The organism is Bradyrhizobium sp. DOA9, from assembly GCF_000617845.2.
GTDB lineage: Bacteria > Pseudomonadota > Alphaproteobacteria > Rhizobiales > Xanthobacteraceae > Bradyrhizobium.
This window is the reverse complement of the sequence record NZ_DF820425.1, coordinates 516,455-625,811: the sequence shown is the minus strand read 5'-3', so window position 1 is coordinate 625,811 and position 109,357 is coordinate 516,455. Positions and strand designations below refer to the sequence as shown.

Annotated in this window: 116 protein-coding genes and 2 tRNA genes (1 of these 118 only partly in view); 76 read left to right on the top strand and 42 right to left on the bottom strand. The window is 64.9% G+C overall.

The window, feature by feature from the left end; translation table 11 throughout:
- From BDOA9_RS02895 to BDOA9_RS02855, 9 genes are all read right to left on the bottom strand, one after another.
- A protein-coding gene (locus BDOA9_RS02895) for a hypothetical protein (protein ID WP_025032451.1) crosses the window boundary here: on the bottom strand, window positions 1-137 show its 5' portion. 109 nt of this gene lie to the left of the window's left edge; only the first 137 of its 246 coding nucleotides appear in the window; its start codon is at window positions 135-137; its stop codon lies off the left edge, out of view.
- Window positions 138-219: 82 nt separating this feature from the next.
- Complete coding sequence (locus BDOA9_RS02890; protein WP_025032450.1) at window positions 220-618, bottom strand: VOC family protein; 399 nt, start codon at window positions 616-618, stop codon at window positions 220-222.
- A gap of 112 nt (window positions 619-730) precedes the next feature.
- Window positions 731-1,753 carry an LLM class flavin-dependent oxidoreductase gene (locus tag BDOA9_RS02885; RefSeq protein ID WP_025032449.1) on the bottom strand — a complete coding sequence of 341 codons (1,023 nt, stop codon included), beginning with the start codon at window positions 1,751-1,753 and terminating at the stop codon, window positions 731-733.
- 118 nt (window positions 1,754-1,871) lie between these two features.
- Window positions 1,872-2,252, bottom strand: coding sequence for a helix-turn-helix domain-containing protein (locus BDOA9_RS02880; protein ID WP_025032448.1), 381 nt, complete (start codon window positions 2,250-2,252; stop codon window positions 1,872-1,874).
- On the bottom strand, window positions 2,239-2,565 hold the full coding sequence (locus BDOA9_RS02875; protein ID WP_025032447.1) for a type II toxin-antitoxin system HigB family toxin: 327 nt from the start codon (window positions 2,563-2,565) through the stop codon (window positions 2,239-2,241). The genes BDOA9_RS02880 and BDOA9_RS02875 overlap by 14 nt, the downstream gene beginning before the upstream one ends.
- A gap of 72 nt (window positions 2,566-2,637) precedes the next feature.
- A complete protein-coding gene (locus tag BDOA9_RS02870) occupies window positions 2,638-3,501 on the bottom strand; it encodes a L,D-transpeptidase (protein WP_025032446.1) in 864 nt (287 codons plus the stop codon).
- Between the two features lie 298 nt (window positions 3,502-3,799).
- Entirely contained in the window at window positions 3,800-4,075 is a 276-nt protein-coding gene (locus BDOA9_RS02865) for a hypothetical protein (RefSeq protein ID WP_025032445.1), read from the bottom strand.
- 106 nt (window positions 4,076-4,181) lie between these two features.
- A complete protein-coding gene (locus BDOA9_RS02860; RefSeq protein ID WP_025032444.1) occupies window positions 4,182-4,364 on the bottom strand; it encodes a hypothetical protein in 183 nt (60 codons plus the stop codon).
- Between the two features lie 203 nt (window positions 4,365-4,567).
- Window positions 4,568-7,570: a LuxR C-terminal-related transcriptional regulator gene (locus BDOA9_RS02855; RefSeq protein WP_082847779.1), complete on the bottom strand. Its 3,003-nt coding sequence runs from the start codon at window positions 7,568-7,570 to the stop codon at window positions 4,568-4,570.
- A 462-nt stretch (window positions 7,571-8,032) separates the two neighbouring features.
- Here BDOA9_RS02855 and BDOA9_RS02850 point away from each other — a divergent pair, with 462 nt between their 5' ends.
- On the top strand, window positions 8,033-8,326 hold the full coding sequence (locus tag BDOA9_RS02850; RefSeq protein WP_025032442.1) for a hypothetical protein: 294 nt from the start codon (window positions 8,033-8,035) through the stop codon (window positions 8,324-8,326).
- Between the two features lie 55 nt (window positions 8,327-8,381).
- Here the strand turns inward: BDOA9_RS02850 and BDOA9_RS02845 are convergent, their stop codons facing one another.
- Window positions 8,382-9,428 carry a transglycosylase SLT domain-containing protein gene (locus BDOA9_RS02845; RefSeq protein WP_025032441.1) on the bottom strand — a complete coding sequence of 349 codons (1,047 nt, stop codon included), beginning with the start codon at window positions 9,426-9,428 and terminating at the stop codon, window positions 8,382-8,384.
- 372 nt (window positions 9,429-9,800) lie between these two features.
- On the opposite strand from BDOA9_RS02845, the gene BDOA9_RS02840 reads away from it, so the two are divergent.
- Window positions 9,801-10,241, top strand: a complete 441-nt coding sequence (locus BDOA9_RS02840) for an ester cyclase (protein ID WP_025032440.1) — start codon at window positions 9,801-9,803, stop codon at window positions 10,239-10,241.
- A gap of 256 nt (window positions 10,242-10,497) precedes the next feature.
- Window positions 10,498-10,743 carry a hypothetical protein gene (locus BDOA9_RS37640; RefSeq protein WP_042335445.1) on the top strand — a complete coding sequence of 82 codons (246 nt, stop codon included), beginning with the start codon at window positions 10,498-10,500 and terminating at the stop codon, window positions 10,741-10,743.
- Window positions 10,744-10,853: 110 nt separating this feature from the next.
- Here BDOA9_RS37640 and BDOA9_RS02830 read toward each other — a convergent pair whose 3' ends face one another.
- Window positions 10,854-11,768: an arylamine N-acetyltransferase family protein gene (locus tag BDOA9_RS02830; RefSeq protein ID WP_152033097.1), complete on the bottom strand. Its 915-nt coding sequence runs from the start codon at window positions 11,766-11,768 to the stop codon at window positions 10,854-10,856.
- Between the two features lie 193 nt (window positions 11,769-11,961).
- On the opposite strand from BDOA9_RS02830, the gene BDOA9_RS02825 reads away from it, so the two are divergent.
- Window positions 11,962-12,420: a MaoC/PaaZ C-terminal domain-containing protein gene (locus BDOA9_RS02825; protein ID WP_052363060.1), complete on the top strand. Its 459-nt coding sequence runs from the start codon at window positions 11,962-11,964 to the stop codon at window positions 12,418-12,420.
- 90 nt (window positions 12,421-12,510) lie between these two features.
- Window positions 12,511-13,032, top strand: a complete 522-nt coding sequence (locus BDOA9_RS02820) for a DUF4188 domain-containing protein (protein WP_025032436.1) — start codon at window positions 12,511-12,513, stop codon at window positions 13,030-13,032.
- A gap of 120 nt (window positions 13,033-13,152) precedes the next feature.
- On the opposite strand, the gene BDOA9_RS02815 is transcribed toward BDOA9_RS02820, so the two are convergent.
- Both BDOA9_RS02815 and BDOA9_RS02810 read right to left on the bottom strand, forming a co-directional pair.
- A complete protein-coding gene (locus tag BDOA9_RS02815) occupies window positions 13,153-14,082 on the bottom strand; it encodes an ABC transporter substrate-binding protein (RefSeq protein ID WP_210183832.1) in 930 nt (309 codons plus the stop codon).
- Window positions 14,083-14,409: 327 nt separating this feature from the next.
- Window positions 14,410-16,431, bottom strand: coding sequence for a YgiQ family radical SAM protein (locus BDOA9_RS02810; protein WP_025032434.1), 2,022 nt, complete (start codon window positions 16,429-16,431; stop codon window positions 14,410-14,412).
- Between the two features lie 197 nt (window positions 16,432-16,628).
- On the opposite strand from BDOA9_RS02810, the gene BDOA9_RS38725 reads away from it, so the two are divergent.
- Window positions 16,629-16,793 (top strand): hypothetical protein, encoded by a 165-nt coding sequence (locus tag BDOA9_RS38725; RefSeq protein WP_192859541.1) that lies wholly within the window; start codon window positions 16,629-16,631, stop codon window positions 16,791-16,793.
- 6 nt (window positions 16,794-16,799) lie between these two features.
- Here BDOA9_RS38725 and BDOA9_RS02800 read toward each other — a convergent pair whose 3' ends face one another.
- Together BDOA9_RS02800 and BDOA9_RS02795 are read right to left on the bottom strand one after the other, a co-directional pair.
- On the bottom strand, window positions 16,800-17,465 hold the full coding sequence (locus BDOA9_RS02800) for a GntR family transcriptional regulator (protein WP_025032433.1): 666 nt from the start codon (window positions 17,463-17,465) through the stop codon (window positions 16,800-16,802).
- 7 nt (window positions 17,466-17,472) lie between these two features.
- A complete protein-coding gene (locus BDOA9_RS02795) occupies window positions 17,473-18,885 on the bottom strand; it encodes an FAD-binding oxidoreductase (protein WP_025032432.1) in 1,413 nt (470 codons plus the stop codon).
- 175 nt (window positions 18,886-19,060) lie between these two features.
- Here BDOA9_RS02795 and BDOA9_RS02790 point away from each other — a divergent pair, with 175 nt between their 5' ends.
- From BDOA9_RS02790 to BDOA9_RS02730, 13 genes are all read left to right on the top strand, one after another.
- A complete protein-coding gene (locus BDOA9_RS02790) occupies window positions 19,061-19,945 on the top strand; it encodes a dihydrodipicolinate synthase family protein (RefSeq protein WP_025032431.1) in 885 nt (294 codons plus the stop codon).
- A 184-nt stretch (window positions 19,946-20,129) separates the two neighbouring features.
- Window positions 20,130-22,463: a TonB-dependent siderophore receptor gene (locus BDOA9_RS02785; protein WP_042335441.1), complete on the top strand. Its 2,334-nt coding sequence runs from the start codon at window positions 20,130-20,132 to the stop codon at window positions 22,461-22,463.
- Between the two features lie 2 nt (window positions 22,464-22,465).
- Window positions 22,466-23,674, top strand: coding sequence for a PepSY-associated TM helix domain-containing protein (locus BDOA9_RS02780; protein ID WP_025032429.1), 1,209 nt, complete (start codon window positions 22,466-22,468; stop codon window positions 23,672-23,674).
- A gap of 76 nt (window positions 23,675-23,750) precedes the next feature.
- On the top strand, window positions 23,751-24,983 hold the full coding sequence (locus BDOA9_RS02775) for a rhodanese-like domain-containing protein (RefSeq protein ID WP_025032428.1): 1,233 nt from the start codon (window positions 23,751-23,753) through the stop codon (window positions 24,981-24,983).
- A gap of 98 nt (window positions 24,984-25,081) precedes the next feature.
- On the top strand, window positions 25,082-25,294 hold the full coding sequence (locus tag BDOA9_RS02770; protein ID WP_025032427.1) for a DUF433 domain-containing protein: 213 nt from the start codon (window positions 25,082-25,084) through the stop codon (window positions 25,292-25,294).
- A complete protein-coding gene (locus tag BDOA9_RS02765) occupies window positions 25,291-25,614 on the top strand; it encodes a DUF5615 family PIN-like protein (protein WP_025032426.1) in 324 nt (107 codons plus the stop codon). Before BDOA9_RS02770 ends, BDOA9_RS02765 begins: the two co-directional genes overlap by 4 nt.
- 128 nt (window positions 25,615-25,742) lie before the next feature.
- Window positions 25,743-26,987 carry a phosphoglycerate dehydrogenase gene (gene serA, locus BDOA9_RS02760; RefSeq protein WP_025032425.1) on the top strand — a complete coding sequence of 415 codons (1,245 nt, stop codon included), beginning with the start codon at window positions 25,743-25,745 and terminating at the stop codon, window positions 26,985-26,987.
- A 133-nt stretch (window positions 26,988-27,120) separates the two neighbouring features.
- A complete protein-coding gene (locus tag BDOA9_RS02755; RefSeq protein ID WP_025032424.1) occupies window positions 27,121-27,567 on the top strand; it encodes a MarR family winged helix-turn-helix transcriptional regulator in 447 nt (148 codons plus the stop codon).
- 17 nt (window positions 27,568-27,584) lie between these two features.
- Window positions 27,585-28,355, top strand: a complete 771-nt coding sequence (locus BDOA9_RS02750; RefSeq protein WP_025032423.1) for an enoyl-CoA hydratase — start codon at window positions 27,585-27,587, stop codon at window positions 28,353-28,355.
- Window positions 28,356-28,466: 111 nt separating this feature from the next.
- A complete protein-coding gene (locus BDOA9_RS02745) occupies window positions 28,467-30,548 on the top strand; it encodes a methyl-accepting chemotaxis protein (protein ID WP_025032422.1) in 2,082 nt (693 codons plus the stop codon).
- A gap of 127 nt (window positions 30,549-30,675) precedes the next feature.
- Window positions 30,676-31,614 carry a dihydrodipicolinate synthase family protein gene (locus BDOA9_RS02740; RefSeq protein WP_025032421.1) on the top strand — a complete coding sequence of 313 codons (939 nt, stop codon included), beginning with the start codon at window positions 30,676-30,678 and terminating at the stop codon, window positions 31,612-31,614.
- A gap of 296 nt (window positions 31,615-31,910) precedes the next feature.
- The gene (locus tag BDOA9_RS02735; RefSeq protein WP_025032420.1) at window positions 31,911-33,311 is read left to right on the top strand and encodes a selenium-binding protein SBP56-related protein; all 1,401 of its coding nucleotides are present in this window, start codon (window positions 31,911-31,913) and stop codon (window positions 33,309-33,311) included.
- A gap of 83 nt (window positions 33,312-33,394) precedes the next feature.
- Complete coding sequence (locus BDOA9_RS02730; protein WP_025032419.1) at window positions 33,395-33,988, top strand: hypothetical protein; 594 nt, start codon at window positions 33,395-33,397, stop codon at window positions 33,986-33,988.
- 120 nt (window positions 33,989-34,108) lie between these two features.
- On the opposite strand, the gene BDOA9_RS02725 is transcribed toward BDOA9_RS02730, so the two are convergent.
- The 3 genes from BDOA9_RS02725 to BDOA9_RS02715 are packed head-to-tail and all read right to left on the bottom strand — an operon-like array spanning window position 34,109 to window position 36,687.
- Entirely contained in the window at window positions 34,109-34,807 is a 699-nt protein-coding gene (locus tag BDOA9_RS02725; RefSeq protein WP_025032418.1) for a DUF1045 domain-containing protein, read from the bottom strand.
- Window positions 34,808-34,825: 18 nt separating this feature from the next.
- Window positions 34,826-36,019 (bottom strand): alpha-D-ribose 1-methylphosphonate 5-triphosphate diphosphatase, encoded by a 1,194-nt coding sequence (locus tag BDOA9_RS02720; RefSeq protein ID WP_025032417.1) that lies wholly within the window; start codon window positions 36,017-36,019, stop codon window positions 34,826-34,828.
- A complete protein-coding gene (locus BDOA9_RS02715; protein WP_025032416.1) occupies window positions 36,016-36,687 on the bottom strand; it encodes a transferase hexapeptide repeat family protein in 672 nt (223 codons plus the stop codon). Before BDOA9_RS02715 ends, BDOA9_RS02720 begins: the two co-directional genes overlap by 4 nt.
- 174 nt (window positions 36,688-36,861) lie before the next feature.
- On the opposite strand from BDOA9_RS02715, the gene phnC reads away from it, so the two are divergent.
- The 4 genes from phnC (at window position 36,862) to phnE (BDOA9_RS02695) (ending at window position 40,481) form a co-directional block, all read left to right on the top strand.
- Window positions 36,862-37,671, top strand: a complete 810-nt coding sequence (phnC, locus tag BDOA9_RS02710) for a phosphonate ABC transporter ATP-binding protein (RefSeq protein ID WP_025032415.1) — start codon at window positions 36,862-36,864, stop codon at window positions 37,669-37,671.
- Window positions 37,672-37,745: 74 nt separating this feature from the next.
- On the top strand, window positions 37,746-38,681 hold the full coding sequence (gene phnD / locus BDOA9_RS02705; protein WP_025032414.1) for a phosphonate ABC transporter substrate-binding protein: 936 nt from the start codon (window positions 37,746-37,748) through the stop codon (window positions 38,679-38,681).
- Window positions 38,682-38,754: 73 nt separating this feature from the next.
- Window positions 38,755-39,639 carry a phosphonate ABC transporter, permease protein PhnE gene (gene phnE / locus BDOA9_RS02700; protein ID WP_025032413.1) on the top strand — a complete coding sequence of 295 codons (885 nt, stop codon included), beginning with the start codon at window positions 38,755-38,757 and terminating at the stop codon, window positions 39,637-39,639.
- Window positions 39,636-40,481, top strand: a complete 846-nt coding sequence (phnE, locus tag BDOA9_RS02695; protein ID WP_025032412.1) for a phosphonate ABC transporter, permease protein PhnE — start codon at window positions 39,636-39,638, stop codon at window positions 40,479-40,481. Before phnE (BDOA9_RS02700) ends, phnE (BDOA9_RS02695) begins: the two co-directional genes overlap by 4 nt.
- Window positions 40,482-40,505: 24 nt before the next feature.
- On the opposite strand, the gene phnF is transcribed toward phnE (BDOA9_RS02695), so the two are convergent.
- Window positions 40,506-41,234: a phosphonate metabolism transcriptional regulator PhnF gene (gene phnF, locus BDOA9_RS02690; RefSeq protein ID WP_025032411.1), complete on the bottom strand. Its 729-nt coding sequence runs from the start codon at window positions 41,232-41,234 to the stop codon at window positions 40,506-40,508.
- A 170-nt stretch (window positions 41,235-41,404) separates the two neighbouring features.
- Between phnF and phnG the strand changes: the two genes are divergently transcribed.
- Genes phnG through BDOA9_RS02645 form a run of 9 tightly spaced genes read left to right on the top strand, consistent with a single transcriptional unit; the run spans window position 41,405 to window position 48,337 of the window.
- Window positions 41,405-41,818, top strand: a complete 414-nt coding sequence (phnG, locus tag BDOA9_RS02685) for a phosphonate C-P lyase system protein PhnG (protein WP_042335661.1) — start codon at window positions 41,405-41,407, stop codon at window positions 41,816-41,818.
- Between the two features lie 4 nt (window positions 41,819-41,822).
- Window positions 41,823-42,431 carry a phosphonate C-P lyase system protein PhnH gene (phnH, locus tag BDOA9_RS02680; RefSeq protein WP_025032409.1) on the top strand — a complete coding sequence of 203 codons (609 nt, stop codon included), beginning with the start codon at window positions 41,823-41,825 and terminating at the stop codon, window positions 42,429-42,431.
- 4 nt (window positions 42,432-42,435) lie between these two features.
- Window positions 42,436-43,539, top strand: a complete 1,104-nt coding sequence (locus BDOA9_RS02675) for a carbon-phosphorus lyase complex subunit PhnI (protein WP_025032408.1) — start codon at window positions 42,436-42,438, stop codon at window positions 43,537-43,539.
- Window positions 43,536-44,432, top strand: coding sequence for an alpha-D-ribose 1-methylphosphonate 5-phosphate C-P-lyase PhnJ (locus tag BDOA9_RS02670; RefSeq protein ID WP_025032407.1), 897 nt, complete (start codon window positions 43,536-43,538; stop codon window positions 44,430-44,432). Before BDOA9_RS02675 ends, BDOA9_RS02670 begins: the two co-directional genes overlap by 4 nt.
- Window positions 44,425-45,222, top strand: a complete 798-nt coding sequence (gene phnK / locus BDOA9_RS02665; protein ID WP_025032406.1) for a phosphonate C-P lyase system protein PhnK — start codon at window positions 44,425-44,427, stop codon at window positions 45,220-45,222. Before BDOA9_RS02670 ends, phnK begins: the two co-directional genes overlap by 8 nt.
- Before the next feature lie 22 nt (window positions 45,223-45,244).
- Window positions 45,245-45,943, top strand: a complete 699-nt coding sequence (gene phnL, locus BDOA9_RS02660; RefSeq protein WP_025032405.1) for a phosphonate C-P lyase system protein PhnL — start codon at window positions 45,245-45,247, stop codon at window positions 45,941-45,943.
- Window positions 45,944-45,955: 12 nt separating this feature from the next.
- Entirely contained in the window at window positions 45,956-47,104 is a 1,149-nt protein-coding gene (locus BDOA9_RS02655) for an alpha-D-ribose 1-methylphosphonate 5-triphosphate diphosphatase (protein ID WP_025032404.1), read from the top strand.
- On the top strand, window positions 47,101-47,697 hold the full coding sequence (gene phnN, locus BDOA9_RS02650) for a phosphonate metabolism protein/1,5-bisphosphokinase (PRPP-forming) PhnN (RefSeq protein ID WP_025032403.1): 597 nt from the start codon (window positions 47,101-47,103) through the stop codon (window positions 47,695-47,697). Before BDOA9_RS02655 ends, phnN begins: the two co-directional genes overlap by 4 nt.
- Window positions 47,698-47,725: 28 nt before the next feature.
- On the top strand, window positions 47,726-48,337 hold the full coding sequence (locus BDOA9_RS02645; RefSeq protein WP_025032402.1) for a pyridoxamine 5'-phosphate oxidase family protein: 612 nt from the start codon (window positions 47,726-47,728) through the stop codon (window positions 48,335-48,337).
- Window positions 48,338-48,525: 188 nt separating this feature from the next.
- Here the strand turns inward: BDOA9_RS02645 and BDOA9_RS02640 are convergent, their stop codons facing one another.
- Window positions 48,526-49,257, bottom strand: a complete 732-nt coding sequence (locus BDOA9_RS02640; RefSeq protein WP_025032401.1) for an SDR family NAD(P)-dependent oxidoreductase — start codon at window positions 49,255-49,257, stop codon at window positions 48,526-48,528.
- A gap of 388 nt (window positions 49,258-49,645) precedes the next feature.
- On the opposite strand from BDOA9_RS02640, the gene BDOA9_RS02635 reads away from it, so the two are divergent.
- Complete coding sequence (locus BDOA9_RS02635) at window positions 49,646-49,840, top strand: hypothetical protein (RefSeq protein ID WP_025032400.1); 195 nt, start codon at window positions 49,646-49,648, stop codon at window positions 49,838-49,840.
- Between the two features lie 28 nt (window positions 49,841-49,868).
- A complete protein-coding gene (locus BDOA9_RS02630; protein WP_025032399.1) occupies window positions 49,869-50,822 on the top strand; it encodes an aliphatic sulfonate ABC transporter substrate-binding protein in 954 nt (317 codons plus the stop codon).
- Between the two features lie 14 nt (window positions 50,823-50,836).
- Here BDOA9_RS02630 and BDOA9_RS02625 read toward each other — a convergent pair whose 3' ends face one another.
- The 4 genes from BDOA9_RS02625 to BDOA9_RS02610 form a co-directional block, all read right to left on the bottom strand.
- The gene (locus BDOA9_RS02625) at window positions 50,837-51,340 is read right to left on the bottom strand and encodes a DUF6496 domain-containing protein (RefSeq protein WP_025032398.1); all 504 of its coding nucleotides are present in this window, start codon (window positions 51,338-51,340) and stop codon (window positions 50,837-50,839) included.
- 65 nt (window positions 51,341-51,405) lie between these two features.
- On the bottom strand, window positions 51,406-52,188 hold the full coding sequence (locus BDOA9_RS02620) for an alpha/beta fold hydrolase (RefSeq protein ID WP_025032397.1): 783 nt from the start codon (window positions 52,186-52,188) through the stop codon (window positions 51,406-51,408).
- Between the two features lie 4 nt (window positions 52,189-52,192).
- Entirely contained in the window at window positions 52,193-53,488 is a 1,296-nt protein-coding gene (locus tag BDOA9_RS02615) for an O-acetylhomoserine aminocarboxypropyltransferase (RefSeq protein ID WP_025032396.1), read from the bottom strand.
- Window positions 53,489-53,755: 267 nt separating this feature from the next.
- The gene (locus BDOA9_RS02610; RefSeq protein ID WP_025032395.1) at window positions 53,756-54,556 is read right to left on the bottom strand and encodes an IclR family transcriptional regulator; all 801 of its coding nucleotides are present in this window, start codon (window positions 54,554-54,556) and stop codon (window positions 53,756-53,758) included.
- A 132-nt stretch (window positions 54,557-54,688) separates the two neighbouring features.
- On the opposite strand from BDOA9_RS02610, the gene BDOA9_RS02605 reads away from it, so the two are divergent.
- The 6 genes from BDOA9_RS02605 to BDOA9_RS02580 are packed head-to-tail and all read left to right on the top strand — an operon-like array spanning window position 54,689 to window position 59,304.
- Window positions 54,689-55,654, top strand: a complete 966-nt coding sequence (locus BDOA9_RS02605; RefSeq protein ID WP_025032394.1) for a Bug family tripartite tricarboxylate transporter substrate binding protein — start codon at window positions 54,689-54,691, stop codon at window positions 55,652-55,654.
- Between the two features lie 3 nt (window positions 55,655-55,657).
- Window positions 55,658-56,275 carry a flavin reductase family protein gene (locus BDOA9_RS02600; protein ID WP_025032393.1) on the top strand — a complete coding sequence of 206 codons (618 nt, stop codon included), beginning with the start codon at window positions 55,658-55,660 and terminating at the stop codon, window positions 56,273-56,275.
- A gap of 52 nt (window positions 56,276-56,327) precedes the next feature.
- Window positions 56,328-57,188: a fumarylacetoacetate hydrolase family protein gene (locus BDOA9_RS02595; protein ID WP_025032392.1), complete on the top strand. Its 861-nt coding sequence runs from the start codon at window positions 56,328-56,330 to the stop codon at window positions 57,186-57,188.
- Between the two features lie 3 nt (window positions 57,189-57,191).
- Complete coding sequence (hpaH, locus tag BDOA9_RS02590; protein WP_025032391.1) at window positions 57,192-57,995, top strand: 2-oxo-hept-4-ene-1,7-dioate hydratase; 804 nt, start codon at window positions 57,192-57,194, stop codon at window positions 57,993-57,995.
- A gap of 24 nt (window positions 57,996-58,019) precedes the next feature.
- Entirely contained in the window at window positions 58,020-58,415 is a 396-nt protein-coding gene (locus tag BDOA9_RS02585; protein ID WP_025032390.1) for a RidA family protein, read from the top strand.
- A gap of 13 nt (window positions 58,416-58,428) precedes the next feature.
- The gene (locus BDOA9_RS02580; RefSeq protein ID WP_025032389.1) at window positions 58,429-59,304 is read left to right on the top strand and encodes an amidohydrolase family protein; all 876 of its coding nucleotides are present in this window, start codon (window positions 58,429-58,431) and stop codon (window positions 59,302-59,304) included.
- A gap of 155 nt (window positions 59,305-59,459) precedes the next feature.
- Here BDOA9_RS02580 and BDOA9_RS02575 read toward each other — a convergent pair whose 3' ends face one another.
- Window positions 59,460-60,467 (bottom strand): LLM class flavin-dependent oxidoreductase, encoded by a 1,008-nt coding sequence (locus BDOA9_RS02575; protein ID WP_025032388.1) that lies wholly within the window; start codon window positions 60,465-60,467, stop codon window positions 59,460-59,462.
- Window positions 60,468-60,724: 257 nt separating this feature from the next.
- Here BDOA9_RS02575 and BDOA9_RS38720 point away from each other — a divergent pair, with 257 nt between their 5' ends.
- From BDOA9_RS38720 to BDOA9_RS02560, 4 genes are all read left to right on the top strand, one after another.
- Window positions 60,725-60,901 (top strand): hypothetical protein, encoded by a 177-nt coding sequence (locus BDOA9_RS38720; RefSeq protein ID WP_192859540.1) that lies wholly within the window; start codon window positions 60,725-60,727, stop codon window positions 60,899-60,901.
- Between the two features lie 141 nt (window positions 60,902-61,042).
- Window positions 61,043-61,546 (top strand): twin-arginine translocation pathway signal, encoded by a 504-nt coding sequence (locus tag BDOA9_RS02570; protein ID WP_025032387.1) that lies wholly within the window; start codon window positions 61,043-61,045, stop codon window positions 61,544-61,546.
- A gap of 24 nt (window positions 61,547-61,570) precedes the next feature.
- A complete protein-coding gene (locus BDOA9_RS02565; protein WP_025032386.1) occupies window positions 61,571-62,209 on the top strand; it encodes a ferric reductase-like transmembrane domain-containing protein in 639 nt (212 codons plus the stop codon).
- Window positions 62,210-62,256: 47 nt separating this feature from the next.
- Window positions 62,257-62,733 carry a Crp/Fnr family transcriptional regulator gene (locus BDOA9_RS02560; RefSeq protein ID WP_025032385.1) on the top strand — a complete coding sequence of 159 codons (477 nt, stop codon included), beginning with the start codon at window positions 62,257-62,259 and terminating at the stop codon, window positions 62,731-62,733.
- Between the two features lie 1,128 nt (window positions 62,734-63,861).
- Here BDOA9_RS02560 and BDOA9_RS02550 read toward each other — a convergent pair.
- Both BDOA9_RS02550 and BDOA9_RS02545 read right to left on the bottom strand, forming a co-directional pair.
- Entirely contained in the window at window positions 63,862-64,212 is a 351-nt protein-coding gene (locus BDOA9_RS02550) for a RidA family protein (protein ID WP_025032383.1), read from the bottom strand.
- Window positions 64,213-64,275: 63 nt separating this feature from the next.
- Window positions 64,276-64,350 (bottom strand) — tRNA-Thr (locus BDOA9_RS02545).
- A 316-nt stretch (window positions 64,351-64,666) separates the two neighbouring features.
- Here BDOA9_RS02545 and BDOA9_RS02540 point away from each other — a divergent pair.
- From BDOA9_RS02540 to BDOA9_RS02470, 15 genes are all read left to right on the top strand, one after another.
- The gene (locus BDOA9_RS02540; protein WP_025032382.1) at window positions 64,667-64,855 is read left to right on the top strand and encodes a hypothetical protein; all 189 of its coding nucleotides are present in this window, start codon (window positions 64,667-64,669) and stop codon (window positions 64,853-64,855) included.
- A gap of 39 nt (window positions 64,856-64,894) precedes the next feature.
- A complete protein-coding gene (locus BDOA9_RS02535) occupies window positions 64,895-66,601 on the top strand; it encodes an FAD-dependent oxidoreductase (protein WP_042335435.1) in 1,707 nt (568 codons plus the stop codon).
- A gap of 125 nt (window positions 66,602-66,726) precedes the next feature.
- Window positions 66,727-67,035 carry an EthD family reductase gene (locus BDOA9_RS02530; RefSeq protein WP_025032380.1) on the top strand — a complete coding sequence of 103 codons (309 nt, stop codon included), beginning with the start codon at window positions 66,727-66,729 and terminating at the stop codon, window positions 67,033-67,035.
- Between the two features lie 204 nt (window positions 67,036-67,239).
- The gene (locus tag BDOA9_RS02525) at window positions 67,240-67,749 is read left to right on the top strand and encodes a hypothetical protein (RefSeq protein ID WP_025032379.1); all 510 of its coding nucleotides are present in this window, start codon (window positions 67,240-67,242) and stop codon (window positions 67,747-67,749) included.
- Window positions 67,750-67,896: 147 nt separating this feature from the next.
- The gene (locus BDOA9_RS02520; protein WP_025032378.1) at window positions 67,897-68,721 is read left to right on the top strand and encodes an alpha/beta fold hydrolase; all 825 of its coding nucleotides are present in this window, start codon (window positions 67,897-67,899) and stop codon (window positions 68,719-68,721) included.
- Between the two features lie 123 nt (window positions 68,722-68,844).
- Window positions 68,845-69,288: a DUF2948 family protein gene (locus tag BDOA9_RS02515; RefSeq protein WP_025032377.1), complete on the top strand. Its 444-nt coding sequence runs from the start codon at window positions 68,845-68,847 to the stop codon at window positions 69,286-69,288.
- A 147-nt stretch (window positions 69,289-69,435) separates the two neighbouring features.
- Window positions 69,436-70,731: a histidinol dehydrogenase gene (gene hisD / locus BDOA9_RS02510; protein WP_025032376.1), complete on the top strand. Its 1,296-nt coding sequence runs from the start codon at window positions 69,436-69,438 to the stop codon at window positions 70,729-70,731.
- Complete coding sequence (locus BDOA9_RS02505; protein WP_025032375.1) at window positions 70,728-71,225, top strand: UPF0262 family protein; 498 nt, start codon at window positions 70,728-70,730, stop codon at window positions 71,223-71,225. Before hisD ends, BDOA9_RS02505 begins: the two co-directional genes overlap by 4 nt.
- Window positions 71,226-71,296: 71 nt before the next feature.
- Window positions 71,297-71,764 (top strand): arsenate-mycothiol transferase ArsC, encoded by a 468-nt coding sequence (locus tag BDOA9_RS02500; RefSeq protein WP_025032374.1) that lies wholly within the window; start codon window positions 71,297-71,299, stop codon window positions 71,762-71,764.
- 154 nt (window positions 71,765-71,918) lie between these two features.
- Entirely contained in the window at window positions 71,919-72,548 is a 630-nt protein-coding gene (locus tag BDOA9_RS02495) for a Maf-like protein (protein ID WP_025032373.1), read from the top strand.
- 176 nt (window positions 72,549-72,724) lie between these two features.
- Window positions 72,725-72,907, top strand: a complete 183-nt coding sequence (yacG, locus tag BDOA9_RS02490) for a DNA gyrase inhibitor YacG (protein ID WP_025032372.1) — start codon at window positions 72,725-72,727, stop codon at window positions 72,905-72,907.
- A gap of 186 nt (window positions 72,908-73,093) precedes the next feature.
- A tRNA-Phe gene (locus BDOA9_RS02485) sits at window positions 73,094-73,169 on the top strand.
- Window positions 73,170-73,412: 243 nt separating this feature from the next.
- Window positions 73,413-74,045, top strand: a complete 633-nt coding sequence (locus BDOA9_RS02480; protein ID WP_025032371.1) for a DUF1326 domain-containing protein — start codon at window positions 73,413-73,415, stop codon at window positions 74,043-74,045.
- 60 nt (window positions 74,046-74,105) lie between these two features.
- A complete protein-coding gene (locus BDOA9_RS02475; protein WP_025032370.1) occupies window positions 74,106-74,885 on the top strand; it encodes a DUF2182 domain-containing protein in 780 nt (259 codons plus the stop codon).
- 355 nt (window positions 74,886-75,240) lie between these two features.
- Window positions 75,241-77,808, top strand: a complete 2,568-nt coding sequence (locus tag BDOA9_RS02470; protein ID WP_025032369.1) for a bifunctional diguanylate cyclase/phosphodiesterase — start codon at window positions 75,241-75,243, stop codon at window positions 77,806-77,808.
- A 138-nt stretch (window positions 77,809-77,946) separates the two neighbouring features.
- On the opposite strand, the gene BDOA9_RS02465 is transcribed toward BDOA9_RS02470, so the two are convergent.
- The 3 genes from BDOA9_RS02465 to BDOA9_RS02455 are packed head-to-tail and all read right to left on the bottom strand — an operon-like array spanning window position 77,947 to window position 81,274.
- Window positions 77,947-79,164: an SAM-dependent methyltransferase gene (locus tag BDOA9_RS02465; RefSeq protein WP_025032368.1), complete on the bottom strand. Its 1,218-nt coding sequence runs from the start codon at window positions 79,162-79,164 to the stop codon at window positions 77,947-77,949.
- 3 nt (window positions 79,165-79,167) lie between these two features.
- Window positions 79,168-79,956, bottom strand: coding sequence for a DUF1365 domain-containing protein (locus tag BDOA9_RS02460; protein WP_025032367.1), 789 nt, complete (start codon window positions 79,954-79,956; stop codon window positions 79,168-79,170).
- A 4-nt stretch (window positions 79,957-79,960) separates the two neighbouring features.
- Complete coding sequence (locus tag BDOA9_RS02455; protein WP_025032366.1) at window positions 79,961-81,274, bottom strand: NAD(P)/FAD-dependent oxidoreductase; 1,314 nt, start codon at window positions 81,272-81,274, stop codon at window positions 79,961-79,963.
- A gap of 160 nt (window positions 81,275-81,434) precedes the next feature.
- Here BDOA9_RS02455 and BDOA9_RS02450 point away from each other — a divergent pair, with 160 nt between their 5' ends.
- A complete protein-coding gene (locus BDOA9_RS02450; RefSeq protein ID WP_244521448.1) occupies window positions 81,435-82,256 on the top strand; it encodes a DUF1295 domain-containing protein in 822 nt (273 codons plus the stop codon).
- A gap of 77 nt (window positions 82,257-82,333) precedes the next feature.
- Window positions 82,334-82,735: a DUF2177 family protein gene (locus BDOA9_RS02445; RefSeq protein WP_025032364.1), complete on the top strand. Its 402-nt coding sequence runs from the start codon at window positions 82,334-82,336 to the stop codon at window positions 82,733-82,735.
- Window positions 82,736-82,757: 22 nt separating this feature from the next.
- On the opposite strand, the gene BDOA9_RS02440 is transcribed toward BDOA9_RS02445, so the two are convergent.
- From BDOA9_RS02440 to BDOA9_RS02425, 4 genes are all read right to left on the bottom strand, one after another.
- Window positions 82,758-83,060 carry a hypothetical protein gene (locus BDOA9_RS02440; RefSeq protein WP_025032363.1) on the bottom strand — a complete coding sequence of 101 codons (303 nt, stop codon included), beginning with the start codon at window positions 83,058-83,060 and terminating at the stop codon, window positions 82,758-82,760.
- A 16-nt stretch (window positions 83,061-83,076) separates the two neighbouring features.
- Complete coding sequence (locus tag BDOA9_RS02435; protein ID WP_025032362.1) at window positions 83,077-83,661, bottom strand: RNA polymerase sigma factor; 585 nt, start codon at window positions 83,659-83,661, stop codon at window positions 83,077-83,079.
- 79 nt (window positions 83,662-83,740) lie between these two features.
- On the bottom strand, window positions 83,741-84,385 hold the full coding sequence (locus BDOA9_RS02430) for a ChrR family anti-sigma-E factor (protein ID WP_025032361.1): 645 nt from the start codon (window positions 84,383-84,385) through the stop codon (window positions 83,741-83,743).
- Entirely contained in the window at window positions 84,382-84,927 is a 546-nt protein-coding gene (locus BDOA9_RS02425) for a sigma-70 family RNA polymerase sigma factor (protein WP_025032360.1), read from the bottom strand. The genes BDOA9_RS02430 and BDOA9_RS02425 overlap by 4 nt, the downstream gene beginning before the upstream one ends.
- Before the next feature lie 296 nt (window positions 84,928-85,223).
- Between BDOA9_RS02425 and BDOA9_RS02420 the strand changes: the two genes are divergently transcribed.
- From BDOA9_RS02420 to BDOA9_RS02410, 3 genes are all read left to right on the top strand, one after another.
- Window positions 85,224-85,472, top strand: a complete 249-nt coding sequence (locus BDOA9_RS02420) for a hypothetical protein (RefSeq protein WP_025032359.1) — start codon at window positions 85,224-85,226, stop codon at window positions 85,470-85,472.
- Between the two features lie 81 nt (window positions 85,473-85,553).
- Entirely contained in the window at window positions 85,554-86,216 is a 663-nt protein-coding gene (locus tag BDOA9_RS02415; RefSeq protein ID WP_025032358.1) for an FABP family protein, read from the top strand.
- Between the two features lie 24 nt (window positions 86,217-86,240).
- A complete protein-coding gene (locus BDOA9_RS02410; RefSeq protein WP_025032357.1) occupies window positions 86,241-87,512 on the top strand; it encodes a flavin monoamine oxidase family protein in 1,272 nt (423 codons plus the stop codon).
- 40 nt (window positions 87,513-87,552) lie between these two features.
- Here BDOA9_RS02410 and BDOA9_RS02405 read toward each other — a convergent pair whose 3' ends face one another.
- The gene (locus tag BDOA9_RS02405; RefSeq protein WP_025032356.1) at window positions 87,553-87,855 is read right to left on the bottom strand and encodes a hypothetical protein; all 303 of its coding nucleotides are present in this window, start codon (window positions 87,853-87,855) and stop codon (window positions 87,553-87,555) included.
- A 296-nt stretch (window positions 87,856-88,151) separates the two neighbouring features.
- Here BDOA9_RS02405 and BDOA9_RS02400 point away from each other — a divergent pair, with 296 nt between their 5' ends.
- Window positions 88,152-89,750 carry an oleate hydratase gene (locus BDOA9_RS02400; RefSeq protein ID WP_082847774.1) on the top strand — a complete coding sequence of 533 codons (1,599 nt, stop codon included), beginning with the start codon at window positions 88,152-88,154 and terminating at the stop codon, window positions 89,748-89,750.
- Between the two features lie 8 nt (window positions 89,751-89,758).
- Here BDOA9_RS02400 and BDOA9_RS02395 read toward each other — a convergent pair whose 3' ends face one another.
- The 4 genes from BDOA9_RS02395 to BDOA9_RS02380 form a co-directional block, all read right to left on the bottom strand.
- The gene (locus tag BDOA9_RS02395; RefSeq protein WP_025032354.1) at window positions 89,759-90,337 is read right to left on the bottom strand and encodes a hypothetical protein; all 579 of its coding nucleotides are present in this window, start codon (window positions 90,335-90,337) and stop codon (window positions 89,759-89,761) included.
- 202 nt (window positions 90,338-90,539) lie between these two features.
- Window positions 90,540-91,853, bottom strand: a complete 1,314-nt coding sequence (locus tag BDOA9_RS02390; protein WP_025032353.1) for a tetratricopeptide repeat protein — start codon at window positions 91,851-91,853, stop codon at window positions 90,540-90,542.
- A gap of 15 nt (window positions 91,854-91,868) precedes the next feature.
- Window positions 91,869-92,879, bottom strand: a complete 1,011-nt coding sequence (locus BDOA9_RS02385; RefSeq protein WP_025032352.1) for an aldo/keto reductase — start codon at window positions 92,877-92,879, stop codon at window positions 91,869-91,871.
- A 300-nt stretch (window positions 92,880-93,179) separates the two neighbouring features.
- Complete coding sequence (locus BDOA9_RS02380) at window positions 93,180-93,605, bottom strand: PaaI family thioesterase (RefSeq protein WP_025032351.1); 426 nt, start codon at window positions 93,603-93,605, stop codon at window positions 93,180-93,182.
- Between the two features lie 63 nt (window positions 93,606-93,668).
- On the opposite strand from BDOA9_RS02380, the gene BDOA9_RS02375 reads away from it, so the two are divergent.
- Both BDOA9_RS02375 and BDOA9_RS02370 read left to right on the top strand, forming a co-directional pair.
- Complete coding sequence (locus BDOA9_RS02375; RefSeq protein ID WP_042335430.1) at window positions 93,669-94,295, top strand: NUDIX hydrolase; 627 nt, start codon at window positions 93,669-93,671, stop codon at window positions 94,293-94,295.
- 53 nt (window positions 94,296-94,348) lie between these two features.
- Window positions 94,349-95,566, top strand: a complete 1,218-nt coding sequence (locus BDOA9_RS02370) for a hypothetical protein (protein ID WP_025032349.1) — start codon at window positions 94,349-94,351, stop codon at window positions 95,564-95,566.
- Window positions 95,567-95,740: 174 nt separating this feature from the next.
- Here the strand turns inward: BDOA9_RS02370 and BDOA9_RS02365 are convergent, their stop codons facing one another.
- A complete protein-coding gene (locus tag BDOA9_RS02365; protein WP_025032348.1) occupies window positions 95,741-96,046 on the bottom strand; it encodes a hypothetical protein in 306 nt (101 codons plus the stop codon).
- A gap of 192 nt (window positions 96,047-96,238) precedes the next feature.
- Here BDOA9_RS02365 and BDOA9_RS02360 point away from each other — a divergent pair, with 192 nt between their 5' ends.
- The 5 genes from BDOA9_RS02360 to BDOA9_RS02340 all read left to right on the top strand — a co-directional run bounded on the left by BDOA9_RS02360 (window position 96,239) and on the right by BDOA9_RS02340 (window position 101,448).
- A complete protein-coding gene (locus BDOA9_RS02360) occupies window positions 96,239-96,718 on the top strand; it encodes a hypothetical protein (RefSeq protein WP_025032347.1) in 480 nt (159 codons plus the stop codon).
- A gap of 328 nt (window positions 96,719-97,046) precedes the next feature.
- Complete coding sequence (locus BDOA9_RS02355) at window positions 97,047-97,994, top strand: TAXI family TRAP transporter solute-binding subunit (protein ID WP_025032346.1); 948 nt, start codon at window positions 97,047-97,049, stop codon at window positions 97,992-97,994.
- Window positions 97,995-98,141: 147 nt separating this feature from the next.
- A complete protein-coding gene (locus BDOA9_RS02350) occupies window positions 98,142-100,250 on the top strand; it encodes a TRAP transporter permease (RefSeq protein WP_025032345.1) in 2,109 nt (702 codons plus the stop codon).
- Window positions 100,211-100,630, top strand: coding sequence for a DUF1850 domain-containing protein (locus tag BDOA9_RS02345; protein WP_042335428.1), 420 nt, complete (start codon window positions 100,211-100,213; stop codon window positions 100,628-100,630). Before BDOA9_RS02350 ends, BDOA9_RS02345 begins: the two co-directional genes overlap by 40 nt.
- Before the next feature lie 11 nt (window positions 100,631-100,641).
- On the top strand, window positions 100,642-101,448 hold the full coding sequence (locus BDOA9_RS02340; protein ID WP_025032343.1) for an SDR family NAD(P)-dependent oxidoreductase: 807 nt from the start codon (window positions 100,642-100,644) through the stop codon (window positions 101,446-101,448).
- 59 nt (window positions 101,449-101,507) lie between these two features.
- On the opposite strand, the gene BDOA9_RS02335 is transcribed toward BDOA9_RS02340, so the two are convergent.
- Together BDOA9_RS02335 and BDOA9_RS02330 are read right to left on the bottom strand one after the other, a co-directional pair.
- On the bottom strand, window positions 101,508-102,278 hold the full coding sequence (locus BDOA9_RS02335) for a hypothetical protein (RefSeq protein WP_025032342.1): 771 nt from the start codon (window positions 102,276-102,278) through the stop codon (window positions 101,508-101,510).
- 136 nt (window positions 102,279-102,414) lie between these two features.
- Window positions 102,415-103,992 carry a cation:proton antiporter gene (locus BDOA9_RS02330; protein ID WP_152033092.1) on the bottom strand — a complete coding sequence of 526 codons (1,578 nt, stop codon included), beginning with the start codon at window positions 103,990-103,992 and terminating at the stop codon, window positions 102,415-102,417.
- A 148-nt stretch (window positions 103,993-104,140) separates the two neighbouring features.
- Here BDOA9_RS02330 and BDOA9_RS02325 point away from each other — a divergent pair, with 148 nt between their 5' ends.
- From BDOA9_RS02325 to BDOA9_RS02310, 4 genes are all read left to right on the top strand, one after another.
- A complete protein-coding gene (locus BDOA9_RS02325; protein WP_025032340.1) occupies window positions 104,141-104,899 on the top strand; it encodes a tetratricopeptide repeat protein in 759 nt (252 codons plus the stop codon).
- Window positions 104,900-105,199: 300 nt separating this feature from the next.
- A complete protein-coding gene (locus tag BDOA9_RS02320; protein ID WP_025032339.1) occupies window positions 105,200-106,582 on the top strand; it encodes a tetratricopeptide repeat protein in 1,383 nt (460 codons plus the stop codon).
- Window positions 106,583-106,922: 340 nt separating this feature from the next.
- A complete protein-coding gene (locus tag BDOA9_RS02315) occupies window positions 106,923-108,833 on the top strand; it encodes a propionyl-CoA synthetase (RefSeq protein ID WP_025032338.1) in 1,911 nt (636 codons plus the stop codon).
- Window positions 108,834-108,948: 115 nt separating this feature from the next.
- Window positions 108,949-109,218 (top strand): hypothetical protein, encoded by a 270-nt coding sequence (locus BDOA9_RS02310; RefSeq protein ID WP_025032337.1) that lies wholly within the window; start codon window positions 108,949-108,951, stop codon window positions 109,216-109,218.
- The last annotated feature ends 139 nt before the right edge of the window (window positions 109,219-109,357 follow it).

The window sequence follows — 109,357 nt, the reverse complement described above, 5'->3', positions numbered from 1 at the left end:
CGCGGCGCCTGGTTCATGTCCCGCAGGCCCCGCCGCAATGCCTCGTTGACGAGGTCCCTGAATTTGAGGTCGCCATGGCGGCGCAGCCGCCTGAGTTGCGCCGCGACGTCGTCGTCGATGGTCAGCGTCGTTCTCATGCATCAAAACATATAGGATCTGATGTCTTGATGTCAATCATCAAGCATCAGCGCGCTGCCATCGTTATGGCTGCGTCGGGCGTCAATCGCGGCTGGACGGTTGGATGAGGTCCCAGCGGTTGCCACACAGATCTTCGAAAACCGCCACGATGCCATAGGGCTCGTGCCGCGGCGGTCTGACGAAACGTACGCCCGCCGCCATCATGCGCGCATGATCGCGCTCGAAATCATCCGTTTCCAGGAAGAGGAAGACGCGTCCGCCGGTCTGGTCGCCGATGCGCGCCGTCTGCGCCGGACCGTCTGCCCGCGCCAGGAGCAGGCCAGAACCCGGATTGCCGCGCGGCCGCACCGTCACCCAGCGCTTGCCGCCGCCGAGCGGCGTGTCCTCGCAAAGCTCGAAGTTAAGGGTGCCCGTGAAGAAGGCGATCGCTTCGTCATAGTCGGCGACCACGAGACTAACGAGGGACAGACGCTGATTCATCGCGCGGCCCGGCGAATGGTGGCGAGCTCGTTGTGGAGGAGACAGGATAGCATAGCGCGGCACGGGCGCGTGATCCTGTCTCCCGGTCCCAAGCTCCGGGCACGCACCGCACTCAACGCCACCCCAGCGCCGGCGCCACATGCGTCAAAATCGCCTCGATCGCATGCGCGCAATAGTCGACGCCGAGCTGGTTCGGGATCGTCAGCAGCAGCGTGTCGGCCTCGGTGATCGCCTCGTCCTGGCGCAGCTGTTCGATCAGCACGTCCGGCTCGGCCGCATAGGAGCGACCGAAGATCGCGCGCGTGCGCGGGTCGATGAAGCCGATCTGGTCTTCGCTGCCGCGCTCGCCGCCGAAATAGGCGCGGTCGCGATCGTCGATCAGCGCGAAGATGCTGCGGCTGACGGAGACGCGGGGCTCGCGGCCGTGGCCGGCTTCCTTCCACGCCGCGCGAAAGCTACGGATCTGCGCCGCCTGCTGCACGTGAAAGGCCTCGCCGGTCTCGTCGTTCTTCAGCGTCGAGCTCTGCAGGTTCATGCCGAGCTTGGCCGCCCACACGGCGGTCGCGTTCGAGCCGGCGCCCCACCAGATCCGCTCGCGCAGCCCCTGCGCATGCGGCTCCAGGCGCAGCAGCCCGGGCGGGTTGGGAAACATCGGCTGCGGATTGGGCTCGGCGAATCCTTCGCCGCGCAGGAGGTCGAGGAAGACCTCAGCATGGCGTCGCCCCATGTCGGCATCGCTCGCGCCCTCGGCCGGCCGATAGCCGAAATAGCGCCAGCCGTCGATCACCTGCTCGGGCGAGCCGCGGCTGATGCCGAGCTGCAGCCGTCCGCCGGCGATGAGATCGGCGCTGCCGGCGTCCTCCACCATGTAGAGCGGGTTCTCGTAGCGCATGTCGATCACGGCCGTGCCGATCTCGATCCGGCTCGTCCTCGCGCCGACCGCCGCAAGCAGCGGAAACGGCGAGGCCAGCTGCCGCGCGAAATGGTGGACGCGGAAATAGGCGCCGTCGGCACCTAACTGTTCGGCCGCGACCGCCAGCTCGATCGATTGCAGCAGCGTATCGCTGGCAGAGCGCGTCCGGGATTGCGGCGAGGGCGTCCAGTGCCCGAACGAGAGGAATCCGATTTTCTTCATGAAGGCAATCTAGCGGCCATCGGCCGGTGTGGCGAGACTCAGTTCGAGTAAAGATATTGCGCGGAGCCCGATCTCCCGGGCGCTCTCGGTCTCTCGCCGCGAGCTGCCGTCACGTTCACTAGGCCGCCTTTTTTCGACTAGGCCTGATCAGGACGTCTGCGGAGATGCCAAGGCGCTCGTGAAGGCGCCGGATCATCGTGATCGATAGCCCGCGTTTTCGGTTCAAAACCTCGGCGATGCGGGTGCGCGTCCCAATGATCTCTTCCAGGTCCCGCCGGGTGAGCCCTTGCTGCTCCATCCGAAACTTGATGGCCTCAATAGGGTCAGGTGGATCCATTGGGTAATGCACAGCCTCGTATGCATCGATCAGCGTCGCGAGCACATCCAGCCGGTCGCCCTCTGGTGTGCCCGACTTGGCACCCCAGAGGCGCTCCACCTCCTTGAGGGCGGCCTCATAATCCCGTTTCGTCCGAATCGGCTTGATCTCAGTCCTCGCCATGTCGAACCTCTCTTACGTTGATCCTGTCGTAGTCTCGGTGCGTGCCGATCCATTTGATCCACACGATGCTCTTCTCGAAATCAATGGCGGCGACGAGTCGATAGTCGTTTCCCTTGATGTTAAAGACGACGCGATCTGCCGAGATGATGCTGGCGGTCGCGTAGCTGCGTTTGATGTCCGCGGCGCTGGACCACCGCGCCTTCTTGGTCTCATCGAACCAGGCATCGAGGGCAGCTTTGAGGGCGGCGTGGTCCTTATGTCCTCGCCGCGCCTCGACGAACTCCCGCAACGTACGCCGGGCTATGATCCGCATGCGGCAACGCTAGCATGCGCCCAAAATGGGCGCAACGCCAATCCCTTTGCGAGCAGGACGTGCGAGCGCGCGCTACTGCACCTCGGCGATCTTCGGTCCGGATGAGGGCACTTGCGCGCTGGTTGCGGGCGGCCGGTTCGACGGCGAGGCCGGGTCCGGCGATCGGGATGCGGCGTCGGGCGGCGTTCCTTGCGATGGTCGGCGCGCCGCATTGGTCGGAAGCACGATCACCTTCGCGCCGACTTTCACCCGCTCGTAGAGGTCGGTGACGTCCTCGTTTGTCAGGCGGATGCAGCCGGACGATACCCGCTTGCCGATCGTCTCCGGCTTGTTGGTGCCGTGAATGCGATATTCGGTCTCGCCGAGATACATCGCCCGGGCGCCGAGCGGATTGCCGGGCCCGCCCGCCATGAACCGCGGCAGATAGGGCTGACGCGAGACCATCTCCGCAGGCGGGCGCCAGTCCGGCCATTCTGCCTTGCGCGCCACGGTCTGCTCGCCGGACCACGCGAAACCTTCGCGGCCGACACCGATGCCATAGCGCATCGCCTGCGTGTCGTTCAGGACGAGATAGAGGAACGTGTTCCGGGTATCGATGATCACCGTGCCCGGCGTTTGGTGGCTGGCGTAGTCGACCACCTGCCGGACCAAGGCTCCGGGAACGTCGGCGTCGGCTTTGGGCGGCTCGACCAGCGGCGCCGGAGGCGGAATCGCCGCCGGCGCGGGCGCTGCTGCATGAATAGGAGGTGCCACGTAGACCGGACTTGACGATGCCATCGCCTGGGGCGCGGACGGCTTCCGCACCGGCTGCACGCTCCCCGGGCGTGCCAGCAGGCCGTACCCCAAGGCGGCGACGGCCACGACGCCAATTCCAACGCGCGCGGCCATCGGCAGTGCGATCGTCTCGACCTTCCGGCGTTTGGCCCGCTTGCTCATGTCTTCTCCCAGGTCGCCCTGCCCAGGAGAGGTACCCAGCAAGATTTAAGAAAGTTCGAAGCGATTTCGCTCGGGCCGGAACCGTTGGCGATGGTTAACGCCACCGGGTTTCCACAGGTCGGATCTGATCGCGAAAAAGGAGCGCTCCCGGAGGGAATTGAACCCATTCAAGCTTCGAGCACCGTGCTCACCGTCGAACCACAAACGGGGCAGAACGTGCACGTTCCCGCCTGATGCGCCTTTGCCGCGCATACGTCACGCTGTTGAGCTTCTTCGCTTCGTGCTGATCGCAGCAACCTCAACGCCACTCCCACTCGCCGAGGACGCCAATAAACCAACCGGCAAAGAAAGCGGCAATCAGCATGAGGAGATCGTTCGTGACGGAGGGACCGGCCTCCTGGCCGCCTTGAGCACGCTCAAATCCGATCAGGCCCAGCGCAACTATTCCCGCGCCGAAACCGGGCCAAATCGCCGCAAACCGCCCCCGAGGGGTCCGTGGCAGAAGCCCGGCCCGGCGAGACGACACCAAGGCGCTCAAGGCCAACACAATCAGACAGACCGTGAGGAAGTACATTCGACACTTTCCCTGGTGCCAACCTTGGGCGTGCCAATAGCGTGAATTGATTGCATCAACCTTGAAGCGATGACCAAAGGCATAGAACTCGAGGGCCCGTGAGGTCTCAGATGAGGCCGAAGGTGATCGCGATCAAGAAGAACACGATCAGCCCGATGCCGACCAGCTTGAAGATGTAAGCGGCCTCGACATCGCGCTCAAACCACTCGAAGTCTGGCCCCCAGAGGACGGTTGCGACGAACCCCAGAACGAGGGTCGTGATCAGCAGGATCATATAGACGGTGCCCATTGATTGGACCTTCAGCCATGGTCGTGGAAGAGACGCTCCGCAAGATTGCTTTGCAAAGCTAAGGAAGAGCCTACAACCATGGATGACGGAGATAATGCGATCGCTACCGTTAAGATGCGATTGATCGAGGTCCACTTCGGGGCAAGCGGACGGATCGGCCGATATCGCGGCACCGATGCCGGTGTGTGGAGGCGTCTGCTCCGCTACACGAAAAGATCATGCGTCGGATGATGCCCAACGCCTCTTGCGTGATCTGCGGCGCTTTGCTCCGCGTGCGACGGGCCAACCAGGTCCGCATCGGGGATCAGCGCCAGTTCAGCGTGTCCGGCTCGAGGGAGACCATGTTCGGCCGTGTCGGCTGCGTACGCATTCTCGAGATGATCTGAATCTTTGGCCGCTGCCATATCATTCTTGAAATGAAAGGAATCTCCGGATGCGGGCACGTCAGCTGCTTGTGCCGGACCGGGGTCATGGTTGGCTTGGTCGTTGCCGCCAGCCTTTTGGCTCGGCTCCGCCTGCAGATCGTCGGAAGCGTTTGAATGCGCCTGGTGCAAGTCACGCTGCGCTTGGCCGGAACTGGCATCGCTTCCCGATACATCGTCACTGACGCGCTGCTCGGCTGCGGAGCCGTCGTCCGAAGCGCGATGCACCTGCCCGGGATTGGAGTCGAGTCCGGCTGAGTCCTGCTTGGCCTGATCGTTACCGGCTGCTGCCCCCTCGTCCGAAGCGTGCAAATCACGCTGCGATTGTCCCGGCGTGGAATCGTCCCCCGCCGGGGCGAGCTCGGTGTGCTTGTTGCCGGCTGCCGCGGCGTTCTCCGAAGCCTGCGATTGCCCTTGATCTGAGCCGTGGCCCGGTGGCTCGTGCTCGGCATTCGGCTTGCCTGCTGCCGCGCCGTTGTCCGCAGCGTGCAAATCGCGCTGCGATTGTCCCGGCGTGGAATCGTCCCCCGCCAGGGCGAGTTCGGTGTGCTTGTTGCCGGCTGCCGCGGCGTTCTCCGAAGCCTGCGATTGCCCTTGATCTGAGCCGTGGTCCGGCGGCTCGTGCTCGGCATTCGGCTTGCCTGCTGCCGCGCCGTTGTCCGAAGCGTGCAAATCACGCTGCGATTGTCCCGGCGTGGAATCGTCCCCCGCCAGGGCGAGTTCGGTGTGCTTGTTGCCGGCTGCCGCGGCGTTCTCCGAAGCCTGCGATTGCCCTTGATCTGAGCCGTGGCCCGGTGGCTCGTGCTCGGCATTCGGCTTGCCTGCTGCCGCGCCGTTGTCCGCAGCGTGCAAATCGCGCTGCGATTGTCCCGGCGGGGAATCGTCCCCCGTCAGGGCGAGCTCGGTGTGCTTGTTGCCGGCTGCCGCGCCATTCTCCGAAGCCTGCGATTGTCCTTGATTTGAGCCGTGGCCCGGCGGCTCGTGCTCGGCGTGCGGCTTGCCGGCTGCCACGCCGTTGTCCGAAGCGTGCAAATCACGTTGCGATTGTCCCGGCGTGGAATCGTCCTCCGCCGAGGCGAGTTCGGTGTGCTTCTTGCCGGAGGCTGCGCCATTCTCCGAAGCCTGCGATTGCCCTTGATTTGAGCTGCGGCCCGGCGGCTCGTGCTCGGCGTGCGGCTTGCCGGCTGCCGCGCCCTGGTCCGAAACATGCAAATCGCGTTGCGATTGCCCATGCGCGGAAGCATCCTCCGCCGGACCGAGCTCGGTGTGCTTGTTGCCGCCTGCCGCGGTATTCTCCGAAGCCTGCGATTGCCCATGATCTGAGCCTTGGCCCGGTGGCTCATGCTCGGCCTGCGGATTGCCGGCCGCGGCGCCCTCGTCCGAAACGTGCAAATCGCGCTGCGATTGTCCATGATCGACAGCGTCTATTGCAGCCGTCTGTGTTGTGCTGTCTTCCGCATTCTTGGCGCCCGTCGCGGCCCCGGGCTCGATGCCGCCATTGTCGGTCAGAGCGTCGATGGCGCCGGATCCGGTGTGAGGGTTGCCGCTGGCGCCGACGCCGTCCTCGTGCGCGGCCGCATCGATGATCCGAGGTTCGTCGCCTCTGGCCATGGCATCGCCTCGAATAGCCTCGAAGGCGAATGCGTCATGGTGGATGTCGGGATCGAGCCAGGGCACCTTGTCGAAGCCGATGAGGTCGGGCCTGTCGGGACTATCGAGGGCGGCCAACTCGCGTGGGGCGTTCGCGTCAGCCCACGCAAAGCCATCGCTCGGGTTGCCCCAGGCAGTGGACGCCTGGGCGTGACTGCTGAGGAGCGAGACTCCGACTGCCGTCATCATGAAGGTGCCGGCGCTGCTCAAGCCCGCCCGTGAAGGGGTGAGTGTCGGCACTGTGATCGTGCTGTGGGCAATGTCGGCTCGGGATTCGATGAGCCTGCTTGCCCGCGCCGGCATGTCGGCCGGAGAATTTTCGGCGCGGACGGCTCTGGCCGTTTTGCCCGAAGCAGCATTCGCCGCTTGGGGGGCAATCTTGATCGTCACGACCGCGCCGGTGCCGTCTGCGGTCATGACCGTGACGGTGTCGGCATCCGCAGCATCGACTTCGGTCGCGCTGGCGGGTCGAATGTCCTCGAGCAGTGCCCAAATCAGAGCTGCAAGCGCGCCGACGCCGCCGTAAAGGCGTGACAGGGTGAATCTTGCGAGTTCCGTCCGGTTCTTGACGCCAAGCTGCGCCGTGATGTGATCGATCCGCGCCTCAATGGCGCTTGCGGTGGTCTTGAGCTGGCGCGCAATCTCCTTGTTCGACATGCCGCTGGCGACCAGGCGTATGATCTTGCGCTCCTGATCCGTCAGCTCTGTCAGGCCATTTTCGCCGAGTGTGCCACTATCGGGCTTGCGGGGCGCCGCGCGGTCGGCGGTCGGCGCCACCAGCCTCAGGGACTGCAGCAGGCTTTCGGGCTCCTCGCGCATCGGAATGGCAGTGCAGGTGCCCGCAGCGACTGCCGCCGCGAGGTCGCCACGGGCAACCGATGCGGTGTAGAACACCAGCCGCGTGGGAAGGTCTTCGGCACCGACGGCGGCGAGCATTCCGGAAGCCGGCACGTCGGAAAATCCGTCCTCGACGAGGGCGACATCCGGCGCCAACGTCCGGACGGCGTCGAGGCAACCGCCGCCGGTGATGCAGGACGCAACGATCTCGAAGTCACGCTCGGCCGCAAACAGCGACTCAAAACCCTGCAAAACGATCGGACGGCGATCTGCGATAACGAGTCGGATACGACGCATCTGTTCTGGCCCGCCGGCGTTCCCGTCCTAACTCGCCCAGCAAAGGCGACTGGGTCCTTGGGTAGCGTCATCTTGAGAGCGGCGCGGCAACGCGCGACACCCTCCTCCGTTCCGTGAGCTGCGAAGCCCAGGGATGTCGGTCCGGGCAGCGGAGGGGCTTGCCCAGCCTGCCACGTCCGACGCCGCCATTTTGCTCCAGTTTTACCCGACGGCGCAACGGTTTCGTAGAATCAGCAGGATGCGCAGCGGCCAGTCGGCAAGATCGTGCTCGCTCGAGCGGCCCGGGCCCTGGCGGGAAGCCGATCCCATCTCGCCATGCACTAAGTCGTTGATTTTGCTGTCCCGGCTGCTGGTGCATGGGGTTGGTTTCGACTTTTTGCTGCTGGGGTGCAAAAATATCGGTCCGAACCCGGCCTGGTCCGGCGCTCGCATTTTCATCCATTCATTTTCCGGAGGCGCATCATGCAGGTCTACAATGTCGTCAAGTTCAAGGTGAAGCCCGGCCAGGAAGGCGCCTTCCTCGATGCGCACCGAGACGGCAAGGCCAAATGGCCGGGGCTGGAGCACGGCGTCATCATCAGGACCGGCGATCAGACCTTCTGCCTCATCGGCACCTGGTCCAGCCAGGATGCGCTGGTGGCGGCACGCTCCGCGATGATCAAGACCCTCGACAGCTTCAGGGCGGTACTCGAGGACCAGGGCAACGGACGCGGCGTCACGGATGCGGTGTCCGGCGAGGTCGTGCTCGCGCTGTAGATTGCAGCGCCGCGACTTCGTCACCGCAAGGCGCGAAGCCTGCCGACGAGGGAAATTATTGGGCGGCCGCCGCAGCGGCAGTCGCGACGTATTTCCCGTAGAATTCGGCGACCCGGCCGCGCCACATGCCGACGAACGCCTCCGACGTCACGTTGTCGACCGATTTCCAGCTGCGCTTGAAGGCCGGAAGTGTGTTGCCCCAGATCGCGCGTTTGCACCACCTTTCACCCTTCTCCTTGCCTTCGCTGCTGGCGCACATCGATTTCCAGGCGAGGCGAGCGGGCTTGCTAATGTGCTCGGCGGCGCCTTCCCAGCCCTGCTGATGGATCAGGTAGAGATCGCTCATGTCCGGCTTGCGGCGCGTGATCCACTCGAACTGGACGCCTTCGGTCAAGATCTTGTAGGCGGCTGCAACGGCGTTGTCCCGCGGACTGCGAATCTGCCCGAAGCCGAACTTGCCGAACTCGTAATGGCTCAGCTGAAACAGCCCGATATAAGACCCGGTGCGTTGGTTGGGGTTGAAGCCGGATTCGATCTTGGCAACCGCCATCATGAAATTGACATCGAGACCAAACGCGTCGGCAGCGCGCTTGATCTCCTCGGCCGGCGTTCCCAAAGGAATGTCCTTGAACGCACGCAAGACGGTCTCCGCCGGTTTCTCGGCGGGCGGCAGCTCGGACCAGACGTAGTAGATCAGATGACGGAAATCCTGCGTCGCCGCCGCTTTCGCAGCACCGTTGGACCCATCGCGTTCCGGCGGCAGCGATTGGATGACATCCTGTCCCAACGAGGCCAATTTCGGCCCGGCGGGTTCATCAACGATTTCGGCTTTGGCGCGCGACGGCTCGGAACCTGCCAACATCACCGCGTCAAGCTCTGCTCTTTCCGCCCGAAGCGCGGCCGCAAGTCTGGTGGATGCCTCCGCGTATAAGGCAGGCGTCACCATGGTCGTAGGGGCCGTCATGCGCGCTGCAGGCGGTATGCTCGCTGCCGCCTCCGGCATGACATCCGGCAAAGTCGCGGCCGGTCTGTTGCTGGCGGCCAGATAAAGTCCCGCGGATGCGATAACAGCCACGATGCAGCCGGTCTGCCAGACCTTCATTGCCCGAAGTCCAATGATGGCTTCTGTAGGAAGGCTGTCGGCATGGTCCTGCGGCCCGTGGGTGAGCCCTCTTCGTAGATTCTTAAGGTTTAAATGTGGTGAACGAGGGCGGGCTCTCCGCCTCGCAACGCGATGTGTCCCTCTTTGGGTCACCAGCGGCCCCTGGCGGGAGATGCTCGTGGGTCGGCCATGGGTCGTAAGCTGCCAATGGCGTCCGATCCTAGTGGCTTCCGCTCTACACTTCGCGACCGACCCGCCGACAGCCGACAGGATTTTCGGCCACGGGCCAAAAAGCCGACATTGGTCTCCCGGTAGGATCGCAAATATGTCAGGCTTCAGCTTTCTCCGTTGCGATCAGGATGGGTGGCCAAAATGGATGAACCAGCACTAGATCTGACCGGTGTTGTTTTGTCGCCCCAAAAAGAGTTGGTGCGCATATTTTACAAGGAGATGTGGGATCACGCCGACAAGAGCCTGATCCCCTCGATTTTCCTCCCTGACTTCACCTTTCGCGGCTCTCTAGGCCCGTCCTTGGTCGGACATAGTCAATTTGCCGGTTACGTGGACTTCGTGACGGCAGCATTCGGCAACTACACCACCGACATGCTGGTTCTGATCGAGGAGGGCAATCGTGTCAGCGGCAAGATGCGCTTTCACGGCTACCACCGCCAGGAGATGTTCGGGGTTCCTCCAAGCGGCCGTCACGTTTGGTGGACTGGTATGCCCATCTTCACCTTCGACGGCAGCAAGGTACGCGACCTCTATGTGCTCGGAGACATATACGGGCTGATCGAGCGGATGCGCTCGACATGATGACGCTTCGCTCGATGTGGCGTTCTACCTGTCCTACGAGCTTTGGGTCGAAACTTGGGTGACTTTGACTTGCGCTTAGGAGTGCGCACGAGAGCCGGGGTGTCAGAAGTCATTGCGTGGCGTGATCAGTAAGTCGGACCGGACTGCACTGGGTAGCGTAGCTGACGTTCAACTGCAGCTCAGTCGGGTTTTTCCGGGGGTACGGTTTGTCTATTTGGCCGAGGAACCGTCAGGTGCGATCGAGGCACGAAAACAGATGTCTCTCGCGCTGCGGCTCTGGCTTATGTTGTTCGGAGCAGGCGGACGCTACCCCTGTTGCAATGGCTACTTTGAGCGTGCGGAGAATTTGGGCGGCGGCGCGATTCAATTCTATTTCGAGACGAACGAGCCCGTTCGATATGTCAACGCGACTGGCTATGGCAGAACCCAAGGCTTCGACGCCTTATACGATGAACTGGAACAGAACACTGGTTGGAAGATCAATTACGGCTTCTTTGCCTAACGGACGGATCGCCATTCCCATCGCGCGCTCATAGCCAAAGGCGAACCCATGATGCGTCAGGAGGTCAGAATGCAGAAGCAGACCTGACCCGCAGCGGCTTCGCGCAATCGCTAGGAAAAGAATGGGTGTGGCGCCCCTTTTGCGCCACGCTGCTCAACGACCTCCAGCATTGCGGCAAGGTCCTCCTGCGATACGTTCAGCCCGAACTCTTCGCGCACCACGCGGCGATATGCGTCATTGCCATCCAACGTCCGTCGCTCGGCACGCCCATCGGGATACCGCACGATCACGCGGGCATTGAACATCGTAATGCGCGTTCGGTTCGGCCCCGGGCGGGCGGCAATCATGTTACTGTGGTACGGCGCATCGGGGTGCGTGCTGGTAAACCAGTTCGTGATTTCGTATTCGCCGTCGTAACGGGGATAAGGAATCACGCGATAGACGTGAGCCCATTCATCTCCGAGCTTCGATTGCAAAGTAAGCTCGCCGCCGACATCGATGAACCGCATTGTCTCGTGAGGCGTCTCCTGTTCGACGCCAGGCTTGAAGAGGAGGGGAGCGGTCGGGGCGAGATTTCCGAACCCCACATCTGCCAGATAGTCCCCTTCGGGCAGATGGACGATGAGAAGCATATGGATCGCGGGCCGGGGTGCATCGATATCGAGGCCCCGGACCACCCGCCCTTGCAGACTTGTGAGTCGATATCCCAGCGAGCGCAGGCCGGCCCGAAACAGCATGTTCTGCTCAAAGCAGTAACCGCCCCGACCGCCGTCGATCATTTTCTTCTGAAGCGACGCCACGTCCAGCTTGGGGACGCGACCGAGCATGATATCCAGGCTCTCATACGAGATGGCATGTGCGTGGGCAAAGACCAGACCTCGCAATGTCTCCAGCGTCGGAGCCCGCCCCCCGGAGTAGCCAATGCGGGCAAGCCATCTTTCTTGATCAAAACCCCCATCATCCATCGACAGCCCCCGCCGAAAGTGAACGACTTCCATTTCACGCCAGCTGTACGGCTCAGGCAAGAGCCATGTCCGCAACGGATCAAAACGCGAAGAACTCAGGTTTGGCAAATCGGAGTCCGCGCTGGTTCTCCGAGTGGACTTCCGACACCCGAGACGCAACTTCGTAGCTGAGTGATATGAAGACCTGCTGACTTTAATTGGCCGCAAGGTTAAGCTGTTGCCTGATCAGCCAGATGTCCTTCAGGGGGCGCCAATGGCCATGTTGTATTTCGAGGAGGCGGAGGTTGGCAAGCTGCGTACGGCGGGCCCTTACCACGTCACAAAGAACGAGATCATCGAATTTGCCCAAAAATTCGATCCGCTGCCCATTCATACCAACGAGGAGATGGCCGCACGCTCGGTCTTTTCCGGACTGATCGCTTCGAGTGCACACACGTTTGCGATACTTATTTCCTTGTTGAGCAGAACACAGCCGTATTCGCTCCGCATCGTTGCGGGGCTTGGCTGGGATGAACTCAGACTCCCCGCTCCGGTGCGCCCGGGAGACGGCCTCGATCTCGAAGTGGCAATTTTGGAGAAGCGTGAGTCAAAGTCCCATTCCGACAGAGGCGTTGTCCGCAACCAGCTACATCTCCGCAATCAGAAGCGCGAAACGGTTCTTCAATGTGTCAATACGGTTCTCGTGGCGCGACGACCGCCCGCGAATTCCTGAGACGCGGAAGGCCGTGAGTCCAGTGGCCGGCCCGACGTCCGCATCCAGTCAAAACGCGAAGAACACCCATCATTGCGTCATGAGGTCAGAATGAAGGGCGCAGTCCAACGACAGACTGTCGACCTGTCGTCGTTTCCCGATCTGGTCGTGATCTATCTCGGAATGCGCGTCAATGCGTGGACCGGGATCAGAACCTTGATCGGCCTGGGTCCGCAGATTCAGGACGCGGCCGACAAGAAGCCTGACGGGCTTCTCCTGCATGAGAATTTCATCATGTCCCTGTTTCCATTGCACGTTGGCATGCGACAATATTGGCGCGATTTTGATGCGCTGGAGGCGTGGTCCCGTTCGATGCCGCACCGCCAATGGTGGCAGGATTTTCTGAAGTCATCGCGCGGCACCGGCTTCTGGCATGAAACCTACTTGATGCGAGGCGGCATGGAGGCCATCTACGACGACATGCCGACGCCTATCGGCTTCGCACAGTTCGCGCCACTGCGGCCCGCCCGTGGGCCAATGTTCTCCGCCCGCCACAGAGCCAGGTTATCCGGCCAGTTGCGTCCCGCAGTGATCGAGGAGGACGAGTTTTACGGTGGGGATGGGCCTGCATAATTGCCGCTCTGAATTCCCCGATTCTTCCGATCCTGCCATCCTGCTCCTGTTTTGCCCGACGAAGCAACGGTTTCGTAAAATCAGCAGAATGAGAAGCGATCGTTTGACCAAGCGGCACTTTCAGTCAATCACCCGTGTCGCGCGTGCCAGCATGATGGGTGGGATTTGAAGACCGAGCACGCCCGCCGTCTTGATGTTGAACACCAGTTCAAATGTCGTCGGCTCCTGAACCGGAATGTTCTCAGGCTTTTCACCTTCGAGAATTTTCTTCACCAGTGGAGCCGCGTCCCGGGCTACTATCGTCCAATTTGCTCCATATGACATCAGGAGCCCGGCCTCAGGATAAGGATCGGCCTGACTGATCACGGGCAGCTTTGCTGCAATGGCCAATTCCGCAATTCGCCGTAATACAAAGACGTGCCACACACTGGCTCCGAGTATTGCCGCGCCAAACTGGTTCGCCTTCGAAAATGCATCTTCAAGACCTTCTGGACCGCCGCATTCGAACGACCCAAATGACAGTCCGAGCTGGTTTGCTGCTTTACGCGTATCCTCTAGCTCTGGTTGGGTGGCAAACTGAAATGCAGGACTTGGGTCCCAGATCATTGCAACGCTCGACAACGCGGGAATGGTATCCCTGAGGAGTTCCACGCGCTTCGCGGCAAGATACGACGTGACGTGCGCGATTCCCGTGACATTTCCCCCTGGACGATTGAGGCTCGACACAAGACCGGATCCAACCGGATTAGGGTTATATACAAACACAATGGGAACGGTGCTTGTTGCCCTCCGAAGCGCTAGGGCCGGCGGGATGGTGATCCCCATCAAAACGTCGCACTTCAACTCAACCAGTTGCTTTGCCAGCACATCAAGGTTTTCGGAATTTTTGTCGAAGAACCGATCTTCGAAAATGATGCTGCCCTCGCCATAGCCGATAGCTTTGAAGCCATCTCGCAGCGGCCTAAAGTACGGATGGGTTTCGGCACTCGCGCCTTGCCAGAGCACACCAATTCTAGGAATCTTTTTCGGCTGCTGCGCCCGTGCCACCATGGGCCACGTCACCGCACCCCCGATTAGCCCCATGAACCCGCGCCGCTTCATTCGACCCCCGCCGGGTGACGCCATAGATCCTGCCATTCTGCTCCTGTTTTGCCCGACGGAGCAACGGTTTCGTAAAATCAGCAGAATGCGTGGCGGTTATTCGAAAAAGTCGTGCTCGATCGACGGGCTGAGGCGAGGTCACGCTTCATCCGCTCGCCTGCCGCGCTAAGCCTTTGATTCCGCTGCCCCCGCCTACTGTGCATGGGGTTGTTTTCGAACTTTGTTGTTTGGAAGCTGCGAAAGCGCCACCGACCCGAGCCCGATCCGGCTCTCGCGCTACTTCATCACCCGCAGGCCTTTGGTCGTGAACCGCTGCGTCCTGCCACCTGATCGAACGGGACGCTTCGTGCCGGCGGCCTTGCCGGTGCCGGGCGGCTGGTGCGCCGGCACGAGCTGATGCGGCTGCGAGCCGATCAGGTCGCGGCGGCCCATCTCGATCAGGGCCTCGCGCAGCAGCGGCCAATTGTCGGGGTCGTGATAGCGCAGGAAGGCCTTGTGCAGGCGGCGCTGGCGCAGGCCCTTGATCGCCTCGACCTTGTCGCTGCCGCCGTGGCGCACGCCGCGCAAGGGGTTGACGCCGGTGTGGTACATCGCGGTCGCCGTCGCCATCGGCGAGGGCAGGAAGGTCTGCACCTGGTCGGCGCGGTAGCGGTTCTTCTTCAGCCACAGCGCGAGGTTCATCATATCCTCGTCCGTCGTGCCCGGATGCGCCGCGATGAAATAGGGGATCAGGTAATATTTCTTGCCGGCGCGCTCGGCCGCTTCGTCGAACATCCGCTTGAACTTGTTATAGGCGCCGATGCCCGGCTTCATCATCTTGTCGAGCGGGCCGCGCTCGGTGTGTTCAGGGGCGATCTTCAGGTAACCGCCGACGTGATGGGTGACGAGCTCCTTGATGTATTCGGGGCTCTCGACGGCGAGGTCGTAGCGCACGCCGGAGGCGACCATCACCTTCTTTATCCCCTTGGTCTCGCGCACCTTGCGATAGAGCCGGATCAAATCGTCATGCGAGGTGTTGAGGTTGGGGCAGATCTCCGGGAAGACGCAGGAGGGACGGCGGCACGCCGCCTCGACCTTCGGGTCCTTGCACGCCATCCGGTACATGTTGGCGGTGGGGCCGCCGATGTCGGAGATGACCCCGGTGAAGCCGGGCGTCTTGTCGCGGATGCGCTCGATCTCGCGCAGGATCGAGCCTTCCGAGCGGTTCTGGATGATGCGGCCCTCGTGCTCGGTGATCGAGCAGAAGGTGCAGCCGCCGAAGCAGCCGCGCATGATCGTCACCGAGAATTTTATCATTTCCCACGCCGGGATTCTGGCGTCGCCATAGGCGGGATGCGGCGCACGCGCATACGGCAGGTCGTAGACCGCGTCCATCTCTTCCGTGCTGAGCGGGATCGGCGGCGGGTTGAGCCAGAGATCGCGGTCGCCATGGCGCTGCACCAGCGGCCTTGCATTGCCGGGATTGCTCTCCCGGTGCAGCACGCGCGAGGCGCGCGCATAGGCTTCCTTGTCCTCTTCGACCTGCTCCAGCGCCGGCAGGCGGATCACGGTTAAGCCCTTCTGGCGCGATGCGCCCTCGTCGGCGGAATCGAGATCGTCGGCGTGCAGCTCGGTGTAATCGTCCGGCACTTTTCGGAACAGCGCCACGCCCCTGATGTCGTCGAGCTCGCGCGGCGCTTCGCCGGCGGCAAGCCGGTGCGCCACCTCGACCACGGCCCGCTCGGCATTGCCGTAGAGCAGCAAGTCCGCCTTGGCGTCGGCCAGCACCGAGCGGCGCACCTTGTCCGACCAGTAATCGTAATGTGCGATCCGGCGCAGCGAGGCCTCGATGCCGCCGAGCACGATCGGCACATCCTTGAACGCCTCGCGGCAGCGTTGGGCGTAGACGATGGTGCAGCGGTCGGGCCGCTTGCCGCCTTCGCCGCCGGCCGTATAGGCATCGTCGCTGCGGATGCGTCGGTCCGCGGTGTAGCGGTTCACCATGGAATCCATGTTGCCGCCGGTGACGCCGAAGAACACCTTTGGCTTGCCGAGCACCCTGAACGGCTCCGCCGAATGCCAGTCCGGCTGCGCGATGATGCCGACCCGAAAGCCCTGCGCCTCCAGCAGCCGGCCGATGATGGCCATGCCGAAGCTCGGATGGTCGACATAGGCATCCCCCGTCACCAGCACGATGTCGCAGGCGTCCCAGCCGAGCGCGGTCATCTCGGCGCGGCTCATCGGGAGGAACGGCGCCGGCTTGCGGGGGCGCGCCTGGCCCATCAGCGGCTTTTCGGCGGTGATCATCTGGATGTCCATGGCGCTACGCATAGGGCGAGGGTCGGGCGAATTCAACCGCTCGCTGGCCCATCATGCGGTTCCGGCGCCGGCCGGACCCGGCCGCAGGAACCAACCGCGCCCGCGTGCATTCTGCTTGCGGGTTCGACGCGAGCCCGGGTTGCGCGCGCCTCCATCGTTTCGGCGTCCGTGACGTCGCCTCCGGCGATGGGGGAAACGTGGGTACGGTCATAGAGAACTTGCTGCTGCGGAAGCAGAAGCTGGTGGAGCAGCTCGAACAGGCTCCGTCGGTGGAGGACCGCGACAGGATCGAGCATCAGCTCGAGCAGATCAACACGGCGCTCGATTTTCTGGACCGGCCGGCCTCGAAGGAGGAGCGGTAGACGCCCTCAATCCACCTTCAACGCCCTGGCGTAGACTAGTCCCGAATTCGTGATGTGCGTGGTCATCAATCCGTCGAAGGCGGAGAAATCACCGCGTGTGAACAGATCGAGCAGCTTGCGATGCTCGTCGAAGGACGTGCGGGTGCGCACGTCGATCGGCGAGGTCAGACTGGTGCGGAGCGCGGCGACGCGGCCGGAGACGAGCTGATAGGATTCGGCGAGATAGCGGTTGCCGCAATGGGCGAACAGCGCCTCGTGAAAAGCTGTGTCGGCGCGGCCATAGGCGATGTTGTCCTTTGCCGCGATGGCCGGCTCCATCGCCGCGATCGCGGCGCTCATCGTGGCAATTGCGCCGTCGCGGTCATGACGGAAGGCGAGCTCGGCGGCCTTGGGCTCCAGCGCGATGCGGAAGGTGCAGAGCGCATGGATGTCGTCCGCACTCGGCGTGAACACGAAGCTGCCGACCTGCGGCCGGATCACCACCAGTCCCTGCGCCTGCAGCTGTCCCATCGCCTCGCGCACCGGCGTGCGGCTGACGCCGAAAGAATTGGCCACCATCTCCTCGGAGATGGCCGCGCCAAGCGCGAACTCGCCGTCGATGATGGCCTGGCGCAGCCGCTGCATCACCCGCTGCGACAGCGATTTCGGCGTATCGAGCTTGAGCGATCGCATGGTGCTTTCAGATCACCTTGCCGGGATTGAGCAGGCGATCGGGATCGAGCGCAGCTTTCAGCGTCCGCATCAGCGCGATCTCGGCCTCGCTCCTGGCATGGCCCAGCCATTGCTTCTTCAACGTGCCGATGCCGTGCTCGGCGGAGACGCTGCCGCCGAGCTCGCGGACGAGACCGTAGATGATCGCGTCCATCTCCTCCTTCGGCTGCTGCGCGACCGAAAGGCCCGTAACCCAGGAAACGAGATGCAGGTTGCCGTCGCCGATATGGCCGTAATAGACGCTCTCGCAGCCCTTGATGCCTGAAGCGAGCGCGGCCTTGCAGCGCGTGACGAACTCGTCCATGCGTGCCACCGCAAGGCCGATGTCGTAGGAGATGTGCGGCCCCAGCACCTGGCCGAACTCGGCGCAGATGTCGCGCACGCGCCAGAAGGCCTGCGTTTGCGCCAGCGATTGCGCGACAGCCGCGTCGGCGAGCAGCCCGCCCTCCATCAGCTCCTCGAGCCAGCTCTCAAAGCGCGGCGCGTCGACGCTCTCGTCGGTGCCCTGCGCTTCCACCAGCACGTAGAGACCGTGGCCTGCGGCGACCGGCGGCTTCACGCCGGCGCGGCTCGTGATCACGTCCCAATAATCCGGCCACATCACCTCGAAGGCGGACAGCAGCGGGCCGAGCCCCGAGCGCGCGGCGTCGAGCAGCGCGATCACCGCGGCATAATCCTTCAGCGCGCACAGCGCGGCCATGGTCGAGCGCGGCTTCGGGAACAGCTTCAGCACCACGCGGGTGATGATGCCGAGCGTGCCTTCCGAGCCGATGAACAGATGCTTCAGATCGTAGCCGGCATTGTTCTTCATCAGCTTGTTGAGGCTGGTGATGATGGTGCCGTCCGGCAGCACCACTTCGAGACCGAGCACCAGCTCGCGCGTCATGCCGTAGCGGATCACGCGGTTGCCGCCGGCATTGGTCGACAGATTGCCGCCGATCGCGCAGGAGCCGCGCGAGCCGAGGTCGAGCGGAAAGAAGAAGCCGGCTTCGTCGGCCGCCTTCTGGATCGTCTCCAGCGGCGTGCCGGCCTTCACCGTCATCGTCATCGAGGCGCGATCGATCTCCTCGATGCCGGTCATGCGCTCCAGCGAGATCGCGACCCAGCCAGCTTCCGGCGAAGCACCGCGGCACAGGCCGGTCAGTCCGCCCTGCGGCACGAACGGCAGATGCGCCTGCCGGCAGGCCGCAATCGCCTCGGCAACGCCATGCGCATCGACGGGGCGGATCACCGCCAGCGGCGTCTGCGGCAGGCTCGCGCTCCAGTCGTTGCAATTGCGCGCCGGCACGTCGGCGCCGACAAGCACCGCCGCCGCGCCGAGCCTGTCGCGCAACGCGCCGAGCATTTGGTCGGGATGCTCAATGGGGCTCACCATGTTCATGCGAGACCTCCTTTAGGATTCGGCCGCCGCATGCGGGACGCGACGGTGGAAAGGGTTTGCGTACCACTTGTATGTAAGGTACAAGATGAAAAGTAAAGCAAAAACGGCTTCGCTCGACAGGAAAGTTCGTTCGGGATCAGAGGCTTAGTCGGCGGCCGCAGCAAAGGGTGGTGTGATGACGGAGGCGATTCGCGGGTTCTGGGTGGCGTCGGCAACGCCGCTGGCAGCGGACGGCAGCGTGGATTCCGTAAAGCTTGCGGCACATGCCAAGCGGTTGTTCAGCGAGGGCGTCGACGGTGTCGTGCTGTTCGGCACCACCGGCGAAGGCACCTCGTTCAATGCCGCCGAACGCATCGCGACCATTGAAGCCGTGCTCAAGGCCGGTGTTGCGCCGGAGCACATCGGCATCGGCGGCGGCTTTCCCGCCATCAGCGACAGCATCGCGTTGACCCGCGCCGTGCTCGGCCTCGGCCTGCGCCACGTCCTGTTGCTGCCGCCCTATTTCGACCGCAGCGTCACCGCCGAAGGCATCGAGGACGCCTTCGCTGCGATCATTGACGGCGTCGGCGACGATCGCCTGCGCGCCTATCTCTATCACATCCCGCAGATCTCGGGCGTTGCGATCCCGACCCATGTCGCTGCGAACTTGCGCAAACGTTACGGCAGGGTGGTCGCCGGTCTGAAAGACTCCAGCGGCGACTTCAAGCAGTTCCAGGCGTTCCGTGCCGCCGCGCCGGAGCTTGCCATCACCGTCGGCAACGAAGCCGATATCACCCGCGCGATCGCCGCCGGCGGCGCCGGCACCATCTGCGGCATGGCCAACATTGCGCCGGAGCTGGTCAAGGCGATGGTCGACGGCAAGGACGTCGAAGCGCGCATGCAGGCGGCGATCGACATCGTGGTGAAATCGCCGTCCTTCCTCACGACGCTGAAGGCGATCCTCGCGGCGCAGACCGGCGATGCAGGCTGGCTGCGCGTGCGACCGCCGCTCCGCGCCCTGTCCGACGGCACCGCGCTCAAGCGGAAGCTCGACGAATTGGTGGCGCCCGCCATCGCGTGAGATCGCGATGGCGTCCCGACACGTTGCCGGGAATTCGCGTGCAGCGTGTCGCGATCGTTGCTGCCCGGTCCTTCGCTGTGTTTAGAACGCTTCAACACTAGAGCGATTCAAGCTCGGTTACGGTTCTCTTCGTTCGCGGCGACTGTTACAGCCGCACACTTCAATGCTCTTGACTTGAAGTGGAATGAAAGTGCGTGCCTTCGTGGATGGCTGCGTCAGCGGCCATCGAACTCGTGCCGGCAAGAGCCGTGCAGGACTTCTCATCGGTGCAGCCGTGCTGCTTGCCGAAAGCCCCTCCATCACGACGAGCGCGCAGGCGCAATCGGCTCTGCCGCCGGTGACGGTGGAAGCTGCGGCGCCACGGCCGAAGCCGGCACGCGCATCGGAGCAGTCGCCACGCCGCACGCAAGCGGCGGCGCGCCGCCAGCCCGGTCGCAATCCCGCCCCCGCGGCGCCGACACTGTCGGAGCGCGCCGCCGCCGAAGCCGCCGCGCAACAGGCCGCCAAGCTCGGCTACCGCGCGATGCCGAGCTCGACCACGCTGCGCAGCGGCGCCTCGCCGCTCGACACCTCGCAGGCCGTCAACGTCGTGCCTGCGCAGGTGCTGAAAGACCAGCTCCCGCGCAATATCGATGATGCGCTCATCAACGTCTCCGGCGTCACCCAGGCCAACACGCTTGCCGGCAGCCAGGACGCGGTGATCCGCCGTGGCTTCGGCGACAACCGCGACGGCTCGATCATGCGCAACGGCATGCCGCTGGTGCAGGGCCGCAGCCTCAATCCTGCGGTTGAAAGCGTCGAGGTGCTGAAGGGCCCGGCCTCGCTGCTCTACGGCATCATGGACCCCGGCGGCATCGTCAACACCATCAGCGAGCGGCCCGAGCTCTATCAGCACGGCTCGGTCACTTTGCTCGGCTCGGCTTTCAGTGCCTCCAAGACCGGTGCCGACGGCCTGCTCGACATTACCGGGCCGATCGGCGACCAGGGGCTTGCCTATCGTTTCATCGGCTACGGCGTCAGCGAGGATTACTGGCGGAATTTCGGCCGTCACCGCGAGATGCTGATTGCACCGTCGCTCGCTTGGTACGGCCAGGACACCACGGTGCAGCTGAACTACGAGCACCGCGAGTTCATCTATCCGTTCGACCGCGGCACCGCGTTCATCAATGGCGCTCCGCTGGCGATCCCGGCCACGCGCCGGCTCGACGAGCCCTACAATAACGTCTGGGGGACGTCCGACCTGATCCAGGCCTCGGTCGAGCATCGCCTCAATCAGGACTGGAAGCTGTTTGCCGGCTACAGCTACAACACCGAGACCTTCAGCGCCAACCAGCTCCGGCTCACCGGCGTCAACGCGACAACTGGCGTGTTGACGCGCAGCAACGACGGCACGCAGGGCTCGCTCAGCAATTCGAGCTATGGGACGTCCTACATTTCGGGCAGTTTTTGGCTCGGCAGCATGCGCAACGAGGTGCTGTTCGGCGGCGACGGACAGTATCGCACCATCTACCGCGACAACCTGATCCGGCAGGCGGCCCCGTCCTTCAACATCTACAACCCGGTTTACGGTTTGATCGGGCCCGGCACCACGGTCGTGAACAGCGATAGCGCCCAGACCGACAAGCTCGGCCAGTGGTCGCTGTTCTTCCAGGACACACTGCATCTGACCGAACGCTTCGCGCTGGTCGGTGGTGTCCGCTACATGGACTACGATCAGATCGCTGGACGCGGAAAGCCGTTCAAAGCCAACACCGACGTCTCGGCGGACGCCGTGCTCCCGCTCGGCGGCGCCATTTTCAAGCTCACCGACCAGATTTCGCTCTATGCGAGCTACACCCAGTCGCTGAAACCGAACTCGACGATCGCTCCGCTGAGCAATAGCGGCGGCGTCGTCCTCGGATCGAACATCGCACCCGAGGAGGGCACGCAGTACGAGGCTGGACTCAAGTTCGATCTCGACAAACGCCTGTCAGGCACGCTCGCCGTTTACGACATCGAGAAGCAGAATGTGCTGGTCAGCCAGCTCAACACCGCAACTGGCCTCAACGTGTACACCGCGGCCGGAAAGGTCCGCTCGCGCGGACTCGAGATCGACGTCACCGGCCGGCTCTCCGACAATTGGAGCATGATCGGAAGCTATGGTTACACCGATGCGCGTGTGATCGAGGATCCGACATATGCCGGCAAGCAGCTCCAGAACGTTGCGATGAACACGGCCTCGCTCTATCTGGTCTATGATTTTGGGACGGTGCTTCCCGGCCAGCTCAGGTTGGGCGGCGGTGCGCGCTATGTCGGCGACCGGCCGGGCGATGCGTTGAACACGTTCGGGCTGCCGTCCTATGTGGTTGCAGATATCTTCGCGATCTATGAGACGAAGCATCAGGCGCTCCCCGTCATCTACCAGCTCAATGTCAAGAACCTGTTCGACACCGTCTACTATACTTCTGCGCAGAACAATCTGGGCGTCGCGATCGGCGACGCGCGCCGGGTGTCTCTCTCGGCGACGGTGAAGTTCTAGCAATGGCAGTGCGCCCGGGGCACATAATCAAGACTGTCCTATTCCGGGTCCATTCCATCGCGGGCCTGGCGCTCGCGCTGCTGCTCGCCTTGATCGCGCTGACCGGCGCGATCATGAGTTTCGAGGACGAGATCGTCGATCATCTCAACGCCGGCATCATGCACGTCGTGCCGCGCGAGATGCCGGCGCTGATGCCGGACGAGTTGGTCGCGCGGCTGAAGGCGGGGCAGGATTTCGGCCAAGTCTCAAGTCAGGTCTCGGCCGTCATGCTGTCGAGCGATCCGACCGCCGCCGTGCGGGTTCGCTTCGCGCGCGACGTGCAGGGCGCGCGGCCGAATTCGCTCTATGTCGACCCCTATGATGCGCGCGTGCTCGGGGCGCCGCGCGGCGAGGAATTTTTCGCGACGGTTCGCAAGCTGCATCGCTGGCTGCTGATCCCCGGCGATGCCAAGGGCTGGGGCCGTCAGATCACCGGTGTGGCCGCGCTCGGCCTGATCGTCATGCTGGTCTCGGGTCTCGTGCTGCGCTGGCCCCGTCGCGCGCGCAGCGTGAAGATGTGGCTCAAGCCCAATCTCGGTCTCGGCGGGCGCGGGCTGCATCGCTCGCTGCATGCGGTCATCGGCACCTGGGTTCTTCCGGTCTATCTGGTGATGACGCTCACCGGGCTGTGGTACTCGTTCGACTGGTACAAGGACGGCGTCGTCTGGCTGCTGGCACGCCCCGAAGCCAGCGCCGCGAAGATGCAGCCAAAAATGTCCGCGAAGGCGCCGCGCGCGGCGGCCCGCTCCGAGGCGGTCCAGCCGATCGGGTTCGACCTGGCATGGACGACGTTCCGGCGTGAGGAGGGCGGCCGCTTTGCCAGGGCTCTGCTGACGCTGCAGCCCGGGCCCCGCGCGGTGATACGGATTCGGTCGTGGGGCAAGGATTCGACGCTCGACACCACACGTGATGAATTCCGCATCGATGCCATCACCGGTGAGCTGGTCTCCGCCGAGCGCTATTCCGACAAGACGTTCGGCGAGAAGATCATCGCCAATTTGCTCGACATCCATCGCGGCGCGGTGCTGGGCTGGCCCGGCAAGCTCGCCTTCATGATTGCCGCGGCCCTGATGCCGCTGTTCTCGGTCACCGGCATTATGCTCTATCTGTCGCGCCGCAAGCTGCGGCGCCCGGCGCAGCCGCTGCTGGGGCGGCTCGTTCCGGGCGAGTGAGTTGCTGACGAAGAGCCTAGCCAACATCTCGACAATCGTTCAAAAGCCCGTGGCACGTCCTTGTCAGGTTTCCGCCATGAAGCTTCCCAGCGTCACCCCCGCCGATATCCGCCGCGCGCTGCTGCTGCGTGAAGAAGTCGCGCTGCTCGATCTCAGATATGAGGCTGCCTTCGCCACCGGCCATCCGCTGTTCGCCGCCAACATGGCCGCCGACCGGGTCGCGATCGAGGCCGAGGTGCGGCTGCCGCGCAAGGACGTGGCGATCGTGCTCTATGATGACGGCGAGGGGCTGGTCGCGACCGGCGCCGAACGTCTGGCTGCACTTGGCTACAGCAATATCAGTGCGCTCCAGGGTGGGCTGAAGGCCTGGCGCGATGCGGGCTTCGAGGTGTTCGAGGACGTCAACTCGTATTCCAAGGCGTTCGGTGAACTGGTCGAGTCGCGTCGCCATACACCCTCTCTGAGCGCCGACGAGGTGGCCAAGCTGATCGCCGACAAGGCTAACATCGCCATCCTCGACGTCCGCCGCTTCGACGAATACGCGACCATGAACATCCCGGGCTCGGTCAGCGTGCCCGGCGCGGAGCTGGTGCTGCGGGCAGGGCAGGCCGCGCCCGACCCTGAAACCACCATCATCGTCAATTGCGCCGGCCGAACCCGCTCCATTATCGGCACGCAATCGCTGATCAATGCCGGCGTGCCGAACAAGGTGCGGGCGCTGCGCAACGGCACCATCGGCTGGACGCTGGCGCGCCACGGGCTCAATCACGGCGCCGACAGGCGCGGCGCCATCGGCCCGTTCGAGGGCGGCCCCGCGAACGCTCGCGACGTCGCCTATCGTGCCGGTGTCCGTCACATTGGCGCGAACGAGATGTCGGCGCTGGTCGCAGAGACCCATCGCACGCTGTATCGCTTCGACGTGCGCGATGCCGACGACTATGCGGCCGGGCATCTCCCCGGCTTCCGCCATTATCCCGGCGGCCAGCTCGTGCAGGAGACCGACATGGCCGCGCCCGTGCGCGGCGCGCGCATCGTCCTGACCGACGACAGATGCGTCCGCGCCGACATGACGGCGTCCTGGCTGGCGCAGATGGGTTGGGAAGTCTATGTGCTCGAAGGCGGCTATGACGGCGCGCTCGAGGTCGGCCGGCCGCACGTCCTGCCGAAGCCCGATCCGGCCCACCGCTACCGCCGTCCCTATGAGGGCACCGACGTGGCAGAGGCTGCGATGCAGGCCTATCTCGATTGGGAATACGGCCTCGTCGAGCAGCTCCGCCGCGACGGCACGCACGGGTTCTATGTGATTTGAGTTTAGCCGGGGGCGCCTACCCTGGAGGCTCGACGGCGCTTCAATTCCCCTCCCATTCTGCTAAGATGGTTTGAACAAAGGTCATCGCGTAATCCGTCATGAAGCAGTCGGTCGTTTCGCGCAGTCCAGATATTCTTGGTGGTGAAGCAGTCTTCGCCGGGACGAGAGTTCCGGCGGCAACTTTGCTCGATTACCTGGAGGCCGGAGAATCCATCGATGACTTCCTCGAAGGGTTTCCGTCCGTAACCCGTGAGCAGGTGATTGCATTTCTCGAAGAAGCCAGGTGGCGGTTGGTCGAAGCTGCGCCGTGAGAGTCTTTCTCGACGAATGCGTCGATTGGCGATTGGGGCGCGATATCCTCGGTCAGGAGGTCAGGACCGCTCGCCAGATGGGCTGGACGACCATCAAGAATGGCGAACTACTTGCGCTCGCGGCGGCCTCCTTCGACGTCTTCATCACGGTCGATCGCAATCTCTCCTTTCAGCAAAACTTGTCGGCTCACAGGATTGCCATTCTCGTTCTCTGCGCCCGGACGTATCGCCTGGCTGACCTTCGGCTGCTCGTCCCGAAAATCCTCGAAACGATCAATGTTGCGCAATCCGGAAAGGCCGTGCTGGTCGAGGCCGATTGAGCGCGCTATAGGAAATCCGGTTTTCACAGGGATCGCAAGCAACGGGTTCGCGCGGGCCCCAGCCCTATTGTGCTGCCTATCGCCCGCGGTCTATGTGCTCAGGCAAAGCTGCCATTAACGGAGAGTCCATGTCCGCCCCAGGCCAGAGCCCTGAGCGAAGCGCCAAGGCGCTGCTGCTCGAAGGCGTCAATGATAGCGCTGTCGACCTGTTCAAGGGCGCAGGCTTCACCAATGTCGAACGGTTGACCAAAGCGCTGGACGGCGCGGATCTGCGGCGCGCGCTCCAGGGCGTGTCGCTGCTCGGCATCCGTTCGCGGACCCAGATCACCGATGAGGTGCTGGGGGCGGCCGACCAGCTCCTCGCGGTCGGCTGCTTCAGCGTCGGCACCAACCAGGTCGATCTTCTGGCGGCGCGCAAGAGCGGAATTCCCGTCTTCAACGCGCCGTTCTCCAATACGCGCAGCGTCGCCGAGCTCGTGATCGGCGAGATCGTGATGCTGCTGCGACGGATCTTTCCGCGCTCGGTGTCGGCCCATGCCGGGGGCTGGGACAAGTCGGCGGCGGGCAGCCGCGAGGTGCGCGGCCGCACGCTCGGCATCGTCGGCTACGGCAATATCGGCTCGCAGCTCTCGACCCTGGCCGAAGCCATGGGCATGCGCGTGATCTATTTCGACCGCACCGACAAGCTTCGCCACGGCAACACCGAGCCGGTCGAGAAGCTGGACGAGCTGCTGGCGCAGAGCGACGTCGTCAGCCTGCACGTGCCGGAGACGCCGGAGACTGCGGGCATGATCGGCGAGAAGGAGCTGCGGGCGATGAGGCCGGGTTCGTTCCTGATCAACAACAGCCGCGGCACCGTGGTCGATCTCGATGCGCTGGCGCGCGCCTTGCGCGATGGTCATCTCGCCGGTGCGGCCGTCGACGTCTTTCCCGTCGAGCCCTCGTCGAACGCCGATCGGTTCAAGAGCCCCCTTCAGGGCCTCGAGAACGCCATCCTTACCCCGCATATCGGCGGCTCGACCGAAGAGGCGCAGGAGCGCATCGGTGGCGAAGTCGCGCGAAAACTGGTCGACTATTTCATCACCGGATCGACGATGGGCGCCGTGAATTTTCCGGAGGTGCAATTGCATCTTCGTCCCTCCGGAGCGCGCTTCAGCCATGTCCATCGCAACGTGCCGGGCATGCTGCGGCGGTTGAACGAAGTCTTCCTCCAGCGCGACATCAACATCGCCGCGCAATATCTGGAGACCGCCGGCGACCTTGGCTACGTCGTGCTCGACGCCGATCTCGGTGGTCAGGATTCCGGCGAGCTGCTGGCGCAGATCCGCGGCCTCGAGGGAACGATCGGCGCACGGCTGGTGTTCGAGCATTGAAGCGTTTTCGAGCGAAGTAGATGCGGGTCGCGTCAACACAACGCGGCACGGCTGCGAAGTCTCCAGCCTTACCTGGGCGCCGTAGAGAAACGGCTCGTTTGACAATCGCCTCGTGTACGGCTATTTATTTCGCATGCGAAATAACGTCGCCGGCGCGAAGCATCATCGGCTGATCTACCTGCTGAGCGTCGCGCAACGCCGCGTACAGCGCTGGATGGCGGCGCGGCCGGAGAGCGAGGTGACGCCGGCCCAGGCCGGGCTGCTGTTCATCCTCGGCAGGCGGGATGGCGTGTTGATGGGCGAGGCGGGCGCGGCACTCGACATGGGACCGGCCGGCATTTCCGGCCTCGTCGACCGTACGGTGGCCGCCAAGCTGGTCGAGCGGCGGGCCGACCGCGAGGATGGCCGCGCCTTTCGCATCTGGTTGACGCCGAAGGGGCGCACCGTGCTGGCGCAGGCGAAGGCGGGCGCCGCGGAGATCAATGCGGTGCTGACGGAAGGATTCACGGCCGCGGAAATCGACATCGTCGCACGCTGGCTGACGAGCATCCAGGACAAGTTTCCAAGACGTTCAGACTGATAACACGGAGCAGAGCAATGACCGAGCACGTCCGGATCGAGAATAGCGGCGGAGTTCTCACCCTCACCCTGGCGCGTCCCGACAAGAAGAACGCGCTGACCGATGCGATGTACGGCAAGCTCGCCGACGCGATCGAATCCGCCGAGCTCGATCCGTCCGCCCGCGTGATCCTGATCCGTGGCGAGGGCGACATGTTCACCGCCGGCAACGACGTCGGCGAGTTCGCGGCTGTCGCGGCCGGTAAGTCGGAAGGCAGCCGCAACGTGGTGCGCTTCATCCAGTCGCTGGCGCGCTGCACCCGGCCGCTGGTCGCGGCCGTGCAGGGCCGCGCCGTCGGCGTCGGCACCACGATGCTGCTGCATTGCGACCTCGTCGTGCTCGCCGACAACGTGCAATTGTCGACGCCGTTCGTCAGCCTCGCGCTGGTGCCGGAAGCGGCCTCCAGCCTGTTGATGCCGGCGCGCATTGGCTACGCCCGCGCCTACGAGATGTTCGCTCTCGGCGAAGCCGTGCCGGCCAAGTCGGCGCTGGAATGGGGCCTCGCCAACCGTGTGGTGCCGCTCGACAAGCTCGATGCGGAGGCGCTTGCGCTGGCGCAGCGTCTCGCCCGCCAGCCGGCCGGGGCCCTCAATGCAACCAAGCGGTTGATGCGCAACGGCGAGGCGCTGGTCGCGCAGATGCAGGCCGAAGGCGAGCAGTTCGCGCAGGGCCTGCGCACCGCCGAAGCGCGCGAGGCGTTTACGGCGTTTGCGGAGCGCCGCCCGCCGGATTTCACCAGAATAGGATAGCATTCCGAATGCGTGCAGGTTGGATCGCTTCGATTCAACTCAAACCTTAACGAAACATTGGCATGTGGCGGTGCAAGGTGGGCCTCTCCTGAGAGTTAGGTCCTTCGACCCATGTCCATCTTTAAGAATTCGGTAAGCACGCTCCTCCTGGTCCTGATGACGCTGCTGGCGGCCGGCGCGCTGACCAGCACGGCGATCCAGATGGTCGGGGCTTTCGGCCGCTATAGCGACAGTCTGGAGACCGAGCGGCTCGCGAATGCCGACAAGTCGATCTTCCATGGCGTGGTTGCCCTGCGCAGCAATCGCGGCGATGCCCAGAGCGCGCTGCTCGGCGAGGACGATCCGCGCGCCAAGCTCGGCGTTGCCGAGAAGGCGGAACAGGCCGGCTTCGACGCCATCAGCGCCGCGCTCTCCACCGTCGAATTCGCCCGCCGCGACGAGCTCGCCGGCACGCTGAAGCAGCGCTGGAGCGAGGCCGCGCCGAAATTCCAGTTGTTCTACGACGAGGCCAAGCTGCCGCGCGCCGAGCGCAAGCTGGAGCGCACCGCGCTCTGGTACGATTCGGTCACCAAGGTGATCGAGACCGCCAATCTCGCGTCCACCGCGGTGTCGAACCGCGCCTGGATGAACGATCCTTACATCGCCCGCATGATCCAGGCCCGCCGCCTCGCCTGGCAGGTGCGCGACCGCTACGGCATCCAGTGCTCGACCCTGCGGCCGAACGTCAACGCCAGCAAGCCGCTCGACGACGCCCAGAAGCAGACCGTGGCCGGATGGAACGGCGTCGTCACCGCCGGCTGGACCGGCATGGAGGAACTGCTTGCTGCGCCTGACATGCCGGCCGACCTCGTCAACACGGCCAAGGAGGCGAAGGCCAAGACCGACGGCGCCCTCAAGCAGATCGGCGAGATCACCAAGGGCTTCGACGGCAGCGGCCGTCCCGCGATGCCGGCGTCGGAATGGAACGCGTTGTGCCAGGCTCCGTTCGGATCCATCGTCGCGGTCGCGAGCAAGGCGCTCGACCTGTCGATCGCGCACGCGGAGACGGTTCAGGCGAAAGCGCTGACCAATCTCATCGTACAATCCTTCGCGTTCCTGCTCGCCCTGGCCGTGACTCTGGCCGGCGTGTTCGTGGTGCGCAACCGCCTGATGCGGCCGGTGCGCGCCATCCTCGACGCCATCGCCCGCATCAGCGCCCGCGACTATGCGACGCCGGTGCCGCAATCGCGGCATCCCGACGAGTTCGGCACCATGGCGGCTGCGCTCGAAAGCCTGCGCGAAAGCGCGGCGACCGCAGAGCGGCTCGGACGGGAACGCGAATCACAGCAGGCGCTTCAGCTCGCCCGCTCCGGCACCGTCGATGCCGCCTGCCGCAGCTTCGACGACACGGTGCAGGCGGTGATCCAGAGCGTTGCGGCCTCGACGCGCGAGCTCGACGCCACCGCAAGCGGCGTGCGCTCGCTGGTCACGGAATCGAGCAGCCAGACCGCGGCGGTCTCCTCCGCCGCCGAGCAGGCCACCAACAATCTCGAGACCATCGCCGCCGCGACCGAGGAGCTCTCCGCGTCCGTGGGCGAGATCTCCGCGCAGGTGCAGTCGAGCGCGCGCGAGGCCCGCGAGGCCGTGGCCCAGGCCGAGCAGACCAATGCGACGGTCGAGATCCTCGATCAGACGGCGAGCCGCATCGGCGAGGTCGTGAAGATGATCAACGCGATCGCGGCCCAGACCAACCTGCTGGCATTGAATGCCACCATCGAAGCCGCGCGCGCCGGCGAAGCCGGCCGCGGCTTCGCCGTGGTCGCGGGCGAGGTCAAGAGCCTCGCGGCGCAGACCGCGACCGCGACGGAAGAGATCTCGCGCCAGGTCGGGGAGATCCAGGGCGCCACCGGCCAGGCGGTCGCCGCGATCCGCTCGATCGGCGGGGCCATCGGCGGCATCGACGAGAAGATGACGGCGATTGCCGCCGCGGTCGAAGAGCAGCGCGCGGCGACGACGGAGATCTCGCGCAACTTCCAGCAGGCGGCCCAGGGCACACGCGAGGTCACCGACACGATCGGCAGCGTCGCCAGGCTCAACCAGGAGACCGGCAATGCCGGCACGGTGCTGTCGGAGTCCGTCAAGAAGATGTCGGCGGATGCCGATCGTCTTCGCGTCGCGGTCGAGGGTTTCCTGGGCGCCGTGAAGAGCGCCTGATTTTCGCACTCTTTCCACCTGACGTCGCGCGGGCATTGCCGCCGCCCGGCACTGCGGGTACATCTGGGCCGCCTCGCTGCCGTGAGCTCGGCGACAGACGCAAGACACACCAGGGATGGAGAGTTCGATGCCGGTCACCCCAAACAAGGCCCAACGCCCCTATCGCGGCGTGTTCCCGGTCGCGCCCACCATCTTCGACGAGCGCGGCGAGCTCGACCTCGAGGGCCAGCGCCGCTGCATCGACTTCATGATCGATGCCGGCTCGCACGGCATTTGCATCCTCGCCAATTTCTCCGAGCAGTTCGTGCTCACCGATGCCGAGCGTGAGACGGTGATGCACGCGGTGCTGGACCATGTGGCCGGCCGGGTTCCCGTGATCGTCACCACCACCCATTTCAGCTCGGCCGTATGCGCGGCGCGCAGCAAGCAGGCCGAGGCGGCCGGCGCCGCCATGGTGATGGTGATGCCACCCTATCACGGCGCGACCTTCCGTGTCCCGGAGAAAGGCATCGTCGAATTCTTCAAGGTGCTTTCCGGCGCAATCGATATCCCGATCATGATCCAGGATGCGCCGGTGGCCGGCACGCCGCTGTCGGTCGAGTTGCTGGCGCGGTTGTCGCGCGAGTTTTCCAACATCCGCTATTTCAAGATCGAGGTGCCGGGCGCGGCCTCGAAGCTTCGCAGCCTGATCGAGGCGGGCGGCAAGGACATCGAAGGCCCCTGGGACGGCGAGGAGGCGATCACGCTGCTCGCCGATCTCGATGCCGGTGCCACCGGCGCCATGACCGGCGGCGGCTATCCCGACGGCATCCGCCAGATCATCGATCCCTATTTCGCCAGTGATCGCGAGAAGGCGAAGGCCGCCTATGAGCGCTGGCTGCCGCTGATCAATTACGAGAACCGCCAATGCGGCCTGATCGCCTGCAAGGTGATGATGCAGGCCGGCGGCGTGATCAAGTCGGAGGCGGTGCGCCATCCGCTGCAGCCGCTGCATCCGGCGACGCGGGCGGGGCTGCTCGAGCTCGCCAAGGAGCGCGACGCACTCGCGCTGAGGTGGGGGAAGTAATTCTCTCCCTCGTCGTTGCGAGCGGAGCGAAGCAATCCAGGAATGTGTCCGCGAAGAGAATCTGGATTGCTTCGCTCCGCTCGCAATGACGGGGGCTGCCCATTTCGGCTGTAAGGCGTCGAATTAACGCGATTCCGCCCGTTTCCCATAGCCCGGCGATGGCATATTGTACGCTCGCCAACCGGCCTTGCGGAGAAGCCCAAGACATCGCGTCACAAGACATCGCGTAGCAGCTCTTCTTTTGCCGCGATCCCGAGCCAGGTTGGTGCAAACCGACAGAACAGGGAGGCAGTGCCATGACGATGAGGCCGGATCCCACCTTTCACGCATCGCCCAAGCTTGCGATGGAAGCGCCTGCGGAGAACTTCGCCTATACCTTGCTGCTCAGTCCGGATTTCTCGAAGCCGGACGCTCTTGCGGTCATCGACGTCAAGCCGGGATCGCCGACCTATAGCCAGATCGTCCACACCGTCACGATGCCCAACAAGGGCGACGAATTTCATCACTTCGGCTGGAATGCTTGCTCATCCGCCTTGTCGCCGCTCGCCGGACACGCGTTCATCGAGCGGCGCTATCTCATCATCCCGGGGCTGCGCTCGTCGCGAATCTACATCATCGATACCAAGCCCGATCCGACGAAGGCCAAGATCCACAAGATCATCGAGCCGGAGGAGGTCTTCAAGAAGACGGGCTACTCGCGGCCGCACACGATCCATTGCGGACCGGACGGCATCTATGTGAGCACGCTGGGCGGCGGCGGCAAGGACGGCACCAATGGGCCTCCGGGCGTCTTCATCATGGATTGCGAGACGTTCGAGGTTCTCGGACGATGGGAGATCGACCGTGGCCCGCAGACGCTGCATTATGATTTCTGGTGGAATCTGCCGCGCGATTACATGGTGACGAGCGAATGGGCGTTACCGCCGCAGTTCGAGAACGGGATCGTCCCGGAAGATCTGCTTGCGAATAAATATGGCCATCGCCTCCACTTCTGGGATCTCCGCGCCCGCCGCAACGTCCAGACCATCGACCTCGGTGCCAATCATCAGATGGCGCTGGAGGTGCGGCCCGCTCACGATCCGGTTCGCGAGTACGGCTTCGTCGGCGTCGTGGTCGACACCACCAACCTCGAAGCATCGATCTGGACCTGGTGGCGCGAGGGCGGGAAATTCCATGCCGAGAAGACGGCGACGATCCCTCCCGAACCCGCGCCGAAGGAGAAGCTGCCGCCGCTACTACAGGGATTTGGCGCCGTGCCGCCGCTGGTGACGGACATCGACCTGTCGATGGACGACCGGTTTCTCTACGTCTCGTGCTGGGGCACGGGTGAAATGCGCCAGTACGACGTCAGCGATCCCAGAAAGCCGAAGCTCGCGGGTTCCGTCCACATCGGCGGCATCGCGCGGCGCACGCCCCATCCGAACGGCAAGGCCTTTGCGGCGGGTCCGCAGATGGTCGAGATCAGCCGCGACGGTCGGCGCGTGTACTGGACCAATTCGCTCTATTCCACCTGGGACGACCAGTTCTATCCCGACGGGGTTCCGGGCGTGGAAGTCATGGCCAATGTCGGTCGCAATGGCGGCCTCGAGCTCGACAAGGACTATTTCGTGAGCTTCCCCGACGGCTATCGTGCGCACCAGATCAGGCTCGAGGGCGGCGACTGTTCGACGGACTCCTTTTGCTACCCGTCGGTCTAGATGGAGCGCAGGCGAGCCCGGCCCTTGGCTGGCTGTGGCTCGCGCTCGTTGCGAGCGGTCTCTACCACGGGGTCAATCCGGGAATGGGATGGCCGCTCGCCGTTTCGGCCGGGCTCATGGACAAGAGCCCGCTCGCGCTCTTTCGTGCATTGTGGGCTTTGGCGGCCGGGCATCTGCTGGCAACACTTCTCGTGCTGCTGCCGTTCGCGTTCCTGCTCGTGCTGGCCGAATGGCAGCGTCCGATCCAGATCGTCGCGAGCCTTCTCGTCATCGGCTTTGGCGTCTATCGGCTGATCGACCGGCGTCATCCGCGCGCGCTGGCACGGATTCCGCCGACGCAATTGGCGGTCTGGTCGTTTGCCGTCGCCATCGCTCATGGCGCTGCCCTGATGCTCGTGCCGATCTATCTCGGGCTCTGCCAGGCCTTCGAGCTCGATGCCGGCCATCAGGCGGCGGGCGCGCTGATGAAGGCAAATCTCGGGATGGCGGTGCTGGTGTCCCTGGTGCACGTTGCCGCCATGGTCGGCGCCGGTGGATGTCTGGCGTGGCTGGTTTACCGCCATCTGGGATTGAGGTTCGTCTCGCGAAGCTGGTTCAACCTGGATGCAGTCTGGGCGACCAGCCTCGTTCTGGTTGGCGCGGTGGCGCTCGCTTTCAATCTTGCGACCTGGCGCTAGGCTGAGAATGTCTCCCCACGTCGTTGCGAGCGAAGCGAAGCAATCCAGACCTTCTTCCCCAAGGAAACAGTCTGGATTGCTTCGTCGCTTCGCTCCTCGCAATGACGGAGGACGTGCTGGCTATTTTGCTAACGTCGACTCGCCGATGATGCGAAATCTTGCATTGGCATCATTCTGCTTGAACAGCGCGATGCGATCGACCGCCAGGGTCTCGAGGTTCAGCGCCGCAAATCGGTCCCGCAGCATCTGAAGGATCGGCCCGCGCCGTTCCGCATCCAGTCGCCCCGTCAGCGTCATGTGGAAGCGGAATTCCTCCATCACGTAAGGGTAGCCCCAGCGGTCGAGATGGTCGCGCTGCCGCTCGCTGAGCTTCTCCGGCTTGCGACGGGCGCGATCCTCCGCCGTCAGCGCGGCGCGAAACGGATCGAATTCGCGAACGCAATCTGCGGCAAGCTGCTGCAGAGCCTCGACCGGCTCGGCTGGAATGACGGCAATGAAGCCGCTGATGGAATCGACAATTGGCCGGACCGTCGGGATCGGTCGTGTCCGGCCGGCGAAGGCCGCGCAGGCAGCCTTCAGATCGGCTTCGGTCTTGCCGGGCGCCAGCGCCATCGGCGCCTTCAGCGTGGCGTGAAAGCCGTATTTGCGGGGATCGGCGCTGACCTCGTGCCAGTCCGGCGCGACATGCAGTGCTTGTTGCGGAAACGGCAGCTCGTCTCCGCTATGGGCGTCATAGCCGAGCAGCTCGGCGCCGAAGCGGGAGAGGGCGCTGTCGCGGCCTGCGGCAAAGTAGATCGCGTAGCGGGGGAAACCTGTCATTGCCTCAGCATAACCAATTTACGCCGCGACGACAGCCTCGCGCGGCGCAGCCATGGCGGTGAGCAGCCGCGTCGCGTCGGTGAGATGCACGAGCTTGCCGCCTGAGATCACCGCGATCAGCCGCGGCCGCAGCTCCACGCTGTCGTCGACGAGGAGAATGTCGGCACGGCGTCCGTCCGCGAGCAGGCCGCGATCGGTGAGGCCGGTCGCGCGCGCCGGGCCGGCGGAGACCAGATCCCAGGCCTGTGTCAGCGGCACCACGCCGTCGGCGGCCAGGCGGAACGCGGCGAGCAGCTGCGCGGGATAATAATAGTCCGACGCCAGCACCGAGCAGAGCCCCTTTGCGATCATGTCGGAGGCCCTGGTCCAGCCGGTGTGGCTGCCGCCACGCACGACGTTCGGCGCGCCGTAGACGATCGCATCGCCGTGGCTGGCCGCTGCCTGCGCCGTCTCCTCGTTGATCGGAAATTCCGCGATCAAGGCGCCGAGCTCGCGAAACGCCTGGCGCATCGCCGGCGTCGCATCGTCATGCGAAAGCATCCGCACCTCGGCCGCGCGGGCTGCAGCGGCCAGCCGTGCAACCGAAGCCGGCACCTCGCCGGCGCGCGAGACCACGCGTTCGACCAGCCGGTCGAATTCCTCGGCCGACAGCCCGGTGCGCTCCACCATGCGGTTGCGCTTGCGCGGCTTGGCCATGTCGGCGACCGTACCGTCCATGTGGTCGTTGAAGGCGAACAGGTCGACGCGGCCCTCCGAAAGCCACTGACTGATCTCGGCCTCCGCATCGAGGTTGTAGGTCTCGTGCCGCAGGTGGAAGCGGGTGTCGGCGGCGAATTGCGGACGCTGCCGCTCGATCGCCTCCATCAGGCCGCGCGCGTTCTCGGCGCTGCGCAGGCCCGGCTCCCAGGAGCAGGTCGTGGCGTGAAACACCGTGGTGATGCCGTTGCTGATCGCCTGGCGGTCGCTGTCGGCGAGCGCAACGTCGATGGGAAAGTCGACGCCGGCGCGCGGCATCATCTGGCGCTCGAAGGCATCGCCGTGCAGATCGACGATGCCGGGCAGCACCAGCAGGCCACGGGCATCGAGCGCCAGCCGCGCCCGGCCGCGAGAGGCGTCGACCTCTGCAATGTCGGTTCCGGAGACGAGAAGCGAGGTTTCGACGAGATCGGCGCCGATCAGAGCCCGGCCGCCTTCAATGAAGATGTCTGTCACGCGACCGCGCTTCGTTTGCTGGCAGGAGAATTGGCGAGTGAGCCCGCTTGTGCTTCGTATGTCGAGAGAAAATCTTCAATCCCGAGCTTCCGGAAATCGGGCAGCGCCGCGCGCAATTTGTCGTGATCCCAGTCCCACCAGGCGAGCTTTGCAAGGCGCCCGGCGATCTCCTCCGAGAACCGCCGCCGCACGATACGAGCCGGATTGCCGGCGACGATGGTGTAGGCCGGCACGTCCCTGGTGACGATTGCGCCGGCGGCGATCACCGCGCCGGTGCCGATGTTGCGGCCCGGCAGCACGATCGCACCATGGCCGATCCAGACGTCATGGCCGATATGAACGTGATGCTGGCGCCGCCAGTCGAAGAATTCGGCATCGTCGCTTTCGCCCTCGAAATAGGCGCTGGAGCGATAGGTGAAATGCGCCTGCGTGGCGCGGTGCATCGGATGGTTGCCGGGATTGATGCGGGTCATCGCCGCGATCGAGCAGAACTTTCCGATGGTGGTGTAGGTGATCTGCGCATCGTTCACGACATAGGAATAGTCGCCCATCGCCACTTCATGCAGGATCGTGCGCGCGCCGACCTCGGTATAGGCGCCGAGCCTGGTCTCGTGCAGCTTTGCCGAGGGATCGACGGTCGGCTGAACCGACAGAGCTTTGGCGACCATGTTGCATCCGAAGTGCGAGGGCGAGCTTCTCTCTTCGAGCGGCCGGATGACGATGTCATGACAGATAAATGACAGGGGACGATGTGCGCAGGATGGCCGCACTGCAGCAGCGCTGTCACACAAGTGTTAAGCACGGGCGTTAGCGGTTGGCTCCAGCTACTCTGGAGCCCCTCGATGCTGGTGGTTGAAGGCCTGACGTGTCGCTTCGGCGCGAAAGCCGCGGTGGACGATGCTTCGTTTCAAGTTTCCCCCGGCGGCTTCGTCGGTGTGATCGGGCGATCCGGCGCCGGCAAGTCGACATTGTTGCGGAGCATCAACCGCCTGGTGACGCCGACCGGAGGGCGCATCCTGTTCGACGGCATCGACGTTACGGGCCTGCGTGGCAGGGAGCTGCGGCAGTGGCGCGCCCGCTCGGCGATGATCTTCCAGCAGTTCAACCTGGTCGGTCGCCTCGACGTGCTCACCAATGTCCTGATGGGGCGTCTCGCCACGATGCCCGCCTGGCGCTCGCTGTCGCAGGCCTGGCCCGAGCAGGACAAGGCGCTGGCGATGTCGGCGCTCGAGCAGTTCGACATCGCTTCGCTCGCCGCCCAGCGCGCCGACCAGCTCTCCGGCGGCCAGCAGCAGCGTGTCGCGATTGCCCGCGCGCTGGTGCAGCAGCCCGACATCATCCTCGCCGACGAGCCGATCGCCTCGCTCGATCCGCGCAATACCAAGATCGTGATGGATGCGCTTTTGCGTATCAACAAGCATTTCGGCATCACCGTGCTCTGCAACCTGCATTCGCTCGATCTCGCCCGCACCTATTGCGACCGCCTGATCGGCATGGCGGCCGGGCGCGTGGTGTTCGACGGCGCGCCGTCCGCGCTGACCGATCACGTCGCGCGCGAGCTGTACGATCTCGAAGCCGCCGATGTCATGGGCGCGATGCCCGTCCCGGCGCCGGAGGGTGTTCCGGCGCTCGGAACGGCCGCGGCCGCCTGAGCGACGTCCGTTTCGTTGCAAGTCTTCGTTGCAAGTCTTTGCGTCAACCGACCCCAACCAATGAAGAGGGTAATATGATCACTCGTCGACTCATTCTTGCCGGCGCCGCCGCGCTCGCGTTCACGGCCTCCGCCTCCGCCGAAGACTGGAAGGCGAAGTATCCCGAGCTGACCTTCGCGGTCGTTCCGGCCGAGAACGCTTCCGGCGTCACGGAGCGCTGGGCACCGTTCGTGAGCTATCTCTCCAAGGAGCTCGGCGTGAAGGTCACGCTGCGCATCGCCAACGACTACGCCGCCGTGATCGAAGGCCAGCGCGCCGGCAACATTCACATCGCCAGCTACGGCTCGGCCTCGTTCGCCCGTGCCCGCCTGACCGGCGTCAAGTCCGAGGCCTTCGCCAACGACATCAACGCGGACGGCTCGACCGGCTACTATTCCGTGTTCTTCGTCAAGGCGAACAGCGCCTACAAGAAAATCGATGACCTCAAGGGCAAGAACCTCGGCCTCGTCGACCCGAACTCGACCTCCGGCAACAACGTGCCGCGCTTCGAGCTCGATAAGCTGGGCATCCACGATGCCGACAGCTATTTCGGCAAAGTCGTCTTCACCGGCAGCCACGAGAACGCGATGCTGGCGCTGGCGCAGGGAACGGTCGAGGTTGCCGCCAACCAGTGGACCAGCGACAATGATTCCACGCTGGCGCAGATGCTGACCAAGGGCATGCTGAAGAACGCCGACGGCTCGGCGATGAAGAAGGACGACTTCCGCATCGTCCACAAGTCGGCGCCGATCATCAACGGTCCCTATGCCTACAATTCCGACCTGCCGGAAGATGCCAAGGCCGCCATTGCCAAGGCATTCTTCGACGCGCCGGCCAAGGACAAGGCTGCGTTCGATCGTCTCTCCGATGGCCAGAAGAAGGGTTTTCATCCCGCCACCACCAAGGACTGGGATGGCACGATCGACCTGATCAAGTTCGTCGACGCGCTGCGTAAGAAGAAGGCGTCCTGAATCTTCGGGACGATGCACCTGAGCCGGGTCCCGAGGACCCGGCTCTTTCTTTGACGGGACCTGTTTCGACCCCATGACGACAGCGGTTTCGATCCTCCCCGAGCAGCAGCTCGCCGCGCTGAACGCTGCCTATCGCCAGGCGGTTTCACGCAGGCGGCTTCGTCTCTTGTTGGGAGCGGGCGTGTTTGCCGCCGCGCTGGCTCTTGCCGCGATCGGCGCCGAAGTGAATTTGCGCACGCTTTTCACCTATTTCGGCAATTTCGTCAGCTATTTCGACCGCATCCTCACCCTCGACAGCGGCCAGCGGGTCTGGACCGATGTCGGCGAGTGGTTCTGGGGCTGGCGCAAATGGCTGAAGATGCTGGGCGAGACGCTGCTGATCTCCTATGTCGGCACGCTGATCGGTGCGACCTTCGCCTTCGCGCTCAACTTCTTCGCGGCCGAGAACACCTCGCCCGCGTCCTGGCTGCGCTTCGTCGTGCGGCGCCTGCTCGAATTCGCCCGCACCGTTCCCGGCATCGTCTTTGCGCTGGTCTTCGTGATCGCCTTCGGGCTCGGACCGATGGCTGGCGTGCTGGCGATTGCGATCCACTCGACGGGAGCGCTGGGAAAACTGTTCTCGGAGATCGTCGAGAATGCCGACATGAAGCCGGTCGAGGGCATCCGCTCGACCGGAGCGAGCTGGCTCTCCTGCATGCGCTTCGCCATCGTGCCGCAGGTCACCGCCGGCTATGCCAGCTACGCGCTGCTGCGCTTCGAGATCAACGTCCGCGAGGCCTCCGTGATGGGCTTCGTCGGCGCCGGCGGCATCGGCCAGGAGCTCGTCGTCGCCATCCGCAAGTTCTATTATTCGGACGTCAGCGCCATCCTGCTCACCATCGTCGTCACCGTCTTCATCATCGACATCACCACCGGCTGGTTGCGCGGCCGCCTGTTCGGCAAGGAGGCGCGGACGTGACGCCGCAAGAGGTCGACACCGCGCAGATTCGCGCGCGCTATCCCGATGTGTTCGACCGGCCGGCCTCGGCGCGGCTCGCGACGCCCGCCATGATCGCCGCGGCGCTCGCCATCCTCGTCTACGGCCTTGTCGATCTCGACTTCTCGCCGTCGCGCTTCTTCGCAGGCCTCAGCCAGCTCGGCTGGATCACCTTGATGATGATCCCGCCGGATCCCGGCTCGTCGCTGCCGATCTATCTGAAGGCGCTCGGGGAAACGCTCTCGATCGCGCTGCTCGGCACCACGCTGGCCGCGGTGTTCGCGTTGCCGGTGAGCTTGCTCGCTGCGCGCAACATCGTGCCGTCGAACATCCTTCGCTTCCCGGTCCGCCGTTTCCTGGATTCGATCCGCGGCGTCGACACCCTGATCTGGGCGCTGGTGTGGATCAACGTGGTCGGGCTCGGCCCGTTCGCCGGCGTGCTCGCCATCGCGGTGTCGGATTTCGGCGCGTTCGGCAAGCTGTTCTCGGAGGCGATCGAGGGCGCCGACCAGAAGCAGGTCGAAGGCATCCGCGCCTCCGGCGGCAGCGCGCTGCACGAGATCCGCTTCGGCCTGCTGCCGCAGGTGCTGCCCGTCATCGCCGGCCAGGTGCTCTATTTCATCGAGTCCAACACCCGCTCGGCCACCATCATCGGCATCGTCGGCGCCGGCGGCATCGGTCTCCAGCTCGCCGAGCAGATCCGCGTGCTGGAATGGCAGAAAGTGTCGTTCCTGATCCTGATGATCCTGGTCGCCGTCGCCGCGATCGATTTCATCTCCGGCAAGCTGCGGTTTGCGATTATTGGGCGAAGGGCCGTGGCCTGATCGCAGGTCCGGTGCCGTGGAGGGCTACGACTCCACCACAAACTCCACCCGCTCCGCTGCAAACCGCGAGTGCTTGGTCATCAGCGGCTTGCCCTCGAGATCGTGGTCGGTCGCATCCACCACCAGGATCGGGCGTCCCAGCGCGAGATCGAGTCGGGCCGCGTCGGTCGCGTCGACGATGCCGGCCGTGATTCGCGTTGCGCCGCGGCGATAGTCGCGGACGCCATAATGCTCCAGCAGCTTTGTCATCGAGCGCGTCGCCGCGAACACGGCGCCTGCGCCCGGAAACCGTTCCGCCGACAGCCAGGTCGTGGACACGCAGATCGGCGTGCGGTCGGCGAGGCGGATCGCCTCGATCCGCACCAGAGGCGCGCCGGTCTTCAATCCCAGCTCGCGCGCGAGCTCGCGCGTCGCGACGTCATCGATCGCCTCGATCAGCCGGCCATGCGGCTCGCGGCCATCGGCGCCGACGATCTCGGAGAAACGCGTGCGTGAGCGCAAGGGATAAGCGAGCTTCTGCGCCTCGACATAGGTTCCGCTGCCGCGCTCGGCGCGCACCAGGCCGCGCTCGGCGAGGGCGGCCAGCGCGCGCCGCACGGTGTGGCGGTTGACGCGATAGGTTTCGGCGATCTCCATCTCGCCCGGCAATTTGTCGCCGGGCGCAAAGCGGCCGTCCGCGATGCCGCGCTCGATGCCGTCGGCAACGAGGCGCCATAGCGCGACGCCCGAGGAGGCTGTGTCCTGCATGCTCATGTCGCGGGAAACCTACTCCAGAAATCACAACATTGTCACGAAACAGTCATGGCGCGTCCGTATGAAGTTGTCTACTATCATAGACAACTTCGACGCGGCAAGTTCTGTCAAGACGTTCGGTGGCCCAGGTGACCCAGCACAATACCCAGCAAGCCCAGCGCAAGGCCGCGATGGCGGTGCTGGCGCACGCGGAGGCGGGCGAGATCGCCGCTCGCCTCCGCAACTTATCTCTGCCGGACCATCAGGATCTGCGCGCGCCGGAGAACGGGCTCGTGATGCTGCGCGGCCGGGTCGGCGGCGACGGCGCGCCGTTCAATCTCGGCGAAGCCACGGTGTCGCGCGCCGCGGTGCGGCTTGCGAGCGGCGAGGTCGGCTTCGGCTACACGCTCGGCCGCGACGGTGAGAAGGCGCGGCTGATCGCATTGTGCGATGCGCTGGCGCAGTCGCGCGATTTCGGCGAAGAGGTGGAGCGCGAAATTATCGCGCCGTTGCGCGCGCAGCTTATGGTCACGCGCAAGCAGGCGGCGGAAGCGACCGCCGCGACGAAGGTTGATTTCTACACCATGGTGCGCGGTGAGGGCTGAGATCATGACCACGATTGCGGAATTGCCGCCGGGTTTCGCCGACAAGGTCTTGTCGGCGCAATCGACCTTTCGCTCGGTGATGGACGCCATGGCGCGACCGGGCTCGGTTCAGCGCATCGTGCCCATGGCCGGGACGCCTGGGCCGATGATGCGCGGCACCGCCGCGATCGCGCTGACGCTGTTCGACCACGACACGCCGCTCTGGCTCGATGCGCGGATGGCGGAAAGCTCGGACGTGACGAAGTGGCTCAAGTTCCACACCGGCGCGCCGGTCGTGCAGGATTCATCGGTCGCCTCGTTCGCGCTCATTGGCGACGGCGGTACGCTGCCTTCGCTCGAACGCTTCGCGCTCGGGACGGCTGAGTATCCGGACCGGTCGACCACCGTGATCGTCCAGGTCGACAGTCTCGCCTCCGGGCGAAGCTTCGAGCTGCGCGGCCCCGGCATCGATGGCGTCGCCACGCTGCAGGCGTCGGTCAAGCCGTTCGACCTGTTCGAGCGCCTGCATATGAACGAAGCGCTGTTTCCGCGCGGCATCGACGTGGTGCTGGTCGCCGATGACGCCGTGGTCGCGATCCCTCGCACCACCCGCATCGTGAGCAAGGGAAGCTGAAAGCATGTATGTCGCAGTTAAAGGCGGCGAGCGCGCCATCGAGAACGCCCATCGCCTGCTGGCGCATAAGCGGCGCGGTGACCAAGACGTTGCGGAAATCTCCCTCGATCAGATCACCGAGCAGCTCGGCCTTGCCGTGGACCGCGTCATGAGCGAAGGCTCGCTCTATGACCGCGAGCTTGCTGCGCTGGCGATCAAGCAGGCGCGCGGCGATTTGATCGAGGCGATCTTCCTGGTGCGCGCCTTCCGGGCCACGCTGCCGCGGTTCGGCGCCAGCGAGCCGGTCGACACCGGCGCGATGCGGGTGCAGCGGCGGGTGTCGGCGACCTTCAAGGACATTCCGGGCGGCCAGATCCTGGGGCCGACCTTCGACTACACGCACCGCCTGCTCGATCCTTCGCTCGCGGAAGGCTTTGTGCCTGAGGCTCCGGCAATGGCCGAAGCCTCGACCGCGCCGACCCCGCGCGTGACCGATATTCTCGGCCGCGACGGGCTGATCGAATCATCGCCCGAGGCCGAGGACGGCGCCAGCGTCGGCGACCTCACCCGCGAGCCGCTGAACTTTCCCGCGGATCGCGATTTGCGCCTGCAGAACCTTGCGCGCGGTGACGAAGGCTTTCTGCTCGCGATGGGCTATTCCACCCAGCGCGGCTACGGCCGCAACCATCCCTTTGTCGGCGAGATCCGCTTCGGCGAGGTCGAGGTTGAATTTGTCGCGGAAGACGTCGGCTTCGCCGTGCCGCTCGGTGCGATCGCGCTCACCGAATGCCAGATGGTCAACCAGTTCAAGGGCTCCGCCACAGAAGCTCCGTGCTTCACCCGCGGCTATGGCCTCGCTTTCGGCCAGAGCGAACGCAAGACCATGTCGATGGCGCTGGTCGATCGCGCGCTGCGCGCCCGTGAGCTCGGCGAGGAGGCGCTGGCCCCGGCGCAAGATGAAGAATTCGTGATGTCGCATTCGGACAATGTCCAGGCGACCGGCTTCGTCGAGCACCTGAAGCTGCCGCACTATGTCGACTTCCAGTCCGAGCTCGGCCTGCTGCGCAAGCTGCGTCAGGAGTTTGCCGATGCCAATGCGCCCGACGCCATGAAGGAAGCCGCGGAATGAACGCGCCCGCCTACAATTTCGCCTATCTCGACGAGCAGACCAAGCGGATGATCCGCCGTGCGATCCTGAAGGCGATCGCGATCCCCGGCTATCAGGTGCCGTTCGCCAGCCGCGAGATGCCGATGCCCTATGGCTGGGGCACCGGCGGCGTGCAGGTCACGGCCGCGATCCTTGGTCCCCAGGACGTGCTGAAAGTGATCGATCAGGGCTCCGACGACACCACCAACGCGATCTCGATCCGAAAATTCTTCGCCAAGACCGCGGGCGTTGCGACGACCACGGCGACGGACGAGGCAACCGTGATCCAGACCCGTCACCGCATCCCCGAGACGGCGCTGAACGCGAACCAGGTGCTGGTCTATCAGGTGCCGATCCCCGAGCCGTTGCGCTTCCTCGAGCCGCGCGAAACCGAGACGCGGCGCATGCATGCGCTGGCCGAATACGGCCTGATGCATGTGAAGCTCTACGAGGACATCGCCCGCTTCGGCCACATCGCCACCGCCTACGCCTATCCGGTGAAGGTGAACGCGCGCTATGTGATGGACCCGTCGCCGACGCCGAAATTCGACAATCCCAAGATGGACAATTGCCCGGCGTTGCAATTGTTCGGTGCCGGCCGCGAGAAGCGGATCTACGCGATCCCGCCCTATACGCAGGTGGTGTCGCTCGATTTCGAGGACCACCCGTTCGAGCCGTATCGTTTCAACGCGCCCTGCGCGCTGTGCGCGGCCGAGAATTCCTATCTCGACGAGATCGTCACCGACGACAAGGGCGGGCGGATGTTCGTGTGCTCGGACACCGATTATTGCGAGAGCCGCCAGGCCGCCGGCCATCACGGCAGCCTCAGCGCCGCGCCGTACAAGGACAAGGCGCAGGAGGCCGCGAATGGCTGATCAGAATTTGATCGAGAACGACGAGCCGCTGCTGGTCGCAAAATCCCTCAGCAAGTCCTTCGGCCGCATCAATGCCTGCCGCGACGTGTCGTTCTCGCTCCATCCCGGCGAGGTGCTGGCGATCGTCGGCGAATCCGGCTCGGGCAAGTCGACGCTGCTGCAACTGCTGTCGGGCCAGCTCGCGCCGAGTGCAGGGCACGTCTCCTACCGGATGCGCGACGGTGTCGCCCGCGATCTCGCCTCGCTCGGCGAAGCCGAGCGGCGCTTCCTGTTCCGCACCGATTGGGGTTTCGTGCACCAGGATCCCGCGCAGGGCCTGCGCATGGCGGTCTCGGCCGGCGCCAATGTCGGCGAGCGGCTGATGGCGGTGGGGTGGAATCACTACGGCCGCATCCGCGACACTGCCTCGGACTGGCTCACCCGCGTCGAGATCGACACAGCGCGCATCGACGATGCGCCGCGCACCTATTCCGGCGGCATGCGCCAGCGTCTGCAGATTGCCCGCAACCTCGTCACCGAGCCGCGGCTGGTGTTCATGGACGAGCCGACCGGCGGACTCGACGTTTCGGTGCAGGCGCGCCTGCTCGACCTCCTGCGCAGCCTTGTCGCCGAGCTGAACCTCGCCGTCGTCATCGTCACCCACGATCTCGCGGTGGCGCGCCTGTTGTCGCACCGCGTGATGGTGATGAAAGGCGGCCGCGTCATCGAAACCGGGCTCACCGACCAGGTGCTCGACGACCCGCGCGAGCCCTATACCCAGCTGCTCGTTTCCTCGATCCTGCCGCCATGAACTTTACAATACGAGTTTTCCAATGACCGCCATGATCGACATCACCGACGCCGGCAAGACCTTTACGATGCACCTGCAGGGCGGCATCGAGTTGCCGGTGGTGCGCGGCGTGACCTTCCAGGTCAATCCGGGCGAGTGCGTCGTGCTGTCGGGTCCGTCGGGCGCCGGCAAATCGTCGATCCTGAAGATGATCTTCGGCAACTACCGCTGCGACAGCGGCCGGATCGGCATCCGTCATCGCGGCAAGCTGGTCGATCTTGCCGCCGCCGAGCCGCGTCAGGTGCTCAACATCCGCCGTTCCACCATCGGCTATGTCAGCCAATTCCTGCGGGCCGTGCCGCGGGTTGCGACCATCGACGTCGTCGCCGAGCCGCTGATTGTCAACGGCATGAGCCGGACTGACGCACAGGCGCGCGCCGGCGAATTGCTGCATCGCCTCAACATCCCCGAGCGCCTATGGCAGCTTCCGCCCGCCACCTTCTCCGGCGGCGAGCAGCAGCGCGTCAACATCGCCCGTGGCTTCATCTCGGATCTGCCGATCCTGCTGCTGGACGAGCCGACCGCCTCGCTCGACGCCGCCAATCGCGCCGTGGTAGTCGAGCTGGTCGCTGAAAAGAAACGTCAGGACGTTGCCATGGTGGCCATTGTCCACGACGACGAAATCCGTCATCTGATTGCCGACCGCATCGTCGACGTCACCAGCTTTGCCGCCGCGGCCTGAAGGAATGGGGAAATGAAGAAGGAAGCCGTGATCGCCAATGCCAGGATCGTGCTGGCTGACCGGGTGATCGAGCAGGGCTGGCTCGCGCTGGCCGACGGCCGCATTGCGGAGATCGGCGAGGGGAAGGCGCCCGCGGGCGCCGAGGACGCCGGCGGCGATCTGATCATGCCCGGCCTGATCGAGCTCCACACCGATCATCTCGAAGCGCATTACGTTCCGCGGCCAAAGGTGTTCTGGAATCCGGTCGCCGCCGTCGTCTCCTATGACGGCCAGCTGGCGACGTCGGGCATCACCACCGTGTTCGATTCGCTCCGGGTCTGGCGCGAGGATGGCGCCGAGGAGGTCGATGGCCGCGCCGGCGTGCTTGCCGCCGCCATCACCACGGCCCGCGAGGCCAGCCTGCTGCGCGCCGATCACTTCCTGCATCTGCGCTGCGAGATCCCGATGCCGAGCGTGGTCGAGGAAGCCAAGGAGCTGATCGACCGTCCCGACGTCAAGCTGATGTCGCTGATGGACCACACGCCGGGCCAGCGCCAGTTCCGCGACGAGGTCAAGCTGCGCGACTATTACCGCGGCAAGGGCGGCGGCAAGACCGATGCCGAGCTCGACGAATTGTTCGCTAAGCGCTTCGAATATCAGAGGCGCTATGCCGCGGCGAACATGCGCGAGATCGTGGCGCTGGCGCATCAGTACGACATTCCGCTGGCGAGCCACGACGACACCACCGAAGAGAACGTCGCGGATGCCGTGCGCGACCGCGTCTCGGTCGCGGAATTCCCGACCACGCTGGAGGCCGCGCGCGGCCTGCATCAGGCCGGCATCGACATCCTCATGGGCGCGCCGAACGTGGTGCGCGGCGGCTCGCACTCCGGCAACATCGCCGCGGTCGATCTCGCGCGCGAGGGCCTGCTCGACATCCTGTCGTCGGACTACATCCCGTCGAGCCTTTTGATGGCCGCGCTGCAATTGCCCGAGCACGTGCCTGCGATCAGCCTCCCGGCCGCGGTTCGGACGGTGACGAAAGCGCCCGCCGAAGCGGTCGGTCTCACCGACCGCGGCGAGGTCGCAACCGGCAAGCGCGCCGATTTGATCCGCGTCCATGTCGCAGGCCACGTTCCCGTGGTCCGCAGCGTCTGGCGGGAAGGACAACGCGTCGCATGAGCGATATGGCGACCGCGGGTGAAGGCGAGACGGGTGCGATCGGCCCCGGCCGGCTCGTGCTCGTGGTCGGCCCCAGCGGCGCCGGCAAGGATACCCTGCTGCGGCTGGCGCAGGCGGCCTGCAGCGACGATCCCGACATCGTCTTCCCGCGCCGCATCGTGACGCGCGCGGCGTCGGCCGATGAAGACAATATCGCGGTCAGCCCCGACGAATTCCGCCGCGCGTGCGAGCACGGCGACTTTGCCGTGCACTGGGAGGCCCATGGGCATTCCTACGCGTTGCCGCTCGAGATCAACGACGACATCCGCGCCGGCCGCACCGTGGTCGCCAACGTCTCACGCACTGTGATCGCTGCCTTGCGCCGGGCCTATGCCAATGTCGTTGTGGTCGCGATCACGGCGCCGCCGGAGGTCTTGGCGCAGCGGCTTGCCGCGCGCGCCCGGAAGAGCGACGGCGACATCGCCGAGCGGCTGTCGCGCAGCGTCGAAGAGGCGTCGGCGCAGGCGGACGTCACCATCCTCAATGCCGGCAGCGCGGACTATCACAGCCGCCAGCTGCTGCGCGTGATCAGGAATCAAGGCTGGCAGGATTAGTTGCTGGCAACAGCAAGGAGAGAGTGGAATGACGGTGATCGAAACGGTCGAGCAGCTTGAAGCCATCTACGGCGCCACCAACGACGCCTCGACCGTGAAAGTCGCCGACCACGTCACCCCGCTCTACCGCATCTTCATCGAGAAGGCGCCGTTCGCCGCGCTCGCCACCATTGGCCCAGAGGGCATCGACTGCTCGCCGCGCGGCGATCTGCCTGGCTTCGTCCGCGTCCACGACCCCAAGACGCTGATGCTGCCCGACCGCCGCGGCAACAACCGGGTCGATTCCTTGCGCAACATCGTGCGCGACCCCAGGGTCTCGCTGATGCTCCTGATCCCCGGCTCCGGCAACGCAGTGCGGGCGAACGGCCGCGCGCATCTTTCCGTCGATCCGGAGCTGCTGGCCTCGTTCAAGGTCGAAGGCAAGGCGCCGCGCAGCGTCATGGTGATGAACGTGGACGAGATTTACTTCCAATGTGCCCGCGCCATCGTCCGCTCCGACCTCTGGAATCCCGACAAGCGCGTCGATCCCAAGACGCTGCCGACGCCAGGGCAGATTCTTGCGGAAATGAGCGACAACAAGGTCGGCGGCGCGGAGTATGATCGCGCCTGGCCGGAACGGGCAGCCGCGACGATGTGGTGAGCTTTCCCTCTCCCCTCGTGAGAAAGGGTATCTTTCCGCGAGTCCGGAGTCGTAGGGTGGGCAAAGGCGCTCTTGCGCCGTGCCCACGAATTCTCACCAATTACACGCAAATGGTGGGCACGCTTCGCTTTGCCCACCCTACGGCTTTCCAAGATTGGAAGAGCGCGTGCGCTACCGGCGGCGAGCCCTCAATTAAACGCTATACCCCCGCTCAGCGCGATAGTCTGTCCGGTCATGTAGGCGTTGTCGACCAGCAGCATCGCAGCCTTCGCCACCTCCTCCGCCGTGCCAAAGCGGCCGAGCGGGATGCGGCTGACGAGCGCGGGCTGGCCGCTCATCATGTCGGTCTCGATCAATGACGGCGCCACGGCGTTGACGGTGATGCCCTCCTTCACGAGCCGCGCAGCATAGCCGCGCGTCAGGCCCTCCATGCCGGCCTTGGACGCATTGTAGTGCGGGCCGATCGAGCCGGCACCGCGCGCGGCACCCGAGGAGATGTTGACGATGCGGCCCCACTTCCGCGCGCGCATCGACGGCAGCACCGCTTGCGTGCACAGGAAAGCCGATTTCAGGTTGACCAGGATGGTGCGGTCGAAATCGTCCTCGGTGAGATCATCGATTCCGCGCGTGATCGCAATGCCGGCATTGTTGACCAGGATGTCGACCGGCCCAAGCCCGGCCGTGACGCGCTCGACCATACCGGCCACGGCCTCGCGCTGCGAGACATCCGCGGCGACCACGATGGCGCGGCCGCCCTGCTGGCCGATCTCGCCTGCGAGTTGTTCAGCTTGGCCAATCCGCTCGCGGCAATTGATCGCCACCGCCGCACCTGCTTCGGCCAATGCACGACAGATGGCCGCGCCAATCCCGCGCGAGCCGCCGGTGACGAGCGCCGTGCGCCCCTTTAGAGCATGCGTCATGTCGTTCTCCGCATTTCTTTGCGCCTCTCGGGGCAACGGTACCACGCTACGGACCTCTTGCGTGTTGACATGATCGCGAGATGATTTCGGCTGCGGCGGCTTGCGCGCAGAGAAGTGCGCGCACGCGGCCGCGGCAAATATGGATAGCCATTTCATTGACCGATCGGCGTAATCCCTCGATATTCGAAGCGTCGAAACTGCATCGTCGAGCCGAAAGCTGCTGCATGACATCGAATGACCAGCGAGTGAGAAGCGACATGCGCAAGCGCATGATGCGTCGCTGCGTCTCGGCCGCGACCGGCGCCTGTTGTTGCTGCTGATCGCCGAGCCAAAATCCCGATCGCAATCTCTTGACAGGAGCGCCGACCCGTTCGGCGAACGAGCAGCCATGCCCAAAGCCTATATCATCGAAGTTCACGACCGCACCGCCGGCATCATCGCCAGCGACGAGCGCGGTTTCCGCTTTTTCTCCTCCGAGCGCCTGTTCGACAGCCTCGAAGGCCGCCAGTTCCGCTCGGCCCGGGACGCCGAACGGGCCGCGAGCGCCGTGTTCGCGGAGCGCCGGCACCTTGTCTCCATCTGAGCACCAGCAGACCGAAAGGACTTTGCAAATGATCACGCGACGACACATCATCGCCGGCGCTCTGTTGCTGGCAAGTGCGGCCGTTTCGCCCGTGTGGGCCGAAGACAAGCCGGCCGAGATTCGCATCGGCACGCAGAAGGGCGGCTTCTTCCCGGCGGTGCGCCAGCGCCAGACGCTGGAGAACGCCTTCAAGCCGCTCGGCATCGAGATCAAGTGGGTCGACTTCCAGTTCGGTCCGCCGCTGCTGGAGGCCATCAATGTCGGCAGCGTCGATTTCGGCTATGTCGGCGACTCCCCGCCGATCTTCGCGCAGGCCGGCGGCGCCAAGATCCGCTACGTCGCTGCGGTGAAATCGGACGGCAACACCCAGGCGATCGTCGTGCCGAAGGATTCGCCGATTCACGCGCTGGCCGATCTCAAGGGCAAGCGCGTCGCCTTCGGCAAGGGATCGAGCGCGCATAATCTGCTGGTTGCCGCGCTCGAGAAGGCCGGCTTGTCCTGGTCCGACATAACGCCGGCGCCGCTCGCGCCCGCCGATGCGACCGCCGCCTTCATCAAGGGCTCGGTCGATGCCTGGTCGATCTGGGATCCCTATCTGGCGCTCGCCGAGCTGAAGGAAAAGGCGCGCGTCATCGCTTTCGACAAGGACGTGCACAAGCCGAATGCCTTCTACATCGCAAACACGGATTTCGTCGATAAATATCCGTCGCTGGTGGCGAAGCTCAACACGACCTTTGCCTCCGAAGGAGTCTGGGCCAACGAACACCACGAGGACGTCGCCAAAGCCCAGGCAGATGCGACCGGCGTCGACATCGAGGCCGTCAGGCGCTTCGTGGGTCGCTCCAACTTCCGCGTGGTGCCGCTGGATGCCGAGATCATCGCAAGCCAGCAGGCGGTGGCCGATCGTTTCGCAAAGCTGGGCCTCATCCCGAAGCCCGTCAACGTCTCCGACATCGTCTGGAAGTGGACGCCGGGCTCCTGAGCCAGCCTGAGTGATCAGCTCCGGCGGCGCGCCCTTGTGCGTGCCGCCTTCTTTGCGGCAGCGGAGCGGACCTTGGCGCCCTTGGTGTGGCTGGCTTTCCGCGCGGCGGCCGAGCGGGACGCTGCGGTTCGGCGGCTTGCGGCACGTTTGGCCTGTTTCGACAGTGCACCACGCGATGCGGTGGAGCGCGGCTCCTTCTTCAGAGCGTTCGTGGCGGCGCGCGATACTTTCGGGCTCCGCTTCGGCGTGCGTTTGCCCTGGCCGACCTCGTAAGCGTACTTGGCACTACGGCGCGTCGACTTCTTGGTGCTTCCCTTGCGCGGCGGCGGCAGATCGACACCGGCGCGACGCGCCTCGGACAGGCCGATCGCGATCGCCTGCTTGGTCGAGCGCGCGCCGTGCTTGCCCTTGCGAATCCTGTCGATCTCGTCCTTGACGAACTCGCCGGCCTGCGTGCTGGCCGACTTGCCGGCGCGCTTGTCTTGCCTGGCTTTGCGAATGACTTCCTGTCTCGGCATGGTCGAGTTCCCCTTCTTGAGTGCGAGGGTCTGACCGCAACGCGCGAGGCGGAAGATTGATCCGCTTAGTTCCGCAGCGCCGCCAAGAGCTCGTCCGGCCGCTCGGCCATGATCATGTGGCCGGCACCTCGCACCACGACGGTCTTTGCATGCGGGATCGCGGCGGCGAGCGCCTTGCCGGCCTTCGCCGGCGTCATCATGTCCCGCTCGCCGAGGATGAGCGTCGTCGGCACCTTCACGCTCGCCGCGGCGGCAAGCGCATTCGTATAGGAGTTGCAGGCCGACAGATCCTTGAACAGCACGCCCGGCTCGCACGATTTCAGCACCGCCTGCGCGCCGCCATGCATCCACAGGCCCGGCGCCAGGCTGCCGCCGAGCTCCGCGTTGAACCCGAGGCCCCAGATCGAGACCATGTCGTTGGCATCCTGCGAGTTGGCTTCGGCGGCTTTCAGGAGATCCGGACCCACCGTCATGGTCGCGGCGGTGCCGATCAGGCTCAGCGCGGAGACCTTGTCGGGATGCCGCGCCGCCGTCTCCAGCGAGATCAGCGAGCCCATGGAGTGGCCGATCAGGTGCGCCTTCGCAGCGCCCGCCGCATCGAGCAGCGCCGCCGTCCAGTCGGCCATCTCGGCGATGCTGCCGAGCGAAGGCCCAGCCGAGCGCCCGTGCCCGGGCAGGTCGGGCGCGAGCACGGCAAAACCATGATGGGCGAACCAGCGCGTATGCAGCGCCCAGGTCGAATGGTCGAAGCCGGCGCCGTGGATGAAGACCACCGCGGGCAGGGACTTGTCGAAGTCGCGGCCGCCGGTTGCGACAAACACATCGGTGCCGTTGACGGAGAGCTTCATGGTGTCAGGCCTTTTGCGAGATGCGCAGCGCTTGGTTGAGGTCGTCGATGATGTCCGAGGCGGTCTCGATACCGACCGAGAGCCGCACCAGCTCCTCGCCGATGCCGGCAGCCTTGAGCTGCTCGGCATCCATCTGCTGATGCGTGGTCGAGGCGGGATGGATCACCAGCGTCTTGGCGTCGCCGACATTGGCGAGGTGGCTGATCATGCGCAAGCTTTCGATGAATTTGCGCCCGGCAGGCCGCCCGCCCTTGATGCCGAAGGAGACGATCGAGCCGGCACCGCGCGGCAGCAGCTGCTTCGCCAGCTGATGGTCCGCATGGTCTTCGAGCGAGGGATGCAGCACCCAGTCCACCGCCTTGTTGGACTTCAGCGCCTCCAGCACGGATAGCGTGTTCTGCATATGCCGGTCCATGCGCACGCCGAGCGTCTCGACGCCCTGCAGCAGCTGGAACGCATTGGTGGGCGACAGGCAGGCGCCGAAATCGCGCAAGCCTTCCGTACGCGCCCGCATGATGAAAGCGGCCGTGCCGAACTGCTCGTCGAAGACGATGCCGTGATAGCCGCCATAGGGCTCGGTCAGCACGGCGAATTTGCCGGATGCACGCCAGTCGAAGCGGCCGCCGTCGACGATGGCGCCGCCGATCGCGATGCCGTGGCCGCCGATCCATTTGGTCGCCGAATGCATGACGATGTCGGCACCCAGCTCGATCGGGCGGCTGAGATAGGGCGTGGCGAAGGTGTTGTCGATCAGAAGCGGAATCTTGGCCGCATGCGCAATCGCCGCGACCTTGGGAATGTCGAGCACCTCGAGCCCGGGATTGCCGATGGTCTCGCCGATCACGAGTTTTGTGTTCGGCTTGATGGCGCCACGAAACGCGTCGTGATCGCGTGGTTTCACAAAGGTCGTGGTGATGCCGAAGCGCGGCAGCGTGTGCGCCAGCAAATTGATGGTGCCGCCGTAGAGCGAGCTCGACGCCACGATGTGGTCGCCGGCGCTCAGCAGCGTCGCGATGGCGAGGTGCAGCGCGGCCTGGCCGCTCGCGGTGCAGATCGCGCCGACGCCGCCTTCGAGCGCAGCAAGCCGTTCCTCCAGCACGCCGGTGGTCGGATTGGAGATGCGCGTATAGATGTGGCCGGCGCGCTCCAGGTTGAACAATGCCGCGGCGTGGTCGGAATCCTGGAACACGTAGGACGTGGTCTGGTAGATCGGCACCGCCCGGGCGCCGGTCGTGGGATCCGGATGCTGGCCCGCATGCAGGCTCAGGGTCTCGAAAGCAGGCGGTTTCGGCGCGGGCATGCGTGGCCTCGTTGGTCGGTCGGCGATGGCGCGTTGTGCCACAAAACCGTGTGCCAAGTCAGCCCATTGACAGCGCCGCAGTGACGGTGCGCTCCCTCCCCCGCTTGCGGGGGAGGGTTGGGGAGAGGGTGTCTCCGCGTTGGGGGTGTTGAGAACTTGCCGAGTATGCCCCTGCGTGGAGAGAGCCCTCACCCGCCGCGCTCTGCGAGCGCGTCGGCCTCTCCCGCAAGCAAGCGGGAGAGGCGAAGAACCGGCACCGTCCGTGCCTTAGCCCCCGATCGCCTGCTCGATCGTCCGCGCCTCCCGCAGCAGGATCTCCGCCACCTCCTGCTCCCGCCTTGGCCCCAGCCGCGTGCGAACGGCGGACACCGTCATCGCCGCAGCCGGCTGGCCGTCCGGCGTCTTGATCCAGGTCGAGATCGATTTCGTTCCCTGCACCAGGCCGATCTCCCTCATGCCGTATCCGAGCCGCCTGGCGGCGGTGACCTCGCCGAGCACGGTCGCGACGTCGGTCCGGTAGGCTTCGAACCGCTTCTCGTTCGCCGCGACGATCTTGCGCGCCTCCGGCGCCGGCATCGCGGCGAGAATGGCAACGCCGGCGCTGGAGACGCCGAGCGGCCGCCGCGCGCCGACCTCGATCGACAGCACCTGGATCGGATAGACGCCGATCCGGCGGTCGACGCACAGCGTGTCGTTGCCGGTGCGCACCGTCAGGAACAGCGTGTCGCCGATCTCGGCGGACGCGCGCTGCAGCGACGGAGTTGCGGCGACCAGGAGCCGCGAGGGCCGGGGACGCGCCAGCGCCAGCTCCGGCACCTGGTTGCCGATCGCGTAGCGGCCGGTGCGCTGGTGCCGCTCGACGATGCCCTCCTCGATCAGCGCGTGGACGATGCGGTGCACGGTCGGGCGGGTGAGGCCGGTGGCGCGCACCACCTCGACCAATGGCACACCGTCCTCGCGCCCTGCGGCGAGGATGCGCAGCACCGCGAGCGCGCGCCGGATCGCCTGCGCGCCCTGTCGCGGTTCCACGGCGCTGCGGGCGAGTTTCGTTGCGCGTCTCTTGTCCATATTATGGACAAGAACGCCACAATTCCCTCGACAGGGCAAGCGCGCATCTGGAGATTGCGCTCCGATCGGGATGTCCTGCACGAAAGTCATCGGCGCCCGATATGGAATTGGAAGCGCCGCCGGGAGGTTAACATGAGATTAATCTGGATTGCCATAGCTGCCGCCACTGCGATGTTGGCAGGGCCCGCCTCCGGCCAGCAATGGCCGGCGCGCAACGTCAAGCTGATCGTGCCTTATCCCGCCGGCGGCAATGTCGACAGCGCCGCGCGCATCGTCGCCGACAAGCTCCAGGAAAAGCTCGGCCAGCCCTTCGTCATCGAGAACAAGGCCGGCGCCGGCGGCATGATCGCGGGCGAAGCCTTCGCGAAATCGGCGCCCGACGGCTACACGCTGTTCGTCGGCGCCAACGGCCCGGTGCTGTTCGCGACCGAGATCAACAAGCGCGACGCCTATAACTGGAAGAAGGATTTTCTTCCGATCTCGACGATCTCGATGACGCCGCTGGTGCTCGAGGTTCATCCGTCGGTGCAGGCAACCACGCTCAAGGAGTTTCTCGATCTCGCCAAGCGCGAGCCCGGCAAGCTGACAATGGCCTCGCCAGGTCCCGGCACCACCAACCATCTGCTCAGCGAGCTGATGCAGTCCAGCCTCGGGCTGCAATGGGTCACGGCGCATTACCGCGGCAACGCGCCGGCCATCAACGATCTCCTGGGCGGACAGGTGCAGTTCGCGTTCGACCAGCTCACGGTCAGCCTCCAGCACATCAAGGCCGGCCTGTTCCGCGCGCTCGCCGTCACCTCACCGCACCGGCTGAAGTCGCTGCCTGACGTGCCGACCTTCGCCGAGCTCGGCTACAAGGATCTCGACGGCCAGACCTTCACCGGCCTGTTCGCGCCCGCCGGCACGCCCGCGCCGATCGTCGAGAAGCTGCACGAGACGCTGGTCGCGATCCTGAAAGACCCTGCCGTGATCGACAAGTTCGAAAAGCTCGGCGGCGAAGCCACGCCGATGACACCGGGCGAGTTCAAGGCCTATCTCGAGCGCGAGGACGCCAAGTGGATTCCGGTGGTGCGCAAGGCCAATATCAGGGCGGATTGATCGATGCGGATCGATCCGACCGAGCTCGGCGCCGAGCGCATCTACCGGCTGATGACCGGCATCGTGGTGCCGCGTCCGATCGCCTGGGTGACCAGCCTGTCAGCCACGGGCGTGCTCAACCTCGCCCCGTTCAGCGCCTTCACCTTCGTCTCGCAGAAGCCGCCGATGCTCGCCATCAGCGTCGGCCGCAAGGGTGCCGACTACAAGGACACCGCGCACAACATCCTCGACACCGAGGAATATGTGATCCACATCGCGGATATGCCGCTGATGAACGCCGTGCACGACAGCTCGGTCGAGCATCCGCCTGAAATCAGCGAGGTCGAGCATCTCGGCCTGGAGACCCTCGCCAGCGAGCGCATCAAGGTGCCGCGGCTCGCCGCCGCCCCGGTGGCGATGGAGTGCCGGTTCCGGCAGTGCCTCGAATTCGGCGACGCCAAGAGCCGGCTCATCGTCGGCGAGGTCGTGCTGTTCCATTTGCGCGACGGTCTCGTCAACGACGGCAAGGTCGAGACCAAAGCGCTCGACCCGATCGCGCGCATCGGCGGCCCGCGCTACGCCCGCCTCGGCGAGATCGTGACGCTGGGCAGCGTGTTCCAGACTCCCAAGTCGAAGGACTGAGCGCGCGGGCCTCATCGCCGGCCGCCGCTTCAAGATCATCGGAGGACATACAATGCGACTGCTGAGCTATCTCGTGGACGGCGAGGCGCGCTATGGCGCGGCCGTGGACGGCGGCGTGGTCGATCTGACCAGGCGCATCGGCCGCGACTATTCGGACGTGAAGGCGCTGATCGCGGGCAACGCGCTCGCCGAAGCGCAGGAGGCCGTCGCGGGTCAGAAGCCGGATCATGCGCTGGACCAGCTCGTCCTGCTGCCGCCGGTGCTGACGCCGGAGAAGCTGTGGTGCATCGGTGTCAACTACGCCGAGCGCAACGCGGAATATAAAGATAATTCCGACCTGCCCAAATATCCCAGCCTGTTCGTGCGCAGCATGTCCTCGATGACGGGCGCCGGTCAGACGATCGAGAAGCCCAAAGTCTCCGACCAGCTCGACTATGAAGGCGAGCTCGTCATCGTGATCGGGCAGGGCGGCCGCCACATCCCACGCGAACAGGCCTGGTCGCACATCTTCGGCATGACCTTGTGCAACGAAGGCACGATTCGCGACTGGCTGCGTCACGGCAAGTTCAACGTCACGCAGGGCAAGAATTTCGATCGCTCCGGCAGCATCGGTCCCTGGATCGTGACGTCGGACGAGCTCGACCCGCGCGGCCCGCACGACATCGTCACGCGCGTCAACGGCGAGGTCCGGCAGCAGGACTCGACTGAGCGGCTGATGTTCCCGTTCGACTTCCTGATCTCCTATCTCTCGACCTTCGCCACCCTCAAGCCCGGCGACATGATCGTCACGGGCACGCCGACCGGCGCGGGTGCGCGCTTCGATCCGCCGCGCTGGCTCAGGAGCGGCGACGTCGTCGAGGTCGAGTCCAGTCGCATCGGCGTGCTGCGCAACATTGTCGCTGCGGAGGGCTAGTTCATGCTGGACACTGCCACGATAGAGCGCCTCGCCGCGCGGCTCGATGAAGCAGAGCGCACCAAATCGCTGATCCCGATGTTCACGAAAGAGTATCCCGATTTCAGCATCGAGGATGCCTACGCGGTCCAGCGCGCCTGGACGAAACTCCAGCTCGGCCGCGGCCGCATCATCAAGGGCCACAAGATCGGCCTGACCTCGAAGGCGATGCAGAATGCGGTCGGCATCAACGAGCCCGATTACGGCGTGCTGTTCGCCGACATGTTCTACGCCGACGCGACGCCTGTTCCGTTCGACCGCTTTCACGCGCCGCGCATCGAGGTCGAGCTCGCCTTCGTGCTGAAGGCGCCGCTACGCGGGCCCGACTGCACCATCTTCGACGTGCTCAACGCCACCGACTACGTGACGCCTGCGCTGGAGATCCTGGAGACGCGCATGCATCGCGTCGATCCGGAGACCGGCAAGACGCGAAAGGTGATGGACACGATCTCGGACAACGCGGCCAATGCCGCGCTGGTGCTCGGCGGCCGGCCGATCCGCCCGATGGATGCGGACCTGCGCTGGATCGGCGCATTGCTGTTCCGCAACGGCGAGGTCGAGGAGACCGGCCTTGCCGCCGGCGTGCTCAATCACCCCGCCAACGGCATTGCCTGGCTCGCCAACCGCCTCGCGCCGCATGACGAGCAGCTCAAAGCCGGCGAAGTCGTTCTGGCGGGATCGTTCACGCGTCCGGTCGACATCCGCCGCGGCGACACGTTCCATGCCGACTACGGCGCTTTCGGCTCGGTGTCGTGCCAGTTCGTCTGAAGCAATAATAAAAGGGAGCGCAACATGAGTGGTCAAACGCGGCGCAAGAGCATTCACATCGGCGGCTTCAAGCACGTCAACCCGATTCCGAACGCCTGCCGTATCGGCAATCTCGTGATGTCCGGCGTCATCCTCGGCCGCGATCCCGCGACCAATGCGATGCCGGAGAGTCTCGAGGCCCAATGCGCCAACATGTTCGCGCATATGAAGGCGACGGTGGAGGCCGCCGGTGGCACCACAGATGACATCATCAAGATGACCGTGTGGCTGAAGGACCGCGGCAACCGCGGCCCCGTCAACGTCGAATGGCTGAAGATGTTTCCGGACGAGCATTCGCGCCCGGCGCGCCACGCGCTGCCGATGGACAACATGGATGGCGGCGCGCTGGTGCAGTGCGACTTCACCGCCGTGATCGACTAAAGGAGTTTCGCGCATGCCCACCTATCTGCCGTTCGACCCCAACCCGCGCCGCCCGGTCAAGGCGCCGCCGCCGAAGACCATCGACAGCCAGTTCCACGTGCTGGGGCCGATCGAGAAATATCCGGAGCGTCCCGGCGCGGCCTATCGGATGCCGACCGCGACCTGGGAAGCGGCGCTGCGCATGCACAAGCAGCTCGGAATCGAGCGCGGCATCATCGTGCAGACCACGACCTACGGCGCCGACCATTCCGTCGTGCTCGACGGGCTCGCAGCGATGGGACCGAACTATCGCGGCTGCGCCAACGCACTGGTGTTCGCGGAAGCGAGCGACTCCTATCTCGCCAAGCTGCACGATGCCGGCGTGCGCGGCGCGCGCTTCAGCTTCCGCCAGGAGCTCGGCGCCGTGCTGTCGGACGCCGATTTCGCCCGCGCCATTGCCCGCATCCGCGAGCTCGGCTGGTACGCCAAGATCCAGCCGGAGAAGGACGGCATCGTCTCCAGCGTCGCCAAGTACGAGAATCTCGACGTCCCCGTGCTGATCGACCACATGGCGCGGCCTGACCCCGAGGCCGGCAAGAACGATCCGAACCTGCGCAAGATGCTGGAGCTGCTGGACAAGGGCAATTTCTGGGTGATGCTCTCGCTCGGCGAGAAGACCTCGAAGGCCGGTCCGCCTTACGACGACGTCATCCCGATCGCGCGCGCCTATATCGAAGCCGCGCCCGACCGCTGCGTCTGGGCCAGCGACTGGCCGCATCCGGTCTCGGTGAAGCAGCCGCCGAACGATGCCGATCTGCTCGAGCTGATGTACCGCTACGCGCCCGACCAGGCGGAGCTTGAGAAGATTCTGGTGCACAATCCGGCCAAGCTGTTCGGCTTTCCGGATTAGGACGAACTCCCTCGGCCGTCATTGCGAGGAGCTCTTGCGACGAAGCAATCCAAAGTTTTGCTGCGGTGGCAGTCTGGATTGCTTCGCGGAGCCTGTCATCGGGCCGCGCTTCGCGCGGACCCGTTGGCTCGCAATGACGGCGTGGTAGCGGCGCCTCACACCACCGGTTGCTTCGCCAGCCTCTCCCGCACCTCTGCCGCGATCTCGAACGAGCGCAGGCGCGCGGCATGGTCGTAGATCTGCCCCGTCGTCATCAATTCGTCCGCGCCGGTCTCGCGGATCAGCGCGTTTAGCCTCTCTTCCACCACATCGGGCGAGCCGACGGCCGAACACGACAGCGACTGCTCGACCATGGCCTTCTCCGCCGGCGACCACAGCGCGTCCATGTCGTCTACCGGCGGCGGCAGCGGCCCTGGCGTACCCCGGCGCAAATTGATGAATTGCTGCTGCAGCGATGAGAACATCCGCTGCGCCTCTTCATCACTGTCGGCCGCGAACACGTTGACGCCGATCATCGCGTAGGGTTTGTCGAGCTGCGCCGAGGGCTCGAAGCGCGCGCGATATTCGCGCAGCGCCGGCATCATCATCTGCGGCGCGAAATGCGAGGCGAAGGCGAACGGCAGTCCCAGCATTGCGGCAAGCTGCGCGCCAAACGTGCTCGATCCCAGGATCCAGAGCGGCACCTTGGTCCCCATGCCGGGTACGGCGCGGATCGCCTGGTTCGGCTGCACGTCGCCGAGCAGCGCCTGCAGTTCCAGCACGTCCTGGGGAAAGTTCTCGGACGTGGTGGCGAGGTCGCGCCGCAATGCCCTTGCGGTGAACTGGTCGGTGCCCGGCGCCCGGCCGAGCCCGAGATCGATCCGCCCGGGATAAAGCGATTCCAGCGTGCCGAACTGCTCGGCGATGACCAGCGGCGAATGGTTCGGCAGCATGATCCCGCCGGAGCCGACGCGGATCGTCTTGGTGCCTCCCGCGACATGTCCGATCACCACCGACGTCGCGGCGCTGGCGATGCCCGTCATGTTGTGATGCTCGGCCAGCCAGAACCGCTTGAAGCCCCACCTTTCCGCATGCTGGGCCAGATCGAGCGAATTGCGAAACGCCTGCGCCGCGTCGCCGCCCTGGCGGATCGGTGCGAGGTCGAGGACGGAGAAGGGGATCATGCGAGGGGGTCCAGTGAGGGGGCGCAACGCGCCTGGGCCCCATATCTAATACCGTGCGTTCCGAATGTTAGCGTTGCGATCTCGATTGGACACGGGCGCAACGATGCCATTCGGAATTGTCGTGGGTAACCGGCGAACCGCCCAGATGGCGTTTTTGGCGGGCTTTCAGCGCAGGCTTGACTTACGTCAATATTCGGAACCCGGGTTCATTTTCATGTCCAGTATTGGCTGCTTCGATTTCCCCAAGGAGAGATGTCATGGCCGATCCGACCAAGCTCTCGGTTGAGAAAGCGCTCGAAAAGATACGTCAGCGCGACGAGCCGAAATCAGAAAACTCACGCCTTGATGAAAAAACCGACGCTCTCAATGAAGAGATCAAACGCATGAGAGCACAAAGGCTCCGCCTCGAACGACAACAGGGCAAGCGCGGCTGAGCGGTTCTCCGTGGATGCGGCCCACGCGTCCGTTCACAACACCGTTATTGCGACTTATGGCGCCCCTCGCGCCAACTGGGCGTTTTGCACCTGGTATTGTAGCCTGCCGCAGCAGCTGCACGATCGCCAGGAGGAACCGACATGACCATGGTCGCACTCACCCGCCGCAACCTCCTCGCGACCGGCGGCTCCGTCCTCGCAACCGGCCTTCTGGCAACCGGCGCTTCCGGCCTCCTGCTGCCGGCCCGTGCGAGCGGCCTCGCGCCGACCGAGTCGATGTCGGGCGGGGCGAACAATTACCGCAAGGGCGCGGCGATCGTGGAGCGGATCGGCAAGGGCGGCTTCTGGATGAGCGGCACGGTGCGCCGCGCCGGCGACGGGGCTCCGCTGGCCGGGCAACGCATCCAGATCTGGGCGCACACGGTCGAAGGGCGGGAGCACGAGCCGCAGAGCCACGGCGCAACGCTCACCGATAAGGACGGCAAGTTCCGGCTGGAGATGCCGCAGATCATTCCGATCTTCGGCCAGCCGCACGGCCACCTCGCCTATGACAGCGGCGAGTTCAAGACCGTCTTCCTGCGGCCCGTGATGCGGAGCGCCAAGGAGACCAGCCTCGAGGCGCACTTCGTGCTGCAGCCGGCTTGAAGCCGGCTTGAACCCGACTTGCAGATGACGAGATGGAGATCGGCCCGGGCGCCCCTGATATGGATCGCCCTTGCCTTGGCGATCGGGGTGCCGGTCGCGCTTGCTGCAGCCAGCGAGCAGCTGGCATGGCGCGATCCGGTCTACATTATCGCCGGCTTCGCCGGGATCATCGCCCTCGGCCTCGTGCTCGTTCAGCCGCTGCTGATCGGGGGCTACCTGCCGGGCCTGTCGGCCTATCGTGGCAGGCGCGCCCATCACTGGATCGGCGGCGCGCTCGTTCTGGCGATTCTGATCCACGTCGCCGGCCTCTGGATCACCAGCCCACCCGACATGGTCGACGCGCTGACCTTCTCGTCGCCGACGCCGTTCTCTCCCTTCGGCGTGACCGCGATGTGGGCCATCTTCATCGTTGCGCTGCTGGCTCTGCTGCGAAGGCGGTTGGGATTGCGTCCGCGAAGCTGGCGGATCATCCATATTCCCCTCGCCATCGTCATCGTGGCAGGCAGCGTGGTCCATTGCCTGCTGATCGAGGGGACGATGGAGACAATCTCGAAGGCGGCGCTCAGTGCGCTCGTCCTCGCGGCAACGGTGAAGGTCATGATCGACCTGCAGGTATGGCGGAAGCGAAGGACGCCGCGCGGGGAGAGTGCCGCGCAGCAATAAACAGCGCCTTGCTTGCCGCAAATAGCGGTGGGGCGTATCCTCCCGCGATGACCGTCACGGCCCCCGATCTGAAAGCGTTCCTGCTGGCGACGCCGTTCTTCGGCGGGCTTTCTGAGGCAAGCCTCGACCTCTTGATCTCGATGCTGGTCGAGCGTCGCTTCGATGCCGGCGCGACCGTCGTGGCCGAGGGCGAGCCGGGGCGCTCGATGTTCATCGTCAAATCCGGCCGGCTCGCGGTGAGCAAACGGACGCATGCGGACAGCGTCATCCCGATATCCCGTTTGGAGCCTGGCGATTTCTTCGGCGAGATGACGCTGATCGAAATGCAGAACCGCTCCGCCACGGTGGTCGCGGAGGCTCCGACGGTGCTGTACGAGCTGACGGCGCAAAAGCTCTATGCCTGCTACAAGGCCGACATCCACGCCTATGTGATCGTCCTGCAGAACATCAATCGCGAGCTGTGCCGGCGGCTGCGCCGTTCGGACGATCGCTTCGCGGCACTGCAGAAGAATGGCGATCATTGATGGTGCGCGGTGCGCAGGATGGGTAGAGCCCTTGCGAAACCCATCATGTTTCGTCGCTCGAAAGGAGCCGATGGGTTTCGCTTCGCTCAACCCGTCCGACGGGCTACTGAAATCCTCGGCAGATCCTCGCAATCACGACTTGTCGTGTGCGTACTTCTCCAGGACCAGCCGATTATATTCGTCCCTGACGGCTCTTCGGGAAACATGCCCCTTCCGATCCTTGGCGATTTTCAGAAGATCAGGGTCGGTCGGTGCCTTCGATTTCCGCCGAAATCTCGCAAAGAGAGGGGTCGTCGGCTCCGACATCCTTCCAAACAGGCGGTCGAACCATGCCATTGTGTCCTCCCGGACAGGTCGCGAGCGAAAAGACTATCACCATGAAATGAGGGGTCAACGTGCCGTGTGACCGCATCCTTCGAAGCGGCGCACTGCAAGCCGATATCGACCGCAACGCGTCTGACCCGTCGGGCAAAACACCCCAAACCCGGTCAACCCCTCCCGCGAAAATATTCCCATTTACCGAAGTTCGGAATTACGGTATTCATCGCGCATCCCGGCCCGAGGAGAGGGGCGATCGTACGTCGTCACGAACGTGGGTCGGGGTGCGGTGGACGCGGCTGCGTCGGGCACGCGCGGCGGGAGCAGGGCGAGATGAACCTCGTGAGGTCCCGGCCGGTGTGCGGAACGGACGGCGCCAACATCCGGCCAAGCCTCATGGCGGAGCCGGAAGCTGCGTACGGCAAAACCATGTGGTCCTGACCGTCGTTGCTACGGTCAAGCCTTGCGGAGATGCTTTTGGGCTCAACCGGGCCTTGCGGCATCGTCAATTCGCGAGGTGACGGAGGCCAGAGGGAACTCGGCTCCGGGGAGAGCAGGCATAAGCCGTCAAACCACCGCGCAGGGAAGGCCGTGTGTTGGGCTTCACCTGTATGCCGCTGTGCAGTTTTCTGCGTGTGCTTTCGCACAGCGGACCGTGGGTGCCAGCCGGCACCCGGCCTTCCCTGCGCCCTCTTCACAGAAGAGGGTCGAGGAAACAGCAAAACTCGGGCGCTTGGCGTCGCGAGAGCAAGGCTTCATGTGCGAACCTAGGAAAGATCGGGCTTGCTCGCCTCGCCCGTGGCGCGAGGATCAGCGGCGGGCGGCGATCGCCGTCAGCTCCAGATTGACGCCGGGGCCGAGATCCGCAACGCCGATCGCGGCACGCGCCGGCAGATGCTCCGCGGTGAAATAGCGCTTCCACACCTGGTTGAACGCGGCCTTCTCAGTGAGGTCGGCCATGAAGATCGTCACCTGCAGAACGCAGGACAGATCGGCGCCGGCTCCCTCGAGCAGGGTCTTCAACTGGCGCAGCACGTCGTCAGCCTGGCCCGCCATGTCGAGCCCCGTATCCTCGGGAACGATGCCGCCGAGATAGAGCACGCCATCATGCTCGACGATCTCGTGGAGCAGTCCGTCATAGGGCAGGGAACGTGTGATCACGATCGCATCCGTAGCTGTTGCGGGCGCGCTGCCGGGTGGAAGGCTCGCGTCGGTGAGGAGAGCTGGTGCTGCCAGACAGGATTGAACTGTCGACCTCTCCATTACCAATGGAGTGCTCTACCACTGAGCTACGGCAGCATGTGCTGGGACAAGAATCGGCCGCCCGAGGGGCCTACCAAGCGGGCCGATATCTGCCACAAGCCCCCCTCCTGTGCAAGCTTGCTAGCTCCGACAAAACGAGAAAATCGGGTCGATATCAGCGCCAAAATGCCCGTTTTCGCCCGAAACGACCGACTTCGCGCCGATTCAGGGCCTGATATCCCTGCCCAACTGGTCAGTTGGCCTGGGGCCCGGACTCGATCCATCTCGCGTTTCGCACGGGTCGTATTGCGTTGCCTCTTGAGCTGCCACACTTCGATGGCATCCTACTGCCGGTTGCTGTGATGGAGCCGCGATGGCTGACGAGACTGACGAGAGCGCGAGGCAGGCGAGGGCGTCCCGGGACGACCGGCTGAAATCGGCGCTGCGCGAAAACCTGAAGCGGCGGAAGGTGCAGGCGCGCGAACGCGCCGCAATCACCGACCCCTCGCAGAATGACGATGGTTCCCTAAATGAGGGGGCCGCCGGCAAGACATCTCGTTGAACGCCGACGGCTGGAAAATTTGGAGTGCATGCAGTGGCCATGGGGCAGGATGACACACAACGAACCGACCGTGATGTGCGGCTGATGCCGTTCACCCGCCCCGAGCAGACCTTTCCGGCGCTGACGCCTGCCGAGATCGAACGGATCAGGCACTTCGGCGAAATCCGCACCTATGCCGACGGCGAATTGCTGTTCGAGACCGGCAAGCCCGGGCCCGGCATGTTCGTCGTGCTGAAGGGCCATGTCGCCATCAGCCAGCGCGACGGCCTTGGTCACGTCGTCCCGGTGATCGATCAGGGGCCGGGGCAATTCCTCGCCGAGCTCAGCCAGCTCTCGGGACAGCCGGCGCTGGTCGACGGCCGCGCCGAGGGCGAGGTCGAAACGCTGCTGCTGCCGCCGGACCGGCTGCGGGCGCTGTTGGTCGCCGAGGCCGACCTCGGCGAGCGCATCATGCGGGCGCTGATCCTGCGCCGGGTCAATCTGATCCAGGGCGGCGTCGGCGGTCCCGTGCTGATCGGACCGTCGAACTCCGTCGGCCTGGTGCGGCTGCAGGGCTTTCTCACCCGCAACGGCCAGCCACATCATCTGCTCGATCCCGAGCGTGACACTGACGCCGCCGAATTGATCGCGCGCTATTCGCCGAAGGCGGAAGACTGGCCGCTGGTCGTCACGGCCGATGGCGCGGTGCTGCGCAACCCAAGCGAGACCGCGCTTGCGCGTGCCATCGGCATGATCGGCGGCGCCAAGGGCGATCGCATCTACGACGTCGCCGTCGTCGGCTGCGGGCCGGCGGGGCTCGCCACGGCCGTCTATGCCGCGTCCGAGGGGCTGTCGGTCGCCGTGCTCGACACCCGCGCCTTCGGCGGCCAGGCCGGGGCCAGCGCGCGCATCGAGAATTATCTGGGCTTTCCGACCGGCATTTCAGGCCAGGCCTTGACCGCGCGTGCCTTCACCCAGGCGCAGAAGTTCGGTGCCGACATCATGATTCCCGTCACCGTGAAGTCGCTCGACTGCGCGCGCAAGGACGGCGCGTTCTCGGTGGCGCTGGAGGGGTCGGATCCCCTGCGCTCGCGCGCGGTCGTGGTCGCGAGCGGCGCGCGCTATCGCCGCCCCGACATCGCGAACCTCGACAAGTTCGAGGGCCGCGGCGTCTGGTACTGGGCATCGCCCGTGGAGGCGCGGCTCTGCGCCGGCGAGGAGGTGGCTCTGGTCGGCGCCGGCAATTCGGCAGGGCAAGCCGCCGTGTTCCTGTCGGGTCACGCGAAGAAAGTGCTGATGATCATCCGCGGCGGCGGCTTGGGCGCCAGCATGTCGCGGTATCTCATCGAGCGCATCGAAGCGACCCCGAACATCGAACTGATGTTCAACACCGAGATCACCGCGCTGGAAGGCGACGAAGCCTCGCTGCTGCGGCGCATCCGCTGGAAGAGCCGGCTATCGGATGACGAGGATTCCGCCGACATCCGCAATCTCTTCCTGTTCGTCGGCGCCGATCCCGCTACGTCATGGCTCGACGGCTGCGGCGTGACGCTCGATCGCGGCGGCTTCGTCGTCACAGGCGCGCAGTCCGAGCAGAACCAGGGCAAGCTGGTGGCGCCGCTCGAGACCTCAGTGCCCGGCGTCTACGCCGTCGGCGACGTCCGCTCCGGCTCGGTCAAGCGCGTCGGCGGCGCCATCGGCGAGGGCGCGCAGGTCGTGGCATCCCTGCACGGCTATCTCGGCGACGCCGCAAAACCGGCGCTTTAGACAAGGGGATGGCAAGGGAATGGCAAGCCGAATCCGGCTTGCCATCTTGCCGACAACTACAGACTATCCCCTCGTCGCGAGGCCAATCGCGCGCGGAAAAAACAAGGATTCAACGGGAGGACCAAATGGCTGAAATCGTCGTGCTCTACAAGACGCCCAAGGATGCTGCCGCATTCGACAAGTACTATGCCGAGACCCACATCCCGCTCGCCAAGAAACTCCCCGGCCTGAAGAACTACGCCGTCAGCAAGGGACCGGTGGCGTCTCCCGCGGGCCCTTCCGGAATCCATCTCGTCGCCATTCTCACCTTCGACAGCGTGGCCGACGTTCAGGCCGCCTTCGCCAGCCCGGAAGGCCAGGCGACCGGCGCCGACGTGCCGAAATTCGCCAGCGGCGGCGCCGACATCCTGATCTTCGACACCAAGGACGTGTGAGAGATCGATTCAACTTTCGTTGAATCCCGCAAGCTCCCAACTGCCGCCGTTTGTGACGGTGCTGCAAAAAGTCCAGCCATGCGTTTGTCGATTTCGCACGACGACGCATGGCTGTGCGCATGCATGTGACGACAACGCAGGTGGTAATCCGATGAGGATCGTAATACTACTCTCATCACCTCAACGGAGAGTAGGAGAGATGTCATGATCCTTGGGTTGAGTCTGCCCGCCCTCACGCTGATCCATGTCATCATCAGCCTGATTGCCATCGTCGCCGGGCTCGTCGTCATGTTCGGCCTGCTCGGCTCGAAGCCGATGCCCGCCCTGACTGCGATCTTCCTGCTGTTCACCATCCTCACCAGCGCCACCGGCTTCCTGTTTCCGTTCAAGGAGCTGCTGCCCTCGCATATCATCGGCATCATCTCGCTGGTGCTGCTCGCGATCGCCTGCCTTGCGCTCTATGGCATGAAGCTCGCCGGCGTCTGGCGCCCGGTCTACATCGTGACCGCGATGATCTCGCTCTATTTCAATGTCTTCGTGCTGGTGATCCAGTCGTTCCTGAAGGTGCCCGCGCTTGCCGCGCTCGCGCCCGCCGTGCCGCCGGCGCCGCCATCGGGTCCGGTGTTCGCCGTGGTGCAGGGCATCGTGCTGATGTTTTTCGTCGTGCTCACCATCGGCGCCTGGCGCCGCTACAAGCCCCTGGCGTTTGCCTGATCGCAGCATCTCGTCTTTCCGGGGCGATGCGAAGCATCGAACTCTGGTGCGCAATCGCGCACCTGAGAATCTCGCGCAACAATCTCTGGATTCCGGATCCACGCTTCGCGTGGTCCGAATGACCTGAAACTATAAGGAGCCCCCACCATGCCCACCATCACCACCAAAGACGGCGTCGAGATCTTCTACAAGGATTGGGGATCGGGCCAGCCGATCGTGTTCAGCCATGGCTGGCCGTTGTCGTCGGACGATTGGGACGCGCAGATGATGTATTTCGTCACGCGCGGCTATCGCGTCGTCGCGCATGACCGCCGCGGCCACGGTCGCTCGGCGCAGGTCGCCGACGGCCACGACATGGATCATTATGCCGACGATCTCGCCGCGCTCACCGCGCATCTCGACCTCAAGAACGCCCTCCATGTCGGCCATTCCACCGGCGGCGGCGAGGTCGTGCACTACATCGCCCGTCACGGCGAGAGCCGCGTCGCGAAGGCCGCGATCCTCTCGGCAGTGCCGCCGCTGATGGTGCAGACGCCAGCCAATCCTGGCGGCCTGCCGAAAAGCGTGTTCGACGATTTCCAGACCCAGCTCGCCGCCGGCCGCTCGGCGTTCTACCGCGACATCGCCGCCGGCCCGTTCTACGGCTACAACCGCCCCGGCGCGAAGCCGCTGGAAGCGGTGATCGCGAACTGGTGGCGCCAGGGCATGATGGGCGGCGCGAAGGCGCATTACGACGGCATCGTCGCGTTCTCGCAGACCGATTTCACCGAGGATCTGAAGAAGATCAACGTCCCGGTTCTGGTGATGCACGGCGACGACGACCAGATCGTGCCGTACGCGGACTCGGCGCCGCTCTCGGCCAAGCTGCTGAAGAAAGGCATCCTGAAGACCTACAAGGGATTCCCCCACGGCATGCCGACCACGCATGCCGAGACCATCAACGCGGATCTGCTGGCGTTCTTCAGGGAGTGAGGCTTCCCCCTTGTTGTGGGAAAGGCTGGCTCGCCGCGTAGCGGCGAGCCAGCCGAGGGCTTAACTTGAGTGGAAATTTCGGGGCTCGCGCGCGTTGAGCCCCGTCCACTCCAGGAGAGGCGCATGTCGCTCCAGCTCAAACTGATCGCGCTCGACGCCGACGATCTCGCCGTGATCTCGACCCACGTCCAGGACGCCCGCGTCCAGGCGTCCGACATCATCTGGCGACAGAGCGAGAAAAGGCTTGTGGTCGGAATGAGCCGGCTCGACTGGGAGCAGACATTGGAGGGCGAGACCGAGCCGCGCCGGCTGGTCGCCGCGCTTCGCTTCGACCGCGTGCTCGCCTGCAAGTCGCGCAACATCGACCTCGCCGCCCCGGACAAGGTCCTGGACCTCGTCGGCATTGAATTTCACCCCCAGGACGGCCGCGCCGCGGAGCCCGGCGGCAGCGCCCTGCTTTTGTTCGCCCAAGGGGGCGCCATCCGCCTGGACGTCGAGTGCCTGGAATGCGAGCTGACCGACCTCGGGGCCGATACGCTGGGAACGGGAGTCGCGGGGGAGGGGTGACGCGGCCGGTATGCCAGGCGGAATGGGCTCTGGCCCTGGCCGGAACGGCAATTGGCGAGGGTTGACGCAGCTTCCCCGCCGCGCCATTGAGCAGGGGACCTGGTGCGCCGACCCGCCCCTCAAGACCAGCCGGAAGCCAAGCGAAACATGCCCGTTCGCCTCGACCGCAGCAGCGCCGATTTCGACCAGCGATTCGCCGCCTTCCTCGCCGCCAAGCGCGAGGCGTCGGCCGACGTCGAGGCCGCCGCGCGCGCGATCGTCGACGACGTGGCCAGGCGCGGCGATGCCGCCCTGCTCGAGGCCACGGCCAAGTTCGACCGCTTGAGGCTGGATGCATCCTCCTTGCGCGTCTCCGCCCCTGAGATCGAGGCCGCCGTGAAGGCCTGCGAGCCTATGACGCTGGATGCGCTCGAGCTCGCACGCGACCGCATCGAGACCTATCACCGCCGCCAGCTGCCGAAGGACGAGCGCTTCACCGATCCGCTCGGCGTCGAGCTCGGCTGGCGCTACACCGCGATCGAATCCGCCGGCCTCTACGTCCCCGGCGGCACGGCGGCCTATCCGTCGTCGGTGCTGATGAACGCCGTGCCGGCCAAAGTCGCCGGCGTGTCGCGCCTCGTGATGGTGGTGCCCTCGCCGGACGGCAAGCTCAATCCGCTGGTCCTGGCGGCCGCCCATCTCGGCGGCGTCACCGAGATCTACCGTGTCGGCGGCGCGCAGGCCGTCGCCGCGCTCGCGCATGGCACCGCGACCATCGCGCCGGTCGCCAAGATCGTCGGCCCGGGCAATGCCTATGTCGCCGCCGCCAAGCGGCTGGTGTTCGGCAAGGTCGGCATCGACATGATCGCCGGCCCGTCGGAGGTGCTCGTCATCGCCGACGACACCGGTAACGCCGACTGGATCGCCGCCGACCTCTTGGCGCAGGCCGAGCACGATGCCAGCGCGCAGTCGATCCTGATCACGGACTCGGCGCGCCTTGCCGCCGATGTCGAGAAGGCGGTCGAAGCGCAGCTGAAGACGCTGCCGCGCGCCGCGATCGCCAGCAGCTCCTGGGCCGATTTCGGCGCCGTCATCATGGTGAAGAACCTGGGCGAGGCCATCCCGCTCGCGGACGCCATTGCGGCCGAGCATCTCGAGATCATGACCGCCGATCCCGACGCGCTCGCCGCGAAGATCCGCAATGCCGGCGCGGTGTTCCTCGGGCCGCACACGCCTGAAGCGATCGGCGATTATGTCGGCGGCTCCAACCACGTGCTGCCGACGGCGCGCTCGGCGCGATTCTCCTCGGGCCTGTCGGTGCACGATTTCATGAAGCGTACCTCGATCCTGAAATGCGGACCGGATCAATTGCGTGCGCTGGGTCCGGCCGCGATGACGCTCGGCAAGGCGGAGGGGCTGGACGCCCATTCGCGCTCGATTGGATTGCGCCTCAACCAGTCATGACAAAGCCGCCCGCACAGGACGACTCGACCAATCGCATCGTCGGCGTCACGCTCGACGAGGAATCGATCGGCCGTTCCGGGCCCGACATCGAGCACGAGCGGGCGATCGCGATCTACGACCTGATCGAGCAGAACCTGTTCGCGCCCGAGGGGGCGGACGGCAAGGGCCCGTTCACGCTGCATATCGGCATCACCGGCAACCGGCTGATGTTCGACATCCGCCGCGAGGACGGCACGCCCGTGGTCGCGCATCTGTTGTCGCTGACGCCGTTCCGGCGGATCGTGAAAGACTATTTCATGATCTGCGACAGCTATTACCAGGCGATCCGCACCGCGACCCCCGACAAGATCGAGGCCATCGACATGGGCCGCCGCGGCATCCACGACGAGGGATCGCGCACGCTGCAGGAGCGGCTGAAGGGCAAGGTGCGGGTCGACTTCGAGACCTCGCGCCGGCTGTTCACGCTCATCACAGTCCTGCACTGGAAGGGTTAGGGCATGGCCCGGAAAAGTGTGCAGCGGTTTTCCGACAAGGCCATGCCCTCAATCAAAAGAGGCTGAGCGCGATGGCGGGTCCGCCACGCGCACGCGATCCGCAATCGGTGCTGTTCGCCTGTGCGCTGAACAGCGTGCGCTCGCCGATGGCCGAGAGCCTGTTGCAGCACATGTTTCCGCAAGGCCTCTACGTCAAATCGGCCGGGGCCAGGAAGGGCGAGCTCGATCCCTTCGCCGTCGCCGTGATGGGCGAGCTCGGCCAGGACATCTCGGCTCACAAGCCGCAGACCTTCGAGGAGCTGGAGGATTGGGAGGGGCTGAATTTCGATCTCATCATCACGCTCTCGCCCGAGGCGCATCACAAGGCGCTGGAGCTGACGCGCACGCTCGCCGCCGAGGTCGAATACTGGCCGACGCAGGATCCCACCACCATCGAAGGCAGCCGCGACCAGAAGCTCGCTGCCTATCGGGAGGTCTGCGATCAGCTCCTGATGCGCATCCGCCGGCGCTTCGCCAAGGTCGGCGCGGCGAGCGGGTAGCATCGGCTGGCCGTAACACCCGCGTCACAGAGAGCAGGCACAGCCGTGGTGGATACATCGAATCGCCAAACTCCGGTTCCCGGGTTGTGAAACCGGTCCCCTTCCGATAGGTTCCGCGCGCAATTCACCCCTGCCTCATCCCCCAAATTACCCGATGCTCGGCCGCCCCAAATTCGTACTTGCCTCCGGTTCGCCGCGTCGGCTGTCGCTGCTCAACCAGGCCGGCATCGAGCCGGATGCGCTCCGGCCGGCCGACGTCGACGAAACGCCTAGGCGGGGCGAGCTGCCGCGCGCCTGCGCCAACCGGCTGGCCAGGGCCAAGGCCGACGCCGCGCTGAAGTCGGTGCAGCTCGACGACGAGCTGCGCGGCGCCTTCATCCTCGCCGCCGACACGGTGGTGGCGGTCGGCCGCCGCATCCTGCCCAAGGCCAATCTGGTCGACGAGGCCGCGCAGTGCCTGCGTCTCCTCTCCGGCCGCAACCACCGCGTCTACACCGCGATCTGCCTGGTCACGCCGCGCGAGGCGTTCCGCCAGCGTCTGGTCGAGACCCGCGTGCGCTTCAAGCGCCTCTCCGAGGACGACATCCAGGCCTATATCGGCTCCGGCGAATGGCGCGGCAAAGCCGGCGGCTACGCTGTGCAGGGCATCGCCGGATCCTTCGTGGTCAAGATGGTGGGGTCCTATACCAACGTGGTCGGCCTGCCGCTCTACGAGACCACGACACTGCTCGGCGGCGAGGGCTTTCCGATCCGCTTCGGCTGGCTCAATACCACGGCCGTGTGAGCCCAAGTGAGCCCAAGTGAGCCCAACGGCCTTGCCGGCAAAAACCTCGAAAACAACCCCATGCACAGTAGAATGGGGGCGCCGGGTCCGCGCCGCGGCGCAGGTGCGGCTGCACCGGGAACCCGTTTCCCGGCAGGCTCTTGAACCTCGTCACCCCCTGTAAGCTGCCGACATCCATGGACGACCAGGTCACCAAGCCCACCGGCCCGCTCAGAACCTGCCCGATCTGCGGCAAGCCGCAGACGCAGGCCACCCGTCCGTTCTGCTCCTCACGCTGCCGCGACGTCGATCTGAACCGCTGGCTGAAGGGCTCCTACGTCATCCCCGGCCGCGACGACGACACCGACGACGTCGAATAATCGAGCTATCTCAATGTACTAAGAGGGTCCCTGAGGCGCCAAGCACCCGCCGCGGCAACCCCGCCCCACCTTGTGCACAGAAGGGCCGCGCCCGGCGCAGCCACTTGGCGAAGCCGGGTGGACAGGCCGCCTCGAGCCCACTATAAACCGCCCGCTCGATGGGCTTTGGCCCCTCTCTTGGAGCACGCCCAGGTAGCTCAGTTGGTAGAGCATGCGACTGAAAATCGCAGTGTCGGTGGTTCGATTCCGCCCCTGGGCACCATGCCCCTGACATCCCCGAGATGTGGCCGCCCCTGAGGCACGACCCTCGTTCGCTATACGGGGCCGGCGGCCGCTGATATGATCCTCGGACGGTAAAACGGCAGCTCGCCACCATACTTTTTTCTGCGATGCCGGCCTTCTGATCGGACCTCGATCCCGCTCGCGCTCTTCGCATTGCTTCGACAAGAACGCTGAACAAATTCGTCAACGGCTGCCGCGTCCCGCTCATATTGGGAGATGTGCCATGGCTGCATCGGACTGGCGTCTCGAAGGCGAATGGATGAAGAACTGCAGCTGCGCGTTCGGCTGCCCCTGCGATTTCAACGCGCGGCCGACCCAAGGCTATTGCAAGGGATTGGTCGCGATGCGGATCGCCAAGGGACATTTCGAAGGGACCAGGCTCGATGGTCTCTGCTTTGCGATCACGGTCGATTTCCCCGGCCCGCTGCATGAGGGCAACGGGACAATCCAGCCCATCATCGACGAACGCGCCACGGCAGAGCAGCGACAGGCGTTGTTCGAGATATTTTCCGGCAAGAATTCCGCCGAAGGCACGCTGTTCCACATCGTCAGCATGATCGTCACCAAGATCCACGATCCAGTGTTCGTGCCGTTCGAGTTCTCCTTCGACAAGGACGGCCGCGTCGCAAGACTCGTCGCCAGGGGCGTGCTCGAGACCGATGTCGAGCCGATCAAGAATCCGGTGACCGGTGATCCGCACCGCATCCAGGTGGTCATGCCCGAGGGATTCGAACATCGGGCGGCCGAGGTCGCATCCGCCAACATCCGCTCGACCGGCGCGATCCCGTTCGAGACCCGCGCTACGCACAGCTCGCTCGCCAATGTCGTGCAGACTCCCAAGGGCGTTGCGGCATGACGCGGCGCTGACACCGACACAAGTCCTCGGTGTCAGCTCTTCATCGCCATGGACAAGTCGATGCAGGGGCGCTCGATACTCGAACACTTGCTCCACCGCGACCGGCTGATCGTCGCGATCGGGACCGCGGCCGTGGTGGCGCTCGCCTGGGCCTATCTCGCTGCGGGCGCCGGCATGGACACCGAGATGATGGCCGACATGCCGGACATGGCGCCGATGCCGTGGACGCCATTCTACGGCGCGCTGCTGTTCGTGATGTGGTGGGTGATGATGGTCGCGATGATGGCGCCGAGCGCGGTGCCCACCGTTCTGTTGTATACGACAGTGAAGTGCAAGCAGGAGACTGCCTCCCGCGCCGCAGTCGATGGCTGGATCTTTCTCGGCGGCTATCTCGCGGCGTGGGCCGGGTTCAGTCTCGCTGCGGTCCTGGTGCAAGGTGCGTTCGAGCGCTTCGGTTTGCTCTCGATGGCGATGGCAAGCACCAGCGCGATCCTGGGCGGCGGCGTTCTCATTGCCGCAGGGCTTTATCAGTTCACGCCGCTCAAACAGGCCTGCCTGCGCTATTGCGACAGCCCGCTGTTGTTTCTCAGCCGGCATTGGCGGCCCGGCACGCGCGGCGCATTCCGGATGGGGCTTCGGCACGGCAGCTATTGCGTCGGCTGCTGCTGGTTTCTGATGGTATTGCTGTTCGTCGGCGGCGTGATGAACCTCGTCTGGATCATCGGCATCGCGCTCTATGTCGCCGCCGAGAAACTGCTGCCGTTCGGCCGACGATTGAGTTATGCGGCCGGCGCGCTCCTCGTCCTGTCCGGCACGATCGTTCTTGCGCGCGCGATGTGAAAAGCGGTCCAAAGACGGTTAAAAATGTGCCGCTTTCGACATGCTCATGTGCCTGATTGCTCAAAACCGGCCGACCTCCGTGATGATACGGATGCTTTGAGTTAAAGAATTGAGCTTCGCCCACACAAAAACTTAAGGCTGTTGCAGCTAGCTTTGCGCCATGACCAGCACCCGCGCGCCGCCTTCGGCCGCGGGTGTCCCTGTGCAGTCGAGGCGGAGACGAGGCGATGCCAATACTGCGGGCGAGCGCAGTTCTGCCCTGGCGGCCGAAGCGGGGGCGCGCGTCGTGATTCCCGCAGGGGCAGTCCGTAAAGCCGGAAGAACGATCCTGCGGAATGGTCCGCTGCAGATCGCATTGTTTTTTCTGCCCCTGGTCTGGATCGGCTATTTCGCAATCACCGCGTCGGAGCGGATGGATGCGATCCAGCAAGCGCGATCGCACGGCGACAGCGTCGCCGAATTGTTCGAGGAGAACACCGAGCGCATCTTCGAGCGCGTGGATCAGTCGTTGCTGGTGGTACGGGCACTCTACGCCCAGGAACGGCAGAACTTCAGCCTGAAGTTCTGGTCCGACAAGGCCCGCATCGCCACCGGCGACGTGGTCCAGTTCGCTCTGATCGGATCTGACGGATACATGATCGAGACGACGGCGGGCTATTCCGGTCCGCCGCTCTATCTTGGTGATCGCGAGCACTTCATCCATACCCTGTCGCAGGTCGACGATCGCCTCTACGTGGCGAAGCCGGTGTTGGGCCGCGCGTCCAAGAAGTGGACGATTCAGCTCGCGAGAAAGCTGTACGACCTCGCCGGGAATCCGGTCGGCGTGGTCGTCGGCTCGATCAGCGTCGACGTCGTCGGGAGGTTCTACGACACCGCAAAGCTCGGCGTCGGAGGGACGCTGATGCTCAGGAATGCAAGCCATGTCGTGCTCGCCGCCCGGGGCGTGGACCAGAGCTCCGTGCTGGGACAAAGCGGGCCGAGCCGCGTCGCGAGCGAACTGGGCGACGGCTTCTATGCGCAATATTGGAACGAGAACCGGCCGAACCGCAGCGACCGGCTGATCACGGCGCGCCGGTCGCGCGTGTTTCCGCTCATCTTCACCGTCGGCATTTCGGAGCAGGAGATTTATTCCCGCTCCGCCTTCAGGCAGAAGGTCTATCTCGGCGGCGCGCTGCTGCTTACGTTCATCATCCTCGCCGCGACGACATTCCACTGGCGACGGCAGCAGGCGCTGGATCGCGCCCACCGCGAGCGGCGCGATTTCGCCAGCAAGTTCGAGGATGCGCTCAGGAACCTTCCCCAGGGCTTGAGCATGTTCGACGGCCGCGACCGCCTGATCGCGTTCAACCGTCAATGGCTCGAACTCTACGACCTCGCGCCGGAAGACATCCGGATCGGCATGGACTTCCGGGAGGTGTTCGCGAAGCAGACCGCCGTGCTCGACGTCGAGGCGTACCTCCTCGATCTGAAGAAACGGCTCGCTCAGTCGGAGCAGATATCGAGCACCGTGCAGTTTCCGGACGGTCGGGTCGTCTACATCTCCTACGGCAGGCGCGAGGACGGCGGCTGGGTCGCCACGCATGAGGACATCACCGAGCGCAAGGCGTCGGCGGACCGCATCGAGCGGCTCGCGCATTACGACAGCCTGACCGGCCTTGCCAATCGCAACCTGTTCAAGGAGCGCATCGACGAGGCGCTGGCCCGCTCGCGCCGGCTGGAGCCCGCGTTCGCCGTGCTCCTGCTCGATCTCGACAAGTTCAAGTCGGTCAATGATGCGCTCGGCCATCAATGCGGCGACGCGTTGCTGAAGCAGGTCGCCGACCGGATCAAGGCGCAGATCCGTGATGCCGATACGGCGGCGCGAATCGGCGGCGACGAGTTTGCCGTCATCGTGGCACCGGGCCGGGCCGCGATGCACGACGGCGCTGCGAGCCTGGCCGCGCGGCTGGTCCAGGTCATCGGCGAGCCCTATCACGTCGATGGCCATCCCGTCGTGATCGGCTGTAGCATCGGCCTTGCGCTCGTGCCCGAGCACGGCACGCGGGTCGACGAGATCCTTCGCAACGCCGATCTCGCGCTCTACAGGTCGAAGAACGCCGGCCGCAGCTGCTTCCACGTCTATTCAGAGGAGCTCAAGGCGGAAGCGGATCAGCGCAACGTGCTCGAGATCGAGCTGCGTGAAGCGATCTGGCGCGAGGAGATAGAGCTCTATTATCAGCCCGTGATCGAGCTTGGCACCGGTCGGGTCAAATCGGTCGAGGCCCTGGCGCGCTGGCATCACGGCACCAAGGGCTACATCCCTCCGGCGGAGTTCATTGCGGTTGCGGAGGCGGGGGGATTGATCGTCGAGCTCGGCGATCAGGTGCTCGCCAAAGCCTGTCGCGATGCGATGAGCATGCCGGCCGACGTCAAGGTCGCCGTCAATCTCTCCGCCCTGCAATTTGCCAGCGCCAATCTCGTCGACACCGTGACCTTTGCGTTGACGCAGAGCGGGCTTCCGCAAAGCCGGCTCGAGCTCGAGATCACCGAGAGCGTATTTCTCGCCGACACTGAGGAGAACCTCAGGACGCTCCAGCGCCTCAAGGCGCTCGGCGTCTCCATTGCCCTCGACGATTTCGGCGTCGGATACTCGTCCTTGTCCTATTTGACGGCCTTTCCCTTCGACAAGGTCAAGATCGACAAATCCTTCATCGACAGGATCGATCGCTGCGAGACCGTCGCGGTGTTGAAATCCATCGTGCAGCTCGCAAAGACGCTGAAGCTGTCGATCGTCGCCGAGGGGGTCGAGTCCTCCGAACAGGTCAGACGGCTCCAATCGCTCGGCATCCCGCTCGGCCAGGGATTTCATTTCAGCAAGCCCGTGCCGCTTGCAAACCTCTCCTGGCAGGCCCCCACGGCGCGCCGGAAACGGCGGGCGGCGTGAGCCGAATGCCTCCGGCGTTTGTCATCATGACCCGCCACTGCAGCCCAGTGCTCAGAAGCAGGAACCTGAGCAGGTGAACCTCCTGAATTGCCAAGTAGCTCCTGGAATCGCTTGTCGGGACGCTAAGTCCTGATAGCCTCACCCGCGACGCGCAAACACCAGCTGCTTGACGTCGATCTTTCCAGCCCTGAACCCTGCCTCGCAGTAGCACAGATAATATTCCCACAGGCGGCGGAAGGGCTCGTCGAAGCCGAGCGAGGTCAGATCGGTCCATGCACGGCTGAAATTGTCGCGCCAGAGTGAAAGTGTCTTTGCATAATCCTGTCCGAAGACACGCTCGCGAATCACGGGCAGCTCGAAGCGTTCGCCGAGCGCGTGCAGGATAGTGGTCGAAGGCAGCATCCCTCCCGGAAAGATGTACCTCTGGATGAAGTCCACGCGCTGCCGATAGAGGTCGAAGAGATCGTCGCGAACCGTAATGGCCTGGATGCCGGCCAGACCGCCCGGTTTCAGCCGCTGGTACAGCTGGTTGAAATAGGCAGGCCAGAACTGCTCGCCGACGGCCTCGATCATCTCGATCGAGGCAATTCGGTCGAAACGGCCTTCCTGATCCCGGTAATCCTGTAGCCGCACCTCGACCTTCTCGGCGAGCCCGGCTTGCTGGATTCGCCGGCTGGCAAATTCGTGCTGCTCCTTGCTGATGGTGAGCGCCAATACGCTGGCGCCGTAAGTCTTTGCGGCAAATTCGGCGAACCCGCCCCAGCCGCACCCGATCTCGAGCACGCTCTGGCCGGGCTGCAGTTCGATGGCCTTTGCGAGCTGCTCGTATTTGTGTCGTTGAGCCGCGGGCAGGTCGGTCGTTTCGGCTGAAAACAGAGCCGATGAGTAGGTCATGCTGGAATCGAGCCAGGCGCCGAAGAACGCGTTGCCGAGATCATAATGGCTATGAATGTTGTGTCTCGACCCCTTTCTTGTGTTGCGGCGCAGCCGATGAAGGGCCTGTCGGCAGAGCCGGATCACCGCATTCCCGGCAAAGGCGCCGTCGACAAGATCTTCGTTGAGGCAGCAGACGTAGAGAAGCTGGGTGAGATCGGGCGTGGTCCAATCGCCGCGGATGTAGGCCTCGGCCATGCCAATGTCGCCGCCCAGGACGAGGCTGCGCGCGAATCTGTAATTGTTGAGCTCGATGGTGGCCGATGGACCTGGAAGCTGCCCACGCAAGCTGACGGTTCTGCGGTCGGGCAGGTGCACATGGACGGTGCCGTACTTGAGCTGCGATGCCAGGCGGAGAGCCAGCCGGGCAAGGAACGGGACACCATCAAATTCAACGGCTTGACGAGCGGCTGCCAGGTCCATGGATCAAATCCCGCGTTGTTTCAAACGAGGCAAGTACGGCACACCTTTGAGCCACAGCCGCATCGCTTCCCAATGAATGGCTGCGATCACTTTGAACGTCAGGAAGGGCAGGCGGACGAGCGCCACCAGCAGCGCGCGGCTGGTGAGCGCCCGGCGTCGTCCGCTGAAAGCTGCGGCAAACATCGCGCCCTGATCGCCCGTCTGTACGATTCTGACCACTACGTTTTGCCCCGGTGGAGAAATGCTGAAGCGGTAATGCGTCCCCATCTCCATGAAGGGTGAAACGTAGAACTCCTTGGCCTGGCTATGCCTTATTGCGCAGCCCGGCGGAGCGTCCTGCACCGGCAGGACGTAGGAATGCATCTCTCCGAAGGTGTTGCGGACCTCGTAGATCAACAACACAAGATCGCCAGATGTCCCATAGCAGAAGTAGATCGAAAGCGGGTTGAACACGTAGCCCAGCACCCGGGGATAACACAGCAGGAGAATGCGGCCCTCCGAGAGGTCGATGCCGCGCTCCGCAGCCATGCGCCTGATGTACTGGCTGAGGCACGCGTCTTTGCCGTCGCCATGATCGCGCTCGTGGAAGCTGAAAGGGGCTGCTCGGTTGACATCGAACAGCCAGGACTGGCGTGGTGCTTCATGCAAGCGGTCGAGGTCGATCAACAGGCTCATCACGCGATAGGTGAACCTGTGCTGCACAGGCCGCCAGCGTGCGTGCATCACCTTTCCCCAGTAGAGCGCGCCGGGTGCCGTCGCATCGTCCGCTTTGTCTGGGCTCGTTCGGTTCATCGCCCTACTCGGCAGCTTGGACCAGCAGCGAGTCCGACCGACGCCAAGGAATCTGGCCGCCCAGCGCCTCGGCAACGGCGATGCCGGACTGCAAGCCGTCCTCGTGAAAGCCGTACCCGGTCCAGGCACCACAGAACCAGGTTCGGCGCCGGCCCTGAATTGCGGGGAGCCGTCGCTGCGCCGCGAACGCAGCCAGGTCGTATTGAGGATGAGCAAAGCTGAATTTTGCAAATGTCAGGTGAGCCGCCGGCTCGAAAGGAGGGTTGAGGCTGACGAACAATGGCTTGCGGTCGTCGATGCCCTGCAGCCGGTTCATCCAATAGGTCACCGCGACATCGTTCTGGGCGGGCGTTTGTCGCGGCCACTGCAGGAAATTCCAGGACGCCCATGCTTGCCGGCGCCTGGGCATGAGATTGCGATCGCGATGCAGATAGATCGTGTTCGGTGCGTACCTGATCGCGCCGAGAATGGACCGCTCGCGGGCATCGGCATCCGACAGCGCGGCCAGGGCCTGATCGCTGTGGCAAGCCATCACCACGGCATCGTAGGTTTCCGCCCCGCCCTGAGTGTCGCGGATGGTCACGCCATGCTCCGCCCGGTTGACCGACGTCGCGGCACAGCCTAGCCGAATGTTGTCCTTGAACAAAGCGGTGAGCTTGTCGACATAGCGCCGGCTGCCACCCTCGACGGTCCGCCAGCGCGGCCGGTCGAGGTCCAAAAGCCGGTGATTGTCGAAGAAGGCGACGAAGTTCTCCGCCGGAAAGGACAGAATGTCGGCCGACGAGGACGACCAGATGGCCGCTCCCATCGGTCCAAGGTAATCGGCGAACAGGCGGGGTCCGAACGATTGCTTGCGCAGATATTCCCCGAGCGTCAGCCCCTGCAGACTGCCCGCGCGCAAATCCGTCACGCTCTGCCGGTTGAACCGCAGCACGTCGGCCAGCATGCGAAAATACGACGGCGATCCGAGATTACGCGGTTGCGCGAACAAGCCGCAGGCCGTTTGAAGAAGACCTTCGCCGCCACCCCGCCATTCGAACCTGCCGTGGTCAGCGGACATGGCGAAGCTCATGCAGGTCTCGACGGTCCTGACGCCCAGGTGCGCGAACAGCGCCGTCAGCTGCGGATAATTCGTCTCGTTGTAGACGATGAAGCCGACATCGACATCTACGGCCTCTCCATCATAGTCGATGCGAACGGTATGGCTATGCCCGCCCGGCCGCAGCTCCCGCTCGTACACCGTCACCGCATGGCGTTTCGACAGGAGCCACGCGGCGGCGTTGCCGGCAATTCCCGTCCCGATCACGGCCAAACGCATTCCCTGTCGCCCCCATTGCTGTACCGCCAGCTACGGCCGTTGAAACAATCAGTTTCGTGAGAAACGTTCGGCAAGACGGCGCGGATCACATCGCCCGGTGCGCCCCTTCTTGCGGTACGAAACCGGCTACCGCTGCGGACGTATGGAGGGCAGGGTCAACATGGGTAAAAGCATGGTTCTCGTGCACGTTCAGGCGATCGGCTTCATTGCGCTGGCCTTCTGTGTCTTGATGGGACTGGCCTGGGTCGTCCAGCAGCGTACCGGCAATTCCGGATGGGTCGATACGACATGGTCCTACGCGACCGGTCTCATCGGCGCTGCCGCTGCCTTGTGGCCGCTTGACGGCTCCCTGCCGGCTCGCCAAGCGCTCGTTGCAGGGCTGGTGCTGCTTTGGTCGTTGCGGCTGGGGACGCACATCGCGCGTCGATCCTTGGCCGGCATCGACGATCCCAGATACGCAAAATATGCGCGCGAATGGGGAGCGGATGCCCCGCGCCGAATGTTCTTGTTCCTGCAATCCCAGGCGCTGGTCTCGCTGCCGCTGCCGTTCGCCGTGTTCCTCGCAGCCCACGCGCCGGGGCCGGGACTGCGGCTGCAGGATCATATCGGGGTGGTCATCATCCTGGTTGCCGTCGCCGGCGAGGCCTTGGCAGACCGGCAGCTGCGGCGCTTCAAACACGACGCGTCGAGCAAGGGGAAGGTCTGCGATGTCGGGCTTTGGCGCTGGTCGCGTCATCCGAATTATTTCTTCGAATGGCTGGGATGGCTGACCTACCCCGTCATCGCGCTCGCGCCCGGATACGCCTGGGGCTGGGCCAGCCTGGCGGCGCCGGCGATCATGTATTGGATCCTCGTGCATGTGACCGGGATACCGCCGCTCGAGGAGCAGATGCTGCAGTCGCGCGGCGACCTGTATCGGCAGTATCAGGCCAGGACCAACGCATTTTTCCCATGGCTGCCGAAGCCAGGGCGTGGGACGTGATCTGGAATAGCGCCTCGCGCGTTATCTGCTGGCCGGCGCGACAATCGGCGCGAGGCAATTGCACGGGGACCCGGGCCATGAATCTTCTCTTCACCTATCTTTCCGTGGCCGTGACCTTCGTTGCAATCGACATGATCTGGCTCAGGATCATGCTCGAGCGGCTTTACCGGCCGGTGATGGGCGACATGTTGCGGGCCGAACCCAACCTGGTGGCCGCCGCCGTTTTCTATTTGCTGTATCCGATAGGTCTGATCTGGTTCGCGGTGCTGCCGGCGCAGCACGACGGAGGCGCGCTGCGCGCTTTCACGTCCGGCCTGCTGCTCGGCTGCTTCACCTATGCAACCTATGACCTCACCAATCAGGCGACCTTGCGGAATTGGTCGACTGGATTAACGCTTGCGGACGTTTGCTGGGGATCCCTGCTTGCCGGTGTCAGCTCCTTAATCGGATTTCTCGTGGCCCAGAGGCTTGCCCACTGACCATGCGCCGCTGAATGCGGTGTCAGGTCGAGCCTCGCTTCCCGAGGCGGTCGAAGGCATCTCTGGTTTCCGCGATCTTTTCGGCCAACGATATGAACGCAATCTGAGCCTGCGCCTTTGTCTCTTCGTCGAGCAAGAGGCATGCGAGATCGACCAGCTGATGGCCCATGCGTTCCATCGCAGCAAGCAGTGCATCGAGGCCAGCTTTGGGATCGTCGGCCGCAACCCGCTCGACCTCTCTGACGACGGCTTCGAGCCGCGCGGCCGAAGCGACAAGCCGGTCCTCGCTCCCGCGCTCTGGGAATTCGATGATCTCCGCGGCCATGCTGTAGTTCTCCGCTTCAGGCCGCGGCCGATGCCGCGAGGCAATCCTTGCGGACCGCCACGATGGTCCGGTGCAGCCAGGTCTTGACAGTGCCAACCGGCACACCGAAACGTTGCGACAAGCTCTCGCGGCTCTCGCCTTCGAGGTAAGCCAGAGCCACGAGCCTGCGGCGATCTTCCGGAAGCCGTGCCAGGACTGCGCGTGCAATCGGTTCTGCGCGGGCGTAATCGAAATCCTCGGCGGTCGAGGCACCGGACGTCGATGTAATCAGGAGCGCCTCGTCCAGTTCGTAAGTCGGCTGTCTTCGGATCCGCAAATGGTCGATTGCGGTATTGCGGACAATCGCGGACATCCACGCAAGCGCCGGGGCCCGCCTGGAATCATACCGCGCAGCGTTGCGCCAGATCTTGAGAAAGCTTTCCTGGAGGATGTCGTCGGCGTCGTCAGGCGCGGCGCCGACGGCCAGCACGATCCTGCGCAACCTGGCTCGTGTCAGCGCATGAAACTCCGCGAAGGCTCGCATCTCACCTGATGAAACGCGTGCCAGCAGTTCGGGTAACCTCTCGCTCCGCGCCTGATCTGCCAGGCCTGAACAGGCCATGTCCTGTCTCCCTTGCGTTTCCTTCAGAACGCTTCGGGCGCAGGCGCGGATCACTCCGAAGGAGAGGACGGAGAGAGAATCAAAGCCGCACGAACGGCCCGATCAGCCGGCCAAGGAGGCCGTTCATGCGCAGGTCGCCGGTCATTGCGACCAGGCAGAGGCATGGGCCTTCGTCGCCGACGATCGGACGGTGATCGACCTCGTCGTCGCCGTAATCGAAATCACCGGGACCAAACCGACCGCCCTCGTGGCTGAAGCTGCCCTCGAGCACCAGAGTGAGCTCGGTGCCGGTGTGCGTGTGTTCGAGCATGCGCGAGCCGGGCGCAGACCTAAGCAGGAAGGCGCGCGCCTTGCCCGAACCGGAAAGCTCGATCGGCCGCATGCTCAGGCCGGGCGCGACGCGCCGGCGCTTGCCGATGCGGTATTTTCGCAGGGCCGGCGGAACATCATCGTGGTCGGTGACGGAGGCGAGGGGAGGTGTCGTTATATCTGCGGGAGAATTCTCAATTCGCGACATGACGCGGTCGAACGCATCCGGCGCGGTCGCCACCGGCTCGACCTCCTCCAGCGCCGCGCCGGCAAGCTGCTCGATGGCGCGCACGAAGCGGGCGCACCGGGGGCATCCGGCCACATGCACACCGACGACCAGCTGATGGGCCTCTTCCAGCTTGCCGACGGCGAAATCGGCCAGAAGATCTTCAGGCGGATGGTGGCTGATCGTCATGTGTCTTCGTCCAAGATGTCTCTCAACCGGTTCATCGCCAGTCTGATCCGCGATTTCACCGTTCCGAGCGGAATACCAAGCAGGCTCGCGATTTCAGGATGCGCCCTCTCCTCGATGAACGACAGCCTGACCACCATGATCTGCTCTGCCGAGAGTTGCTTGAGGGCGGCCTCGATGCGGGCAGCGTCCTGGCCGCGGGAAATGGCGGCGTCCGCCGGCTCGGCCGGATCCGGTGCATCAGGCAGCTCGGAGACGGCTTCGAGGCGGTCTGTCCGTGCTCTGCGGCGGAGCGAATCGATGCGCAGATTGCGCGCGATCGTGAAGATCCAGGCCGCCGCTCCCGCTGTGGCGGGATCGAACAGGCCTGCTTTCCGCCACACGGCGAACATCGCGTTCTGCGCGATCTCTTCCGCCTCGTCGGGGCTGCAACCGGCCTTCTGCATCAAGCCCTTGATACGGGGCGCGAAATGCTCGAATAGCCGCTTGAAGGCCTCCCGGTCATGGTGAGAGGCGACACGTCCGATCAAATCAGCCCAGTCCACCTTTGCCTTCGGCCCTTTGCTCGCACCAATCGAACGCCGCGCCGCAAACCGCCGGGTCAAGCCAGCCTCAGCCCGGATTGGCACGTCTAAAGCCCGGATAGCAGCGATCATAGCGCCTCGACAAGCGACCTCTCTGGCTGAGAACGGGCGGGAACCGGCGCCAGATCACTGTGAGCTGCTCAATTGTCGGTTCGGAAGCCTGCGCCCGCGCGCCCGCCCGTCCTGGCACTCCCCTTGCTCGGTCACGACCCAAGGTCAGGCCTCGGCGGAGAGGCCGTTTCAGGTTGAGGCAAGTGATGCAGGAAGTGTCCCGTTCTGGTGCTGCTGACGAACTCCGGCTCGACGCGTTGATCGCCGATTTATGGTGGCGCGTTCGGCTGATCAATACCGACATTCTCGAGGAGGAGGCGCGCGCCGGGGTGTTCGACCCGGTTCAGCCGACCTACCCGCTGCTCGCGGCCAACCTTCGCGCGCGGCGCGACAATCTGGTCGCGACGATCGGCGTGCTCGAGCAGCGCGCGAGATCGGTGTCGGAAGCGGCTTGAAGCGGTCGCGGCGGTAACAGTTGAATTCAGGCCGCCGTCTGCCCGTGCTATGGCTGGTCTCTGCAACCCCGCGAGGCCGCCATGCTCCCCATTCCCGCCGACATCTTCACCGAACCCGAGGACGTCTCGCCCGACAGCTTGGCCAATCTCGGCCCGCTGCGGCGGCTTGCCGGCACCTGGCAGGCCGACAAGGGGATCGACATCAATCCGAAGGCGGAGGGGCCGGAGCGGCGGACCTTCATCGAGCACATCCGCATGGATCCGATCGATCCGCAGGCCAACGGGCCGCAGCTGCTGTACGGGCTGCGCTACCACATCCACATCAACACGCCCGAGGAAGACATCACCTTTCACGACCAGGTCGGCTACTGGCTGTGGGAGCCCGCGACCGGGCTGATCATGCAGACCCTGGCGATCCCGCGCGGTCAGGTGCTGCTGGCCTCGGGCAAGGCCGGGCCTGACGACAAGACGATCTCGGTCACCGCCAAGCGCGGCGACACCGCCTACGGGATCTGCTCGACCGATTTTCTGGAGCAGGCCTTCCGCACCGATGCTTACCGCTGCGACATCACCTTCAACGACGATGGCAGGTGGACCTATCTGATCCAGACCGAGTTGTTCGTGCGCGGCGCGCCGTTCAATCACCGCGACACCAACACGCTCCAGCTGGTAGCGCCGCCCAAGCTCAATCCGCTGGCGGCGATCGTGCACGGTCGCGCCGCAGGCGGTGGACCCGCGGCCTGAACCGTGAGCCGGTAAGGCGCGGCCATGTCCGACACATCCGAGCACATCGTCATCGTCGGCGCCGGCGCGGCCGGCTTGATGGCGGCGCGCGAGCTGGCGCGTGCCGGCCGCAAGGTGACGATCCTGGAGGCGCGCCAGCGCTGCGGCGGCCGCATTCATCCGCTGCCGGCCTCGGAATTCGGCTATGCGGCCGATGGCGGCGCCGAGTTCGTTCATGGCGAGGCGCCGGTCACGCGCGCATTGCTGCGCGAGGCCGGCCTGTCGCTTCGTGAGATCGAGGGCGAGCAGTGGCACTTCGACGGGGCGAAGCTCACGCGCGAGCGCGACGATCCCCATGAGGCGGAGCTTCAGGCCAAGCTGGGCGACTTGAAGGACGATCTCACCGTCGCCGACTTCCTGCGCCGGCATTTTCCAGGCGACGGCTACGCGCCGATGCGCCATTCGATCGAGCGGATGGTCGAAGGTTATGACGCGGCCGATCCCGAACGCGCCTCCACGCTGGCGCTGCGTGCGGAATGGATGGACGGCGGGCATGCTCCGCAGGCGCGCATCGATGGCGGCTACGGCGCGATGATCGACGTGATGGCGGCCGACTGCCGCAGGCACGGAGTCGCCATCCGCTTCGGCTGTGTCGTGTCGGCCATCGCGGAGGAAGGCAGCGCGGTGATCGTCCGCTGCGCCGAGGGCGACGTGCACGCCTGCGACCGCGTGATCCTCACCGTGCCGCTGCCGTTGCTGCGCGAGATCGCGCTGCCAGCGGAGGCGCGCGCCAAGCTGGCGACTGCCGACGACATCGGATTCGGCAACGTCATCAAGATCCTGCTGCGCTTCGCGCGGCCATGGTGGCGCGAGCGCAAGGAAGACCTCTCCGACATGACCTTCCTGCTCTCGGACGTGGCGATCCCGGTCTGGTGGACGCGCTACCCGGAGCAGCATCCCGTGCTGACGGGCTGGTTCGGCGGTCCGCGCACGGCGGAGCTGGCAAGCCTCGATTCGCAAGCCTTGATCGATGCCGGGCTCGGCTCGCTCGCCGCGATCTTCGGCCTGCCGCGCCATCACGTCGCGCGCGAGCTGGTGGCGTCTGCCGCGACCAATTGGGCGCATGATCGCTTCGCGCGCGGCGCCTATTCGTGGGCGACGCCGCGGACGCGGGAGGCGCAGGCGATCCTCGCGCGTGGCGACGGCTTGGTGCTGTTTTCCGGAGAAGCGCTCTATCGCGGCCGCGACATGGGCACGGTCGAGGCGGCACTGGCGAGTGGCCTGGAGGCAGCCGGCATGATCCTGCGGGGACAATAACAAAAGAGGCCCGCATCCGATGCGGGCCTCTCGTCGTGTCTTACCAGCGGCCGCCGCCGAAGCTGAACGTCACGCCGGGGCCTCCGCCGTAATAGCCGTACGGTCCGCCGCCGTAATAGCCGTGGTGGCGCGGATAGTAGCCGTAGCTTCTGTAATAGGGCCGGTAATAGCCGTGATGATGCCGCCAATGATGATGGTGGCGGTAATGCCTGCGGTGCGCGCTGATGTCGGTGGTCTGGCTTTCCTGCGCGGTCTGCTTGGCACTTGCGCTGCCGGCCGCGCTCGCCGATCCGCCGGCCAACGCCGCAGCACCGAGGGCGATCGCGGCAATGAGATACTTCATGTCATCACTCCAGTTGAAGGTCGCGTGACAACACATGAGCACCCCGCGCGTTCCTGCCAGTGCGGGCGTCGAAACGACGCAGATTTTCAGTTCCCTGATGAACACACGTTAACGTTCGTGAACGAGCGAAGGCCGCGCGCTCTATCGTCGCATGAACGGGCGTGGCCTTTCGACGCGTGCTTCGGACGCAGCGCAGCAGCGCAAGAAGCGCTGCAGCGCGTATCGCTCAACCCAACGTGATCTGCATGCAGGCCGCGCTTGATCCAGCGCAACCTTAGCCGCTGCCGCCCGATGCAATGTCGCCGCGACATTGGAATGAAGAATCGAGGCAGGTCATGAAGGCGTATTTCATCGGCGGCGGCATCGGATCGCTCGCGGGCGCGGCGTTCCTCGTTCGCGATGCGCAGCTGCCCGGGCGCGACATCGTGATCTACGAGGCGCAGCCGCTGCTCGGCGGCAGCCTCGACGGCGCACAGCTTCCGAATGGCGCCTATTCGCTCCGCGGCGGGCGGATGCTCACCACCGACCATTACGAATGCACCTGGGACCTGCTCTCCAGCATTCCCTCGCTCGAGCATCCCGGCCTCAGCGTGCGCGACGAGACGGTGGCGTTCAACGTGGAGAATCCGGCGCATTCGAGGGCGCGTCTGGTCGACCGCAACCGCTTCAAGGTCGATGTCTCGCATATGGGCTTCTCCGCCCGCGACCGGCTCGAGCTGCTGCGGCTCACCGAGGCTTCGGAGGAGACGCTCGGCAACAGCCGCATCACCGACTGGCTGTCGCCCGGATTCTTCGAATCGAATTTCTGGTACATGTGGCAGACCACCTTCGCCTTCCAGCCCTGGCACAGCGCAGTCGAGCTGAAGCGCTATCTGCATCGCTTCATGAACGAGTTTCCGCGCATCGAGACGCTCGCTGGCGTCAAGCGCACCGTCTACAATCAATATGACGCGATCGTGCGGCCGCTCGCGGACTGGCTCAAGCGCCAGGGCGTGCAGTTCATGCGCGGCACGCGCGTCGTCGACATGGCGTTCGAGGCCGACGGCGGGCGCTTGCGCGTGCGCCAGCTCACGCTCGACCGCGACAGCCGCACCGCCAACGTCCGGCTCGAAGACGACGACATCGTCTTCTTCCAGAACGGCTCGATGACCGATGCCTCGAGCCTGGGCTCGATGACCGAGCCGCCGCCGCCCCTGACCAAGGCCGACAGTCAGGGCTGGGCGCTGTGGGAGACGATCGCGCAAGGCCGTCCCGAATTCGGCAATCCGTCGGCGTTCAACGATTCGATCCCGGAATCCTATTGGCTGTCCTTCACCGTCACCTGCCGCGATCCACGCTTCTTCGACCGGATGGAAGCATTCTCCGGCAACAGAGCGGGGACAGGCGGGCTGGTCACGTTCAAGGACTCCAACTGGCTGATGTCGGTCGTGCTCTATCACCAGCCGCATTTCGCGGGGCAGCCGAACAACGTCCAGGTGTTCTGGGGCTATGCGCTGCATCCCGATCGCGTCGGCAATTTCGTGGCAAAGCCGATGTCCGATTGTGGCGGCGCCGAGATCCTGAAGGAGCTCTGCGGCCACCTCAACTTCGATCCCGTATTGTTCGAGGAGGCGATCTGCATTCCCTGCCGCATGCCCTACATCACCAGCATGTTCATGCCGCGCAACCTGGCCGACCGGCCGCTGCCGGTGCCCAAGAATTCCGTCAACCTCGCCTTCGTCAGCCAGTTCGTCGAAATCCCCGACGACGTCGTGTTCACCGTCGAATATTCGGTGCGTGCGGCTCAGATGGCGGTCTATCAGCTCTTGAAGATCGATCGCCCGGTGCCGCCAGTGACGCGGCACGACAAGTCGCTCGCCGTGATCTTCGCGACGCTGGAGAAGGCATTCGCGTAACGGCGGACTTACTTGAACGGATCCTGGATCGACGGCGCCGACTGGCGGATGCGGCGCACGCTGACCGGGGTGCCGTCGGAGACGAACAGCAGCTCGTATTTGCGGCCCTCGCTGTCGGTCGCCGAGCAGGTCACGTCGTTCACCTTCCTGGCGGCGAAGTTGCCGGTCTGGCGGCAGACCCCGGTCGAGGTCTGCTCGGCCGGCACCGGCAGGCCATCGACCTTGGGGCGGTTCTTGGAGTTGAGGAGCATGCGGTCGATCGGCAGCTCGTAGGAATTGTCGTCGGCGCGCTTGCCGTTCTCGCCGGAGAACGACACCACATGACTGTCATCGGAGGGATCGTCGACCGCGACCGCGAAATTGACCCGGCCGGTGTCGCCGTGGGCATAGGCCACGGTCTTGCACGGCAAGGTGCGGCCTGCGACCCTGAACGTCTTGCAGTGGCCCGACATCAGCGCCAGGAGATCGATGAAAGCGTTCGGCTGCGCCGGCGGATTGGTGACCGGAATGGGCTTGGAAGTCTCGGCAAAACAAGGGCTTGCCGCGACCACGAGCAACGCGGCGAGGACCAGTCGGCGAAGGCGCATCAATGGGCTCATGTGCCAGGGGGCCGTGGCGGCGGAACAGTTCCGCACCATAACCATCGAACCGCAAATTGGTTGCGATCGCGTTTGTGCTGCAAGTCCCGACTGGAATACCACCGCGTCCACCCCGACGGCGATTCTTCAAACCGCCCGATCCGTCCCGGCGGGCACATGCCATCAGGGCGGTGTTTTTTTCGTGGCGGAGCTAGCCCATCGCGGCCTGCCAGCGCCGGTCGCGCAAGGAGGGGCGGCGGTGGAGGCGGGCGTCCAGCACGGCGCGGGCGCGGGGCAGCTCGCCGCTCCGCATCAGCGCGACGATATAGGTGTCCTCGATCAGCTCTCGCTGGGCGTGGCTGCCGCCGATGCGCACGACCTCACCGAGCATTGGCGCGAGCATCTGCGCGCAAGTCCGGTAATCCTCGTCGGCGAAAGCCGCGAGCGCCCGGAAGATCGCCGGCACCACCGGGCCGGCCGGCAGCTTGCCGTCGGCGAGCCGCTGCTCGATTGCGGCGAGGCGGGCGGCAAGCGCCTCGCGATCCTGCGTCGCGGCCGCGAACAGCGCCATGTGGACGTCCGCAAAGGACAGGCTCGATTTCGGAAACAGTTTTTGCGCGGCGGCGTCGGCGTCCTGCCACAGCGCCTTCGGCACCGCATGGCCGTACATCGACAGGCGCCACAGCAGCGAGGCGCTGTCGGTGATGGCGTTGAGCGGCGGCGCCTGCGTGGCTGATGGCTGAAGCACGTCGGCATAGATCGCGAGCGCCCGCGCCGCATCGCCATGCTCGAGCGCGCCGAGCGCCTGGTGCCAGCTTATATGGCCGTGGAGGATGCCGGCGCGGTCATAAGCCGGGAGCCAGTCATCGACGAGACGATCGGCGTCCTCGATCGATCCATCCTCGAACATCGCATGCAGCACAGCGTGCGCGGCATGGGCATTTTCCCGGCGCAGATCGAAGCCGCGCTCGGTGACGGCGCGGCCGCGCGCGACGTCGGCATTCTCCGTCATCGCCCAGCCGGACATGGTGAGAAACCACCAGTCCTCGCCGTAATGTGGCGCGACGCGCTCGCATAGCTCATGCCGGGCGCGGTCGTGATCGGCCATGCCGGAGAAGGCGAACAGGCCGAACGCGCCGAGCGGCAGTGACAGCACCACGGCGTCGCGGGGCCATGCCTCGATGTGCTTCAGCATCGATCCGATCGCCTCCGGCAACCGGCCCTCGATCGCGAGCGCCAGCGTCTCGACGTGCGAGCGCTCGCGCTCGCTGCCGCGCCTTTCGACGAGCTCGCGCGCGCGTGCCGCCTTCTGCCGCGCGAGATCGCCCTGCTGGTAGAAGGCATGCACGCGGCCGCGGGCGATGTGGGCAAGCGCGAAATCCGGGTCAACGGTGATCGCGCGCTCCAGCATCTCCGCCGTGCCGGTCCAGCCCGCCAGCATGAGGTCGACGCCGTCGCGATAGGCGCTTGCCGCCTCGTGCGATGAGGTGGAGATCGGCAGGCCGTAGCGGTCTTCGAAGGCCATCGCGGTCCCCCGTCCTCACGCCGTCCGTGCGCGGCGGCCTTCGATCGGATAGGCCGGGTCGTTATAGCCCGGCGTTGAGGGATGGCCCGGCGCCACCAGGCGGTCGATCAGCGCCTCGTCGTCGGCGGTGAAACGATAGTCGAGCGCGCTGATGTAGCCGTCCCATTGCTCCTCGGTGCGGGGACCGGCGATCACCGACGAGACGAAGGCGGAGTTGAGCACCCAGCCGACGGCGAACTGCCCGGCGGTGATGCCGCATCTCTCGGCGTGCGCCTTGATCTCCTGCGCGAGCTGGAGCGATTCCGGCCGCCATTCCGTCTGCATCATGCGGGTGTCGTTGCGGCCGGCGCGCGTCTCCTTGTCGGGAGCTGCATCGGGTTTGTACTTGCCGGTGAGCACGCCGCGCGCCAGCGGGCTGTAGGGCACGATGCCGAGGCCGTAATAGGTGCAGGCCGGAAAATGCTCGACCTCCGGCATGCGGTTCATGGCGTTGTAATAGGGCTGGGTCACCGCGGGCCGGTCGATGCCGAGCCGGTCGCAGATGTTGCAGATCTCGGTGACGCGCCAGGCGCGGTAGTTGGAGACGCCGAAATAGCGCACCTTGCCGGCGCGGATCAAATCGCCCATCGCGCGCACCGTCTCTTCCAGCGGCGTGGCATGGTCTTCCTTGTGCAGATAGTAGATGTCGATGTGATCGGTGCCGAGCCGCATCAAGCTCTCGTCCGCCGCCTGCAACACCCAGCGCCGCGACAGGCCGACGCGATTGGGATCGTCGCCCATGGGGTTGGCGAGCTTCGTGGCGAGCACCCAGGCGTGGCGGTTATCGGCGATGGCGCGGCCGACGACCTCCTCGGATGCGCCCTTCGAATAGGCGTCGGCCGTGTCGATGAAGTTGATGCCGGCGTCGTGGGCCTTGTCGATGATCCGCTTTGATGTGGATTCATCCGTTGGCCCGCCGAACATCATTGTGCCCAGGCAAATCGGCGAGACCTTGAGGCCGCTGCGGCCGAGCTGGCGGTATTGCATTGGCGGGTCCTCGATACTTTCGTTGGGGCGCAGCATAGCCATCCGGCTCCGTCATTGCGAGCGCAGCGAAGCAATCCAGAAATGCATCCGCGGAGAGATGCTGGATTGCTTCGCTGCGCTCGCAATGACGATGTGGGAGCGCTCATGCCCATACTCGATGTCTTCGCCCGCGAAGGCGGGCGATCCAGTACTCGGAGACGCTAGTGATTGAGCGGAGAGGCCGCGGCGTACTGGATTCCCCGCCTTCGCGGAGAATGACAGCGTGGGGGTGGCGCAGCAGCGCGGGCCTCGCGCCGCCCGCTACCCCGGCCCCTTCAAAATCTTGAACACGCCATTCGCCATCACGATGCAGCGGTCGTCCACCGTCAGCTCGGTGCTCATGAAGATCAAGCTGCGGGTCGAGCGCACCACGCGCGGGCGGGAGATCAGGATGTCGCCAATCTTGCCCGCTTCCACGAAATGCGTGTCGAGCTGCACCGTCGCCAGGTACTCCTTGCCGGAGACGTAGCGGGCCGTCATGCCGCAGGTGCGATCGGCGAACGTCATCATCACGCCGCCCTGGACCATGCCGCGGCGGTTGTGATGCTTGTCCTCGGTCGCGAGCGCGAACTCGTAATGGCCGTCGACCTTGCGCTCCCACAGGGGGCCGATCAGGTGCAGGAAACCGGTGGTCTCCAGGATGCTCCAGCCCTCCGATTTCAACCGCGCGGCGGTCTTGTTGGTCATCTCGTCCATTCCTGTGCTTGTGTTCTCGTTTCATCGAGGCGGGACGTGGTGTAGTCAAGCATCATGAGACCGTTCGACGATGCCACACGGCGGAATATCGCGGCTGCCTGCACGGCCTTTGCGCGCTTGCCGGAGGACGCGGCGCCGGAGGCATTGAAGCGTGCCGCGGTCGCGGTCGCGCTGACCGCAGCAGGCCAGGGCGACGAAACGGCGCTGCTGCTCACGCTGCGCGCCTCGCATCTGCGCGCGCATGGCGGTCAATGGGCGTTGCCGGGCGGCCGCTGCGATCACGGCGAAACGCCGGTCGAAGCGGCGCTGCGCGAGCTCGACGAGGAGCTTGGCCTTCGTCTTACGACTGCGGACGTGCTCGGTACGCTCGACGACTATCCGACCCGCTCCGGCTATCTGATCACCCCGATCGTGGTCTGGGCCGCCGACAGCACCGCGATCAGGCCGAACCCCGACGAGGTCGCCTCCGTCCATCGCATCGCGCTCGCCACGATCGAGCGCGAGGACGCTTTCGACTTCGTCGCGATTCCCGAGAGCCGCCGCCGCGTGATCCGCTTCCATCACCAGATGAGCCTGATCCACGCCCCGACCGCAGCGCTGATCTACCAGTTCCGCGAGGTGCTGGCGGGGCGGCACACCCGCGTCACCGACCTGGAACAGCCGGTATTCGCCTGGAGGTGATGGTAAACGGCGCGTTAACGTGACGGTTACCGGATGCCTGCTAAGAAGGCAGCATGCATCGTTCGATTCGAAACAAATTGGCGCTGGTTCCGCTCGCGCTCGTCCTGATCTCGCCCGCGGCGCGCGGCGGCGAGGCCGACGCGCTGCCGCCCGCCGTTCGCAACGCCAACGCCCAGCTGCTGTCGCAGTTTTTCGCGCAAGGCGCGGGGGCTTCGCCGGCCGTGCTCGAATATCGCCGCAAGCTCGCGGAATATCAGGCCGCGCGCGCTGCCTTCGATGCCGAGGCCGGCGCCTATTGGAGCCAGATCTCCGAGAAGCGGAAGACCCGCAACGCCAAGCGGCGGAACGGACAGCAGATCACGCTGGATGACTACGTGCTGGAGCATCCGCCGCTCTATGCCGGGCCGAAGAAGCCGGTGAATCCGGAGCCGGAGGAAACGCCGGACCGGCCGCCCAGGAAGCCGATCCCGGTGGTCGCGGATCTGCTACGTTCCGCGCAGGAACTCTACCAGTTCACGCCGCAGCGCCCGTCCAGCGAGCTCGAGTTCAAGCGCGCCTATGCGCGCTACGCGCTGGCCCATGGCTTGACGCGCGAGCAGGCGGTACGGGTTTATTCGTTCGAGACCGGCGGCACCGGCACTTACGACGTGCAGGCGGGCATCGAGCATGGCGGCAAGCGCGCGATCTCGACCGCGATGGGCTACAACCAGCTGCTCACCACCAACAGCGTCGAGCTGCTCGCCGAGCAGGGCCATGAATTGATTCGTGCGCTGTCCGAGAAGGTGGCGCGGACATCAGGACCGGCGCGGCATGCGCTCGAGCACAAGCTTGCGGTGCTCAAGAAGATGGTGGCGCATGCGAAATCGGTGCCCGATACCTGGTCGGAGCATGAGAAGATGGGCGCCACGGCGCAGGGCTGGGCCATGCATGCCATGGTGCTCGACATCGACATCGGCCCGATGCTGCAGACCCACAAGCTGCTGACGTCGGTGCTGTTCGCCCGCGCCAAGGGCTTCACCCGCCCGCTGTCGGCGGCCGAGCTCGAGATGATGAACCTGACCGGCGACGGCACCGGCCTCGACATGGTGACGATGCCGCAGGCGATGCGCGAGCAGGTGCCGACCTCGAATTTCTTCCAGCGCGGCGGCTACGAGCGCAACCCGGTTGCGATCCGCCACAACACGGTGGCGAAGCTGCTGGCCGTGACCGACGAGCGCATGGACGTGAACAGTGGCAAGCCCGGCGCAAGGGAGCTGGCAGGGGCGTTTTGAGAGGGCTCGCTCGCATCTTCCGCTGTCATGCCCCGGCTTGACCTTGCTTGACCGGGGCATCCAGTACGCCGTGGCCCCTCGATTCAATCACAAAGGCTCTGGAATACTGGATCGTCCGCCTTCGCGGACGATGACACCGAGTAAGTGGCGGGGCAGCCGCCCGCCCTTCGCCGCTTACTGATCCGGCCCGAACTTGAACTTGCCGTCACCCTCCAGATACGGGCCGGTGCGCATGTACAGCTGGCCGTTGTGGCCGATGAAGAATAGCGTGCCCTTCGGCACCTTCTTGGCGCCCTTCAGGAGCTCGCCGGCATTGCTGGTGCCCATCTTGTAGGAATAGGTCTTGCCGTCCTTGTCGTAGGCATAGCCCGTGTCGGACTTCAGCTCCCAGGGCGTCGCTGCGGTCTGCGCCAATGCGGGCGCTGCCAATGCGCCGAGCGCAGCCGCGATTGCAAATGTCTTGATTGAAAATGCCGTCATCCCCATCCTCCCAAGTCGGGACATTCCAGGCTTGAACAAATCACGAACGATGCGTCCTGGTCAATTTGCGAAAGCGCCGCAGCGCATCACGTCTTGCCCCGCAGTTTGTGATTTTCCCTTCGTCCCCTCGCGACTATGTTCCGCTTTCCGTCTAGAACGCAACTCGACAAAAATACTGTGGGGGTGATTCGAATGAACCTTGTCGTTAAAGCATGTTCGGCTGCCGCGCTGCTGCTCACCGCGCTGGCACCGGTCGCCCAAGCCGACGACTACCGGCTCAGCCACAACCAGCGGATTTCGTGCAGCCGCGGCCTTGCCCCGGGCAAGCTGAACACGGCGACCTGCAAGTCCTACACCTATCTCTTCAACACCAAGACCTCGGAATATTTCCGCTGCCAGGTCTCTCTGGCGCTGACCCGCGACAACAAGGAAGTCATCAACGTCCAGACCGACGGCGGCTGCACCAAGAAGCCGCGCATTTTCGAGACCGACGGCAAGTATGATTTCGACGCCACCGAGACCGAGCCGCCGAACACCAATTCGTTCTTCGGCCCCGGTGGCTATTCGGTCTGGGCCGCCGACGTTACCGCGCAGAAGGTGCGCGGCTGCATCACCATCTCGTCCGGCCTCGGCTCCGACATCTCCAAATGCCTGGATATGACGTTCCAGTGAGGGACCGCTCGATCGCTTGCAGGGAGGGCGATCGCATTTGAACATTTGGCAGAGGTCGTCATGCCCGGGCTTGTCCCGGGCATCCACGTTCTCCGTGCGGCGTGGAGAGGCGTGGATGGCCGGGACAAGCCCGGCCATGACGCTGTGAGGCTGTCTGTGCCCCTGTCCACACCGATGCGATCGTCCCACTGCGCCACCTCGCCGCAGCAGGTTCCCGAAAAGTCCAGCCGATCGGCCGTTTACTGCAGCCCAGCTTTATCCTTTGGATGGGTTGACCCGCATCCCTCATCCGGCCAATTTCGCCGCCGGTTTGGGGAGAACAACAACCATGAAACGGACGATTTTCGCCGCGGCCGCGGCTCTGGCTCTGGCGGCGTCGGCACCTTGCGCGCAGGCGCAATCCTTCATCAACGTGCTGACCGGCGGAACCTCGGGCGTCTATTATCCGCTCGGGGTCGCGATCGGAAAGATCTACGGCGACAAGATTCCGAACGTGAAGACGCAGGTGCAGGCGACCAAGGCATCGGTCGAGAACCTGATTCTGCTGCAGCAGGGCCGCGGCGAGCTGGCGTTCACGCTGGGCGACTCGCTGAAGGCGGCCTGGGACGGCGAGGAGGAGGCGGGCTTCAAGACCAAGCTCGACAAGCTCAGGACCATCGGCGCGATCTATCCGAACTACATCCAGATCGTTGCGACCGCCGACAGCGGAATCAAGACGCTCGCCGACCTCAAGGGCAAGAGCCTGTCGGTCGGCGCCCCGAAGTCCGGCACCGAGCTGAACTCCCGCGCGATCCTGGCCGCTGCCGGCATGAGCTACAAGGATCTCGGCAAGGTGGAATATCTGCCCTTTGCCGAATCCGTCGATCTCATGAAGAACCGGCAGCTCAACGCCACGCTGCAATCGGCCGGGCTCGGCGTCGCCTCGCTGAAAGACCTGTCGACCTCCAGCCCGATCACGGTTGTGTCGGTGCCGAAGGAGACGGTCGACAAGATCGGCCCGCCTTTCGTCGCGGCGACCATTCCGGCCAACACCTATACCGGCCAGGACAAGGACGTGCCGACCGCGGCCGTGATCAATTATCTCGTGACCAGCTCCGCCGTGTCGGACGATCTCGCTTATCAGATGACCAAGCTGGTCTATGAATCGCTGCCCGAGCTCGTCAATGCGCACGCGGCCGGCAAGGAGATCAAGCTCGAGACCGCCGCCACCGGCAGCCCGGTTCCGCTGCACCCCGGCGCGATCCGCTATTACAAGGAAAAGGGGTTGATCAAGTAGTACAGGTGTCATGGCCGGGCTTGACCCGGCCATCCATCTTCAAAGAGTCGTCATTCGATGGATGCCCGGGTCAAGCCCGGGCATGACGTATTCAGGGTGCAGCGCGAATGCTGTAGGAACGCCCCATCAGGGGCGCGGGGAATATCGATGTCGCAGGCAGAGGCCACCGAGGCCCCAATCAAAGTCGAATTCGACAATTTCGAGCATGGATTTCCGGAAGGCTTCGGCCCCGCCTGGTGGGGCCGGCTCGCCTACTGGATCGGCATCGCGTTTGCGACCTTCCAGCTCTACGTCGCCGCCTTCAACTATCTGCCGAGCCAGGTGGTGCGCGGCGTCCATGTCGGATTCCTGCTCCTGCTCACCTTCGGCCTGATCGCCAACTTCACCGCGAAGAGCAACTTTGGCCGTGCGCTTGGCTGGGCGATCGGTGCCGCCGGCTTCTTCTGCGGCCTGTACCAGTGGATCTTCTATGCCGACCTGATCGCGCGCGACGGCGATCCGACCCGGCTCGATCTCGTGGTCGGCACGCTGCTCGCGGTATTGATCTTCGAGGGTACGCGGCGGCTGATGGGCGCGGCGCTGCCGCTGATGTGCGGCGCCTGTCTGCTCTATTGGTTCTTCGGGCAGTATTTGCCGTCGCCGCTGAACCATCGCGGCTATGATTTCGACCAGATCGTCACGCATCTGTCGTTCGGCACCGAAGGCTTTTACGGAGTGCCGATCTATGTCTCGGCGACTTACATCTTCCTGTTCATCCTGTTCGGCTCGTTCCTGGAGCGCGCCGGCATGATCCAGCTGTTCACCGACGTTTCTCTTGGGCTGTTTGGCAGGACCCGCGGCGGACCTGCCAAGGTCGCGGTGTTCGCCTCGGGCATGATGGGCACCATCTCCGGCTCGGGCGTCGCCAACGTCGTCACCGTCGGCCAGTTCACGATTCCCTTGATGATCAGGTTCGGATACCGCCGCGCCTTCGCGGCGGGCGTCGAGGCGACGGCCTCGATGGGCGGCCAGATCATGCCGCCGGTGATGGGCGCGGTCGCCTTCATCATGGCCGAGACGCTCGGCGTGCAATATTCGGAGATCGTCAAGGCGGCGGCTATCCCTGCGATCCTCTATTTCGCCTCCGCGTTCTGGATGGTGCATCTGGAGGCCGGCAAGCACGGCCTCGTCGGCATGAAGCGTTCGGAGATCCCGAGCGCCTGGAAGGCGCTGATGACGCGCTGGTACCTCGTGCTGCCGCTCGCCGCGCTGGTTTACATGCTGTTCGAGGGTTTTACCCCGCTCTACGCCGGCAGCATGGGCCTTGCGCTGACGGTGACGCTGATCCTCGGCACCGCCATCACGACGGGCGCCTCCTCGAACGTGATCCGCACCATCTTCTGGGTCGGGCTCGCGCTCGTCGTCGCGGCATTGTCGCGCGACGGCCTCCAGATCGTGCCGGTCGCGACCGTCGTGGTCGGGCTGATCGTGATCACCGCGTTCGTGCGCGGCGGCTTTGCAGCGTTGCGCGCCTGCCGCGATGCGCTGGCCGAGAGTGCGAAATCCGCCATCACCGTCGGCATGGCCTGCGCCATCGTCGGCGTCATCATCGGCATGATGTCGCAGACCGGCGTCGGCACCATCTTCGGCGGCTGGGTGATCAGTCTCGGCGAGAAGAGCCTGTTCCTGGCGCTGATCATGACCATGCTGCTGTCGATCCTGCTCGGCACCGGCATCCCGACCATCCCGACCTACATCATCACCGCCGCACTTGCCGCGCCGGCGCTGGCCAAGCTCGGCGTGCCCCTGATTGCGAGCCACATGTTCGCATTCTATTACGGCATCATGGCCGACCTCTCGCCGCCGGTGGCGCTCGCCGCGCTCGCCGCGGCGCCGATCGCCAAGGAGAACCCGGACAAGATCGGCTGGGAGGCGATGCGCATCGCGCTCGCCGGCTACGTCATTCCCTTCATCTTCGTCTATTCGCCGGCCCTGATGCTGCAGCCCGGCGATCCCATGGCGGTCAAGCTCGGCTTCTACGGCGCGGTGGCGCTGGCAAGCTTCAAGGCGCTGGTGGCGATCGGCCTGTTCGGCATGGTCGCGATCGGCTTCCTGTTCACACGGCTGACGGTGATCGAGCGCCTGATCGCGCTCGGCGCCGCACTCTGCCTGCTCGGCGAATTTCCGTTCAGCGATACCGCGGGCTTCGTGCTCGCCGCCGCGCTCGTGCTGTGGCAATGGCGGCAGCGTCCGCCTGTAACGGTCGAGGCGGCGTGAGCCTCTGCTTCGCAACGGCAGCAGGTGTGAAGGCGCTGGCGCTGTCCGCCTTCGCGCTAGTCTGGACCCATTCGATCGCCAAGGTCGAATGGCAGGAAGACTGGCGCCTCACGCCATCAGGCCTCGAGCTGGTGCAGGCCCGGGTCAAGGGCACCGGCCCCGGCATGGAGCCGCCGCCGGAGGCGCGGCTGGTCGACGGCTGGTTTCGATGGCGGCCGCAGCGTGCGCCGATGCCGGAATTGGTGCTCGGCAATTCCGGCGCGGCCGGAGAATGGCGGCTGTGCCATGGCGGGACGTGCCGGACATTGTCGGAGATTGTCGGGCATCCCATTGGTGCTAACGTGACCAAAATGAGCATCTGCGAACAACAAGAGAAATAAGGGAGATCACGATGGATCGGCTCAAGGGCAAGGTTGCGATGGTGGTGGGGGCCGGCTCGATCGGACCCGGCTGGGGCAACGGCAAGGCGACCGCGGTGACGTTTGCGCGCGAGGGCGCGCAGGTGTTTTGCGTCGATCGTAATGGTGTCGCGGCCGAGGAGACCGCCAGGATCATCGCCGGCGAGGGTGGCAAGGCGACGGCGTTCACGGCCGACGTGTCGCGCGCCAGCGAGATCGAGGCGATGGTCGCGGCGTGCCTGAAGGCCTATGGCCGCATCGACGTGCTCGACAACAATGTCGGCATCGCCGAGATGGGCAGCGTGGTCGAGGTGAGCGAGGACAGCTGGGATCGCGTCTTCAGCGTCAATCTCAAGAGCGCCTATCTCGCTATGAAGCACGTGATCCCTGTTATGGTGAAACAGGGCGGCGGCTCGATCATCAACATCTCATCGATCGCGTCGATCCGCCATATGGGGATCTCCTACGTCACCTACGGCACCTCGAAAGCGGCGATGAACCAGATGACGCGCACCACCGCGATCGAATTCGCGCGCCATCATGTCCGGGTCAACGCGATCCTTCCCGGCCTGATGAAGACGCCGATGGTCGAGCACTCCGCCGGCCTCGCCGCCAGCTACGCCAAGGGCGATGTCGAGGCGATGTGGCGCGCGCGCGACGCGCAGGTGCCGATGGGCCACATGGGCGATGCCTTCGACGTCGCCAACGCCGCGCTGTTCCTCGCCTCGGACGAGTCGAAATACGTGACGGGGATCGAGCTCGTGGTCGACGGCGGAATTACCTGCAAGGCGGGGGCGTAGCTTCCAGTCTCCGTCGTCGTCCCGGATTGCGCTCCGCTTGTCCGGGACGACGCCGAGAGCTACCGCGCCAGCGCCAAAATCCCGCCGGCAAATGCGTGCCAGGCCGCCGTCTCGCTGACCGGCCAGTTCAGCACCTTCACCGCCAGCAGCGCGAGCGTGCCGTAGATGTACACCGGATGCACGCGCCCTTCGGTGCGCCAGTCGCGCACCATGGCGACGACGAGCAGAAGGGAGGCGACGACGGCGGGCGCGATCGTCACGGGCACAGGTGGCGGGCCGGGTGGTCCTGATGGTGCGAGGAAAGTCAGGAACCAGCGCGCGATCGCGGCGTCGAGGATCGAGACGGCGGCAAGCAGCATCAGGCGCTTGTGAATTTCGAGCCTGCGCGTGTTCATGATGGCGAGCACGAACACCACGGCAAAGAATGCGATGCCGCTGAGCGGCACGATCGAGAAGGCGATGCCTGCATCGGCCTGCCCGAGCGCTGCGGCGTTCTTCATCGACGTGACGGACGCGAAGAAGCCAAAAATGACCATCGCGGTCGCAAGCGAGACGCCGACAATGCCGAACGAGCGATGGTTGACCAAGCGGCCCGAGGCCGCGAGCCAGGTCTGGATCACGAAATACAGCGACCAGGTGAAGAACAGCAATCCGTGGAAATGGATCACCGGGCTTGCGGAGAAGGTCCGGTGAGCGAGCGGCACCCAATAGGTCGGTGCGAAGCCGAGAAAGGCGGTGGCCGCGCAGGCCAGCGCCATGTGGAGATAAAAATATCGTGCAGGCGCCGCATCACGCGCGCGTACACGACGGTCGTCGATCAGGGTCGTCATCAGGAGTGTGTCTGCGGAGGCGGGGTCCGGTTCAAACTCCGGGACGCCGTTTGTGACCAGGCGCACGTTGTCGAGCGCACCAAACTCGCCTGCGTCCCGGACAAGCATAAGCGCAGTTCCGGGACGACAGCGGAGGTTAACCGCCCGCGCTCAATTCTGCGCGATCGAGCTCCTCCTCGAGCCGGTGAAACGCGTCGTCGCCGATCACCTCGGTGGCGCGCAGATCGAAGATCGCCTTGCGTGCGGCCTCGATGGCGCGGCGGCGCAGGGGATCGGCGGGCAATTCGCCGTTGCTGATGCCGCCGTTCGGATCGGTCTCGGCCTGCATCAGGATGGCGCGATATTCGAGCCGCAGGATTTCCGCCTCCTCCGACGGATCGCTCTCGATCGCTTCAAGCGCGGCGCGATAGGCGGCCGCGCGTCCGCGGGCGACCTCGATCCCGACCGGATCGTCATCCTCGAGGTTGAAGGCGAGGATCAGCGGCCGCAGCGTCAGGCCCTGGATCACCAGCGATCCCAGCACCACCGCGAAGGCGATGAAGACGATGAAGTCGCGATAGGGGAAGCTCTCGGGGAGGGCAAAGGCGGTGGCGAGCGTGACGAGGCCGCGCATGCCGCACCAGGAGATGATGAGCCCGCCCTTTGCCGAGGCGACCTGCTTCGGATCCTTCGGATGGTAGATCCCGTGCGCGACCAGGGCGCGCAGCGTGGCGCGGTAGAACGTCACCCAGAACAGGCGCACGAGGACCACAGTGAGCAGGATCCAGGCGGCGGCCACGCAATATTCCCAGCGGACCTCCGCATCCAGACGCGTCCAGATCGGCCGCATCTGCATGCCGATCAGCATGAAGGCGAGCACGTTGAGCACGAACACTGTCGTCTCCCACACCGCATAGGACGGCACCCGCAGCCGCGCCGGCATGCGCGCCGGCGCGGTGCGCGCCAGGGTGATGGCGTAGACGACGATGGTGAGGATGCCGGAGAGGCCGAGATGCTCGGCGGCGATCCAGACCATGAAGGTGGTGGCGAACTGAACGATGATCGCGCTCGGCGCCTCCGTTATGCGCTCCATGATGGGCGAGATCAGGCGGGCTGCGGCAAGGCCCGCGACGACGCTGCCGACCAGAGCCAGCGCCATGGTCGGCGCGACCTGGCTCCAGGTCAGATGCTCGGTGGCGACCGCGCCGACGGCAATGCGGTAGATCAGCAGCGCGCTGGCGTCGTTGAGCAGGCTCTCGCCCTCCAGCACCTTGACCATGCGATGGGGCAGCTTGACCTGGCTCAGGATCGCAACGGCGGCGGCCGCATCGGGCGGTGCCACGATGGCGCCGAGCGCGACCGCGGCGGCCCAGGGCATGTCAGGTATCAGCAGGTGCGCGACGAAGGCCACGGCGGCCGTGGTCAGGCCGACCGCGGCGACGACCAGGGTCGAGACCGGAACCCAGTTGTTGCGCAGGTCGCGCAGCGAGGTGTCGAAGGCGGCGTCGAGCAGGACCGGTGCGACAAAAAGCGCCAAGGCCAGGTCCGGCTCGAGCGTCCAGGTCGGGCTCGACGGCACGAAGGCGATCAGCGCGCCGCCGATGGCGAGAAAGGTCGGGTAGGGCACCTTGATCCGACGCGCCAGCGCCGATAAGGCAACGGCGCCGAGCAGCAGCGCGATGATCCATTCGAATGTCGACACGATGATCCCCGAAGCCGATCTGAGCGGTGCCACAAGCTAGCACCAATCCGGCCCTATGATGGATAGTACGGCTTCAAGGCAAGAGTCTAAGCCAAGAGTCTAAGCCAAGAGCTCGAGCCGAGAGCTCGGGCCAAGAGCTCAAGGCAAAGACCGCAACCAGGACTTTCGACTGCAAACGAGCATGCGTTTTCTCATCCCCTTGTTGGGCGCCGGGCTAATCTACGCTCTCTCGCTCGCGCCCGCCGATGCTGCGACCGGCGGCGAGCCGGTTGCGGTGGTGCAGGTCGATCTCGAGTCTTGCCTCGCGGCGGCTGCGGCCGACGACGTGGACAAGGCGGCTGCGGCCTGCGCCGCCGTGATCGACAACGAGAAGACGGCGAAGGCGGACCGGATCAAGGCGCTGATCGCGCGCGGTGCGCTCCATGCACGGCACGACCAGATCGACCGCGCCATCGCCGACGACAGCCGCGCGCTTTCGCTCGATCCCGGCCTCGCCGACATCTTCAACGCGCGCGGCGAGCTCTGGCTGAGGAAGGGTGACAAGCCGAAGGCGGTGCAGGATTTCGGCGCCGCGCTCAGGATCGATCCGAACCACGAAAAGGCCAAGGCCAACCACAAGGCGATGGCGCGCGAGCTCGAACGAATCGGCGCGCAGATGGCGCTCACCGGCAAGCCGAGCTTCAGTTGCGCGCGTGCGCGTCGCGCGGTGGAACGGGCGATCTGCGCCAATCGCGGGCTCGCCGACCTCGATCGCGAAGTCTTTGCCGCCAACGCCCGCGCGGTCGGGGAGGCGCGCAATCCGGACGAGGCGAAAGCGCTCCAGCGCGAGCAGGATGCGTTCATCGCCCGCCGCAATGCAGAATTCGGGCGGCCGGGCTACGACCTGAAGAAGGCGATGCAGAAGCGCCTGCAGCGACTGAACGGCGTGGACGGGTATTGAGTCCTTGCCTCTCCCCGCGAGCGGCAGGGCAATCGCATATGAGCAGTCCACCTTTGGGCACGATAGTCTCCACATCGTCATAGCCGGGCTTGGCCCGGCCATCCACGCCTTGCCACGCAGCACAAAGAACGTGGATGCCCGGGACAAGCCCGGGCATGACGACCTCTGGTGAAGGTGCAAATGCGATTGCCCTGCGCGGGGGAGGCGAGGGAGAGCTCGCACCCCTCTCAGGTCCGGTTTGAACCCATTCCCTGCGAGCCGCGACAATGGTGAGAACCCGACGTCACGGAGCCCTATGTCATGTGCGGCACTCGAGCCCCCGCGCAAGCGCTTTCGCCTGCCAAAATCTCTCTTCGCGCCATTTTCCTCGGCGCGGCGATGAGCCTTTCCTTCATCGCTCCGGCCGTTGCCGGAGCTGATTGCGTGCCGGACAGCAAGGCTGCTCCCGCAGAACTGATCTCCGCGTGCAGCGCCATCATCGACCAGACGGCAAACCCGGTATCGGAGCGCTCCTTGGCGCTCGTCGCTCGCGCCGAAGCCAATGCGCGGACCTCCGGTGGCCTGTCGCAAGCGCTGCGCGATCTCGACCGCGCCATCGCGCTCGACGGCAAGAACGCCCATGCCTGGCGTGTGCGCGGCGACCTCTTGCGCACGGCCGGCGGCGACCTCAATCGCGCCGCGGCGGACCTGACCAGGGCGATCGAGCTCGATCCGCAGAATGCGGAAGCATACCAGCTGCGCGGCGTCGTCTACACCAACCAGCATCGCTTCGACCGCGCCATTGCAGATTACGACCAGGCCATCAAGCTGAAGGCGGATTTCGCCCAGGCCTGGTCCGACCGCGGCGCGACCTTCTATCTGCGTGGCGACTACGCCAAGGCCGTGGCCGACCTCAGCGAGGCGCTGCGCCTCGATCCGAACCGGCCGCGCAGTTACACCACTCGCGGCGCCGCCTACAAGAAGCTCGGCGAGTTCGACAAGGCGATCGCGGACGACAGCGAGGCGATCCGGCTCGATCCGAAGGTGCCGGAATATTTCGACAATCGCGGTCTCACCTACGCCGCCATGAAGGAGTACGACAAGGCGATCGCCGATTACGATCAGGCGATCCGCCTTGAGCAGCGGGTGAACTTCCTGACCAACCGCGGCGATTCTTACCAGCTCAAAGGCGAACTCGGTGCTGCGCTGTCGGACTACAACGACGCACTGAAACTCGATCCGAATTTCGCCAAGACCTACAACAACCGCGCCGTGCTCTACAAGAAGATGGGCGAGCGCAAGAAGGCGCTGGCCGACTACGAGGCGACGTTGCGGCTCGATCCCGCCAATGAAAACGCGCTCAACGGCCGCCGCGCGATGATCGCCGAAATCGCGAAATTCGGCGGCGAGCCGGCCCGTGTGCTGAACGCCGCCCCGAGCGACCCGTCGTTCGATTGCGCCACTGCAAAGCGCGAAGTCGAAAAAGTGATCTGTGCCGATCCGCAGCTCGGCGTGCTCGATCGCCAGATCGCCGAGGCCTTCGAGCGTGTATTGAAATCGGCGGGCAAGCGCTCTGCGAGCAGTCTGCGCAAGTCCCAGCGCGATTTCCTGGCCACGCGCGATGCGAGCTTCCGTCGTCCCGGTTATGACCTGAAGAAGGTCATGCAGGATCGCTTGCAGAAGCTGAATGCGATGGACAGCTGAGAGGCTCTTCTTCGCCTCTCCCCGCCTGCGGGGAGAGGCCGGAATTTGCGTCAGCAATTCCGGGTGAGGGGTCTCTCCGCGAACTCAATCTCTCACCGTATTCGCCCATGCAGCCCCTCACCCCAGCCCTCTCCCCTTAAGAACGGGGCGAGGGAGCGCACCGCCCGTGCCGCAGTGGCGCGCCTCCGCCAAAAAAGCCCGTCCTTTTCAGCTTGAACCGCGGCCCGTTCCCGCGAAAATAAGCCCACAACAAGGCCGGCAATTGATCCTGGTCATGGCGGGGCGCCTGCCCTGCCACAAGGGTCGGGGCCAGGCGAATAAAGGGAACGGGAGCGCGGGAATGAATATCCAGGGCAAAAGTCGTTATCACGAGGTCCATGCGCGCTCGCTGGCCGATCCCGAGGGCTTCTGGGCCGAGGCGGCCAAGGAGATCGACTGGATCGAGCCCGCGACGAAGATCTTCGATCCCTCGCAAGGAACCTACGGCCGCTGGTTTGCCGGCGGCGTTGTCAACACCTGCTACAACGCCCTCGACCGCCACGTCGAAGGCGGCCGCGCCGACCAGGTCGCGCTGATCCACGATTCGCCGCTGACGGGTTCGGTCACCAGGCTCACCTATGCCGAACTGCTGAACGAGGTCCAGGCGCTCGCCGCAATCATGCAGGATTTCGGCGTCGCCAAGGGCGACCGCGTCATCCTCTATATGCCGATGGTGCCGGAGGCGGTGGTCGCGATGCTCGCCTGCGCGCGGCTCGGCGCGGTGCACTCGGTGGTGTTCGGCGGCTTTGCCGCGAAGGAGCTTGCCACCCGCATCGACGATGCGCAGCCCAAGCTGATCCTGTCCGCCAGCTGCGGCATCGAGCCCGGCCGCATCGTGCAGTACAAGCCGTTGCTCGACGAGGCGATCAGGCTTGCCGGCAGCAAGCCGAAGGCCTGCATCGTGCTGCAGCGTCCGCAGCTCACCTGCGAAATGACGCCGAGCCGCGATTACGACTGGGCCAGCCTGCGCCGCAAGGCGCTGAACGACGGCAAGCGAGCGACTTGCGTGCCGGTCGCCGCGACCGATCCGCTCTACATCCTCTACACGTCGGGCACCACCGGCGTGCCGAAGGGCGTCGTGCGCGACAATGGCGGGCATCTCGTCGCGGTGAAATGGTCGATGTTCAACCTCTATGGCGTCAAGCCGGGCGAGGTCTGGTGGTGCGGCTCCGACATCGGCTGGGTGGTCGGCCACAGCTACATCGTCTACGGCCCGCTGCTGCACGGCGCGACCACAATCATGTACGAGGGCAAGCCGGTCGGCACGCCCGACGCCGGCGCGTTCTGGCGCGTGATCTCCGAGCACAAGGCGGTCGCCTTGTTCACCGCTCCGACGGCCTTCCGCGCGATCCGGAAAGAGGATCCGGAAGGGAAATTCATCCGGCAGTACGACCTCTCCAAATTCCGCACCCTGTTCCTCGCCGGCGAGCGTGCCGATCCGCCGACCGTGGAATGGGCGGAGCAGCAGCTGAAGGTGCCTGTCATCGACCATTGGTGGCAGACCGAGACCGGCTGGTGCATCGCCGGCAATCCGGTCGGCCTCGGCATGCTGCCGGTCAAGCACGGCTCGCCGACGGTGCCGATGCCGGGCTACCAGGTCGACGTCGTCGACGAGGCGGCAAAGCCGGTCGGCCCCAACACGATGGGATCGATCGTCATCAAGCTGCCGATGCCGCCGGGCTGCCTGCCGACGCTGTGGAATCAGGACGAGCGCTTCAAGGAAGCCTACTTGAGCGAATTCCCGGGCTATTACAAAACCTCCGACGCCGGCTACAAGGACGAGGACGGCTATGTCTTCGTGATGGGCCGCACCGACGACATCATCAACGTCGCCGGCCACCGCCTCTCCACCGGCGGCATGGAGGAGATCCTGGCCTCGCATCCCGACGTCGCCGAGTGCGCCGTGCTCGGCGTCAAGGACGCGATCAAGGGCGAGGTGCCCTGCGGCTTCCTGGTGCTCAAGGCCGGCGTGAAGCGCCCGCCCGCCGAGATCGAGAAGGAGATCATCGCGCTGGTGCGCGACAAGCTCGGACCCGTCGCCGCCTTCAAGCTCGCCATCACCGTCGGCCGCCTGCCCAAGACGCGCTCCGGAAAGATTTTGCGCGGGACCATCAAGAAGATCGCCGACGGCGAATCCTGGACCATGCCGGCGACGATCGAGGATCCCAAGGCGCTCGACGAGATCGGCGAGGCGCTGAAGGGGAGGGTGTGAGGAATTGCTCTGTCATTCCGGGTTCGGTCCTGCGGACCGCCCCGGAATGACGACGTTGGCGACTTACATTCTCCTCATTCCGCGCTAAACAAGGCCGGCCAATAGGGGACCCTCGATGCCACTTGCCGCCGCGCCGCGCCTGCTGACCGCCTTCGCCCTTGCCATCGCTCTCTCCGCCTGCTCGGCGCGCTACCAGAATCCGGTGGCAATGGGCGGCGATGATGACGACGCCGTCTGCCAGAGCCGAGGCTACGCACAAGGCTCGCCGGAATACGTGGCCTGCCGCAAGGACCGCGACGTTCAGCGCAACGCCGCCACCGCGCGCGCCGACCGCCGCCAGCGCGATCTCGGCGAGTACATGCTGAACAACCCCGTGCGGCCGTAGCGGTCTGAGCGCTGCGAGTTCCGAGCTGAAGCGCTCGCGGTTCTCAACGGAAGTTGCCGCGCACGCCAATCTACCAGGCAGCGTGCAAGTCCCTCGCAATGTCGTCTGCCGTGGCAGATGTGCAACGCTGTCGCGGATT

Bases quoted from the DNA above. Each gene is read 5' to 3' on its own strand.
- BDOA9_RS02370 (WP_025032349.1), top strand. From the start codon at position 94,349: ATGCATCGTTCGATTCGAAACAAATTGGCGCTGGTTCCGCTCGCGCTC.
- BDOA9_RS02325 (WP_025032340.1), top strand. From the start codon at position 104,141: ATGCGTTTTCTCATCCCCTTGTTGGGCGCCGGGCTAATCTACGCTCTC.
- BDOA9_RS02455 (WP_025032366.1), bottom strand. From the start codon at position 81,274: ATGCGTTTGGCCGTGATCGGGACGGGAATTGCCGGCAACGCCGCCGCG.
- BDOA9_RS02430 (WP_025032361.1), bottom strand. From the start codon at position 84,385: ATGACGATCAGCCACCATCCGCCTGAAGATCTTCTGGCCGATTTCGCC.
- BDOA9_RS02635 (WP_025032400.1), top strand. From the start codon at position 49,646: ATGCCCAAAGCCTATATCATCGAAGTTCACGACCGCACCGCCGGCATC.
- phnD (WP_025032414.1), top strand. From the start codon at position 37,746: ATGATCACTCGTCGACTCATTCTTGCCGGCGCCGCCGCGCTCGCGTTC.
- BDOA9_RS02515 (WP_025032377.1), top strand. From the start codon at position 68,845: ATGTCGCTCCAGCTCAAACTGATCGCGCTCGACGCCGACGATCTCGCC.
- BDOA9_RS02610 (WP_025032395.1), bottom strand. From the start codon at position 54,556: ATGGACAAGAGACGCGCAACGAAACTCGCCCGCAGCGCCGTGGAACCG.
- phnE (WP_025032413.1), top strand. From the start codon at position 38,755: ATGACGACAGCGGTTTCGATCCTCCCCGAGCAGCAGCTCGCCGCGCTG.
- BDOA9_RS02540 (WP_025032382.1), top strand. From the start codon at position 64,667: ATGGCTGACGAGACTGACGAGAGCGCGAGGCAGGCGAGGGCGTCCCGG.
- BDOA9_RS02615 (WP_025032396.1), bottom strand. From the start codon at position 53,488: ATGCCCGCGCCGAAACCGCCTGCTTTCGAGACCCTGAGCCTGCATGCG.
- BDOA9_RS02645 (WP_025032402.1), top strand. From the start codon at position 47,726: ATGACGGTGATCGAAACGGTCGAGCAGCTTGAAGCCATCTACGGCGCC.
- phnG (WP_042335661.1), top strand. From the start codon at position 41,405: ATGGCGGTGCTGGCGCACGCGGAGGCGGGCGAGATCGCCGCTCGCCTC.
- BDOA9_RS02675 (WP_025032408.1), top strand. From the start codon at position 42,436: ATGTATGTCGCAGTTAAAGGCGGCGAGCGCGCCATCGAGAACGCCCAT.
- BDOA9_RS02450 (WP_244521448.1), top strand. From the start codon at position 81,435: ATGGGTAAAAGCATGGTTCTCGTGCACGTTCAGGCGATCGGCTTCATT.
- phnN (WP_025032403.1), top strand. From the start codon at position 47,101: ATGAGCGATATGGCGACCGCGGGTGAAGGCGAGACGGGTGCGATCGGC.
- BDOA9_RS02350 (WP_025032345.1), top strand. From the start codon at position 98,142: ATGTCGCAGGCAGAGGCCACCGAGGCCCCAATCAAAGTCGAATTCGAC.
- BDOA9_RS02810 (WP_025032434.1), bottom strand. From the start codon at position 16,431: ATGGACATCCAGATGATCACCGCCGAAAAGCCGCTGATGGGCCAGGCG.
- BDOA9_RS02440 (WP_025032363.1), bottom strand. From the start codon at position 83,060: ATGGCCGCGGAGATCATCGAATTCCCAGAGCGCGGGAGCGAGGACCGG.
- BDOA9_RS02585 (WP_025032390.1), top strand. From the start codon at position 58,020: ATGAGTGGTCAAACGCGGCGCAAGAGCATTCACATCGGCGGCTTCAAG.
- BDOA9_RS02495 (WP_025032373.1), top strand. From the start codon at position 71,919: ATGCTCGGCCGCCCCAAATTCGTACTTGCCTCCGGTTCGCCGCGTCGG.
- BDOA9_RS02800 (WP_025032433.1), bottom strand. From the start codon at position 17,465: ATGCGATCGCTCAAGCTCGATACGCCGAAATCGCTGTCGCAGCGGGTG.
- BDOA9_RS02825 (WP_052363060.1), top strand. From the start codon at position 11,962: ATGGCCATGTTGTATTTCGAGGAGGCGGAGGTTGGCAAGCTGCGTACG.
- BDOA9_RS02855 (WP_082847779.1), bottom strand. From the start codon at position 7,570: ATGCGTCGTATCCGACTCGTTATCGCAGATCGCCGTCCGATCGTTTTG.
- BDOA9_RS02745 (WP_025032422.1), top strand. From the start codon at position 28,467: ATGTCCATCTTTAAGAATTCGGTAAGCACGCTCCTCCTGGTCCTGATG.
- BDOA9_RS02475 (WP_025032370.1), top strand. From the start codon at position 74,106: ATGCAGGGGCGCTCGATACTCGAACACTTGCTCCACCGCGACCGGCTG.
- BDOA9_RS02385 (WP_025032352.1), bottom strand. From the start codon at position 92,879: ATGCAATACCGCCAGCTCGGCCGCAGCGGCCTCAAGGTCTCGCCGATT.
- BDOA9_RS02795 (WP_025032432.1), bottom strand. From the start codon at position 18,885: ATGAACATGGTGAGCCCCATTGAGCATCCCGACCAAATGCTCGGCGCG.
- serA (WP_025032425.1), top strand. From the start codon at position 25,743: ATGTCCGCCCCAGGCCAGAGCCCTGAGCGAAGCGCCAAGGCGCTGCTG.
- BDOA9_RS02525 (WP_025032379.1), top strand. From the start codon at position 67,240: ATGATCCTTGGGTTGAGTCTGCCCGCCCTCACGCTGATCCATGTCATC.
- BDOA9_RS02875 (WP_025032447.1), bottom strand. From the start codon at position 2,565: ATGCGGATCATAGCCCGGCGTACGTTGCGGGAGTTCGTCGAGGCGCGG.
- BDOA9_RS02815 (WP_210183832.1), bottom strand. From the start codon at position 14,082: ATGGTGGCACGGGCGCAGCAGCCGAAAAAGATTCCTAGAATTGGTGTG.
- BDOA9_RS02375 (WP_042335430.1), top strand. From the start codon at position 93,669: ATGAGACCGTTCGACGATGCCACACGGCGGAATATCGCGGCTGCCTGC.
- hpaH (WP_025032391.1), top strand. From the start codon at position 57,192: ATGCTGGACACTGCCACGATAGAGCGCCTCGCCGCGCGGCTCGATGAA.
- BDOA9_RS02530 (WP_025032380.1), top strand. From the start codon at position 66,727: ATGGCTGAAATCGTCGTGCTCTACAAGACGCCCAAGGATGCTGCCGCA.
- BDOA9_RS02380 (WP_025032351.1), bottom strand. From the start codon at position 93,605: ATGACCAACAAGACCGCCGCGCGGTTGAAATCGGAGGGCTGGAGCATC.
- BDOA9_RS02570 (WP_025032387.1), top strand. From the start codon at position 61,043: ATGACCATGGTCGCACTCACCCGCCGCAACCTCCTCGCGACCGGCGGC.
- BDOA9_RS02780 (WP_025032429.1), top strand. From the start codon at position 22,466: ATGGCAGTGCGCCCGGGGCACATAATCAAGACTGTCCTATTCCGGGTC.
- BDOA9_RS02790 (WP_025032431.1), top strand. From the start codon at position 19,061: ATGACGGAGGCGATTCGCGGGTTCTGGGTGGCGTCGGCAACGCCGCTG.
- BDOA9_RS02365 (WP_025032348.1), bottom strand. From the start codon at position 96,046: ATGACGGCATTTTCAATCAAGACATTTGCAATCGCGGCTGCGCTCGGC.
- BDOA9_RS02560 (WP_025032385.1), top strand. From the start codon at position 62,257: ATGACCGTCACGGCCCCCGATCTGAAAGCGTTCCTGCTGGCGACGCCG.
- BDOA9_RS02405 (WP_025032356.1), bottom strand. From the start codon at position 87,855: ATGAAGTATCTCATTGCCGCGATCGCCCTCGGTGCTGCGGCGTTGGCC.
- BDOA9_RS02565 (WP_025032386.1), top strand. From the start codon at position 61,571: ATGACGAGATGGAGATCGGCCCGGGCGCCCCTGATATGGATCGCCCTT.
- BDOA9_RS02625 (WP_025032398.1), bottom strand. From the start codon at position 51,340: ATGCCGAGACAGGAAGTCATTCGCAAAGCCAGGCAAGACAAGCGCGCC.
- BDOA9_RS02730 (WP_025032419.1), top strand. From the start codon at position 33,395: ATGGGATGGCCGCTCGCCGTTTCGGCCGGGCTCATGGACAAGAGCCCG.
- BDOA9_RS02575 (WP_025032388.1), bottom strand. From the start codon at position 60,467: ATGATCCCCTTCTCCGTCCTCGACCTCGCACCGATCCGCCAGGGCGGC.
- BDOA9_RS02740 (WP_025032421.1), top strand. From the start codon at position 30,676: ATGCCGGTCACCCCAAACAAGGCCCAACGCCCCTATCGCGGCGTGTTC.
- BDOA9_RS02465 (WP_025032368.1), bottom strand. From the start codon at position 79,164: ATGGACCTGGCAGCCGCTCGTCAAGCCGTTGAATTTGATGGTGTCCCG.
- BDOA9_RS02345 (WP_042335428.1), top strand. From the start codon at position 100,211: ATGGCGGCAGCGTCCGCCTGTAACGGTCGAGGCGGCGTGAGCCTCTGC.
- yacG (WP_025032372.1), top strand. From the start codon at position 72,725: ATGGACGACCAGGTCACCAAGCCCACCGGCCCGCTCAGAACCTGCCCG.
- BDOA9_RS02600 (WP_025032393.1), top strand. From the start codon at position 55,658: ATGCGGATCGATCCGACCGAGCTCGGCGCCGAGCGCATCTACCGGCTG.
- BDOA9_RS02620 (WP_025032397.1), bottom strand. From the start codon at position 52,188: ATGAAGCTCTCCGTCAACGGCACCGATGTGTTTGTCGCAACCGGCGGC.
- BDOA9_RS02505 (WP_025032375.1), top strand. From the start codon at position 70,728: ATGACAAAGCCGCCCGCACAGGACGACTCGACCAATCGCATCGTCGGC.
- BDOA9_RS02340 (WP_025032343.1), top strand. From the start codon at position 100,642: ATGGATCGGCTCAAGGGCAAGGTTGCGATGGTGGTGGGGGCCGGCTCG.
- BDOA9_RS02670 (WP_025032407.1), top strand. From the start codon at position 43,536: ATGAACGCGCCCGCCTACAATTTCGCCTATCTCGACGAGCAGACCAAG.
- BDOA9_RS02840 (WP_025032440.1), top strand. From the start codon at position 9,801: ATGGATGAACCAGCACTAGATCTGACCGGTGTTGTTTTGTCGCCCCAA.
- BDOA9_RS02520 (WP_025032378.1), top strand. From the start codon at position 67,897: ATGCCCACCATCACCACCAAAGACGGCGTCGAGATCTTCTACAAGGAT.
- BDOA9_RS38720 (WP_192859540.1), top strand. From the start codon at position 60,725: ATGGCCGATCCGACCAAGCTCTCGGTTGAGAAAGCGCTCGAAAAGATA.
- BDOA9_RS02480 (WP_025032371.1), top strand. From the start codon at position 73,413: ATGGCTGCATCGGACTGGCGTCTCGAAGGCGAATGGATGAAGAACTGC.
- phnF (WP_025032411.1), bottom strand. From the start codon at position 41,234: ATGAGCATGCAGGACACAGCCTCCTCGGGCGTCGCGCTATGGCGCCTC.
- BDOA9_RS02655 (WP_025032404.1), top strand. From the start codon at position 45,956: ATGAAGAAGGAAGCCGTGATCGCCAATGCCAGGATCGTGCTGGCTGAC.
- BDOA9_RS37640 (WP_042335445.1), top strand. From the start codon at position 10,498: ATGTCTCTCGCGCTGCGGCTCTGGCTTATGTTGTTCGGAGCAGGCGGA.
- BDOA9_RS02445 (WP_025032364.1), top strand. From the start codon at position 82,334: ATGAATCTTCTCTTCACCTATCTTTCCGTGGCCGTGACCTTCGTTGCA.
- BDOA9_RS02735 (WP_025032420.1), top strand. From the start codon at position 31,911: ATGACGATGAGGCCGGATCCCACCTTTCACGCATCGCCCAAGCTTGCG.
- BDOA9_RS02315 (WP_025032338.1), top strand. From the start codon at position 106,923: ATGAATATCCAGGGCAAAAGTCGTTATCACGAGGTCCATGCGCGCTCG.
- BDOA9_RS02580 (WP_025032389.1), top strand. From the start codon at position 58,429: ATGCCCACCTATCTGCCGTTCGACCCCAACCCGCGCCGCCCGGTCAAG.
- BDOA9_RS02535 (WP_042335435.1), top strand. From the start codon at position 64,895: ATGGGGCAGGATGACACACAACGAACCGACCGTGATGTGCGGCTGATG.
- BDOA9_RS02755 (WP_025032424.1), top strand. From the start codon at position 27,121: ATGCGAAATAACGTCGCCGGCGCGAAGCATCATCGGCTGATCTACCTG.
- phnH (WP_025032409.1), top strand. From the start codon at position 41,823: ATGACCACGATTGCGGAATTGCCGCCGGGTTTCGCCGACAAGGTCTTG.
- BDOA9_RS02605 (WP_025032394.1), top strand. From the start codon at position 54,689: ATGAGATTAATCTGGATTGCCATAGCTGCCGCCACTGCGATGTTGGCA.
- BDOA9_RS02320 (WP_025032339.1), top strand. From the start codon at position 105,200: ATGTGCGGCACTCGAGCCCCCGCGCAAGCGCTTTCGCCTGCCAAAATC.
- BDOA9_RS02725 (WP_025032418.1), bottom strand. From the start codon at position 34,807: ATGACAGGTTTCCCCCGCTACGCGATCTACTTTGCCGCAGGCCGCGAC.
- BDOA9_RS02865 (WP_025032445.1), bottom strand. From the start codon at position 4,075: ATGTACTTCCTCACGGTCTGTCTGATTGTGTTGGCCTTGAGCGCCTTG.
- BDOA9_RS02850 (WP_025032442.1), top strand. From the start codon at position 8,033: ATGCAGGTCTACAATGTCGTCAAGTTCAAGGTGAAGCCCGGCCAGGAA.
- BDOA9_RS02820 (WP_025032436.1), top strand. From the start codon at position 12,511: ATGAAGGGCGCAGTCCAACGACAGACTGTCGACCTGTCGTCGTTTCCC.
- BDOA9_RS02335 (WP_025032342.1), bottom strand. From the start codon at position 102,278: ATGACGACCCTGATCGACGACCGTCGTGTACGCGCGCGTGATGCGGCG.
- BDOA9_RS02310 (WP_025032337.1), top strand. From the start codon at position 108,949: ATGCCACTTGCCGCCGCGCCGCGCCTGCTGACCGCCTTCGCCCTTGCC.
- BDOA9_RS02890 (WP_025032450.1), bottom strand. From the start codon at position 618: ATGAATCAGCGTCTGTCCCTCGTTAGTCTCGTGGTCGCCGACTATGAC.
- BDOA9_RS02415 (WP_025032358.1), top strand. From the start codon at position 85,554: ATGCTCCCCATTCCCGCCGACATCTTCACCGAACCCGAGGACGTCTCG.
- BDOA9_RS02880 (WP_025032448.1), bottom strand. From the start codon at position 2,252: ATGGCGAGGACTGAGATCAAGCCGATTCGGACGAAACGGGATTATGAG.
- BDOA9_RS02360 (WP_025032347.1), top strand. From the start codon at position 96,239: ATGAACCTTGTCGTTAAAGCATGTTCGGCTGCCGCGCTGCTGCTCACC.
- hisD (WP_025032376.1), top strand. From the start codon at position 69,436: ATGCCCGTTCGCCTCGACCGCAGCAGCGCCGATTTCGACCAGCGATTC.
- BDOA9_RS02595 (WP_025032392.1), top strand. From the start codon at position 56,328: ATGCGACTGCTGAGCTATCTCGTGGACGGCGAGGCGCGCTATGGCGCG.
- BDOA9_RS02410 (WP_025032357.1), top strand. From the start codon at position 86,241: ATGTCCGACACATCCGAGCACATCGTCATCGTCGGCGCCGGCGCGGCC.
- BDOA9_RS02860 (WP_025032444.1), bottom strand. From the start codon at position 4,364: ATGGGCACCGTCTATATGATCCTGCTGATCACGACCCTCGTTCTGGGG.
- BDOA9_RS02630 (WP_025032399.1), top strand. From the start codon at position 49,869: ATGATCACGCGACGACACATCATCGCCGGCGCTCTGTTGCTGGCAAGT.
- BDOA9_RS02640 (WP_025032401.1), bottom strand. From the start codon at position 49,257: ATGACGCATGCTCTAAAGGGGCGCACGGCGCTCGTCACCGGCGGCTCG.
- phnL (WP_025032405.1), top strand. From the start codon at position 45,245: ATGACCGCCATGATCGACATCACCGACGCCGGCAAGACCTTTACGATG.
- BDOA9_RS02885 (WP_025032449.1), bottom strand. From the start codon at position 1,753: ATGAAGAAAATCGGATTCCTCTCGTTCGGGCACTGGACGCCCTCGCCG.
- phnK (WP_025032406.1), top strand. From the start codon at position 44,425: ATGGCTGATCAGAATTTGATCGAGAACGACGAGCCGCTGCTGGTCGCA.
- phnC (WP_025032415.1), top strand. From the start codon at position 36,862: ATGCTGGTGGTTGAAGGCCTGACGTGTCGCTTCGGCGCGAAAGCCGCG.
- BDOA9_RS02400 (WP_082847774.1), top strand. From the start codon at position 88,152: ATGTCGCCGCGACATTGGAATGAAGAATCGAGGCAGGTCATGAAGGCG.
- BDOA9_RS02785 (WP_042335441.1), top strand. From the start codon at position 20,130: ATGAAAGTGCGTGCCTTCGTGGATGGCTGCGTCAGCGGCCATCGAACT.
- BDOA9_RS02775 (WP_025032428.1), top strand. From the start codon at position 23,751: ATGAAGCTTCCCAGCGTCACCCCCGCCGATATCCGCCGCGCGCTGCTG.
- BDOA9_RS02395 (WP_025032354.1), bottom strand. From the start codon at position 90,337: ATGCGCCTTCGCCGACTGGTCCTCGCCGCGTTGCTCGTGGTCGCGGCA.
- BDOA9_RS02500 (WP_025032374.1), top strand. From the start codon at position 71,297: ATGGCGGGTCCGCCACGCGCACGCGATCCGCAATCGGTGCTGTTCGCC.
- BDOA9_RS02355 (WP_025032346.1), top strand. From the start codon at position 97,047: ATGAAACGGACGATTTTCGCCGCGGCCGCGGCTCTGGCTCTGGCGGCG.
- BDOA9_RS02870 (WP_025032446.1), bottom strand. From the start codon at position 3,501: ATGAGCAAGCGGGCCAAACGCCGGAAGGTCGAGACGATCGCACTGCCG.
- BDOA9_RS02460 (WP_025032367.1), bottom strand. From the start codon at position 79,956: ATGAACCGAACGAGCCCAGACAAAGCGGACGATGCGACGGCACCCGGC.
- BDOA9_RS02390 (WP_025032353.1), bottom strand. From the start codon at position 91,853: ATGGCCTTCGAAGACCGCTACGGCCTGCCGATCTCCACCTCATCGCAC.
- BDOA9_RS02715 (WP_025032416.1), bottom strand. From the start codon at position 36,687: ATGGTCGCCAAAGCTCTGTCGGTTCAGCCGACCGTCGATCCCTCGGCA.
- BDOA9_RS02420 (WP_025032359.1), top strand. From the start codon at position 85,224: ATGCAGGAAGTGTCCCGTTCTGGTGCTGCTGACGAACTCCGGCTCGAC.
- BDOA9_RS02770 (WP_025032427.1), top strand. From the start codon at position 25,082: ATGAAGCAGTCGGTCGTTTCGCGCAGTCCAGATATTCTTGGTGGTGAA.
- BDOA9_RS02845 (WP_025032441.1), bottom strand. From the start codon at position 9,428: ATGAAGGTCTGGCAGACCGGCTGCATCGTGGCTGTTATCGCATCCGCG.
- BDOA9_RS02750 (WP_025032423.1), top strand. From the start codon at position 27,585: ATGACCGAGCACGTCCGGATCGAGAATAGCGGCGGAGTTCTCACCCTC.
- BDOA9_RS02435 (WP_025032362.1), bottom strand. From the start codon at position 83,661: ATGGCCTGTTCAGGCCTGGCAGATCAGGCGCGGAGCGAGAGGTTACCC.